Origin of the sequence: Microterricola viridarii (genome assembly GCF_900104895.1) — a bacterium.
In the GTDB taxonomy this organism is placed as follows: domain Bacteria; phylum Actinomycetota; class Actinomycetes; order Actinomycetales; family Microbacteriaceae; genus Microterricola; species Microterricola viridarii.
The window spans coordinates 618358-733700 of record NZ_LT629742.1; the positions used below are offsets into that span (position 1 = coordinate 618358).

Genomic DNA, 115343 nt, shown 5'->3' on the forward strand with positions numbered 1-115343 from the left:
GAGCGCGCGGCCAGCGCGAGGGCGTCCGCGGCGATCGCGGCCGTCTCCTCGACGGTGTGGAACCAGAGCGGGCGGGCGAGGGTGCGGATGCCGGCCAGCGGCCCGCCTGCCGCCGACTCCGCCGCCGCGGCATCCGTGCTGTCGACGAGCCAGCCATCGAGCAAGCCAGCGCCGGGCAGGTCAGCGCCGAGCAAGCCAGCGCCGGGCAGGCCAGCGCCGAGCAGGCCAGCGCTGGGCAGGCCGCGTGCGCCGTAGTGGGCGCCGACTGCGACCGCGCTCGTCTCCACGCCGATCGCGCTCAGGCAGGCGTCTGCCATGCCACGCACGACGGCGCCGCCGATGATCGGCGAGATTCCGACGACGGGCGCCGCGGTCTGCCGCACCGCGTCGGCGATGCCGGGGATGCCGAGGATCGTGCCGATCGAGACGACCGGGTTCGACGGCGCGAACAGCACCACGTCGGCCTCCGCGATCGCCTCGAGCACGCCGGGGGCCGGGCGGGCCCGCTCGACGTTGTTCTGGGTGAAGGCGAGCGCGGGCAGGGCGGCCCGGTGCCGCACCCACCACTCCTCGAAGTGCAGCTGCCGGGTGCCGCCGGCCTCGTCGGCGACGGTCACGAGCGTCTCCGCCTCGTCGTCGGTGGCCGGCAGCAGGGTGACACCGGGGTTCCAGCGGGCGCACAGCCGGGCGGTCGCCTCGCTGAGCGGCAGGCCGTCGCGCAGCCAGGAGCTGCGCGCGATGTGGGTGCCGAGGTCGAGGTCGCCGAGCGTGAACCACGGCCAGCCGACGCCGTAGGCGGTCAGCTCGGCGCTGACCCGCTCGCTCTCGCCACGCCGGCCCCAGCCGCGCTCCTCGTCGTTCGCGCCGCCGAGGGCGTACATGATCGAGTCCAAGTCGGGGCAGACGCGCAGACCGGCCAGCCAGAGGTCGTCGCCGGTGTTGGCGATCACGGTGACGGATGCCGCGGTGCCGCTGCCCGGCATGCCCTCCTCCGGGCTGCCCGCGGCCGCCGGCCACTCGGCGCGCAGCCCGTGCAGCAGGCCGCGCACGAAGCGGGATCCGCCCACGCCGCCGGCGAGCACGGCGATGCCGGGCGCGGCGCTCATGCGCTCACCCGCGAGGCCGTCGCGGCAGCGGAATCCGTCCCGGCAGCGGCATCCGCCCCGGCATCGTCCGCGGGGAGCGCCGAGAACGCCAGCAGCGCCCGCCCCGTCGTCGGATGCCGCAACACCTCGGCGTGCACGCCGTAGACCTCGCGGATCAGCTCACTCGTCAACACGCTCGCGGGGGCGCCGGCGGCCACGACCCGGCCGGCCGCGAGCACGATCACGTGGTCGGCGAAGGCGGCGGCCAGGTTCAGGTCGTGCAGGGCGGCGACGGCGGTGAGGCCGCGCTCGGTCAGCCGGGAGACCAGGGCGAGGGTGTCGAGCTGCGCCCGGATGTCGAGGTGGTTCGTTGGCTCGTCCAGCAGCAGCAGGCGCGGCTCCTGGGCGAGCGCGCGGGCGAGGTTGACCCGCTGCCGCTCGCCGCCGGAGAGGGTGCGGTAGAGCCGGTCGGCGAGCGCGGCCGCGCCGGTGTCGGCGAGGCAGCGCGCCGCGATGGCGTGGTCGTCGGCGCCCGGCCCGGCGAACAGGCTGCGGTGCGGGGTGCGCCCGAGCAGCACGGCATCCGTCACCGAGAGCTCCAGCTGGCTGTCGGCGTGCTGCTCGGCCAGGGCGACGACGCGGGCGCGGGCGCGCCGGGTCGCGGTGTCCAGCCGGGTTCCGCCGTGGCTGACGGTGCCGCCGTCGCCGTTCAGCACACCGGCGATGAGGTGCAGCAGGGTGCTCTTGCCGGCGCCGTTCGGCCCGATGATCGCGCCGAGGCGGCCCTGCGGGATGGTGCAGTCCACCCCGTCGATGACGAGGGCGCCGGCGCGGGTGAAGTGCAGGCGCGAGGTCTCCAGGCCGGGAGGCGCGGCATCCGGGGCCAGGCCCGCGGCGGCGGCGGGCGCGCGGCGTGCGGCGGTGACGGTCATCCGACCCTCCGGTTTCTGAGCATGATCAGGGCGAAGACGGGGCCGCCGACGATGGCGGTCAGGATTCCGACCGGCAGCTCGCGCGGGTCGAACAGGGTGCGCGCGCCGGTGTCCATCCAGACCAGGAAGATCGCGCCGGCCAGGGCGGAGAGCGGCAGCAGGGCGCGGTGGCCGGGGCCCGCCCCGCCGCGGGAGACGAGCAGCCGCACGGCGTGCGGCAGCACGAGGCCGACGAATCCGATCGCACCGCTCACCGCGACGAGGGCACCGGTGAGCAGGGCGGTCGCGCCGAGCAGCAGCCAGCGCACCCGGGTGACCGGGATGCCGAGCGCCGAGGCGGCGGTGTCGCCGAAGGCGAAGGCGTCGAGCACGGTGCCGCTGAACAGCAGTGGCAGTCCGATCACGAGCAGGGCGGCCCCGGCGATCACGACGGCCGGCCAGCGGGCGCCGGCCAGCGAGCCGAGCAGCCAATTCAGGATCTCCCGGTAGCTGTCGCCGGTCGCGCTCCAGAAGATCACCAGGCTGGTCAGCGCGCCGAAGATCGCCGAGACGGCGAGGCCGCCGAGGATGGTGCGGCTCGGGCTGAGCCCTCCGCCGCCCCCGGCGAGCAGCAGGGTGGCGCCCAGGGCGAGCAGCGCCCCGAGGAACGCCGCGACGGGCAGCGCGATGGCGGCGCCCAACACGATCACGCTGACGGCGCCGAGCGAGGCGCCGGAGCTGAGGCCGAGTAGGTACGGGTCGGCGAGCGGGTTGCGCATGAGCGCCTGCATCACCGTGCCGCAGAGGGCCAGGCCCGCGCCGACGGCCGCTGCCGTGAGGACCCGGGGCAGGCGCAGCTCCCAGACGATGCCATCGCGGAGCGGCGAGAGCGGCTCGAGCCCGAACAGGCCGCCGAGGCCGAGGTGGTGCAGCACGCTGGCGAGCACCTCGGACGGGCTGAGGTCGGCCGGGCCGATCGCGATGGCCAGCAGCACGGATGCCGCCAGCGCCAGCCCGAGCACGGCAGCCACGACCCCGGTGCGCCCGCGCCCGCGTCCCCGCGCCACCGCGCCGAGACTGCGCGACTTGTCGTTCGGGGCGCCCGGAACGACAAGTCGCGCAGTCTCGGCGGGCGGTGCGGCGGGGGAGGGGCTAACCATCGAGGGCTGCCAGCTGGGTGTTCAGCGAGGCGACGGCCTCGACGTTGCGCACGCCGGCCTCGCCGGCGGGGAACGGCACGGTGAGGTAGCGGCCTGCCTGCACGGCGCTCAGCTCGGCGGTCGCGGGGTTCGACTCGAGCAGCGCGATCTTGCTCTCCGCGGTGTTCCAAGCGGCGTCCACGAGCACGATCACGTCGGGGTCCGCGGCCACGATCGCCTCCCAGCCGAGCGGCGCCCAGCTGTCCTGCACGGAGGCGGCCACGTTCTCCAGCTCGAGCGCGTCGAGGATCATCTGCGGGGCGCCGATGCCGGCTCCCACATAGGGGGTGTCGTTGCCCGAGCTGTACCAGAGCGCGGTGCGGCCGGCACCGGCCGGCTGCACCGCGGCCAGCTCGGCCTGCTGTCCGGCGATGAGGGTCGCGGCGGCATCCTGCACGTCGAAGATCTCGCCGAGCTGCTCGATGTCGGCGAACACCGCGTCGAAGGTGAGCGGGTTCGGGCGGTACGCCTCGGCCTTGCACGCGGCGGACGAAACGAGGCTGTTCACGCCGAGGGCGGCGAGGGTCGCCCGGTCGCCCGCGCCCTCCGCACTCAGGTTCGACTCCCAGCCGGCGTAGACCAGGTCCGGCTCGAGCTCGAGCGTCGCCTCCTGGCCGGGCAGCTTGTCGCTGAGCACCGGCAGCGCCTCGGCCTCGGCCTGCCAAGTCGCGGCGGCCGGCCCGTCGCCGAACGCCGTGCCGACGATCCGCTCGCCGAGCCCGAGTGCCAGCAGCGCCTCGGTCGAGGTGGACTTGATCGTGATGACGCGCTCGGGCGCCGCCTCGAAGGTCACCTCGGTGCCGCAGTTGTCGATCGTGAGCGGGTAGTCGGTGCCGCTCTGCTCGAGGGTCGGCGGCAGCGAGACGACACCGCCGGGCGGCGCGGATGCCGGCGCGGCACAGCCGGCGAGGAGGGCGAGCGATGCGGCGGCGACGCCGATGGCGAGGGGGCGGCGGGCGGTGCGCCGGGCGGGGTTCAGCGTGAACAAGAGGGGCCTCCGGACAGGGTGATGGCAGGGAATCCGAGCGATGTCGGCGACCTGCGGCCCAAGTCCAGGCCGGTTCAGCCCCGTCATCCCGACAGGGGGTCGCATTCAGCCTAGACGCCCGGCGCCGTCAGGCGCCAGACTCCGCTGGATTCTGGGTCCAGCGCATCTCGCACCCAGGGGATGGCTTCGGTCGCTGGCGCTCCCTCGAGCCAACGGGAAGCGGCACCGGATGCGGAGGCAAGCGCGACATCGGGAGGCAACTTCGTGCCGGAAGCGGCCTCCCGATCCGCCGTCGGCCTCCCGAACGGCGGCGCCGGGCGGGCTCAGGGCGCGACGCGCCAGCGCTCCGCGGGTGCCGAGCCGGCGGGGCCGCCCGCCGCTACGCCTCCAGCGTGTAGAAGGCGCGCGGCCCGGGCAGCGCCGCGCCGGCCAGCGCCCCGGCCACCTCGGCCGCGTTGCTGCGCACCATGCCGGCCGTGACGCGCACGAAGCCGGGACCGACGCCGGGCACCGAGGAGACACCGCCGATTGCGGCATCCGTGTGCACCGCCCCGCCGGCCAGGAAGGGCGAGCCGGGCGCGACGCGGATGCCGGCCGCCGCCAGCTGCACCAGCGCTGCACGCTCGTCGGCGACGGGCAGCCAGAGGTTGATGCCGTCCGGGAGCGTGGTCGAGGCCTCTCCGACGCCGGAGACCGCGTGCACGCCCACCTGGGCCAGCTCGGCGTTCAACGCCTTCTGCCGCGAGTAGTACTGTCGGCGTGCCTCCGTCACCTCGTCGAGCGCGGTGCCGTCGGTGAGCAGGTCGGCGAGGATGCGCTGCACCATGCGGGAGGTCCAGCCCGGGCCGAGCATGCGCCGGGACACGATGCGGTCGATCAGCGCGGCCGGCCCGCCGAGGGCGGCGATGCGCAGGTCGGGGCCGTGTGACTTGGAGAAGCTGCGCACGTGCAACACCTGGTCGGGGATCCAGCGGCCGAGGCTGACCGGGGCGGCCGTGCTGATCTGGCCGGAGTGGTCGTCCTCGACCACGATGAGCTGGGAGCCGTTGCGGGCCGAGCGGATCACCCGGGCCAGCTCCTGCGCCCGCTCCGCGGTCATCGAGGCGCCGGTGGGGTTCTGCGCCCGCGGCTGCAGCACGAGTGCGGACGGCCCCTGGCGCAGCGCCACGGCGAGCGAGCTCGGCAGGATGCCGTGCTCGTCGATGGCGACCGGCACGACGGAGGCACCGAGGGCGCTGACCAGGTCGAAGAAGGCGGGGAAGCCGGGGCTCTCCAGCACCACCCGGTCGCCGAAGCGCACCACCGACTCGAGGCTGCGCGAGACGGCGTCCTGGGCCCCGTCGACCACGGTCAGCGACTCGGCGCGGTACGGCCAGCTCTCGTCGAGCACCCGGCCGAGCTCCGGCACCACCGGCAGCTCGTGGTAGCTCGAGGTCTCCGCCCGCAGCGAGACACGGGACAGCGCCGGGCCGAGCGCGGGCAGCAGCAGCGGGTCGGGGGTGCCGTGGGAGAGGTCGAGGTGGGTGGCGTCCTGCGGCAGCTCGCCGCCGGCGACGAGGCCGAGCATGCGCGGCGGCAGCCAGGTCTGCGGATGCTGCCGCACGAAGCTGCCGGCCCGCCCGCGCGATTCGATCAGCCCGGCCTGGCTGAGCGCCTGCCAGGCGTGGCTCACCGTCGCGGGGCTGACGCCCAGCAGCGTGCCGAGCGCGCGCACCGTCGGCAGCCGGTCCCCGGGGCGAAGTTCCCCGCTCGTGATGCGTCTGGCGATGGCCGCGGCGATGCCGCGCGGGGTGGCATCGTCGATCTCGTTCCAGAACTCGTTCACAGAAACCCTTGCCTTTCTGGCTGGTTCGGCAACATGATGATTAACGCGTGTGTCACACACTGAAACAAAAGAGAAATGTTTACGCCGAACAATAACAGAATGAGCAAAGAAGCTCGGTTCGGCTCAACCGCTCGGCGTTGGTGACTCCCGTGAATTGCCAACGCCGGCACCCCGCGAAGTATTACGCATCGCGGCTCAAACCCAGTTTGAAATAGGCGCAAGTGGAGGCAAGATGACCGGCGACACCCCCAAAATCGTTCGAGCAGCACTCACCCAGACCACGTGGACCGGCGACAAGGAGTCCATGCTCGACAAGCACGAGCAGTTCGCGCGCACGGCCAAGGAGCAGGGCGCCCAGGTGATCTGCTTCCAGGAGCTGTTCTACGGCCCCTACTTCGGCATCACGGAGGACGCCAAGTACTACGACTACGCCGAGCCGGCAGACGGCCCGATCGTGCAGCGCTTCGCCGCCCTGGCGAAGGAACTCGGCATGGTGATGGTGCTGCCGATCTACGAGGAAGACCAGCCGGGCGTCTACTACAACACCGCCGTTGTGGTCGACTCCGACGGCACCATCCTCGGCCAGTACCGCAAGCACCACATCCCGCACCTCGACAAGTTCTGGGAGAAGTTCTACTTCCGCCCCGGCAACATGGGCTACCCCGTCTTCAACACCGCGGTCGGCCCGATCGGCGTCTACATCTGCTACGACCGGCACTTCCCGGAGGGGTGGCGCGAGCTCGCCCTCAACGGCGCGCAGATCGTGTTCAACCCGAACGCCACCAAGCCCGGCCTCTCCAACCGGCTCTGGGAGATCGAGCAGGCGGCCGCGGCCGCCGCCAACGGCATGTTCGTCGCGGCGTCCAACCGCGTCGGGCGCGAGGACAACGAGTACGGCGACCTCGCCGTCACCTTCTACGGCTCCAGCCAGGTGCTCGACCCGCGCGGCAACTGGGTCGGCGAGCTCGGTTCGTCCACCGACGAGGAGGTGCTCGTGCGCGACCTCGACATGAGCCTGGTGCGCCAGGTGCGCAACGACTGGCAGTTCTTCCGCGACCGCCGCCCCGAGTCCTACACGTCCATCCCGAAGCCGTAGCCGCCGAACAGGAAAGAGGAGCAGGAGAAGGGGAACAGACATGGCAACGACCCTCATCACCGGCGGCACCGTGGTCACCTCCACGGGCCGGGCGGATGCCGATGTGCTCATCGACGGCGAGAAGATCGTGGCGGTGCTGGCGCGCGGCAGCGTGCTGCTCGGCACCGACCTGACGGCCGGCGTCGACACCGTCATCGACGCCACCGGCAAGTACGTGATCCCGGGCGGCATCGATGCGCACACGCACATGTCGCTGCCGTTCGGCGGCACCGCGGCATCCGACAACTTCGAGACGGGCACCCGGGCGGCCGCCTGGGGCGGCACGACGACGATCATCGACTTCGCCGTGCAGACCCACGGCCAGAAGGTGCAGGACGGCCTGGCCACCTGGCACGGGATGGCCGCGGGGCAGTGCGCGATCGACTACGCGTTCCACCAGATCGTGGGCGACGTGAACCCGGAGTCGCTGCTCGCGCTCCGCGGGCTCCCGGACGAGGGCATCTCGAGCTACAAGATGTTCATGGCCTACCCCGGCGTCTTCTACAGCGACGACGCCCAGATCCTGCGCGCCATGCAGGTCGCCGCCGACACCGGGCTGATGACGATGATGCACGCCGAGAACGGCCCGGCCATCGACGTGCTCGTCGAGCAGCTGCTCGCCCAGGGCAAGACCGACCCGTACTACCACGGGGTGGCGCGCGCCTGGCAGATGGAGGAGGAGGCGACGCACCGGGCGATCATGCTCGCCAACCTCACCGGGGCGCCGCTGTACGTCGTGCACGTGAGCGCCAAGCAGGCCGTCGAGCAGCTCGCGGCGGCCCGCGACAACGGCCAGAACGTCTTCGGCGAGACCTGCCCGCAGTACCTCTACCTCTCGCTGGAGGACCAGCTCGGCGCCTCCAGCGACGAGTGGGGCAACTTCGAGGGCGCCAAGTGGGTGTGCTCGACGCCGCTGCGCTCCAAGGAGGAGGGCCACCAGCACCACATGTGGCAGAGCCTGCGCACGAACGACATCCAGATGGTCTCCACCGACCACTGCCCGTTCTGCATGAAGGGGCAGAAGGACCTGGGGCTCGGCAACTTCTCCAAGATCCCGAACGGCATCGGCTCGGTCGAGCACCGCATGGACCTGCTCTACCAGGGCGTCGTCGACGGGCAGATCACGCTGGAGCGCTGGGTGGAGATCACCAGCACCACCCCGGCGCGCATGTTCGGGCTGTACGGCAAGAAGGGCGTCATCCAGCCGGGTGCCGACGCAGACATCGTCGTCTACGACCCGAACGGCCACACCTCGATCGGCTACCCCGTCGACTCCGACGGCAACCCGACCGGGCGCAGCCACCACATGAACATGGACCACTCCGCCTGGGAGGGCTACGAGATCGACGGCCACGTCGACACCGTGCTCTCCCGCGGCAAGGTGGTCGTCACCGACCGGCAGTACGTCGGCCAGAAGGGCGATGGCCAGTTTGTGAGGCGCGGGCTCAGCCAGTACCTCATCTAGCAGCGGCAACGGGCGGATGCCGGAGGCTCCGGCATCCGCCCCTCACACAGACGTGAATCGGCACATTTCGTAAGGAACGGGAACCAGATGGATTTTGGAGCGGTACTGCAGACCAACCCACCCTCGGCGCGCACGGTGCAGCTGGCCAAGCTGGCAGAGGACCACGGCTTCAGCCATGTGTGGACCTTCGACTCGCACCTGCTCTGGCAGGAGCCCTACGTCATCTACAGCCAGATCCTGGCCGAGACGCGCAAGGTCATCGTCGGCCCCATGGTCACCAACCCGGCCACCCGGGACTGGACGGTCACCGCCTCGCTCTACGCCACGCTCAATGAGATGTACGGCAACCGCACCATCTGCGGCATCGGCCGCGGCGACTCCGCCGTGCGCGTCACCAACGGGGCGCCGACCACGCTGACCACGCTGCGCGAGTCGATCCACGTCATCCGCGAGCTGGCCAACTCCCGCTCGGTCGAGTACAACGGCGCCACCCTGCAGTTCCCGTGGAGCGTGGGATCCAAGCTCGACGTCTGGGTGGCCGCCTACGGCCCGCTCGCGCTCAAACTCACGGGGGAGGTCGGCGACGGCTTCATCCTGCAGCTGGCGGATGTCGACATCGCCGCGTGGATGATCAAGACCGTGCGCGCGGCGGCCGAGGCGGCCGGGCGCGACCCGATGTCGATCAAGTTCTGCGTCGCCGCCCCGATGTACATCGGCGACGACTGGGAGCACATGCGCGACCAATGCCGCTGGTTCGGCGGCATGGTCGGCAACCACGTCGCCGACATCGTCGCCAAGTACGGCGCGCATGGCGAGATCCCCGAAGCCCTCACCGACTACATCAAGGCGCGCGAGGGCTACGACTACAACGAGCACGGCCGATCGGGCAACACGCACGCCAGCTTCGTGCCGGACGACATCGTCGACCGCTTCTGCCTGCTGGGCACCGCCAAGGAGCACATCGAGAAGCTCGAGGCGCTCAAGGCGCTCGGCGTCGACCAGTTCGCCGGCTACCTGCAGCACGACAACAAGGAAGAGACGCTGCGGGTCTACGGGGAGACCGTGATCCCGGCCCTCAGCGATCACATCACGGCCAAGGCATGACGTTGACCACCTCGCCGCCCGCAGAGCTGACCGAGCCTGCCCAGACCCGCCGCACCGGCGGGGGCTCCGGCGCGCGCCGGAGCGGCGCCCCGCGCGGCGCCCGGGAACTGCAGGTGTGGGCATACGGCGCGCTCGGCCTGGCCGCGATCGTGATCGTCTGGGAGCTCTACAAGCTGCTCGCCCCCGCCGACGGCGTCGTGATCGGCGGGCTCCGGGTTCTGCCGCGCACCACCGACCTGGCCATGCCGCACATCTGGGACATGCTCGCCCGGCTGTTCGAGCCGGTCACCCGGGCCGAGGGGGCTGCGCCGCTCTGGGCCGCCGTCGGCGCCGGCGCGCTCGTCACGCTCGGCATCGCCGCGGTCGGCTGGCTGGTCGGCCTCGTCGTCGGCGTCGGGCTCGCACTGGTGATGCTGCGCTGGCGACTGGCCGAGTGGGGCCTGCTGCCCTGGATCATCCTCAGCCAGACCGTTCCGCTCATCGCCTTCGCGCCGATCGTGCGCAGCTGGGGCTCCAAGATCCAGATCGGCGGCTTCGAGTGGGCAGACTGGATGTCGGTCGCCCTCATCGCCAGCTACCTCGCCTTCTTCCCGATCGCGATCGGCGCGCTGCGCGGCCTGCAGTCGCCGGACGTGATCCACACGGAGCTGATGCGCAGCTACGGCATCGGCTGGTGGCGCACCCTCGTCAAGCTGCGCGTGCCGGCATCCGTGCCCTACCTGCTGCCGGCGCTGCGCCTCGGCGCGGCCAACGCCGTCATCGGCGCCGTCGTCGCCGAGGTGTCGACGGGCCTGCAGGGCGGCCTCGGCCGCATCCTCATCCAGTACGCCGGCCAGGCCAGCGGCGACCCGGCCAAGGCCTGGGGCCCGATCTTCGGCGCCATCGTGCTCGGCCTCGTCGTGGCGGGCTCGATCGCCCTGCTCGGCGTCTTCCTCAAGAACTACCGACGCGTGGAGGTCAACGCATGAACCAGGCTCAGCACGGCGCACCGTCTCAGACAACCGCCGACGCCGTCACCGTGACCGGCGTCGACAAGACCTTCGACACCCGGAGCGGACAGGTGCACGCGCTGCAGGGCATCAACCTCACCGTCAAGGCCGGCGAGTTCGTGTCGCTGATCGGGCCGAGCGGGTGCGGCAAGTCCACCCTCATGCGCATCATCGCCGATCTCGACCAGCCCACCGCGGGGAGCGTCGCCGTCTTCGGCAAGAGCGCGGGCCAGGCGCGCCTCGACCAGGACTACGGCATCGCCTTCCAGCAGGCCGGCCTGCTGCCCTGGCGCACGGTCGCCGCCAACGTCGGCCTGCCGCTCGAGCTGCACGGGGTCGGCAGCGCCGCCCGCGCGGCCCGGGTGGCCGAGCTGCTGAGCATGGTCGGGCTCACCGAGTTCGCCGACCGCTACCCGGACCAGCTCTCGGGCGGCATGCAGCAGCGCGTCGCCATCGCCCGTTCGCTGGCGGAGAGCCCGAGCCTGTTGCTCATGGACGAGCCGTTCGGCGCGCTCGACGAGATGACCAGGGAGCGGATGCAGACGGAGCTCGTGCGCATCTGCGCCGAGACCCAGGCCGCCGTCGTGTTCGTCACCCACTCCATCCCGGAGGCCGTCTACCTCTCCGACCGCGTGGTCGTCATGTCGGCCCGCCCCGGCCGGATCCAGGAGATCGTGCCGATGCGCCTGGACGGCGAGCGCACCGAGTCCCTCCGCGAGGACACCCGCTACTTCGAGATGATCACCGCGGTGCGCGAGGCGCTGCACGGCGGCAACCCGGGCGGCGGCATCGCCACGGGTGGCCTGGCCACCGGCGCCGTCGCGGCCTCCGCGCCCGTGCGCGGGGCGGAGACGCGCTGATGAGCACGGCTGCGGTATCGAGACGGGGCGCGGCCCCCGGCCGGAAGCCGATGAGCGCGCGCACCGAGTCGTGGCTGCGCATCATCGCGCCCGTCGCGGTCGGCGCGATCGTGCTCGGCGGCTGGCAGTTCCTGGTGACCGTGGTCGGCGTCAGCGAGTACCTGCTGCCGAGCCCGGCATCCATCGCCACCCAGTTCGTCGACTACCTGCCCTCGATCCTCTCCGCCATGTACATCACCGGCATGAACGCGCTGATCGGACTGCTCGTCGGCTCCATCCTCGGCATCGGCCTGGCGGCACTCGCCGCGAACTCGCGGCTGGTCGACGGCATGAGCGCGCCGATCGTCGCCTCGATCGCCGTCATCCCGATCGTGGCCCTGGCCCCGGTGCTGAACTCGATGTTCGGCGCGGACAGCCAGTTCAGCCGGCAGGCCATCGCGGCGCTGGCCACCTTCGTGCCCGTGTTCATCAACACGCTGCGCGGGTTCCGGCAGACCCGGGCCGTGCACCGCGACCTGATGCGGGTCTACGCGGCCAGCCCCGGCCAGGTGCTGCGCACCGTGACGCTGCCGACGGCGAAGCCGTTCATCTTCACCGGCATCCGGATCGCCTCCTCGCTGGCCGTGATCTCGGCCCTCGTCGCCGAGTACTTCGGCGGACCGCGCGGCGGCCTGGGCGGCCTCATCTCGACCTCGGCCGCGTCCAGCGCCTACGCCAGGGCGTGGGCCTACGTCGTCGCATCCATCGTGCTCGGCCTCCTCTTCTACGTCGCGACGCTCGCGCTCGAACGCCTCGCCAACCGGCGCGGGGGTGGTTCGTAGCCCACACACTCCCCGGGCCCGACGGGCCAGGGGCAGGCAACACCAGGCAACTCAACACAACGCACGGCAACACAACGCACGGCAACACAGGCACCACTGAGAGCAGGGAAAGGACTGAAATGAAACACAGCACACGTCGCCTCGCGACACTGGGCGCGCTCACACTGTCGGCAGCGCTCGTACTCTCCGCTTGTTCCGGTTCTGGCGACACCTCCGGAGGTTCGGGTGGCTCGACCGATGGCGCTGGCGGCGGCGACGCCACCACCGCGGTCAAGCTCCAGCTGCAGTGGCTGCCGCAGGGCCAGTTCGCCGGCTACTTCGCCGCCGCCGAGCAGGGCTACTTCGCCGATGAGGGCCTGGACGTCGAGATCATCCCGTCCGGCGGCGACATCGTGCCGCAGGACGCCCTCGCCAACGGCGACGTCGACTACGCGATCGCCTGGGTGCCGAAGGCGCTCGGCTCGGTCGAGGCCGGCGCCAACATCACCGACATCGCGCAGATCTTCCAGCGCTCCGGCACCCTGCAGGTGTCGTGGGCGGATTCCGGCATCGACTCGGTCGCCGACTTCGAGGGCAAGAAGATCGGCTCCTGGGGCTTCGGCAACGAGTGGGAGATCTTCGCGGCCATGGCCGAGGAGGGCCTGGACTCCTCCACCGTGCAGATCATCACGCAGGACTTCAACATGAACGCCTTCCTGCAGGGTGACATCGACGCCGCGCAGGCGATGACCTACAACGAGTACGCGCAGCTGCTCGAGGCCGTCAACCCCGAGACCGGCAAGCAGTACACGGATGCCGACTTCAACGTGATCAGCTACCAGGACACGGTCGGCGCCATGCTGCAGGACGCGATCTGGGCCGACACCGCCCGGCTCGAGAGCGACACCGCCTACCAGGACACCACGGTCAAATTCCTCAAGGCCGTCGTCAAGGGGTGGATCTACGCGGCGGAGAACCCGGAGGAGGCCTCGGCGATCACCATCGCGGCAGGGTCCAACTGGGGCCCCAGCCACGAGCTGTGGATGGTCAACGAGACCAACAAGCTGATCTGGCCGGCACCGGAGGGCATCGGCGTGATCGACGAGGCCGCCTGGGACGCCACCGTCAAGGGTGCCCTCTCGGCCGTCAACGAGACCGGGGCCTCCCCGATCACGAAGGAGCCGCCGGCATCCGCCTGGTCCAACGACTGGATCACCAAAGCACTCGACGAACTCAAAGCTGAGGGAGTCGATGTGACGGGCGAGAGTTTCACGCCCATCACCGTCACCCTCGCCGAGGGCGGCAACTAAAACCGGATCCGACAGGCCCAGCCACCGCCGGCTGGGCCTGTCGGAGCCATTCACTGCACCATCGAAAGGCAGCAACACATGCTCGAAACATCCAACCCCGATCTCGACGCCATCACGGCCGAGCTCGATCAGCGCCACGTCTTCCACTCGTGGTCGGCGCAGGCCGCTCTCGCGCCGTTCGTGATTGCAGGCGGCAGGGGGTCGCGGGTCTGGAACCATGAAGGGACCAGCTACCTCGACTTCTCGAGCCAGCTGGTGAATGTCAACATCGGGCACCAGCACCCCGCGGTCATCTCCGCCATCCAGGAGCAGGCCAGCCTGCTCGCCACCGTCGCCCCCGCGACCGCCAACCTGGCCCGCGGCGAGGCCGCCAAGCGCATCGCCGATCGTGCACCGGAGGGCTTCAACAGGGTCTTCTTCACCAACGGCGGGGCGGATGCCAACGAGAACGCGATCCGCATGGCACGCCAGTTCACCGGCCGCGACAAGGTGCTCAGCACCTACCGCTCGTACCACGGCAACACCGGCTCTGCCGTCGTCGCCACCGGCGACTGGCGCCGCATCCCCAACGAGTACGCCACCGGCCACGTGCACTTCTTCGGCCCCTACGCCTACCGCAGCGACTTCTGGTCGAGCACGCCGGAGCAGGAGGCGGAGCGTGCCCTGCGCCACCTCGAGCGGGTCATCCTGAGCGAGGGACCGTCGTCGATCGCGGCGATCCTGCTGGAGACCATCCCCGGCACGGCCGGCGTGCTGCTGCCGCCGCCCGGCTACCTGGCCGGCGTGCGCGAGCTCGCCACCCGCCACGGCATCCTGCTCATCCTCGACGAGGTCATGTGCGGCTTCGGCCGCACCGGCCGCTGGTTCGCCTTCGACGGCTACGACGTCGTCCCCGACCTGATCACCTTCGCCAAGGGCGTCAACTCCGGCTACGTCCCGGTCGGTGGCGTCGTCATCAGCGACCCGATCGCCGACTTCTTCAACGACCGGGTGTTCCCCGGCGGCCTCACCTACAGCGGCCACCCGCTAGCGATGGCCTCGATCGTCGCCGCCCTCGACACGATGGCCTCAGAGGGCATCGTCGAGAACGCGGCAGCCGTCGGTCGCGAGCACATCGGCCCCGGCCTGGCCGCCCTGGCCGAGAAGCACGACATCATCGGCGAGGTGCGCGGCGAGGGCGTCTTCTGGGCCGTCGAGCTCGTCGCCGACCGCGCCACCCGCGAGCCGGTCAGCGCCGCCGTGATGGGCCGCATCAAGAAGGAGCTCGTCGCGCGCGGCCTGCTGCCCTTCCTGGCCGAGAACCGCATCCACGTCGTGCCGCCGTGCGTCGTCACGCCGGACGAGGTCGCCGAGGCGATGGCCATCTACGACGAGGTGCTCTCCCTCGACCTGCTCGGCTAACGCCCCGCACCACAGATTTTCACCAGAAAAGAATAGGAACACCGCAATGTCCGAAATCCCCACCGTCCAGCACTGGGTCAATGGCGCACCCGCAGCCGGAACCTCCACGCGCACCGCACCCGTCTTCAACCCGGCCCGCGGCGTCGCAGAGAAGAACGTGCTGATGGCCAGCACCGCCGACGTCGACACCGTGGTCGCGGCAGCCAAGGCCGCCCTCCCGGCCTGGCGCGACATGTCGATCGCCAAGCGCCAGAACATCATGTTCAACTTCCGCGAGCTGCTGCACAAGCGCACCCCCGAGCTGGCCGCGATCCTCACCAACGAGCACGGCAAGGTGCTCTCGGATGCCGCAGGCGAGATCGCCCGCGGCCTCGAGGTCGTCGAGTACGCCTGCAGCATGCCGACCCTGATGAAGGGCGACTACTCCGAGAACGTCTCCACCGGCGTCGACGTGTACTCGCTCAAGCAGCCGGTCGGCGTCGTCGGCATCATCAGCCCGTTCAACTTCCCCGCGATGGTGCCGCTCTGGTTCTTCCCGCTGGCCATCGCCGCCGGCAACACGGTCGTGCTGAAGCCCTCGGAGAAGGACCCGTCCGCGGCCAACTTCATGGCGCAGATGCTCAAGGACGCCGGCCTGCCCGACGGCGTCTTCAACGTCGTGCACGGCGACAAGGAGGCCGTCGACGCCCTCCTCGTCAACCCGGATGTCGGCTCGATCTCCTTCGTCGGCTCGACCCCCATCGCCAAGTACATCTACGAGACGGCCAGCGCCCACGGCAAGCGCGTGCAGGCCCTCGGCGGCGCGAAGAACCACATGCTGGTGCTTCCGGATGCCGACCTCGACCTGGCCGCCGATGCCGCCGTCAACGCGGGCTTCGGCTCGGCCGGTGAGCGCTGCATGGCGATCAGCGTGATCCTCGCCGTCGACGCTGTCGCCGACGAGCTGATCGCCAAGATCAGCGAGCGCATGGCGACGCTGAAGACCGGTGACGGAACCCGCGGCTGCGACATGGGCCCGCTCATCACCGAGGTGCACCGCGACAAGGTGTCCGGCTACATCGACATCGCCGCGGCCGACGGCGCGACCGTCGTCGTGGACGGCCGCGGCATCGAGGTCGACGGCGACGCCGACGGCTTCTGGCTCGGCCCGACCCTGCTCGACCGGGTGCCGCTCAGCTCCGCCGCCTACACCGACGAGATCTTCGGCCCGGTGCTGTCGATCGTGCGCGTCGAGGGCTACGAACAGGGCCTCGACATCATCAACTCGAGCCAGTACGGCAACGGAACCGCCATCTTCACCAACGACGGTGGTGCAGCCCGGCGCTTCCAGAACGAGGTGACCGTCGGCATGATCGGCATCAACGTGCCGATCCCCGTGCCGGTGGCCTACCACTCCTTCGGCGGCTGGAAGAACTCGGCCTTCGGTGACGCGAAGGCGTACGGCCCGGCCGGCATCGCCTTCTTCACCCGCGAGAAGGCCGTCACCTCGCGCTGGCTCGACCCGAGCCACGGCGGCCTGAACCTGGGCTTCCCGCAGAACCACTAGGGAATCCTGCGTGAGGGGCTCCTCCGGCATCCGCCGGGGGAGCTCCTCTCTCGTTGGCGCGGTTGCCAGCCGGCGGGCAACCGCGAGTGCTCTCGACTTCGCCGCCGTGCACTGCCAGACTGGCTCGAAGACGGGTCGACCACGTGTCGGGGGATGCCGCAGCGTGGCGGCAACGGTGCGGGCGCCCCGGAGGGGGAGCCGCAATGACAGTCGACGACAACCGCACAGCCGCATCGGTGAAGGCGAAGGCGCCGCTCCCGGCGGCGCCGATTCTCCCCTTCCCGCCGAAACCAAGCGGCAGCGTCGCAGGCATCACCATGCAACAGTCGACGTACTCACCGCTGCCCCATCGGCAGTCGCTGCCCGACGATGCGCCGAACATTCTGATCGTCTTGATCGATGACGCCGGGCCCGGCCTTCCGTCGGCGTTCGGCGGCGAGGTGAACACGCCGACGCTGGAGCGCGTGCACGGCGCCGGCATCGGGTTCAACCGCTTCCACACCACCGCGATGTGCTCACCGACTCGGGCGTCGCTGCTCACCGGCCGCAACCACCACCGTGTCGGCGCAGGTCAGATCGCCGAGTTCGCCAATGACTGGGACGGCTACTCCGGTCTCATTCCCCGCGACGCTGCGACACTGCCGGAGATCCTGAAGCACTATGGCTACGCCACCAGCGCCTTCGGCAAGTGGCACAACACCCCGACCACCGAGACCTCGGCGGCCGGGCCATACGACAACTGGCCGACCGGCCTCGGATTCGAGTACTTCTACGGTTTCCTCGCCGGGGAGGCTTCGCAGTACGAGCCCAACCTCGTGCGCAACACCACGAGCGTTCTGCCGCCGAAGAGCGCGGAAGAGGGCTATCACCTCTCTGAGGACCTCGCCGATGACGCCATCTCGTGGCTGCGACGCCACAAGACGCTTCGTCAGGACTCGCCGTTCATGATGTATTGGGCCAGCGGGGCCATCCACGGCCCACACCACGTGCCGAAGGAGTGGGCGGACAAGTACGCAGGCAAGTTCGACGATGGCTGGGATGCCTATCGCGAACGCGTGCACACACGGGCGATCGAGAAGGGCTGGATTCCCGCGGACACCGTGCTGACCGAGCGCGACGAGGCGCTCGATGCGTGGGACGCCATCCCCGAGGACGAGAAGCCGTTCCAGCGCCGCCTGATGGAGGTGGCAGCAGGCTTCGCCGAGCACGTCGACCACCAGGTTGGGCGGCTGCTCGACGAGGTGGACGCCCTGGGCTTCGGCGACAACACGCTCGTGCTCTACATCTGGGGCGACAACGGTTCATCGGCCGAGGGACAGGGCGGCACCATCAGCGAGCTGCTGGCGCAGAACGGCATCCCGTCCACGGCGAGGCAGCACATCGATGTGCTCGACCAGCTCGGCGGGCTCGACGTGCTCGGCAGCCCCGCCACCGACAACATGTACCACGCAGCGTGGGCCTGGGCCGGCTCGACTCCCTACAAGGGAATGAAGCTGCTCGCCTCGCATCTGGGCGGAACGCGCAACCCGATGGCGATCAGCTGGCCGGCGCGCATCGCCCCCGATGACCGGGTGCGGAGCCAGTTCCACCACTGCAACGACGTGATGCCGACCATCCTCGAGATCGTCGGGATCACCGCGCCGCAGATCGTGAACGGCGTCACGCAGAAGGCCATCGACGGCACGAGCTTCGCCTATGCGATCGACGATCCGGATGCCGACGGTCAACTGCACACCCAGTACTTCGAGATCATGGGCAGCCGCTCGATCTACAACGACGGCTGGATGGCCAGCGCCCGCGGCCCGCGGCTGCCCTGGGTGCCGGGGCTGCCGCCGGGAATCCGGACGTGGACGCCGGAGGAAGACGTCTGGGAGCTCTACGACCTCGAGAACGACTGGTCGCAGTCGCGAGATGTGGCGAGTGAACACCCCGAGCGGCTCAAGCAGCTCCAAGACCTCTTCTTGGTGGAGTCGACGAAGAACGACGCGCTCCCCATCGGCGGCGGCCTCTGGGTGATGGTGCTGCACCCGGAAGACAGGCCGCAGCCGCATTACACGGAGTGGGAGATGTTTGACAGCACACTCCGCGTGCCGGAGAGCGCGGCGCCGACACTGGGCAACCGCTCCAACGTCGTGACCATTGAGGCGACGCTGCCCGAGCGCGCATCCGGAGTGCTCTACAAACTGGGCGGCGGTGCCGGCGGGCTGACGCTCTTCCTGGACGAGGGCGTCTTGCGCTTCGAGTACAACCTCTTCATGATGAACCGCACCAAGATCGCATCCGAGGTGGCGCTCCCCGCCGGCCCCGTGCGCATCACGGTGACGACGGTGCGGCACAGTGCTGCGCCAGACTCCGGCCTGGACATCGAGCTGCGCGTCGACGGCGAGGTCGTCGGTTTCGGCGTGGTGCCGTTGTTGGCCGGTATCGGCTTCACCGCCAACGATGGCCTCGACATCGGCCGGGCCCTGGGGTCGCCGGTGTCATTGGATTACCGTGATCGCGCCCCGTTCCCGTTCACCGGCAGCCTGGAACGCGTGCACATCGCCTACTCCTGACGCTGCGCGCGCCGCCTGCGCGCCGCACCCGTCATCCGACTCGAAGAATCGGCCGCCCTCGCTCGAGGGTGCGCCGATTCTTCGAGTCGGCACCCTCGTCGAGGCGTTGAGGTCAGGCGTGAGGCGTCAGGCGACCGTGATGACGACCTTGCCCGCCGGGTGGCCGTCGCGCCAGTGCCGGATGGCGGCGGGGGCCTCGGCCAGCGGGTAGGAGGAGTCGATCACGGGCGCGAGGCTGCCCGCCTCGATGAGCTCGGTCAGCGAGTGCAGCAGCCCGGCGTTCTCGGTGGCCGCCAGCATCCGCAGGTTCTGCCCGACGAACGGCGACTTCAGGCTCGCACCGACCGGGCGTCCCAAGCCGCCGAAGACCGGCGCATCGACCTCCGACCCCACGATCACGAGCGTGCCGTGCGGTGTGAGTGCCGTGCGCAGCTCGGCGACGGAGCGGTGCCCGGCGGTGTCGATGATCACGTCGAAGAGGCGGATGCCGGTCGTGAACGACTCGCGCGTGTAGTCGATCACGTGGTCGGCGCCGAGCGACCGCACGAGCTCGAGCTTGCCGGTGCTGGTCACGCCCGTCACGCTCGCGCCGAGTTCCTTCGCGATCTGGACGGCGAAGGCCCCGACGCCGCCGGCCGCCCCGATCACGAGCACACTCTGGCCGGCCTTCACCGCGCCGCTGTCGCGCACCGCCTGCAGCGCGGTCCCCGCCGAGATCGGCAGAACGGCCGCCTGCTCGAAGCTCAGCGAGGCCGGCTTGGGGGCGATGCGGTCGGCGCGGGCGCAGACGTACTCGGCGAAGGAGCCCTCGCAGTATCCGTAGACCTCATCGCCGACCGCGAACCCGGTGACCCGGTCGCCGAGCGCCGCGATGACACCGGCCACCTCGCGGCCCTTGACCCTCGTCTTCGGCCGGCGCAGGCCGAACCCCATCACGCGCGCCAGGTACGGGCGCCCCATCATCAGATGCCAGACGCCGGCGTCGACGCCGGCCGCCTCCACCCGGATCAGCACCTCGCCGGCGCCGGGGGTGGGGGTGTCGATGTCGCCGAGGCGCAGTGCCTCCACGTCGCCGTACTCGTCTTGAACTATTGCTCGCATGGTCTGGATCCCTTCTGTTGTGGGTCGGGTCCTGCTGCTTGGGGTCGGGCCCTACTGTTGCTGGGCCGGGTAGTGGAAGACCGCGTCGAGGGGGACCCCCAGCGCGTGAGCGATCTGGAACGCCATCTCCAGCGAGGGCGAGTAGCGGCCCTGCTCGATGGCGATCACGGTCTGCCGGGTCACGCCGATGCGCTCGGCGAGCTCGGCCTGGGTCATCTCGCCGCGCTCGAAGCGCAGCCGGCGGATGTCGTTGGTCACCCGGGTCGGCTTCACCACGACTGGAACCCCCGGCGGTAGGCGATGATCCTGACGGTGCAGCTGAGGATGGCGGAGATCACGAAGCACAGGTAGAGCACGTTCGCGATCCAGAAGTAGCCGAGCTCGAACATGGCCAGCAGCATCGCCGCGACGCCGCCGATCACGAGGAACGACTGGCCGATCCGCTCACTGAACTGGTAGATCTCGCGATCGCGCTGGTCTTTCTTCCCCTCGCCGCCCGGGGTGAACATGCCCCACACGATGCGCGCCAGGATCGACACGACGATGGCCCCGCCGATCGTCCACAACATCGCCGGCACGTAGTCGACCTCGCTCGGCTGGCCGCCGGCACCCAGGATGACGACGAGGTAGACCACGTATCCGCAGACGGCGACGACGCCCATGACCCAGGCGCTCTTCTCTTCGGATGACATCAGGACTCCCGCCTCCATGTAAAGAACTCTTGACGCCGAATGTATGCCAGAGCAGACACGGTGTCAAGAGTTCTTTACATAGTGCGGATGCTGGAACTAGCGAGAAAGCGTGATGCCGACGGTGGCGAGGGTACCGAACACCACACCCCAGATGGTGATTGCGATGATCTGCCAGAGGATGACGGAGTTCTTGGACGCGCCGAAGGAGACCATGGCGGCGGAGGTGAACTGGCTCGGCAGCACGACCGGGCCAACCAGGCTCACCCCGGCGACGCCGTACTTGTCGAACCAGGCGCGCACTTTTCTGCTGCGGGCCGAATCCTGCCGTGGCGCCTTGGAGTTGACCACGCCGGTGCGCACTCGATGCGCGGCGAACACGAAGATCAGCATGGCCAGAACGTTGCCGACGATCGCCGCCGCGATGGCGACGACGGGGTTGAGGCCGGCGAGCACGCCGATGACCGAGCCGAAGTAGGAGTCGACGAACGGGATGGCCGCGACGAGCATCACGCCCACCCACTGCAGCAGAGCGGGGAAGGAGGAGGTGAAGTCTTGCAGTGCGTCGATCATTCGTGGTGCCTTTCGTGGTGGCCGTGGCCGAGAGTGTGTGCTGAAGCGATAGCTCCATCCTGTCGGCGGCGCTGGAAGCGAAGTAGTGCCGCACTGTCACGGTGTTTATGGCACTTTCGCCCGCGAAAACATGACAAATGTCACTGCTCTACGCTGGGGAGGATGAGCAGCCCTGACACCCGCCCGGCCCGATGACGGCGACCCCCACCCCCGTGCGCAGCGTGCAGACGACGTGGTTGTTCACGCTGGGCTCGATGGTGTTCTTCACGGTGTTCCTGTACGCGTGCGTCGCGATGATCCTGCTGGCGGACTTTGCCGCGACCGGCGGCGCGCTCGACGCCGTGCTGCTTGTCCTGTGTCTGGCGGCGGCCGCCGTGAACGTGCGGTACTGCTGGTTCCTGCGGGTCGGGCGCGGGGGAGGGATGCCGCGGACCGCGTGGACGCTCGCCCTGCTGGCGCCAGCGGCATTCGTCTGGGTCATCGCCCTCTTCAGCTCGAACGCGGCCCTGCTCGGGGCGATCCCGCTGTGGATGGCGCTCTGCCTCATCGCCTGCCTCCTGCCCAAGCGCCCGCGCTGGCTGCTGCTCACCGGCGGCGTCGGGCTGATCGCGGTGCACCCGTTCCTCAGCGACGCGATCACCGGCAGCACCGTCGACTTCACCGACCGTTACTCGGCCTGGCTGCTGGCGGTGTACGTGGTCGCGCTGCCCGTCATGCTGCTCAGCAGCCTGTGGTGGTGGGAGATCGTCGTGATGCTGGACCGCAACCGGCACACCGCCGCCGAGCTGGCCGTCGCCAGGGAGCGGCTGCGCTTCGCCGCCGACCTGCACGACATCCAGGGCCACCACCTGCAGGTGATCGCCCTCAAGTCGGAGCTGGCCGAGCGGCTGCTGACCGTGGACGCCGAGGCCGCGCGCGTGCACGTGCACGAGACCCGCATGATCGCGAAGCAGGCGCTCGAGGAGACGCGTTCGCTGGTCGCCGGCTACCGCGAGGTCGCGCTCGACGACGAGCTGCAGAACGCGCGCGAGGTGCTCACGGCGGCCGGCGCCACGTGCACGCTCGACGTCGACCCGCTGCCGGCCGGCACCGACCTGCGCCGCGCCCTGGCGATGACGGTGCGCGAGGCGACGACGAACATCCTCCGGCACAGCGAGGCCGGCCGGGTCGGCATCCGCTTCCGGTCGACGGCCGAGGCGTACACGCTGGAGATCGGCAACGACGGCGTCGGCGCGGTGTCCAGCCCGGGCACCTCCGGCTCGGGCCTGGCCGGGCTGCGCGAGCGGCTGCTGCCGGTCGGCGGCGAGCTCGAGACCTCCTTCGACCCGGATGCCGGCCAGTTCACGCTGACGGTGTGCGTGCCGACCCGGGTGGGGGCCCGGGCATGAGCGCGCTCGGCGAGGTCGGGACCGGGACCGGCACCGGCACCGGCGCCGACACGGGCGCGGGCATCGCGCAGGCCGAGCGGCGCGTCATCCGCCTGCTCATCGCCGACGACGAGCACCTGATCCGCGGCGCCCTCGAGGCGCTGCTCGGGCTGGAGCCGGACATCGAGGTCGTGGCCAGCGCCGACAACGGCGTCACCGCCGCCGAGCTCGCGCTGCAGACCCGGCCGGACATCTGCCTTCTCGACCTCGAGATGCCGCACGCCGACGGCATCGAGGCGGCCGCGCGGATCCTCTCGACGGTGAGCACCCGGGTCATCATCGTGACCAGGCACGCCCGCCCCGGCGTGCTGCGGCGCGCGCTCGAGGCACGGGTCTCCGGGTTCGTGCCGAAGTCGACGCCGGCGGGCGAGCTGGCCGAGGTGATCCGGGATGTCGCAGCTGGCAAGCGCTACATCGACCACGAGATCGCCGCGGCGGCCCTCACCGCCGAGCGCTGCCCGCTCACCGACCGCGAGCTCGACGTGCTGCGGGTCAGCCGCACCGCCGTCGGCGTGCAGCAGATCGCCGAGCGCCTGCACCTGGCCCCCGGCACCGTGCGCAACTACCTGTCGGCGGCGATGACGAAGCTCGACGCGGCGTCCCGGCACGAGGCAGCCGAGAAGGCGTGGCAGCAGGGCTGGATCTAGGGCGGCCCCGCGCTCCCCGCCTGTTGGCTTCGGTCGCAAGCTCCCTCGAGCCACCGGGGGTCCTGCTGGTCGCGCCTGTCGAAGCCCCGCGGTTCAGTCGTGCAGGATCCGCTGGAACAGCACGTGGTCCTGCCAGTCGCCGGCGATCTTGAGGTAGCGCGGGGCGACCCCGATCCGCTCGAATCCGGCCCGCGCGAGCACCGCCTGCGACGCGGCGTTGTGCAGCAGCGTGCCGGCCTCCAGCCGGTGCAGCTGCAGCCGGTCCCTGGCCAGCTCGACGACGTGCTGCAGCATGGCCTGCGCGATGCCCCGGCCGGTGTACTCGCCGTCGACCCAGTAGCCGAGGCTGGCGCTCTGGAACGGCCCGCGGGCGATGCCGGAGAGGTTGATGCGCGCGAGAATCTCGGCGCCGTCGCTCAACACGAGCGGGAAGCCGGTGCCCGCGCCGTACTGGCCGAGCTGGCCGAGCACGACGGAGCGCTGCCCGGCCGGCGTGAAGTAGTCCTCGGAGCGCACCGGTTCCCACGGCGCGAGGTGCGCGCGGTTGCGCAGGTATGCGCGGGTCAGAGCCGCGCTGTCGTCGGCGCGCAGCAGGCGGAGGGCGGTTCCGTCGGGCAGGGCGCGGGGCAGATTCGCGGATGTCGGCACGCAACGATGCTATCCAGAACGATGCTATCCAGATGGCCGGGGCCGGGGGCAACGCGCGCGGCCTCCGCCAGCTCATAGGCTCGAGGCTGTGCCCACACCCTCGCCCGTCCTGATCGCCGTCGAGTCACCGTTCTCGGACGAAGCCCGCGCGATCTCCGCGCGCTACTTCGACGACCTGATCACCCGTTATCACGGCCGCCCCGCGACGGCCGCCGAGATCGCGGACGTCGACGCCTCGTACCCGGGGGAGCGCCTGCAGGAGCCGCACGGGCTGCTGCTGCTCGCCCGGCGCGGCCAGCGCGTGCTCGGGTGCGCCGGGATGCGGTTCGTCGCTGAGGGCGCCGTGCCCGGCGCCGAGGGCGCGGAGGCCGCCCCGCAGCGGGTGGGCGAGGTGACGCGGGTGTTCGTCGACGCGGCCGCGCGCGGGCTCGGGCTCGGCCGACTGCTGATGGGCGAGCTGGAGGTGCAGGCGCGGGCGCGCGGGCTCTCGGCGCTCCGCCTCGACACGCGATCGGATCTCGTCGAGGCGCGGCGGCTCTATGCCACCGTCGGCTACGCCGAGGTCGCCCCGCACAACGACGACCCCTATGCCGACCACTGGTTCCGCAAGCAGCTGGACGGCTGACCGGCTCGGCCCGGGGAAACCAAGCGGCCCCGACAAGCCGCTCGGCGGGGGAGCGGAGCAGCCTGTCGGGGCCTGGGGCGATCGGGCCGGCGCGCCCCGCGGGGGAGCGGGGCGGCCCGCCCGATCACCGGTTCGACAGGGCCACCGGCTGGGGGCCGCCGGCTCGGCCTGTCGAACGCGGGGGGAGCATTAGGGCGCGCTGCTGAGCGCGGCCGCCAACTCCGTGATCGAGACGCCGGCGAGGGCGGGGACGAAGAGCCCCTTCACGGCGTCCAGCTGGGTGTCCCAGCTGGTGCCGAGCAGCTCGGCGGGGTCGATGGCCCCCACGAGGGCACCGACCATGGCCGGCAGGCTGTCCGACTTGCGGCCGAAGGCCAGCGAGACGAGGAGCGCCTCGCTCAGGCGGCCCTCGCAGAGGCGCACGATCGAGAAGGCGAGCGGCAGGGTCTCCGGGGCGACGCCGCCGTGGCTGTACTCGCGCGAGTTGAGCGCCGCGGACAGCTCGGGGATGCTCGCGAATGCGCTGCTCGCGGCATCCGTGATCTCGCGGGCCCTGGCCACGTTCGCGCCGAGCCAGCTGGATGCCGGGATCTGCTCCTCGGCGAGCGCGAGCGCCGCCTCGAGCGGCGAGCCGTCGGCCAACTCGGCCATCGCGACCGCCATGGCCGCCGTGGCCCAGACGCCGTCCTCGGCGTGGGTGATCGAGGCGTAGTCGAGCGCGATCGCGGCCGCGCGCGCGGGGTCGCCCGCACAGTGCAGGCCGATGCTGACGCCGGCGGGGATTGCGCTGTCGGTGTAGAAGGCCGGGTTGTCGTTGCCCGTGATCGGCGGAACATAGCCGCGCTGGGTATTGATGATCGCCGAGCGCTCCGCGATGCCGCTCCACACGTCCTCGCCGAGCATGTGCTTCTGCCAGCCGGCGAAGAGCGCCTCGGCACCCTGCCCCGAGCCGGACGCCGCGCACTCGATCAAGACCTTCGCGGCGACCACGGCCGACTCGATGTCGTCGCTCGCGTTGAGCGTGGAGATGCCCATGCTGTGCGCGAAGGGGAGCATCGGGCGTGCGACGCGCTGCTGGTCGAGCTCGGCCGAGCCCCGCCAGAGCATTCCGCGCACCCAGGTGTCGCGAATGGACTGGTGGTAGTCGGAGGCGATTCCGAGGGAGTCCCCGGCGGCGAGGCCGAGCAGGGCCCCGTGTGCGCGCGTCGCGCGGCTCAACGAATCAGACACGGGCGGGCTCCTCAATTGTCGTGGCGCTCAACTCGACCAGGGCATCGGCGAGCTCGAGCAGGTTCGTTCCCGCGGTGGAGAGAATGCAGCGACCCATGACCTGGATCACCTGTGCGCTCCAGGCCTCGGGGATGGCCGAGTAGCCGATCATGGCCCCCGCCATCGCGCCGGTCATGGCCGCAATCGTGTCGGAGTCTCGACCGATGTTGACCGAGGACTCGATCACGGTGGCGAAGTCGCCCTTGCTGGCAGCGAAGAGCCCGAACGCGAGCGCGAGCGCCTCGGGCCCGGCATCCGCCCAGGGGTAATGCAGAAGCGAGATCTCCTCGTAGAGGATGCTCTCGGCCTCTTCGACGGATCCCGCGGCGCGGGCGAGGCCGAGCGCGCGAGTGACCAGGCGGTGGGACCACGAGTCGGTGGGCAGGGCGGCAACGCCGGCGGCCAGGACCGCCTCGAAGTCGTCGCTCACCATGGCGACCGCGACGGCGGCGGCGATCGCCTGACCGCAATAGATTCCGTCACGGGCATGGCTCACGGAGGCGTCGATGCCGGCCAGCCGCGCGGCCTCGACGGGGTCGCCGAGGGCGAAGATGCCGATCGGGGCGACGCGCATGGCCGCGCCATCGCTCCACTGCTCGTAGTTCTCCTGGCCGCTGCGGGGCGGCGTCACGCCCTTGATGAAGTTGCTGATCGCGACCATTTCGCTGAAGCCGGCGCCGAAGAAGCCGCCCTTCTGGTGTGAGACCGCGCCGACCCACTGCGCCATGACGCCCTCGGCGCTCAGCGCGGAGCCCTGCGCGAGCACGCCCTGGGCGCAGAGGACGGCGTACTCGGTGTCGTCGGTGCCCGCAGCGTCTCCGCTGAGGTAGCCGGTGACCCGGCCGAATTGCTCGCGGATCGCGGAAATCGTCATGCCCTCCGTCGGGGCACCCATGGCGTCGCCGATGGCGAGGCCGATGATTGCGCCGCGGGCGCGATCATGAATCGTAGTCACGTATCTTCCAAACCATTACGTTTTGCGGGATAAGTCATCACCATAGCGGCAAACATCGTTGCAACCTCGCGGAATTTCCTATTTGACAGAGCGGGGTTCCGCGCTGAATACTGAGGCGACGCAAAACGTTATGCGCAAGGAGCCCAATGAACAGTGCCACCGGAATTGTCGCCGTCGCGGCGGAAGCCGGCGTCAGCGTGTCCACCGTTTCGCAGGTGCTCGGCGGCAAGCGCCCCGTCAGCGCGGCCACGCGCTCGCGGGTCGAGGCGGCGATCGAGAAGCTCAACTACCGCCCGCACCCCGGCGCCCGCAGCCTGCGCAGCCAGCGGACCGAGTCGGTCGCGCTCATCGTGCCCGACATCACGAACCCCTTCTACCCGCTGGTGGCCGTCGGCATCCAGGATGTGTTGATGCCGCAGGGCTACCTGCTCTCCGTCAATGACGTCGCGCTGCCCTCGCGCACGGTGAGTGAGACGCTGCGGCACGTGCTCGCCCGTCGGGTCGACGGCATCGTGCTCACCACCTACGGCTGCACGCAGGCCGACCTCGACCTGATCGCGCAGTCCGGCACCCACGTGGTCGCCCTCGGCCAGGACATCGGCGTGAGCGGCAGCGACTACGTCGACGTCGACGAGGCGGCCGGCATCGGCTCCGTCGTCGCGCACCTGCTCGGCAACGGCTTCCGGCGCATCGCCTTCGTCGGCGGGGAGCGCGACGACTTCACCTCCTCCCTGCGCCACTCCGGCTATCGCGAGGCCCTCCTCGGCGCGGGCCTGGCGGTGGATGACGCGCTCTCGGTGTTCACCTCGTTCACCCGCGACGGCGGCGCGGCCGGTGCCGCCCTGCTGCTCGAACTCCAGGAGCTTCCGGATGCGATCGTCTGCGCGAACGACCTGATCGCGATCGGCGTCATCGACACGCTGCGCGCCAGGGGCATCTCGATCCCGGAGTCCATCGCCGTCACGGGATACGACGACATCGAGGCCGCCGGGCTGATCACCCCCGCGCTCACGACGGTCGACAACCCCGCCAGGGAGATCGGCCGCACCAGCGCCCGCCTCCTGCTCGACCGGCTGAACGGCTCGGTCGACGACGTCACCCGCCACGTCCGACTCTCCCAGCGCCTCGTCATCCGCGAGTCCAGCACCGTTGTCACCCACTGAAAGGAACACCTCCCCCGTGTCAAAGTTTTCACGACGCGCTCTGCGCACTGCAGTAGTCGCGGTCGCCGCTTCAAGCCTTCTGGCCGGTTGCGCCGGAGCGGCGAGCTCTGCCGACACCGTTAGCTACTGGGCTGCCTTCAACTCGACCGACACCCAGAAGACGTTCCAGTCGGAGTTCATCGACGCGTTCAACGAGTCCTCGGATGGCGCCCAGGCCAAGCTGGACGTCAAGCAGTGGTCGAACATCGGCTCGCTCACCGACACCGCAGTTGCGGCCGGCCGCGGCGCGGATGTCGTCTTCTCTCCCGGCCCGTCGAGCGCGCTCGGCTTCGCCTCGGCCGAGCGCATCGAGTCCCTCGACTCCTTCGCCACGGAGTACGAGTGGGAGAAGCTCCTCGAGCCGTGGGCCTACCAGGCCAGCCTCGTCAACGGTGAGCTGTACTCGATCCCCACCGGCTATGGCTCCATCGTGATGTTCTACAACCCGGGCGTCTTCGCCGAGCACGGCTGGACCGTCCCGACGACCGCCGCCGAGTTCGAGAAGGTGGCCACCGAGGCCGCCGCAGCGGGCATGATCCCCGTGGGCGCCGGCAACAGCGGCTACCAGGCGCAGAGCGAGTGGTACCTCTCCGCCGTGCTCAACGCCGCCGTCGGCCCGGAGAAGCTCTACGAGGTGCTCACCGGCACCGCCAAGTTCACCGACCCGGAGTTCGTCGACGCAATGACGACACTCAAGACGCAGATCGACAAGGGCTGGTGGGGCGGCAGCGCGAACAGCTACTTCACCAACACCGACACCGACATGTTCGCCGGCCTCGCCAGCGGCAAGGTGGCTCTCTACATGACCGGCACGTGGTCGTTCAGCTCAGCCGGCTCCTACTTCGGTGAGGCTGCCGGCAACGACGCTGAGTGGGACTGGGCCCCGCTGCCCGCGCTCAGCGACAACGTCGAGCCGGGCGTCTACCCGCTCGCGATCGGCACCTCGCTCTCGATCAACGCGGTCTCCAAGAACAAGCCCGCGGCGGCCAAGTTCCTGGACTCGCTCATCAACGACCCGGCCAAGATCTACAACTACATGGCCAAGACCAGCGAGAACCCCGCCCCGGTCGTCGTGGACGAGGCCGACTTCCCCGCGGATCTCGATGAGCGCGTCGCCCGCCTGTACAAGGACATCCCGACGAGCAGCAACCTCGGGTACGCCTCGTGGACCTTCTTCCCCGCGGCGACCGACACGTACCTGTACACGGAGTTCGACAAGATCATCACGGGCGACATGAGCCCGAGCGACTACCTCGCGGGTCTGCAGAAGACCTTCGACGGTGAGCTCGCCGCGGGCAAGGTCATCGTGCCGTTCGCCCCGACGGCTGGCTAATCCACCCCATGTCACGAACCGCAACCGCCGTGCCGCCGCAGGGAACCCCCCTGCGGCGGCACGGCAGCACGAAGATCAAGTACCGCACGCGCGGACTCGCTTGGGCGTTCATGGCGCCCCTCCTCATCGTCAACCTCCTGGTGATCGGTGGTCCGGGGCTCGCCTCGTTCTTCTACTCCTTCACCGACTGGGACGGCCTGGGCGCGGCCAACTTCGTCGGGCTCGCGAACTACGTCGAGCTCTTCACGAGCCCCGCCGTGCTCAGCGCGATCCAGCACAACCTCATCTGGACCGGGTTCTTCCTCGTCGTCCCGATGTCGATGGCCCTCCTCGGCGCCTTCCTGCTCTCGCGCGTGCGCCGCGGCCAGATCCTGTTCCGCGTGCTGTTCTTCATCCCGTACGTGCTCGCGACGATCGTCTCCTCGATCATCTGGCGGCAGATCCTCAGCCCGACGGCCGGGATCGGGCAGGCGCTGCAGAGCATCGGCATCGACTGGTTCGCTGACACCAACTTCCTCGGAGACCCGGCGCTCGCTCTCGGTTCCGTGGCGTTCATCAACAACTGGCAGTGGTGGGGCTTCCTGCTGGTGCTGTTCCTGGCCGCGATGCAGGGCGTCGACCCAGCGCTCTACGAGGCTGCCCGTCTGGACGGCGCGAACGCGTTCCGCGAGTTCTGGCACATCACGCTGCCCGGCATCCGCCCCACCCTCATGTTCCTCATGCTCATGACGGTGATCTGGTCGTTCCTCGTCTTCGACTACGTGTTCATCCTCACCCAGGGTGGGCCGGCCGGGTCGACGGATGTCGTCGGAACGGTGCTCTACCGCACGGCGTTCTCCGAGAACCGCGCGGGCTACGCCTCCTCGATGGCGATGCTGCTCACCGTGATCAGTGCGGCCATCGTGCTCGGCTATCAGCTGCTTCGCAAGAAGCTCAAGTGGGAGGTTTAGCGTGAGCATCGTCTCTGAAGTGAGCGAGAAGCCCGCGATCCGCTCGCGGCCGGGCCCCACGTCCCGCCGCGGCCGGCGCAAGACCGGCACGAACACGGGCACCGGCCCGCTCGGCTGGTTCCTGCTCGTCGTGCTCGCCGTCTACGCCGGCGGACCGCTCGTCGTGTTCCTGTTCAACTCGCTCAAGAGCCCCGCGGAGATCAGCAACTCCCCGCTCGGCGCGCCGACCGAGTGGCGCTGGGAGAACTTCGTCACGGCGTTCCAGGACGCCAACATGGGCCAGGGCATCCTGAACAGCCTCATCATCTCGGTCTCGACCGCGGTGGGCGTCTGTGTGATTGCCGGGCTCGCCGCCTACGCGATGACCAGGCTCGACCTGCCGGGCAAGAACAACTGGATGCTCTACCTCCTGGTCTCGACCTCGCTGCCGATCCAGATGTTCCTCGTTCCGCTGCTGACCTGGTGGTCGACTCTCGGGCTCTACAACTCCCAGTTCGGCCTCATCGTCATCTACTGGGCGATCTACAGCCCGTTCGCCACCCTGCTGCTGCGCTCGTTCCTCATCGCGATCCCGCCGCAGTACGAGGAGGCGGCGCGCATCGACGGCGCGGGCGAGTTCCGCCTGTTCACCAGCATCGTCGTGCCGATGATCTGGCCCGGCTTCATCACGGCAGCGCTCGTCGCCGGCCTCCAGGCCTACAACGAGTTCCTGCTCGCGGTGACCTTCATCCAGGACGCCGACCGGCTCCCGGCCTCGCTCGCGCTGTACTCGTTCCAGCAGAACCTGACGCCGAACTGGGCGCTCGTGAGCGCGGCCGGCCTGATCATGGCGCTGCCGGCGATCGTGATCTTCATCTTCCTGCAGCGCAAGTTCATCGAGGGCTACACGCAGGGCGGCATGGCGAACTAGCCGAGCCGCCCCGCACGCAGACGGGCCCGCCCGCGGATTCTCCGCGCGGTGGGCCCGTCTGCGTTTCTGGCCCGCTACAGGCTGCGGCCGGACTCCCAGAGGTTGTCGGAGGTGCCGCTGATCAGCGCCGCGATCCCCATCGCCTGGGCGTCGGTGAAGGAGGCGATGTAGTCCACGACGGCGCGGGAGCGGCCGAAGCGGGCGATGTCGGCGTCGCTCGTGGTGGCGCCGACCGCCGCGAAGTACTCCGGGGCGTCCGCGCGCAGCGCCCGGTACTCGTCGGTGGCGGCCTCGATCGAGTCGAGCAGCCGGCGCGGGGCGCGGCCGGCATCCGCCGGGTCGTTCAACCAAAGGTGGAAGCCCTCGGCGAGCGTCTCGAGCACGCGGGCCTGGCCGCGCTGGTAGACGGCGAGGTCGCTGCGGTCGAGCACGAAGCGGGTGTGCACGAACTTGAGCACGACGACGTCGTGCCAGGCGTCGCTGCGCAGGCGCACGTGGCCGCTGCGCACGTTCGGCGTGCGCTCGACCCGGATGGAGCCCTTGAGCCGGTCGATCCAGCGCCGGGTGAAGGCGGCGACCGCGCGGTCGGCCTCGAGCCCGCCGTCGTAGGGCAGCGTGAGCAGGCCCTCGACCAGGTCGTCGGTGACCCGCTCGACCGACTCCCGGAACGCGTCGGCGTCGGCGATCCAGGCGTCCTTGGCCTGGGTGTGCCGCCAGGCGGCCTCCAGCGCGTAGCCCGGCCGGCGCACGGCTAGGCCGGCGCGCAGCTCCTCCGCGTCCAGGTCGGCGAGCGCGCTCTGGGCGATGAGCCAGCCGTTCAGCTCGACCGAGACGGAGGTGTACTGCAGCACGCCCGCGCGGTAGAAGTCGTCGAGGTCGTGCACCGAGTAGGCGATGTCGTCGGCGATGTCCATCACCGAGCACTCCAGCGTCTGCTGGTGCCGCCCGATCGCCGGGAACACCGAGCGCACATCCGCCATCTCGAGCGCGTCGATCGAGTAGGCCGAGAACTTGAGGGCGCCGGATGCCGAGTCGGCGCCGACCCCGCGGGGCAGGCGCTCCGCCGGCTCCGGGGGCAGCGCGCGCCACTCGTTGCGGGTCCACGGGTACTTGAGCACGGCGGCCCGCACCGCCCGGGTGAGGTTCAGGCCCCGCGCGGTCGCGTCGCAGCTGTCCAGCGCGGTCAGGATGCGGAACGTCTGCGCGTTGCCCTCGAAGCCGTCGGGCAGGCCGAGATTGCCGCGGGCGAGGCGGTCGAGCACCTGCTCGCCGAGGTGGCCGAACGGCGGGTGGCCGAGGTCGTGGGCGGATGCCGCAGCCTGCACGACGACGGGGTCGCAGCCGCCGAGCTCGGCGACCGTGTTGCGCACCTCCTCCGGGGCGTCGCGCAGGCCGACCGCGATCGAGCGGGCCACGGCCGACACCTTGAGCGAGTGGGTGAGCCGGTTGTGCACGGTCGTGCCGGAGCCGGCCTGCGGGATCACCTGGGTGACCGCGGAGAGCCGGGAGAAGTAGGGGGAGAAGCGGATGCGCTCGATGTCGACGCGGAACTCGTCCTCGCCCGTGCCGGGTGCCGCGGGCTCGGGGATCGCGCGCTCGCGCCCGCCGCCGGTGTGGGATTTCGCAAAGCTCTGCATGGTGTCGTCAGCCTAGCGCCGGCGACCGAGGCCAACGCCGCCGGCGGAGGGGCCGCCGCGGCATCGACTACGCGAAAAGCGCGCCACAACGGGAGTCTTGGCGCACTTTTCGCGTAGTCGATGGCGGCGCCCGGCTCAGCGTCGGGCTCAGCGCCCGGCTCAGCGCCGGGCGAACGCGGCCACGCGAGCCATGGCCTCCGGGGTGGCGAACGCGGCGCCGATGGTGCCCGCCTCGTCGTCGAGCGACTCCCGGAAGCTGCGCGTGCGGGCGGCACGGAGCAGCCGCTTCGCCTCGGCGAATGCGGCCGGGGCCCCGCCCAGCCACGAGTCGGCGATGGCGCGGGCGCGCTCCGCGACGGCATCCGGGGCGGTGACCTCTGTGACGAGGCCCCAGTCCAGCGCCTCGGCCGCGGTCAGCGTGCGCGGGGTGAGCAGCAGCTCCAGTGCCCGGCGCTCGCCGACGGCCTCAGGCAGCAGGCTGGTCACGCCGCAGTCGGGGGTGAGTGCGACATCCGCGTACTTGCTGGCGAAGCGGGCCGTCTCCGCGGCGACGATGATGTCGGCCACGAGCATGAAGCCGAGCCCGCCGCCGGCCGCCACGCCCTGCACGGCGGCGACGATGGGTGTGCCGCTCTCGCGCAGCAGCAGGTGCCCGGCGTGGATCACATCGGCGAGCTCGCGCACGGCGGCTCCCGCATCCCTGCCGGTTTCCGGGCCTGCGGCGGCCAGCGCGGCCATCTCCATGACGTCGCCGCCGGCGCAGAAGGCGCGGCCGGCCGCGTCGAACAGCACGGCGCGGATGTCGTCGCGGCGGGCGATCTCGCCCGCGATCTCGCGCCAGCGGTGCGCGGCCTCCGCGTTGATCGCGTTCAGGCGCTCCGGCCGGTTGAGGGTCACGTGGGCCAGGCCGTCGTCGCTGACGGTGAAGAGGATGCTGTCGCTCATGGCGTGCAGTCTACGGAAGGCCGCGGCACGGCATCCGCAGACTGCCCCTTGCCGGTAGCGTGCGTGGCCAGTATCTTGTGACGCATGAGTGAGGACGTCGGGGCCCAGCTGCGCAAGGGCGTCGTCGAGCCCTGCATCCTCGGGCTGCTCGCGCGCGAGCCGATGTACGGCTGGCAGCTCTCGGAACAGCTCGTCGGCCACGGCATGATCGCCAGCATCGGCACGCTCTACCCGATCCTCGGCCGGCTGCGCGCGCAGGGGCTGGTGAGCAGCTTTGACGAGGCCTCGCCGGCCGGGCCGGTGCGCAAGTTCTACGAGCTGACGGATGCCGGCCGCGGCCGCCTCGCCGCCTTCCGGCAGCAGTGGGCTCCCTTCTCCGCCACGGTCCTCCAGCTCGTCGGCCCCCTCGACCCACGCAAGGACGACTCCCATGACTGATGCACGCCTGCCTGACGCCCGCCTGCCTGACGCCCGCCTCGCCGACGCCGCGACCGCCTACCTCGCCCGCCTGGATGCGGCGCTCGACGGGGTCGACGAGGGGACGGCGGCGGAGATCCTCGCCGGAGTGCGGGAGGAGTTGCTCGGGCAGGACGCCGCGGCGACCGGTGCGCGCATCCGGGAGCTCGGCGACCCGGAGTTCATCGCGGCCGAGGCGCGCGGGGCGCTGCCGGGGGAGCCCGCGGCATCCACACCCGCCGCAGCACCCGTGTCGGGACCCTCGCCCGCGTCCGCCGATGCGCGGCCGGAGCCGGCCTGGTTCGCGGTGCTCGCCGGGCTGCTGGTGATGCTCGGCGGCGTCGTCGTGCCCGTGCTCGGCGGGCTCGCCGGCTACGTGATGGTGTGGCTGTCGACGGCGTGGACCCGCAGGCAGAAGCTGATCGCGACAGCCGTGCCGGTGGTCTACCTCGCGGTCCTGTGCGCCGTCGCGGCCCTCGTGACCGGCGGGGCGCAGCCGCCGGCGACGGGCGCTGCCGGCGCTGGATCGTCCGAGGCGGGGGCCGCGGCGAACCCGCTGCTGCCCGCCGGCTACGACGTGCTGTGGAGCGGCGTGCTGCTGCTGGCCGTGGTGCAGCTCGGCGTCGGCGCCTGGCTGCTCGCCGCCGCGCGCCGCACCCGGATGCGCCGGGCCGGCTGAGGCCTCCGCCCGCGCGCCCTGCCTGGCCGCCCGCCCGCCCGCGCTGCCCGCCCTGCCCGCCCGCGCTGCCCGCCCGCGCTGCCCGCCCTGCCCGCCCGCGCTGCGCCAGTTGCTCGCCCTCCGCGCCACCCCGGGTGGCGCAGAGGGCGAGCAACTGGCGCAGAGGGGCACGGATGCCGCAGGCGAGCGCGCCCGGCCAGACGACCCCTTGCTCGCGCCCCGACCGCGCACTAGCGTGATCCACAGCGGCCACAGAGTGGCGGCCGGGAGCGAGCGGGGGCAGCGAATGGCGCACGTGGTGGCATCTGGGGCGGGCAAGGCGCTGATGGAGCGCCGCAATGATCCGACCCACGACTACATCCTGGATCTCACCGGCAAGGAGCGCCCGCGGGTGCTCTTCGTCGGCACGGCGACGGGCGACGAGCCGGGCTACATCCTGAGCTTCTACCAGACGTATGACTCCGACCGCTGCGCCCCGCACCACCTGCCGCTGTTCCACCGCACCCTGGACGACCTGGCCGGCTTCGTTCGCGGCTTCGACGTCATCCACGTCGGCGGCGGCAACACCGCCAACATGCTCGACGTCTGGAAGCGGCAGGGCCTCGACGTGATCCTCCGCGAGATGTGGGAGGACCCCGCCTCCAACGCCGTGTTCACCGGCGGCAGCGCCGGCGGCATCTGCTGGTTCGAGGGCGGCACCACCGACAGCTACGGGCCCACACTGCGGGTGTTGCCGGAGAGCCTCGGCTTCCTGCCCGGCAGTTTCAGCCCGCACTACGACGCCGAGGACCAGCGCCAGCCGCTCTACCACGCGGCGCTGAAGAGCGGAGAGCTCGGCCCCGGCTACGCGGTCGGCAACCTGCAGTCCGTGCACTTCACGACCACGGCAGGGCGCGCCGGCGCCGAGTTCGTGCGGGCGATCAGCCCCGTCGACGGCGGCCTGGCCCTCACCGTCGCGGCCGTCGACGGGCAGATCGTCGAGACGCCGCTGCCGATCACCGTGCTCGCCACGACGCGCGCCGCGGGCGGATCGGTCAGCGCATGAACGACAGCGTCGTCATCCTGATCCTGCAACTGCTCGTGGTGATCCTGGCCATCTTCATGGGCACCCGCACGAGCGGGATCGGGCTCGGCGTCTGGGGCCTGGTCGGCGTCGCGGTGCTGCTGTTCGGCTTCCAGACGGCACCGGGCAACGCGCCCATCGATGCCGTGTTCATCGTGCTCACCGTGGTGACGGCGGCATCCGTCATGCAGGCGGCCGGCGGCATCGATTGGATGGTCTCGATCGCGGCGAAGGTGATCAGGCAGCGCCCGAAGAGCGTGGTGTTCTTGGCGCCGGCGATGTCGTTCCTGTTCACGGTCGGCGCCGGAACCGGCAACATCTTCTACCCGCTGCTGCCCGTCATCTACGACGTCTCCTACCAGCAGCGCATCCGGCCGGAGCGCTCGCTCTCGGTCTCGGCCGTCGCCTCCCAGGTCGGCATCCTCTGTAGCCCGGTCTCGGCCGCGACGGCGTCGATGGTTGTGCTGCTCGCCCCGAGCGGTTTCGACCTCGGCAAGCTGCTGCTGATCATGTGGCCGGCCTCGATCGTCGCCCTCTTCGTCGCCAGCCTGGTGATGGTGCGCTGGGGGAAGAACCTCGAGGACGACCCGGAGTTCCAGCGCCGGCTGGCCGCCCACGCGATCAAGCCGCCGGAGTCCAAGGAAGACAGGGCCCCGCTGCCCCGCACGGCCGTGCTCTCCGCCTCGCTCTTCCTTACCGGCGTCGGGATCATCGTCCTCACCGGCCTGTTCGAGGGCCTGCGCCCCATCATTGGCACGGATGCCGACGGCAACCCGGAGCGGGTCTCGGTCGCGATCGTGATCGAGGTCGTCATGGGCGTGATCGCCGCCGCGATCTTCCTCACCTGCAAGGTGAAGGCCGCGGACGTGCCGAAGCAGTCCACCTTCCCGGCCGGCATGGTCGGTGCGTTCGCACTGTTCGGCATCGCCTGGCTCGCCAACACCTTCGTCGCCAACAACAACAACCTGATCGTGGAGGGCCTCGGCGCCGTGGTGTCGGGCTCCTCCGCCTTCCTCGGCGCGCTGCTGTTCGCCCTCGCGCTGGCCGCCGTCGCCATGCTCACGACCAGCCAGTCGAGCGCGACGAACGCGATCGTGCCGATCGGCCTCGCGATCGGCCTGCCCGCCTCGCTGATCGTCGGGCTCTGGCCCGCGGCGATGGGCATCTACATCCTGCCGGCCAACGGCAGCCAGGTCGCCACGGTCGCGTTCGACCAGACCGGGTCGACCAAGATGGGCAAGTTCGTCTTCGACCACTCGTTCCAGATCCCGAACCTCATCTACATGGTGGTGGCCATCATCGTCGGTGTTGTGCTGTCGTTCGCAATCGCCTAGCGAGGCTTTCGCTTGCCGGGGTGTCGCGCACGTAGAATCGGGGGGTGACTGACGTGCGAACCAAACTGATCGACTACATCTCGGCTGAGGCCGTCTTCCACGGTGACTTCACCCTCACCAGTGGCAAGAAGGCGACCTACTACGTCGACCTCCGCAAGGTCAGCCTCGACCACCGGGTCGCCCCGCTGATCGGCCAGGTCATGCTCGATCTCATCGCCGAGATCCCGGATGTCGCCGCCGTCGGTGGCATGACGATGGGCGCCGACCCGATCGCCGCCGCCGTGCTGCACCAGGGTGCCGCCCGCGGAGCCGCCTACGACGCCTTCGTCGTGCGCAAGGAGCCGAAGGACCACGGCCGTGGCCGCCAGGTCGAGGGCCCGGACCTCGAGGGCAAGCGCGTGATCGTGCTGGAGGACACCTCCACCACCGGTGGTTCGCCGCTGGCCGCCATCGAGGCGCTCAAGAAGGTCGGAGCGATCATCGCCGGCGTGGCCGTCGTCGTCGACCGCAACACCGGTGCCCGCGAAGTGATCGAGGCCGCCGGATACCCCTACTACGCAGCGATTGGCCTCGACGACCTGGGCCTCTCGGATGCCTGATCTCGACCAGCCGGCGGCATCCGACGATCGAGAGACCCCGGATGCCGTGGGCTCCGCCGAGGCTGCTGAGCGTCCAGAGGACGACGGCCCCGCCTTCGGCAGCGCCGAGTGGCTGCTCGCGCAGCTGAGCGGCGACCGCAAGCCGGCCGCGGCGCCGCGCAGCCCGCTGCTGCCGCCCGTGCAGGAGGAGCAGCCGGCCGCCCCCGCAACCGCCCCGTCGACCGCTTCGCAGCCGGTCGTTCCGCCGGCGACCCCGACCGCGGCCCTGCCGGTCACGCCGGCCCCGGCCGCCGCACAGCCCGCCGCCCCGGCGCCGGCCGTTCGCGCCACCCCAGCGCAGGAGGCGCCCGCCAACCCGCCGACGCCGCCGGCCCGCGACTACGCTGTTGCCGACTACTCGGCCGCGCGCTCGGCCCAGCCCGACTTCTTCGAGCTCGCGCCGGTCGTCGAGCCCGAGGCAGAGCCGGCACCAGCTCCGGCCGCCGCGCCCGCCGCACCCGTCGAGGAGCCCGCCGCCCCCGCTGCCGCCCCAAGCTTTGCCGACACCGCCGCGCTGGGTGAGACCCAGCCGTTCACCGAGGTGTTCCCCGTCGCCGACGTGTCGCCCGAAGCCGTGCTGCCTCACACGGCACCGCCCGCGCCCTCGCTGCCTGCAGCGGCCCCGGCCGACACCGCGCCGTACACGGGCACGGAGTCCCTCGCCGGCGCCGCGACCGTCGCGGAACCCCCGGCCCCGCGGATGTTCAAGACCCCGCCGGCTCCGCTCGTCGAGCCGCCGGCAGCGGCGCCCGCAGCGCCTCTCACGCCGCCGCCCGCCGCCGCCGCGCCTGCCGCGCCGCAGCCCGCCGTGCCCGCCGACACCGCCTCCCCGCTCGACCAGAGCTTCACCGCCGCGATCCTCATCCCCGCAGACGGCCTGGACGCCCACTACGACGACGAGTACGACGACTTCGACGACGACTCAGAGCCGGAGGAACCGGCCGGCCCGGTGTTCCAGTGGGGCCTGACGGCCGGTGCCGCCAATGGCGCCCCGGCAGCGGATTCCGGCCTCCCGCCGGCACGGGTCGTGCCTGCTGCGTCCGTGACCGCCGCTGAGGCTGTGCCGGTCGCGCCCGCTGAGCCCGTTGCTCCGGCTGTGCCGGTCGCGCCCGCTGAGCCCGCCGCCCCGGCGGCGCCGGTCGAGGCCGCAGCGCCGATCGTGCCCGCATTCTTCGCCCGAGTCACGGGCGCCGACGTTCCGGCCCAGCCCGCTGCGCCGACCGAGGCTGCCGCGCCAGCGGAAGCTGCCGCGCCCGCTGATGCTGCCGCGCCCGCGGAAGCTGACGGACCAGCCGAGCAGCCCGCAGCAGCCACTCCGGCTGTACCCGCCGTCGACGCCGCACCCGCCGCTCCGGTCGCTGCCGCACCGGCCGCCCCCGAGAGTGACGAGAACGAGGAGTCGGCGACGACCTCCGATGACGTCCTCGCCGAGTGGTTCGCCGCGATCATGCCTGGAGCCGACGAGACCACCCCGGACGCGTCCGGCGTCGACGCCGCCGCGTCGGAGCAGGACGCACCCGTCGCGGAAATCGCGGAACCGGCCACCCCTGCCCCGGTCGAGCCGCCCGTCGAGAAGCCGGTCGAGGAGCCCGCCGCGCCGGCCGCTGTGCTGCCGCCGCTCATCGCGCCACCGGCGCCGAGCGAGGCCCCGCTGCGGGTGCCCGGCGTTCAGCCGGCCCCGGCCGTGCCGGCCCCGGCCGCGCCGGCACCTGTCCAGCAGGCACCGGCCGCCCCGACTCCGGCCGCACCGACCGCCGCGCAGCCGGCCCCGGCCGCACCGAACCAGGCACCAACGCTGCCGTACTCCGCCGGAGCCGCATTCACGCCCGTCTTCGGCGCCCCGCGCTCCGAGCAGCCCCAACAGCTTCCCGGTGCCGCGCCGGCGCAGCACCCCGCGACGCCGACCGCTGCCGCGCCCGCGGCGGCAGCACCCGCGCGCCCTGGGGCGTCCGCAGCGCGGCCCGGCATGCCGGCCGGGGCCGCCGCCGAACCGTTCGGCCACTGGGCCGCAGCGGTTCCGGCATCCGCGGCACCGGCAGGAACCCCGCAGTCGGGAGGCCCGAACGGGCCCGCCTCGACCGGTTCGGGGCGCCCGCCCGGCCGCGGGGGCAAGCCGCCGCGCGCTCTCATCATCACGCTGATCGCCGTGGTCTGCGTCGCCGTGCTCGCCGGGCTCTTCATCCTCGGCACCAAGCTGCCCGCGCTGCTCGGCACAGCGCCGACGCCGACGCCCGCAGCGACCGAGGGCACCGCGCCCGCCACGGAGGCGCCGACCCCGCCGCCCGCCCCGACCGCGATGCAGCCGGCCGGCGAGCACAACTGGGACGAGCTGTTCGGCGGCGAGTGCCTCGACCCGTTCGTCAGCCCCTGGGCCGAGACCTTCACCGTCGTCGACTGCGGCGCCCCGCACGCAGCCCAACTGGCGTTCCGCGGCAACCTCGGCGGCGACGAGGCGACGCCGTTCCCCGGCGAGGAGGCCATCGCCGCCCAGACCAACCAGCTCTGCGGGCGGACCGGAATCGTCGACCCGGCCGCGGAGTCCGCCTCCGGGCAGCTGCAGATGCAGAGCTCCTTCCCCGTGACCGAACAGCAGTGGGCCTCCGGCCAGCGCAACTACTACTGCTTCGTCAGCGCTGTGTCGGGCGAGCCCCTCACCGCGAGCGTCGCGGGCCCCGGCCCAGCCGCCTAGACCCCCCGCCTAGACTCCGCCGAGCCCATCGCCCGGCCAAGCCCGGCCCGCGAGGCCGACCGGTCCCGGCCCCAACCGAACACACACACCCTTCACAGCAGCAGGAGACGCCACCGTGCCAGACACCACCGCGACAGACACCACCACCGCCCGCCTCGTCGTCGTCGGATCGCTCAACGTCGACAGCACGAGCTACGTCGAGCACTTCCCCGCACCGGGGGAGACGGTCGAGAGCACCGGCTTCGCGGTTGCGCTCGGCGGCAAGGGCACGAACCAGGCCGTCGCCGCGCACCTGGCCGGCGTTGAGACCCGGCTGATCGCCCGCATCGGCGACGACAGCTCCGGCGACTTCGCCCTGCAGACCCTCACCGAGCTCGGCATCCCGACGCTCGGCGTCGGGCGCCTGCCCGGCGTCACCACCGGTGTCGCGCAGATCACCGTCGTCGCCTCCGGCGAGAACACGGTCATCGTCACGGCCGGCGCCAATGGTCTGCTCGCCCCGGAGTTCGGCCCAGCCGACACCGCGGCGATCGCCGGCGCCGAGCTCGTGCTCAGCCAGGGCGAGATCCCGGCCGCCACGGTCGAGGCGCTGGCCGCCACGGCCGCCGCCGCCGGCACCCGCTTCGTGCTGAACCTCGCGCCGCCCATCGCGATCGACCCGGCCGCGCTGGCCGGCTGCGACCCGCTCGTCGTCAACGAGCACGAGGCGCGGGCCGTCGGCCTGGTGCCGGATGCCGCGGCCGAAGACGGCGCAGACCTCTCGATCGAGCGCTGGCGGCAGCTGGCGGCATCCGCCGTTGCAGAGGGCCGCTGTGCCTCGCTCGTCATCACCCTCGGCTCGGCCGGAGCCGTCGCCGCGGATGCCGCGGGCAGCTGGCACAAGCAGGCGCCGCGCGTCACCCCCGTCGACACGACCGGTGCCGGCGACTGCTTCACCGGAACCCTCGCCGCCTTCCTCGCCGAGGGCCGCGGGTTGGCCGACGCGACCGGCCTGGCCGCGGCCGCCGGGGCACTCTCCGTGCAGGCGCGCGGCACGGTCGGCTCCTACGCCGGGCGCGACGCCGTGCTCGCCTTCGCCGCCGAGCACGGCCTGACCGAGAAGCGCTGAGGACACCGTGGCGACGACGGCGATCCCCCTGATCCTGGACTGTGACCCGGGCCACGACGACGTCTTCGCCATCTGGCTGGCCGCCGGCAACCCCGCGCTCGAGCTGCGCGCCATCACCACCGTCGCCGGAAACGGCACCCTGGTGCACACGACGCTCAACGCGCGCATCGCCTGCACCGTCGCCGGCATCAGCGGCGTGCCCATCGCAGCCGGCGCCGACCGGCCGCTCGTCAAGCCGCTGGCGACGGCCGAGTGGATCCACGGCGAGAACGGCCTCGGCGGGCCCGAGCTGCCCGAGCCGACCGTTCCGCTCGACCCGCGGGGTGCCGTCGAGCTGATGGCCGACACCCTGCTCGCCTCGGCCGAGCCGGTCGCCATCGTCGCCACCGGCCCACTCACCAATGTCGCCACGCTCATCCGCGACCGGCCGGAGCTGCTCGGCCGCATCCGCGAGATCGTCTGGATGGGCGGCACCACCGAGCGCGGCAACGTCACCCCGTACGCCGAGTTCAACGCGTGGGTCGACCCGGACGCCGCCGCGATCGTGCTGGCCAGCGGCATCCGCTTCACCATGGTCGGGCTCACCGTCACCCACCAGGCGATGGTGACGGATGCCGTGCGCGACGCCGTGGCGGGCATCGGCAACCGCACCGGGGCCTTCGGCGCCGAGCTGCTGGACTTCTTCCGCTCGATGAACCAGGAAGCGCTCGGCCTGCCGGACGGCCCGCTGCACGACCCCGTCGCGGTGGCCGTGCTCGCCGATCCGGAGACGGTCGGCAGCGTGTTCACCCGGCTCGACATCGAGCTGGCCGGAACCGAGACGCTCGGCGTGACCAGCGTCGACCTGGTCGGCATCCTCGAGCGGGAGCCGAATGCGCACGTCGCCCTCGAGCTCGACGCGCCCCGTTTCTGGCGGCTCATCACCGACGCCCTCGCCACCCTCGCCTAGCCCCCCCTCCCAGATGTCGCCGAGACTGCGCGACTTGTCGTTCCGGCGCCGAAAAACTACAAGTCGCGCAGTCTCGACGAGATGGGGCGAGGGCGGGGCGGGGCGGGGCAGGTTGGACGAAAGTGGGTTCGGCGGGCGGTTGTGGAGACTAATGGGGAATGCTGGGCAAAATGGGTCGGACGAACTGGACTGAAAGTCGTCGATTTCGAAACGGACTGCATCATCGTCCATACTCGACTCGTGAACGCTGCCTCCGCCCCCGCCATCCCCGCCTCGATCGACGGACTCGAGTTCGTCATGATCTCCTCCTCGGGGAGCGCCGTCTCCAGCGAGTCCCCGACGCGCTTCCGCTACCAGCAGCTCGGCCAGATGATCTGGGGCGGCTACATCGGCGACACCGTGCAGCTCGGCCGCTTCGTCGGCCGCCGCGACGGCGACGTCGTCACCATCTGCTTCGCGCACAAGCCCGTCGACGGCGGAGAGGTCATCCTCGGCACGGCCGAGAGCACCCTGCGCCGGGCGGATGACGGCAAGCTCTACCTCGACGAGGTCTTCGAGAAGGACGGCGAGGCGCACGAGAGCGCCTGCGTCGAGGTGGAGCCGCTGGCGGAGTGGCCTGCCCTCGACCTCGCACACACCAGTGAGCCCCGCATGGACGGCACCGCCTTCGTGCTGCAGCGCTCCACCGCGAGCACCGTCAACGTGGACTCGCCGACCCGCTTCGAGTTCAGCGAGAACTCCGGCATCATCTGGGGCGATTACTTCGGCGACACGGTCACCGGCGGGCGCTGCGTCGGCCGCTACAGCGGCGGCGTGCTCCAGGAATACTTCGTGCACCACGTCGTCGCCAGCGACGCCACGCTGCTCGGCGACAGCACCACGACCGTCAAGCAGACGGATGACGGCCGCTTCGAGCTCATCGAGGACTTCGTGCTGGACGGCGTGCCCGGCTTCAGCGTCTGCGTGCAGGTCGACTGACCGCGCGACGCGAAGCGTCGCGAAAGGCGGCAGCCCAGTCCAAGGAAAACTGCGAAACCGTCCCCGGTGCTTGCCGAGTTTCGGTGCGATCGACCAGCGGGCATGCCCAGTGCCCCGTTGGTCGAGTAGGCCCGCCAGGGCCGTATCGAGACCCTGACGTGGCGGGAAGCTGAGTCGGGTGCGGGGTCTCGATACGCTCGTTCCTCGCTACTCGACCAGCGGGTTTCGGCGCGATCGACCAGCGGGCATGCCCAGCGCCACGTTGGTCGAGTAGGCCCGTCAGGGCCGCGTCCCGTTGGTCGAGTAGGCCCGCCAGGGCCGTATCGAGACCCTGACGTGGCGGGAAGCCGACCCGGGTGCGGGGTCTCGATACGCTCGCTCCTCGCTCCTCGACCAACGAGTTTCGGCGGCCCCGCCGGGCGCCTAGCCGCTCAGGCTCGCGCGGCCCGGGTTCGCCCGGGTGAAGCGCGTCATGCCGAGCTGGGCGCCGGCCGGCTCCCGCGGGGGCAGGTCGCTCGGCAGCAGGTACGGGCGCTGGAACACCTCGTCCAGCACCAGCACCGTCTCCACCGACTTCACCTCGGGCAGCGCCGCCAGCACGCCGATCACGAAGTCGTGGATCGCGCCCACCTCGTCGCCGCGGATGAGCAGCATGGCGTCGTGCTCGCCCGTCGTGATGCGGCACGACTCGATCTCGGTCATCTCGCTGATCTGGCTGCGGAAGCGCTCCCACGACTGCGGGTGCACAGAGAGGAACACGAGCGCGCAGATGCCGAGCCCGGCCTTGGCCGGATCGATGCGCGCGCTGAAACCGGTGATGACGCCATCTGCCATCAACTGCTCGACCCGCGTATAGACATTTGCGCGTGAGACGTTCACTCGTTCAGCTAGGGCTGACATTGAGATTCGTCCGTTATCTCGCAGTTCAGCCAAGATTTTCATGTTGATCTCGTCGAGAGTGCGGGGTGATTGTCCAGACTGATCCTGAGCGCTTTGAGCTTTGCTAGACATAATGGCGGGCCTTTCCGTCGTTGGTGGCGCATTATCTGTAACTCTGGGGCTTTGATTGGACAGAGTAGCGCTGATTGTGCGAATGTCATGCAAAGCCGTCCAAGTATTTGGATCGTTGAGTCGGATGCCTCGCCCAGAGATGCGCGCAGGCCGCCCGGCGTCTGCCCCCGCAGTTCATGAGAAGGAGTTACCCCGTGCGCACCAAAATCCGCTACGTCGCAACAGCTCTCGGGCTGAGCGCATCGCTCGCCCTCGTCGGTTGCGCCGCAACCGCTCCGGAAGGCGGCACCGGCAGCGCTCCCACCAGCATCGTCATCGACACCGCGTTCACGCTCGAGACGGCCGACCCGGGCCGCAACTACGTGCCGACCGGCTACATGGTCTCGAAGGCGCTCTACGAGACGCTCCTCGACTTCGCCGGCTCCGACGAGAGCACCCCGGTGCCCGGTCTGGCCAGCTACACCCAGAACGACGACGCAACGGTCTTCACCTTCACCCTCGACGACGGCCGCGTCTTCTCCGACGGCACCCCGGTCACCGCGGACGACGTCGTCTTCTCGCTGAACCGCGTCAAGGGTATGACCGAGAGCAAGGCCAACTTCCTGATGGAGGGCATCGAGGTCGCCAAGGTCGACGACAAGACCGTCGAGCTCAGCACCGCGACCTCCTCGCTCAAGCTGCCCGCGCTGATGACCAACCCCTCGCTCGCGATCCTCAACTCCAAGGTCGTCATCGAGAACGGTGGCACCACCGACAACACCGACGCCGCCGAGAAGTTCCTCAACACCACCTCCGCCGGCTCCGGCCCCTACATCCTCGACACGCTCAGCGTCGAGTCGCAGGTCGTGCTCACCGGCAACGAGAAGTACAACGGCGCAGAGGACATCGACTTCGACCGCGTCGTCATCCGCAACGTCTCCGAGAGCGCCACCCAGAAGATGAACCTCGAGGGCGGCGACTCCCAAGTGGCCGTCGACCTGAGCGGCGACCAGGTCGCCGGCCTGAGCGGCGCGGTCAGCGTCACCTCGGTGCCGTCGGCCCAGACGATCTTCCTGCTGCTGAACCAGAACCCCGAGGTTGCCGGCGTCACGGCGAACCCGGAGTTCGCCTCGGCCGTGCGCTACGCGCTCGACTACCCGGCACTCCTCGAGCTGGCCGGCGCCGGCTCGGAGCAAGCGACCGGCGTCATCCCGCCGTCGTTCCTCGGCGCGCTGACCGACGGTGTCAAGCAGGACCTCGCCGCCTCGAAGGCCGCCCTGGCCAAGTCCGGCTACGCCGGTGAGACCATCACCCTCGAGTACCCGAACGACTACCCGGTCGGCGGCGTGAGCTTCACCCCGCTCGCCGAGCGCATCCAGTCGCAGCTGTCGGCAGCCGGCATCTCCATCGAGCTCGCACCGGCGCCGTTCACGACGCAGATCGACGAGTACGTCAACGGCCGCGAGGCGTTCAGCATCTGGTTCTGGGGCCCGGACTACGCCGACTCGGCCAACTTCCTGCCGTTCCAGGCCGGGGCCAAGGTCGGCCTGCGCGCCGGCTGGACCGCCGAAGCCGCCCCGTCCATCGTCGAGCTGGCCACCGCCGCCGAGACCGCGACCAGCATGGAATCGCGTGAGGGCGCCTTCAGCGACTTCGCCGAGGCGCTGCAGCAGCAGGGCCCGTTCGTGCCGCTGATCGTGCCCGGCTCGAACATCGCCACCGCCGACTTCATCTCCGGTGTCAACTACAACTCGACGTGGACGATGGACATCGCCGAGCTGCAGGCCAAGTAGAAGCCGAAGGAATCTCTAGCGTGGGAAAGAACACCCGCGCGACCCGCGTGCACCCGGCCAGAGCTCCACTTGGTGGATCCCCTCTGGCCGGGTACGTGCTTCGTCGCCTCGGAATGTCAGTACTGTTGCTCTTCGGCGTCACCCTGGTGACGTTCAGCCTCGCCAACCTCGTCCCGGGCAACCCGATCGTGGCAGCGCTCGGCGAGGGCGCGGCCAGCAACCCTGCCACTGTGGCGGCGTACATCGAGAAGCACGGCCTCGACCAGCCGTTGCCCGTGCAGTACCTCAACTACCTGCTCAACCTGTTCCAGGGCGACATGGGCGTCTCGCTGCGCACCGCGCAGCCGGTGGCATCCGACCTCGCCAAGGCTGTGCCGGCCACGATCGAGGTCGCCATCGGCGCCATCATCGTCAGCCTCGCCGTCGGCGTGGCCCTCGGCTCGCTCGCGGCCTACCGCCGCGGCAAGATCAGCGACCAGCTGGTGCGCGTGCTCTCTCTCATCGGCCTGAGCATCCCGACGTTCTGGATGGCGCTGGTCAGCTTCAACTTCTTCTTCCTGCAGCTGCGCATCGCGCCCGGCTCCGGCCGGCTCTCGCCGATCCTCAGCCCGCCGCCGACGGTGACCGGGCTGTACACCGTCGACGCGCTGCTCGCCGGGCAGTGGGTGACGTTCATGGACGCCATGGCGCACCTGATGCTGCCGGTGTTCGTGCTCTCGCTGTTCACCATCGGCCTGCTCACCCGCTTCGTGCGCACCTCGGTGCTCGAGGTGCTCGACGCCGACTACATCCGCGCCGGCCGGGCGAAGGGCCTCTCCGGGCCGCGGATGCTCTTCGGCTACACGTTGCGCGGCGCCTCGCTGCCCATCCTGACCATCGTCGGGCTCGCCTTCGGCTCGCTGCTCTCCGGCACCGTGCTGGTCGAGGCCGTCTTCGCCTGGCCGGGGCTCGGCAGCTACGCCTACAACTCCGCCACCAGCCTGGACCTGCCCGGGGTGATGGGCGTCGGCCTCATCGTCGGCGTGATCTATCTGGGCATCAACTTCGCCGTGGACCTGCTCTACGGCGTGCTCGACCCGAGGGTGAGGCTCGCATGACGCGCCGCTGGTTGCGGATTCCATCCGCCTGGGTGACGCCGCTCGGCGTGATCGGGGCCGTCATCGCGGCCTTCTGGATCGTCGTCGCGTTCACCGCGCAGTTCTGGGTGCCGTTCGACCCGCTGGCGCAGGTGCTGCCGCGCCTGCAGGCTCCCGGCATCGACACGATCATGGGCACCGACGCGCTCGGCCGCGACATCTTCTCGCGCCTCATGACCGGCGCCGGCGTCACGATCCCGCTTGCCCTCATGCTCGTCGTCATGTCGATGGTCGTCGGCACCCTGATCGGCGCCATCGCCGGCTACTTCGGCAAGTGGGTCGACGAGGTGCTCATGCGCCTGACCGACCTGGTGATGGCGTTCCCCACCGTCATCCTCGCCATGGTCGTCGCGGCAGCCCTCGGGCCGTCGCTGTTCAACGCCGTGATCGCCGCCTTCGTCGTGTCCTGGCCGCAGTACGCCAGGATGACGCGCAGCATCGTGCTCGGCCTCCGCACCCAGAACTACGTGATGGCCGGCCGGCTGCTCGGCTTCTCGCCGTTCAAGACGCTGCGCGTCGACGTGGCGCCGAACGTCGTCGGCCCGATCCTGGTGCTCGCCAGCCTCGACGTCGGCACCGCGATCCTGCTGCTCTCCGGCCTCTCCTTCCTCGGCCTCGGCGCCCAGCCGCCGACCGCGGAGTGGGGCTCGATGATCTCCGCCGCCATGGCGAACTTCGACAGCTGGTGGATCGGCGTCTTCCCCGGCCTCGCGATCCTCACCGTCGTGATGGCGTTCAACTTCGTGGGTGACTCGCTCCGCGACATCTTCGACCCCACCTCCCAGATGAGCAAGGCGGGTGCACGCTGATGACCGACGTTCTGAACACCATGGTCCCGGATGCCGAGGCGACCGCCCCGGCCGTGCTCAGCGTGCAGGGGCTCACCGTCGGGATCGGCCCGCGCAAGGCGCCGAAGCCGATCGTCACCGGCATCAGCCTCGACCTCGTGCCCGGCCGCATCCACGGCCTGGCGGGGGAGTCTGGCTCGGGCAAGACCGTCTCGTCGCTGGCGATCCTCGGCCTGCTGCCGGCGAACGCCACCGTCGGCGGCTCCATCAGGCTGTTCGACGCCGACGCGAACGGCGCCGAGCCGGGCGGCACAGAGCTGGCCGGCACAGAGCTCATCGGCATGCGCCGGCGTGCACTGAACCGCATCCGCGGCCGGCGCATCGCCATGATCTTCCAGGACCCGTCCTCCAGCCTGCACCCGCAGCTGACGGTCGGCTCCCAGCTGACCGACCACGTGCGCACCCACCTGAAGCTCGGCCGCGAGGCGGCGCGCGACCGCGCCATCGAGCTGCTGATGCGGGTGCGAGTGCCGAACCCGGTCGAGGCCCTCGGCCGCTACCCCCATCAGTTCTCGGGCGGGCAGCGCCAGCGCATCGCGATCGCGATCGCCCTGGCCTGCGACCCGGTGGTGCTGCTCGCCGACGAGCCGACCACGGCCCTCGACGTCACTGTGCAGGCCGGCATCCTGCACCTGCTGCGTGACCTCGCCGACGAGCGCCAGCTCGCCGTGCTGCTGGTCACCCACGACCTCGGCGTGATGAGCGCCATAGCCGACGAGGTCTCGGTGATGCGCCACGGCGCGATCGTGGAGACCGGCCCGCGCGAGCAGATCTTCGGCGCCCCGCAGCACGCGTACACCCGCGAGCTGCTGGAGTCGCTGCCGAGCGCCCAGGGTTCCGACACGCCGTCCGTGATCCAGAAGGAGGCCGGCCGATGAGCGCGAGCCCGAACGATCTGCTGAGCGTCACCGACCTCGTCATCGAGTACCACGGCGCCTCTGTCGTGCGGGCCGTCGACGGCGTCTCGCTGTCGATCGCGCCCGGTGAGGTGCTGGCGCTAGTCGGCGAGAGCGGCTGCGGCAAGTCCAGCCTCGCCCGCGCCGTCGTCGGCATGGAGAAGCCGCGCTCCGGGAGCGTGAGCTACCGCGGCCAGGCCGTGCCGCTGCTCGGCGTGCGCCGCCGGCCGACCGCCTTCACGTCGATCCAGATGGTGTTCCAAGACCCGAACTCGTCGCTGAACCCGCGCATCCGGGTCGGTACCCAGATCACCGAGGGTATCCGCGCCGCGCTCGCCCGCGGCGAGGCGGGCTCGAAGCCGGAGGAGTGGCTGGAGCGGGTCGGCCTGCCGACCGCGATGGTCTCCCGCTACGCGCACGAGCTCTCCGGCGGCCAGCGGCAGCGCGTGGCGATCGCCCGCGCCCTCGCCGCCCGGCCCGACCTGCTCGTCGCCGACGAGCCGATCTCGGCCCTGGACGCCTCCAGCCAGGCCTCCGTCGCCGACATGATGCGCCGGCTGGCGCTGGATGCCGGGGCCGGCCTGCTGTTCATCTCGCACGACCTCGCCATCGTGCGCCTGATCGCCGACCGCACCGTTGTGATGTACCGCGGCCAGATCGTGGAGTCCGGCGTCTCGGAGCGCATCTGGGAGGAGCCGGCCCACCCGTACACGCAGGCGCTGCTCTCGGCCATCCCCGCGCCGGACGGCCGCGGCATCCTGCCCGCTGCCCCCGCTGCGGAGGCGCCGGCCGAGTGGCGCAGCTCGCTGCCGGCCGCGCTCGACCGCGTCTAGCGGCGCCCAGCCGCGCGCCCAACCGCCGCAACCCCACGCAACCCCACGTCGAGACTGCGCGACTTGTAGTTCCAGCCCCCGGGAACTACAAGTCGCGCAGTCTCGACGAGCTGGGCGCGCGGGCGCGGGCGAGGGCGCGGGCGCGGGGCAACAGCAGAAAACTCAGGACCACAGCCGCACTGGCCCTAGATTCGGGGCAGCGGGCGTGTGGTCCTGAGTGTGCGGGTGCGTCGCTGCTAGAGCGCGGTCTCGCGCGGCTCGGCGTAGACGAGCTCGTGCACGCCGGAGAGGATCTCGTCCGGCCGGAACGGGTAGCGCGCGATCTCGGCGTCGTCGCTGATGCCGGTGAGCACCAGGATCGTGTGCAGGCCCGCCTCGATGCCGGCGACGATGTCGGTGTCCATCCGGTCGCCGATCATGGCCGTGTTCTCGGAGTGCGCGCCGATCTTGTTCATCGCCGAGCGGAACATCATCGGGTTCGGCTTGCCCACGATGTAGGGCTCCATGCCGGTCGCCTTCGTGATGAGGGCGGCGATGGCGCCGGTGGCGGGCATCGGGCCGTCGGCGCTCGGGCCGGTGGCATCCGGGTTCGTGGCAATGAATCGGGCGCCGCCGACGATCAGGCGGATCGCCTTGGTGATCGCCTCGAAGGAGTAGTTGCGGGTCTCGCCCACGACGACGTAGTCGGGGCTCGTCTCGGTCATGATGAAGCCGGCCTCGTGCAGGGCCGTTGTCAGGCCAGCCTCGCCGATGACGAAGGCGCTGCCGCCGGGGCTCTGCGACTTGAGGAACGCGGCGGTGGCCAGCGCGCTCGTCCAGATGGCCTCCTCCGGCACAATGAGGCCGGAGGCGCGGAGCCGCGCGCTCAGGTCGCGCGGGGTGAAGATGGAGTTGTTGGTGAGCACCAGGTAGGGGTTGCCCTCGGTGCGCCACTGCTCGAGCAGTTCGGCCGCGCCGGGGAGCGGCTCGTTCTCGTGCACCAGCACGCCATCCATATCGGTGAGCCAGCATTCGATTTCATCGCGACGTGCCATGAGCATCCTTCCTTCAGTGCTCAGCCTAGGGCGGATGCGGCGTGCTCATGTTACGGCGACGGGTCGGAGGCGTTTCGCGGGCGGCCTCGCGGGCCCGAGCGGCTAGGCGCTGACCCAGATGCTCGCGAGCGCCTCGGCCGAGAGCGGGAGCAGGCGGCCGTCCGGCAGCAGCACGCCGGCATCCGCCAGCTCGAGCGCGGTGTCGAGGCCGATGCCGTTGTCGGTGAGCAGGCGCAGCACGGCCGGGTCGCGGTCGCTGATGCGCACGACGGCGCCGCGGTGGCCGGCGACGGCCTCGGCGAGCAGCACAGCGGCGGGGCGCTGCAGGCTGCCGTCTGCGGCCGGGATGGGGTCGCCGTGCGGGTCGCGCCGCGGGTGGCCGAGCCGCGCATCGATCGCCGCGAGCAGCCGCTCGCTCAGCGCGTGCTCCAGCACCTCGGCCTCGTCGTGCACCGCGTCCCAGGTGTAGCCCATCTCGTTCACGAGCCAGGTCTCGATCAGGCGGTGCCGGCGCACCACCTGGAGCGCCCGCGCGGTGCCCGCCTCGTTCAGTCGCACCGCGCCGTAGGGAACGTGGGTGACCATTCCCATGGCGGCGAGCTTCTTGACCATCTCGGTGACCGAGCTGGGCGCGATGCCGAGCTTGCCGGCCAGCGCGGAGGGCGTGATCGGCTCCGGCTGCCACTCGGTGTGCGCGTAGATGGTCTTGAGGTAGTCCTCGATGGCGGGGGTCGTGGCAGGCATCGACCCCAGACTATCCGCCGAACAGCAGCACGAGCAGGGTGACGTTGAGCGTGATGAGCAGAACGGATGCCACGGCGCCCGCCGAGGTCGTCACCCAGCGGTTGCGGTACTCGCCGAGCACGCCGGCCTTCGCCGTCAGCCAGACCAGCGGCACCAGGGCGAACGGGATGCCGAAGGAGAGCACCACCTGGCTGAGCACGAGGGCCTGGGTCGGGTCGAAGCCGCTGCCGAGGATCAGCAGCGCCGGGATCAGCGTCACGAGCCGGCGGGCCACGAGCGGCACCCGCACGTGCAGCAGGCCGTGCATGATCTCGGCGCCGGCGTACGCGCCGACCGAGGTAGAGGCCAGCCCGGAGGCGAGCAGGCCGACAGCGAACAGGGTTGCGACGACGGCGCCCATCGAGTCGTGCAGCGCCGCGTAGGCGCCCTCAAGGCTGTCGGTGCCGGCGACGCCCTGCAGGTTCGCGGCGGCGAGCAGCAGGATCGCGAGGTTGACGCTGCCGGCGATGACCATCGCGATCGAGACGTCCCAGCGGGTGGCGGTGAGCAGGCGCTTCGTGGTGAGCCCGGATGCCCGCACCTCGAAGCGGTCGCGGGCGAGCGCCGAGTGCGCGTAGATCGCGTGCGGCATGATCGTCGCGCCGAGGATGGAGGCGGCCAGCAGCACCGAGTTGGTTCCCTCGAAGCGGGGGACCAGCCCGCCCAGCACGCCCTCGGGTGACGGCGGCGCGATGAAGACGCCGGCGGTGAAGCCGATCGCGATGATGGCGAGCAGGCTGATGACGACGCGCTCGAACACGCGGGGGCCGCGCCGGGTCTGCACGGCGAGCATCACCATCGACACGGTGCCGGTGATGACGCCGCCCCAGATCAGCGGCAGGTTGAACAACAGGTTGAGCGCGACGGCGCCGCCAATGATCTCGGCCAGGTCGGTGGCCATCGCCACGAGCTCGGCCTGCAGCCAGTAGCTGCGGCGGGCGTGCCGGTTGCGGATGCGGAGGCCGAGCAGCTCGGGAAGGCTCTTGCCCGTGACGATGCCGAGCTTGGCCGAGAGGTACTGGATCAGCCAGGCCATCACATTGCCGGCGACGACCACCCAGACGAGCAGATAGCCATACTCGGCGCCGGCGGTCATGTTGCTGGCGACGTTGCCCGGGTCGAGGTAGGCGACGCCGGCCACGAGGGCGGGGCCGAGCAGCCAGAGGATCCGGTGCTGACCGCCGCGGCCGAGGCGCGCGGCACGGCGCTGGGCAGGGCTCGCGGCAGGGCTCGCGGCGGTTCCCGCTCCCCGCGCCTGCTCGTCGTTGAGAGTTTTAGGCATGCCTAAAACATAGCAACTTTTAGGCGCACCTAAAAGCCCTCGCGCCCGCCTCCCGGTTGCCACAAATCGGGGGTCCGCGCGCCCCACACCCCTGATTTGTGGCAACCGGGAGGGGGCGCGGGGGAAGTAGCCTTGTGTGGTGAATGAGCAGACGCAGGACGCCGCGGCCGACGGTGACGAAGGCCGGGCCGCGGAGGCCATCGCGCCGACCCCAACCGTCGAACTCAGCACCTGGGGCGTCGGGCCGTGGCCCGGCGGCCGCGAGGAGTGGCCGGACGAGGACTACTACGACCCCGAGCTGCTCGCGCACGGCGACACCCGCAATGTGATCGACCGCTACCGGTACTGGCGCATGGAGGCCATCGTGGCCGACCTCGATGAGCACCGGCATCCGTTCCATGTCGCCATCGAGAACTGGCAGCACGACATGAACATCGGCTCGATCGTGCGCAGCGCCAACGCCTTCGCCGCCGACACCGTGCACATCGTCGGCCGGCGCCGCTGGAACAAGCGCGGCGCCATGGTCACCGACCGCTACCAGCACGTGCTGCACCACTCCACCGTCGATGAGCTCGTCGAGTGGGCGCGCGCGGAGGGGCTGCCGATCATCGCGATCGACAACGTTCCTGGCTGCGTGAAGATCGAGACGTTCACCTGGCCCGAGCGCTGCCTCATGCTGTTCGGCCAGGAGGGGCCCGGGCTGTCGCCGGAGGCGATCGCCGCCGCCGCCGCCGTCGTGGAGATCACCCAGTTCGGGTCCACCCGCTCGATCAACGCCAGCGCGGCCGCGGCCGTCACCATGCACTCCTGGGTGATGCAGCATGTGAGCTTCGCCACGCAGTAGGCCCGCGCTCAGGTTAGGGCCAAAGTGCCCCCAGTTCGGGGTGCAAAGGGTGATTTTCGGGGTGAAATCGGTCCTCACTACGGGGGACAGTTTGGGGTACAGCCACTCGGACTGGGATTCTGGAAGCGTAGCCCGCCCTAGACGCACGTGCGCGAGGTTCTCGGTGACGAGAATGTCGCGCGACCGGGCTGCACGCCCGATCCGCAGCCCAGGGGGATATCCATGCCTGTTCCACGTTTGCGCTCCAGCGCGCCTGCCCACCGCGCACCGCGTCGACGGTACCTCGGGCAGACGCGCCTCTTCTCGGTGGCGGCCGCGTTCCTCTCGGTTGTGGCGCTGCTGGCGGGAGGGCTCGTCGTCGGCGGAGTTGACGGTGGCCAGTCGCACGCGGCCGAGATCGAGTCGGAGCTCGCCCTCACCAAGACGGTGACCGCGCCGAACACCTCCCCGTATGCCCCCGGCGAGACCTTCAGCTACACGATCGAGCTCCGCTGCAACGTTGTGAGCGCCGACGTCTGCACCGACGCGCAACTCACCGACGCCCTGCCCGCACCGCTGGTCTTCGACGATGGCGTGCCGGACCCGGTCCGGGTGCAGGGAGTCTCGGCTCCCACGGTCACGCTGGATGGCACGTCCTTCACCGTTGACTTCACCGCCAAGGGCGAGAGCGGGACGGGCATCCTGGGCGGCGAAACGTACTCCATCGCCGTGTACGTGAAGGTTCCTGCCAACGTCAGCGGTGACCTCGACGGCACCGAACTCGTCAACGTCGCTCACGCGACAGCCTCGAACGCGGAGGCAGTTGAGAGCCCGGCGAGCATCACGCTCGAAGTGCCCGTGGTTCTGGACTCGAGCGTCGCCAAGTCGGTCGACAACAAGCAGGTAGCCGGGGCAACAGTTCCGGCTGTTGCCGATCAGCCCGTGGAGTACACCATCGGCGGCGGCAACGCCTCGAACCGCGCAGTCGACACCCTCGTCATCCAGGACCCGGCCGACGGTTCGACGAGCCCGCTGGGCGGATACCTCGACTTCGCCGGGATCGGCTCGATCACGGCGCCGACCGGCGCGGACCGGGTGAAGATCGAGTACCGCGACGCCCTCGGCGACTGGGTTGAGGCCTATGCGACCGGCCCGATCCCCGCCGACACCACCGGCATCCCGGCCATCGATCCGTTGACCGAAGTCAAGGGCCTCCGGTTCACGTTCAGCAAGAACGCCGGCCAGCTCCCGCCGACCCCGGCGGACGGCCAGGCCGCGATCGTCATCAACACGGTCACCAACAGCACCGTGAGCACGATCCCGCAGGATCAGTCGGTGACGATCCCCAACACCGCCGCGTCGCACGTCACGCTCGGGGCTACCGCGACCCCGCCGAAGACCGCCCCGGCCGACGTCGTCGTCAGCAACACCGGCCCGCAGGTGGGCGTCACCAAGGTGTTCACGAAGGACGCCCTGCTCGCCGGCGAATCGACCACCGCGCTGATCACCGCGACGAACGGCAATCGCGCGGTGACCGAGCTCGTCATCGCGGAGCCGTCGCCTGGCGCTGCAGACCTCGCCGCCCAGGGTCTCGACTTCGGTGGCTTCACTGACGACCTCGAGTGGCCGGCCAACGCCGATGCTGCGAGCGTCGAGTACGAATATGCGGACGGAACCTTCGAGACCATCGCCGCGGACGGGGTTGACACGCTCCCCGTCGCACCGGCGGGAAAGACTGTTGTCGGCTTCACCGTGCGCTTCACCGGCCCGATCCAGGCCAACGCGACAACCGACATCTCGTTCACCGTGACCGCGCAGCCGGTCCCTGGCGTGGACGACGTCACCAATACCAATGAGACGACCGCCACCGTCACCGACGTCCACGGCAAGACCGGCATCGACGACGCGCAGGACGACCTCACACGCCAGCCGGCGCGCGTCTCGACCAGCGTCGAGAAGAACATCGCGCGCGAGGAACTGTGGGCCGCGCCCGGCGCGGTGAGTTCCGTCTCCATCGTCGGCGCCGTCAACGACGCCGGGTCGAATGCGTCCACCATCGGCTCCGAGCACCTCACCATTACCGATCCCGCCGACACCGCCACTCCGAGCGAGTTCTGGAACACCTTCAACCTTGCGCGGATCACCGCCGGCGTGCCCAGCAACGCCAACCTCACGGTGAAGTATTGGGACGGCTCCGACTGGCAGACCTTTGCGGGCGCCGGCCTGATCGAGGGCAGCGCAAATTGGGACTTCACCGTTCCGAACGCACTCAAAGACACCATCCAAGGCGTGCAGTTCGTCTATACCGGCAAGGACGGCAAACTCCTGCCGCCCGGGTTCACGGCCGCGCCCTACCTGAGCGTGCAGACGCGCGACGAGTTCCGCGACGGGAGCGGCAGCGTCGCCGACGCGGCCAAGGCCGCCGATCCGCTTGTTGTGGCGAACCGGGCGTCCGCCGCGGTCAGCAACCCGAACGACACCACACCGGCCGACAACAAGGCAGAGGCCGACGACACGATCAGCCTCAAGCCGCTGGACGGTGCCGGTGTCGGTCCCGACCTGATCGAGAAGCACTGGCTGAGCGACGAGGTGTATGCGTTCAGCGATGAGCAGCGCACCGCGCGCCTCAGCTGGTCAACCGAGGGGCTGCCCTTCACCACGGTCACCGTTGTGGACGACCCAACCCCCGGCGCCGCTTTCGGAAACATCCAGGCCTCCGTCTACGACGCCTTCGACCTGGCCAAGATCGAGCCGATCACCCCTGCACTCGACCCGCTGATCGCCTACGACAAGGTTGAGCGCGTCGAGCTGTTCAACGACGCCTCCGACACCTGGGACGACATCACCGGCCAGGTCTGCACCCCCGCCGCCGCGTGCGACGGCGCATTCCCCGGTTACGTGCTGACAGCTGCCGAGCGCGCCTCGACGCTGGCCGTGCGCCTGACCTACGCCGAGGGCTCCAAGCGCACGGCGGAGGCCGCGCCCCCTGTCGACAGTGGAGTCGCCGCGTCGTACAACCACGAACGCGGACTCGACCTCACCTTCCAGATCCGCCAGAAGAAGCGCAGCGGCGGGCCGGTCGTCGGCGACATCCACACCGACACCTACAACACCGGCGTGCGCGGCCTCGTGAAGAACACGGTGAACCTCAGCGGGCAGGGTGCGCACAACGTGTCCCAGAGCGCCGAGGACACGATCACGATTCGCGACACCCCGGTCAACGTCGAGATCACGAAGACGTTCGACCAGAACGAGCTGCCGGTCCCGCCGGCCGGGACCGACGCCGGCAAGTACCCGCTGGTCACCGCAACCATCGTCGCGACGAACACGACCCAGCAGGGGGTCAAGGTAGAAACCCTGAGCGTCTCGGATCCTGCTGCCGCGCAGGCCGCCCCGACCGCATACAACTGGCTCAACCTGTACGCGATCGGCCGCATCACCGTGCCGGACGCCGCGACGACATCGACGGTCACGCTGACCAGGGTCGGTGGCGCCACCACCGATTACACGATCCCCCAGGCCCAGGCCCTGACGGCCAGCGCGCTGGGTGATGTGATCGGCGTCAGTGTCGTTCACTCCGACCCGACCAGGGCCACGATCGTGTCTGGCGCATCGAGCACGCTGGAGCTGACCTTCCAGATGCGAGAGTTCCAGCGTGACAGCCCGGGCACCGCGGTCGCCGTCGGCAACCAGGCCCGGAATGTGGCCCACACCGATGCCAGCCGCCCGGGTGGGCACACAATTGACGAGGCAGAGGGCACCTCCGAAGCCACCGTCGGATTCGTTGCCGCCACCTACGGCGTTCTGGCGGACAAGACGCTCGCCCCCGCCACCCGCTTCGAGGACCAACCCCGCACCGGGTACCAGCTGACCCTCACCGGGCAGCCGACCGGCAACGTGCGCACCACCAAGCTCACGATCTCCGACACCACGCCGACCTTCTGGAACGCATTCGAGCTGGCGTCTCTGCCCCAGGTGACGCTGCCGACCGGCGTGCGTCAGCTGCGCACCTCGGTGCTGGTCGGCGTCGAAGCTTCCCTGGTCGGCTCGGTGCTGACGCACACCTGCGAGGCCGACACCGATCTCAGCGCGTGCTGGGTCAGGGGCAACTGGGAGGACGCCGCCACGAACGGCACCATCACCCCGAAGCTGCCGGACGGCGTCACAGCCGCCGACGTGCGCGGTGTGCGCTTCGAGGTGCGCCGCGACACCGCTTCGAGCAACTGGGAGCGCCCGCGCAACCCGCAGGTCGTCATCAAGGTCAATGCGACGCGCCTGGAGAACTTGCGCGTCGGTCCTGGCGGCGAAGTCGACAGCTACCTTGCGCCGACCACCCGGGTCGGTGTCGGTCTGAGCGCCGCCCCGGGCGAGACGGTCCAGGGCACGACCAGCAACGTGCTCGACGTGCACGGAGACGGCTCGTGGGGGACGCCGCAGGCGCCCGCAACCCTCTGGACCGGCGACGCCGCTGACTCGGCCAACACGGTGCTCCAGCACCGCGTCAACCGCATCAAGGTGGAGAAGGCGCCGGGCAACGGCGCCGGAGGCGCGGTCTCCCAGCAGTACCCGCCGGACTTCAGCATCCCGTACGCCATGACGATCACGAACACCGGCGACTGGAACATCACCGGGCTGAAGCTCGCCGACCAGATCGCCGTCGACGGTGGGGGCGCGCTCCTCGTTCCGATGACGGGCGTCGACCCGGTCTTCAAGTTCACACTCTCCAACCAAACCAGTGGTGCGCTGCCCAACACCGGCTTCTCCGCGTCCCTCGACGAGAGCAGCGGCGCGGTCGCGATCACCGTCCCGCCGTCCTTCGTCTTCAAGCCGGGCGACAAGATCGTCATCCAGGCCGCGCTGATGTTCCGCCTCGGCCTCGTGCCGAGTACCCCCGTCGAGAACTCCATCACCGCGACCAGCGATCGTGTCTTCGAGCGGTGCGAGTCGACGCTGAACAACCGGCCCCGCACGGACACGACGAACGTCGCCTCCTGTGAGGCGTTGACGACGGTCAACCCGGCGGCGTCGGCCCCGATCGGTGTGGCCAAGGCCGTCAAGGGCGTGGCAGCCGGTGTACCGGACGCGCAGCCCGGCGACGTCAACTACGACGACCTCGGCGTGCTGAGCACGTCGGCTTCGGGCTCTGCCGCCGCCTGCGCCACGCCGAACGCCGGCGGTGGGTACTACACGAACAACTGTGTGCCGATCACCCGGCCCGGCGGCGTTGAGTCCTGGCGCATGACCTTCACGAACCGCGGCAACATGGCCAGCGATTCCATCGTCGCCATTGACGTGCTTCCGGCAGTGAACGACACCGGCGTTGTGACCGCTCCGAAGCGAGGCTCCGCGTGGTCTCCCACGCTGCTCGGCAACGTCGCGAGCAATGCTCCGGGCGCCACGGTCAGCTCGTTCTACACGAACGTCACGCCGGCGCGTGCCTGCAACGGCAAGGACATCGAGTACACCGCCCGCGTCGGCGACATCCCGACGAACGACGCCTGCTACCGCGACGTCAGCACGCGCGTCTGGACCCCGTTCGACGCCAACACCGCCGAGTCTGAGCTCGCCGCGGCCAAGGCCGTGAAGTTCGTGATCAGCTTCGCGACCGGCGCCGGCTTGGCTCCGGGTGGAGCCGCGTCGCTGACGTTCGAGACCCGCACTCCGTGGGTGTCGGATGCCGCGGTCGCGAGCGGTCTGCCCATCGCCTGGAACACGGTTGCCGCCGGTTCGCGCGGCACCGACGCCGGTGTCGAGATCTACCAGGGCCCGGTCGAACCCGTCCGGGCCGGTGTGGCGGCCCCCACCGGCGTGATCGCGCTGAAGAAGAGCATTGACACGCCTGCGGGCTGGACGGCGCCCCTGCCGAGCGGCTACGACGTCGGCCTGCAGTGCGTCTCCGGCGTGACCCCGGTCAACCTCGTCGGCGCGGGCGGCGTCAACCGGTCCACCGCGACCGTCGCCGCCAACGGAACCGTGCTGTACTACGGCGCGGGCACCAACCTTCCGCTGTTCTCGACCTGCACGGCCGGCGAGCTCCCCAGCCAGGGCGCAACGGCCAGCTACGACCCCGCGGGTGCCAACGGGCGCTCGGGCAGCATTGAGGCGCTGCGCGGGTTCGGCGATCGCACCGACGTGCACCACCCCTTCGAGGACGCGCCGGAGCACAACCTGATCGAGGTCACCAACAGCTACGAGTACGCCGGGTTCTCGGTGACCAAGACCGTCGATGCGGGCGGTGCGCTGAACCAGGATGGCGAGGGAATCGTCTACTCGGGGCCGTACAACTTCCGCGCCAGCTGCCAGTTCCTCGGCAACACAGTGCTGAACGAGACGTTCTCCCTCGGCATTGACGGGGTCAAGGAGTTCACCTCTCTGCCCGCCGGGGCCACGTGTTCCGTCATCGAGACGGGCCGCGGCGGTGCGTCCTCGACCAGTTCGGTGTTCACGCAGGCCGGCTCCCCGCCGGTTGCGGGCACCGGCCCGACGTCCTCCTTCACCCTGACGGCGGATGACGCACAGGGTGATTTCACCAGCGCACTCGTCATGAAAAACGTCTTCACCGTCGGTGCGGCGACCATCACCAAGGCGTTCGCCGGAACCGGCGCCGCCGACTGGGGCAACGAGGACTTCACCGTCGACCTGAGCTGCACGCTGGCATCGGCCAACCCGACCACGGTCTTCTCCGACACGCAGGTTCTGAACAAGACGGCTCCCACGTGGAACGTCTCCGACCTGCCGAGCGGCGCTAGCTGCACCGTGAGTGAGCCGAAGACGGGCGGGGCCAACGGCACCGCGTTCTCGCCGAGTACCTTCACCGTCGGAGCGAGCGTCAGCGCGCCGACGGCGGTGACGGTGACGAACACCTTCACGACGGGCAGCGTGCGAGTGACCAAGACGCTCGCCGGTGAGCCCGCCGCGTCGCTGGCACCCGCCACAGACGACGAGTACACCGTCTCGATGTCGTGCACCAGGGAGGTGGACGGCGTCAGCAAGTCCATCGCCATCCCCGGCGGCGCGACGCGCACGATCACGGGTGGCGGTTTCGCCGACTACAACGGCCTGCCGACCGGCGCTGAGTGCACCGTGGCCGAGACCGATCTCGGCCACGCGCAGAGCTCGACGATCAGCCCGAACAACGGCGTCATCACCGTCGGTGACAACGCCGCGACCGTTCAGGTCTCGGTCACCAACACCTTCGAGAATGGCTCGCTGGAGATCAGCAAGGCGGTGACCGGTGCTGGTTCCGCCTTCGCTGCGGCCACCTTCGACGCAACCGTGAGCTGCAGTTGGCAGGGCGCCGCACTGACTCTGCCGAACGCGGGAGCGGTCACGCTCGAGCCCGGTGTGCCCGTGACGGTGGACGACCTGCCGCTCGGCAGCGTGTGCTCGATTGACGAGGCAGACGCTGGTCAGACCTCATGGACGGCCAGCCCGGCATCCGTGACCGTGACCGATGCCACGGACGCCGCAGAGATCGCCGTGCAGAACGTGTACGAGCTGGCCAGTCTGCGGGTCGAGAAAACGGTGCAGGCCGGCAACGAATCCACCACCCTGCCGACACGCTTCGCGTTCAGCGCACAGTGCACCTTCCAGGGTGCCGAGGTATTGCCGCTGACCTCGTTCATGCTCGACCATGGCCAGTTCCGTGAGTTCACCGGACTCCCGGCTCGCTCGGAGTGCGCCGTGACCGAGACGGATGCCCGCGGGGCCGACAGCACGGTGAGCAGTGTGAGCGTGCAGAACGCCACGGTGCCCCCGGTCGTCGACCAGGGCACCAGCACGGTCACGATCCCGGAGCTCAGCGCCGATGTCGATGACGCCGCACAGAACACCGTCGGCTTCACGAACCTCTTCGACGCTTCCGCGCTCATCGTGACGAAGAAGCTGGAGGGCGGCGCGGCGAGCTACGCGGCTGACAAGACCTTCGACGTGGACGTCTCCTGCACCCTCGCCGGTGAGGAGACGGTGACGAGGAGCCTCGCGTTGAACGCCGCGAACGGCTTCACTGCCAGCGTCGGCGAGCTCGTCGACGGTACGGAGTGCTCCGTCGTCGAAACGGGCGAGCACGGGGCAGACGCTGTCGTCATCACGCCGAACGACGGGGTCGACGAGACCGTGGGCCTGGTGACCATTCCGGCGTCCGGCATCACCGAGCTCACGGTGAGCAACTGGTACCTCAGCGGTTCGCTCCAGGTCACGAAGTCCGTCGTGGGCGATGCAGCGGCAAAGTTCGGCACCAGCGACTTCGGAGTTGACCTCAGCTGCTCCCTGAACGGCACGCCGATCGAGATCGCCGGAGGCAACGCGCGCACCGTGAGTGCGGCGGCGCCGTCGGCGCTCTACACCGGCCTGCCGACCGGCGCCGTGTGTGAGCTCAACGAAACCAGTAACGGTGGCGCCGGCTCCAGCCGTCTCACCGATGCCGCGGGCGAGACGCTGGCCGGCAACGCCGCGGACGGCCACCGCTTCACGGTCGCAACGGACGCCAGCCTGCTGGACTCGGCAGACCAGCCGCAGTCTGCCCTGGGGGTGGAGAACACCTTCAACTTCGCGAGCGTCACCGCGGCGAAGACGGTCGAGTCCAGCGTTCTGGGCGCCGACGGCCAGCCGTTCGACCACGGCTCCTTCGAGCTCGCCCTCTCCTGCACCCTCGACGGCCGGGCCGTCACCGGTGCGGAGCCGAATGAGCGCACCGTGACGGCTGGCGAGAGCATCAGCTGGACCGAGCTGCCCGAGGGCGCGGTCTGTGAGATCAGCGAGACGGATGCCGGCGGTGCCATCGGCACCACCATCCTGTCCGAGCAGGGGGAGACCAAGACAGCCGTCGCCGGCCGCAGCCTCGTGCTCGACCCGCTGCTCGCCCTCGACGGCGCCAACACGGTGTCGATCTCGAATGAGTTCGCCGCGGCATCCGTCGCGGTGCGCAAGGTTGTCGACGGCACCGCCGCCGACACCGTGAAGCGCAGCTTCCCCGTTGAGTTGTCGTGCGTGCTGATCGACGAGCGGCACCCGGCACCCGGCCTGGTCGTGCGGGATGCCGTGCACCAGATCGGCGGCAGCGAGAACCTGACGGTCATGGATGACGAGCTGCCGGCGGGTGCGGAGTGCACCGTCACCGAGACCGAAACCGGCAACGCTACGAAGACCACCGTGGCGGTGGGCGATGAGGTCACCGACGGCCCGACGTCAACCTTCGCCCTGGCGGCCGGCCTGGCCGGTGCGGCCACGGTGACGGTGACGAATACCTTCACCGCTCCGGCTGTCGTCCCGCCCGTCGGAGGGCTGAGCACCACGGGCGTCCAAGCCGCCGCGATCATTGGCTCCGCCGCCTTGGTCCTCGGCCTGGGAGCACTGCTGTTGTTCGTCGGCCGGCGACGACGCCTGAGCAAGAGCGCGGCCGAGTAGCCGACCAGAGGTGCCGGGGCATTGCCCCGGCACCTCTGCCATTCGGTGATAGCGTCGGGTGGAGACCACGAACGAGACATCACCGAATGCACCCTCGAACCACCGCACCGGCTGCGCCGTTCCGCGAGCGTCACGTGCTGAACAGGCCTCGTCTTCTGCGAAAGGTGAGCAGGCAGACGGCGCTCCTGGTGGTCCGCGGCAGCAACGGCAGTGGAAAGACCACCTTGCTCGCCGAGTGGGCCAGGCAGCAGCCGGGCACCGTTGTGTGGCTGAACATCGGGGCGCACACGTCGGACCCGGTGCCGTTCTGGCAGGCAGTACTGCAGGGGCTGCGCGATGCCCGCCTTGCCGAACCCGGCGCGCCTCTGCACAGCGGCGGTGAGCTGCCGGGCTCGGGGCGCGACCATCTCCGCCGGGTCCAGGCAGGCCTGCGCGCCCTGGAGGCGCCCGTCGCCCTCGCAGTGGACGGGGCCGAGAGCCTCTCGGCGCAGGCCGCAGAGGAGCTTCTCGCCGTGCTGGCGGTGGCGCCCGCGCTCGTCGTCGGTGTCGCCACCCGGGAGCGCGGCGCGTTCGAACTGCCCGCGGTGCGCCTCGCCGTCGACACCGTCGTCGTCGCCGGCGCGGAACTGGAGTTCACCGCCGCGGAGACGGCGGCCGTGCTGAGCGCCGCCGGGCTCCCCGACGACGCCGAGACGGTGCGGCTGGTGCGCGGCGCCAGCCTCGGCCACCCCCGCTCCACCCGCGCTCTGCTGAGCGCCCCGAGTTGGCCAGACCTGCCCAACGCCGAGGAGCTGGACCGGCACCTGCTCGCCGCCGCCGACGGGGCCGACATCCGCCTGCTCGAGCTCGCCGCCGAGGACGGCGCCCTGCTGGAGCTCGCGCTGCACGCCTCTGTCGTCGACGAGCTGCCGCTCGGCCTCGCCGAGGTGCTGGCCGGCCAGCGTTGCGCGGCCAGGGCCGCGGATGCCGCCGAGCTGCTCGATCGAGCGGAATCGCTGGGCCTCGGGTACTGGACAAGCGATGTGCCGGCGCGGGGCTTCCGCTTCACGGCGCCCGTGCGCGGCATCCTGCGCCGGGAACTCGGTGAGCGCGGCGTCGCGGAGCTGGGCGCGGCCCGCCGCACGGCCATCGGCTGGCTGCTCGACAGCAACAGGGCGGAAGCTGCTTTCCTGCTCGCCGTGCAGAGCGGCGAGTACGAGCTGGCCAGCGAGGCCGGCGCGCAGTGCTTCCTCGCGCTGCTCGCCTCCCGCGCCGAGGAGCTGCGCGCCGTGCTCTCGCCGATCCCGGTGGAGACGATGCGCAGCCAACCGATCCTGGCGATGCTGCTCGCGGTCTCCTACAACCAGGTTGCCCGGTTGCGCCCGCGGGCGCTCGAGTACTTCGCCATCGTGGTGCTCGGGGCGAAGGCCGTGCGCGCCGAGTTGGGGGTCACGGAGACGATCGCGCTGGACGCTATGGTGAGCGTCGCGCTGCGGGTGACGGCGCAGACGGCCCGGGCTGCGCGGGCCGCGGAGAGCGCCTTGGGCGGCTTCGCGGCGCTCGACGACGAGGGGCGTGAGCAACTCGGCCACCTGCGGGCCGACGTGATGGTGCACGCCGGGCTCTCGCTGCTCTACGGCGGCGCTCCGGATGCCGCACTCGCCGCATTCCAACGCTGCCGCGAGCCGCTGACCTCCGCGGGCAGCCTGCACGGCCTGTCGGTGCAGGCCGGCACTCATGCGCTCATGGGGGAGATGGCCGAAGCGGCGGCCGTCGTCGCCGAGGGTCGAACGCGGCGCTGGCCACGGGGTTGGGACGGCGGCTACATCGGCTCGTTCTATGAGCTCGCCCAGACCCTGCTGGCGATCGAGGCGCTCGAGTTCGAGGCGGCGCAGGCGCACATCGATGCGGTCGACGAGAGCATGGCAACGCTGGAGCACTGGGCCTTTTTCGCGGAGGCTCAGGCCAGGCTCGACCTGATCTCGGGTGCGGCGGTCGCCGGAATCACTCGTCTGCACGTGGCGCGGCACCGTAGGCGCGGCCGGGCCGACCTCGATGCGCGCGGGCGCACGGAACTCGACATCGCGGCGAGCACGCTGCACCTCGCGGCCGGCGACATCCTCGCCGCGGAATCCGCGCTGCCCGGTGTGAAGCGCCCCGGCCCGGCCTTGTTGCTCGCCCAGGCGCGGTTGGAATTGGTCCGCGATGCGCCGGACGCGGCCCTGGCACTGCTCGCCAAGGCCGGGCGCGCATCGACCACGCTGCGGCTGCAGGCCGAGCTCTCCGCGCTGAAATGCGCCGTCCGGCTCCGGCTCGGGCGCCCGGACGAGGCGCGGGACGCGCTCGAGGGCCTCGCGGCGACACTGGACGCCTCCGGGCTGGTCACTCCGCTGGCGCTGCTGCCCGCCGAGGACCTGCGCGACCTGCGCGCGCTGGCCGAGACGGGCTGCTCCGCGCTCGTGGTCCGAGTCCTCGCGCAGCCGGTTCCGGCGGTGCTGCGCCGCATCCCCGTGATCAGCCTCTCGGAGCGCGAGCGCGTCGTGCTACGCGAACTCGTCGCCACGAGCAGCATCCCGGCGATCGCCGAGGCCCTCTTCGTCTCGGTGAACACCGTGAAGTCGCAAGTGCGCAGCCTGTACCGCAAGCTCGACGTCGGCTCGCGGGAGGAGGCGCTCGTCGTCGCCGCGGCGCAGCGCCTCTTCGATGGCCCGGATGCCGGCTGAGCCGCCCCGCTAGCCGATGAGGCTCGGCTCCAGGTCGCGCAGCGTGCGGAAGTGCGTCATCCTGGCAACGCCCAGCGCCGCCAGCACGAAGGCGATCGCACCCCACGTCGCGAGCACCCCCAGGTCGGCCCAGGCCCGGCTCACGTCCCCGCCGTACATGAGCTGTCGGATGGCGTCGACCGTGAAGCTCATCGGGAGCACGTGGTGCAGCCCCGCGAGCGGCCCTGGCAGCGTCTGCCAGGGGAAGGTGCCCCCTGCGCTGACCAGTTGCAGCACCATCATCACGAGGCCGATGAACTGGCCGACGCTGCCGAGCCACACATTGAGCGCCAGGATGATCGCGGTGAACACCATGGAGGACAGCGCCATGATGCCGTAGCTGGCGAGCGGGTTCGAGAAGTTGAAGCCGAGGGCGACGGCGACGACGAAGAACAGCCCGGCCATCTGCAGGGTGCCGATGAGGGCCGGGGTCAGCCAGCCGGCGACGGTGATCTTCATCGGCGAGTGCAGGGCGGTGATCGCCCGGTTCGACACTGGCTTCACGATCAGGAACAGCGCGTAGATGCCGATCCAGGCGGCCAGCGCGATGAAGAACGGCGCGAGGCCGGCGCCGTACGTGCCGGCGGCGGCCACCTGGCTGGTGTCGATCGCGACCGGGTTGGCGATCGTCTGCGCCTGGTTCTGCCGGCTCTGCTCCGTGCTCTCCGGGATCTGCTCGACGCCCCCGCTCAGCCCGCCGGCCAGCGACTCCAGCCCGCCGTGCAGGGTGTCGAGCCCGGCGCTCAGCGCCGCGGAACCGCTCGCGGCTTGGCCGGCGCCATCCGCCAGCGCCGCCGAGCCGTTCGCGGCCTCCTGCGCGCCCTGCGCCAGGGCGGGCGCCTGCTCGGCCAGCTCGCCGGTGCCGACGGCGAGCTCAGCGCTGCCGGATGCCAGCAGGTCAAGCTTCCCGACGGCATCCTGAACGCGCGCATTGCCGTCGCCGATGCGCGCGCCGATCTGGTCGAGCGCGGCCAGGGCGGCGGCCACCTCCGCCTCGCTCAGGCCGGCGGCGCTGAGCCGTGCGGCGATGTCGGCGCGCACGGCGGGCAGATCGTTGACGACGCCCTGCGTCACGGCGCCGATCTCGTCGCCGATGCGGGCGATCTCGGCGTTGCCGGCCGCGACCTGGCCGGCGCCGGTGGCGAGCCGCGACGCCGCATCGGGCAGCGCGGCCGCGCCGCCCGCGAGGGTGCCGAGCCCGTCGCGGAGCGCGGCAGAGCCCGTTGCGAGTTGCTCTGTGCCGCTGGCCAGAGCTGTCGCTCCCGCCTGCGCCTCCGCGGCGCCGGCTACCAGCTTGCCCGCGCCGTCGACGGCCGTGACGAGGTTGGACCGGATGGTGGCGAGCGCGCCCAGGAACTGGGTCGCCGCCTGCTCGTTGACGGTGGCGACGATCTGCCGCTGGATCTCCTTGATGGCCGTCTCGCCGATCGTGGAGGCGAGGTATCCGTTGGCGTCGTTGGTGGTGAGGATGACGGTGGCCTGTTGCGGCTCGCTGCCGGAGGAGCTCACCAGCTGTTCGGAGAAGTCGGCCGGGATGGTCACGCTGAAGTCGAAGGACGAGTCGTCGACGCCGGCCTGGGCCTCGGCGGCAGACACCTCGTGCCATGCGAACGTGCCGTCCTTGACGAGCTCGTCCGCGATCTGCTCGCCGTAGTTGGTGAAGCCGCTCGGGCCCTCCGCGCCCGTGTCCTCAACGACGAGCGCGACGGGGATCTCGTTGAGCTTGCCGTACGGGTTCTGGTTGGCCCAGAGGTAGAGCCCGCCGTAGAGAAGCGGAACGATGCCGAGGGCGAGCAGGGCCAGGATGGCCATCGGGCTGCGGGTGAGCCGGCGAAACTCGGTCACGACCATCTGCGGGATCTTCATGGCTGCCCCACCTCCGTCGGGCTGTCCTCGAAATCGCCCGCCGCGGCCAGCTCCTGCGCGGTCTCCGCCGCGTCGATGACGCTCTTCGCCGCCGTGCCGCACACCACCAGCACGGCGAGCCCGCGCCCGGCGAGCCCCTGCGCGATCCGCCACCAGTCCTGTGGGTCGCCGCCGTGCCGGTCCGGCGCCGTCAGGACCAGCCCCTGCACGCCAGCCCGCAGCACGGCGAGCTCGGTCAGCACGTGGATGCGCGTCTGCGGGGGAACGTCGGCGATCGCCTGCCTGCCCCACTCGGCCGCCTGGAGCGTCGCCAGCATGCGCGAGGTGGCGAGCGGGTGGGAGGGCCGCCCGGCGAACATCAGCTCCTCGGCGACGACGGCGGAGAGCGTGACCTCGCCGACGGGGTCGTTCACCTCCGGGGCGTCGATCACCGCCACCCGGCGGCGGAGCTGCGCGTTGTCGACCGCCCCGTCGATGCGCACGACGCCGGCATCCGGGCGCATCCGGCCGCTCGCGATGAGCGCCAGGACGGCGGGGCGGCGCTCGGTCTCCGCGGCGACGAGCGTGGCCGAGCCGGTGCGGTATCGGGCGCTGAGCGGGGGGAGTGCCGCGGCGTCGCGCCCCTTGCTGACCATGTCGAGTGTGACGAGCATGTGTCCTCCTCGGTGCGCTCAATCCTAGGCAGCGAGTGTCGCGCTGCACAGGGTGGGCGCCGCCGGGCGGGACGCGCGCTCCGGTCGCCCGGCTCCGAGGGTCAAGCCGCGTCAGTCGACCACGGGGACCGGCGACGGCGCCGGCAGGCTGTCGTACTCGCCGAGCGCGAACCGGACCCGCTGGTTCAGATCATTGAGCGCTTGGCGGAGTTCGTGCTCGCCGTCGCCCGGTGCCGCATAGCCGTCGGCTTGCGCCCGGTCGAGCAGCAGGCCCAGTTCGTCGCCGGAGATCCCACGAGTCATCACCAGGAGTTCGAGGTTTGCAAGTATCCCGATGAGAGCGGCGGCATCCGCCTGTGTAAGCGGGCGGGGGCATTCGTCGGCGTCAACCATGGATCCATCATTTCCCGCGCCGGCTGAGCGCACAACGGTTTAAAGCCCGCTGTGCGCTGCGCCCGACGGCGGTGGCTGGCGGTGGCGTGCCGACGTCCGCGGCAGTCACGGGCCCCGCGGCGCTCCCCGCGTTTGCGATTCCGCGCCCATCGTGTCTAAACTGACTAGTCAGTACAAAAGGTTTCTGACACCACGAACAATCGGAAGGATCGACGTGCAGTCGATAGTGCGGGCGAAAGAACTCGCCCTCAACGCGGGCCGCGGCCGGGTCTACGGGCCATTCAGCGCCGAGATCGGTGACGGCCTCACCGTCATCAGCGGCCAGGCCGGCAGCGGGCGCACCAGCCTGCTGCTCACCCTCGCCGGGCGCATGAAGGCGAGCTCCGGCAGCCTCACCGTTCTCGGGCGCGAGCTGCCCCGCAAGGCGCGTGCCGTGCAGAAGGAGACGGCCATCGCCGGATTCCACGACATCGACACGCTCGAGGAATCGGTCACGATCGGCGCCGCCATCCGCGAGCGCCAGGCCTGGCTCTCGCCCTGGTGGCGCAACATTCCCCGGGCGGATGACGCCACCGTGCGCCGCGTCTGCCTGCCCGTGTTCGGTGCACCGGGGGAGCCTGGCGCCACCCCGCTGCCGACGGCGGACACCCTCGTCTGGGACCTCGACGAGACGCAGACCGCGCTGTTCCGCACCGCCCTCGCCGTGATGAGCGGCCCGCGCATCCTGTTCTTCGACCAGGTCGAGCAGCTGCAGTCGCCCGCGGCGCGTTCGGCACTCTGGGCGCGTCTGGACGCGCTCGGCCGCGGTGCGGCCGGACGGCCCGCAATGGCCGTCGTGGCATCCGTCGCCGCCCCGGACGCCGTGATCTGGCAGGAGCTGGGCATCGCGCCCCGGGTGCTCCAACTGGCCCCGAACGCGCCGACCGGCCCGCGCGCCGCGCAGCCGGCACACACCCCCGCCGACGTCGACGGCCTCTCTGAACTCACGAAGGAGCTCGTCTGATGCTCGCCGTTCTCTCTCCCGGCACCGAACTGAAGCGCTTCCGCAAGGGAGTGATGCCGAAGATCGCCGTCGCCGTGCTGCTGTTCATCCCGCTGATCTACGGCGCCCTCTACCTCTGGGCGTTCTGGGCCCCCACCGACGAGCTGAAGAACCTGCCCGTCGCGCTCGTCAACGAAGATGCCGGAGCCGTCAACGACGGCGAGCGCATCACCGCCGGTAACGACGTTGTCGACAATCTGCTCGACGGCGGCGACCTCAACTGGCAGGTGACGGATGCCGCGGACGCCCAGACCGGCGTCGCCGACGGCGACTACTACTTCTCGGTCACCATCCCGGCCGATTTCTCGGCCAACGCCATCTCGGTCGGCACAGACACCCCCACCGCGGCCGTTGTCGACGTCAACTACAACGACGCGAACAGCTTCCTCGCCTCGACGCTCGGCACCTCGGCGATGGCGCAGCTGCGCGCCGCCGTCGGCGCCGAGATCGGCGAGCAGGCGGCCAACGCCGTGCTGGTCGGCCTGAACGACGCCGGTGACGGCATCCGCAGCGCCGCCGACGGCGCCACGACGCTGGCCGACGGCCTGAACACCGCCCGTGATGGCGCGGGCACCCTCATCGTCGGACTGGGCTCGCTGGCCGATGGTGCGGTGTCGCTGGATGCCGGGGCGGCCCACCTCTCCGATGGGGCCGCGAGCCTCTCCGGCGGCCTGGCCACCCTCAACAGCGGAGCCGGCACCCTCGCCGCGAAGTCCGGCGACCTCGTCGCCGGTGCCAACTCCCTCGCCGGCGGCATGCAGGCGGCGGCCGACGGTGCGGCAACGCTCGCCGACAAGTCGCAGCAGCTCACCGCTGGCGCCGACACGATCGCAGGGGGCACGGCGGCACTCGCCGCCGGCGCCGGCCAGGTCTCCGGCGGCATCGACGAGCTCGTCGCCGCCATGCAGGCCGCCCCGGCCGGCACCCCGGCCAGCGCGTTCCTGCCCAGCCTGCAGAAGCTGCAGGCCGGTGCGACCGAACTGGGCAGCCAGAGCGCAGGGGCGGCCGCCCAGGTGCAGGGCTACGCCGGTTTGAGCGCCCAGTTCACCGCCGGCGTCGGAGAGCTCTCCAGCCAGCTCGGCGCCGGAGCCCCCGGCGCCGCCCAGCTCGCCGACGGCGCAGCGCAGCTGTCGGCCGGGGCCGCGCAGCTGGCCGACGGTGTCTCCACCGCGGCATCCGGCGCATCGACACTCGCCGACGGAGCCGCCACGCTGAGCGCCGGAACAGGCACCCTCGTCGACGGCAGCGGCCAGCTCGTGGAGGGCGGCACCGCTCTCGAGGAGGGCGCCGGCCTGCTCGCGGACGGCAGCCAGGAACTGGCGCAGAAGCTCGGAGAGGGCGGCGACGCCATCCCCGCGATGAGCTCGGCCGACGTCGATGCGAAGGCCGGCGTGCTCGCCGAGCCCGTCGCGCTCGATGAGAGCTGGCAGAACAAGTCAGAGGGCTTCGGCGAGGGCTTCGCCCCGTTCTTCATCGCCCTGGCCACCTTCGTCGGCGCACTCATCACCTGGCTGATCCTGCGGGCCCTGCCGACGCGTGCCCTCGCGGCCGGAGCCAGCGGCATCCGCGCCGTCATGACAGGCTTCCTGCCCGCCGTGGCGATCGGTGCCGGCCAGGTCGTGATCATGGTGCTGGTGCTCGTCTACGGCATCGGCCTGCAGCCGCAGTACTGGTTGGCCACCTCGGCCTTCATGTTCCTGGTCACGCTCGCCTTCCTCGCGCTGCAGCAGATGTTCATCATCCTGCTCGGCACCGCCGCCGGCCGGGTGGTGAGCCTGGTCTTGCTGATGCTGATGCTGACCTCCTCCGGCGGCACCTACCCGGTCGAGACGACACCGGCGTTCTTCCAGGCGCTGCACCCCTGGATGCCGGCCTCCTACGTGGTCAGCGGACTGCGCGAGCTGATCACCGGTGGCGTGGACTCTAGACTGTGGATCTCGGTGCTCGTGCTCGCCGGCATCCTCGTCGGCTCGCTCGCAGTCAGCGCGTGGAGTGCAGGCAAGCAGCGCATGTTCACCATCGCCAAGCTGCACCCCGAGCTGTCGATCTAGCTCCAACACCACCAGCAACACAGAACGGATGATGCCCCATGGGTCGCTCCAGCGGAACGAAACGCGCCATTCTCGACGCGGCACTCGAGCTGGCGGCGACCAGGGGCATCACCGGCACCACCATGGATGACGTCGCCGAGCGCGCCGGCGTCGCCAAGGGCAGCCTGTACTACAACTTCAGCTCGAAGGACCAGCTGTTCGAGGCGCTCCTCGAGGAGGGCGTCGGCGCGCTCGCCGAGAACCTGCGGGCCGCCCGCGGCACCCTCGTCGGCTGGGAAGCCATCGAGGCGCTGGTGGGGGCACTGCTCGACCGGATCGCCGCGAACGCCTCGCTGGCCAAACTGATGGCGAGCGAGATCTTCCGCACCGATCGGGCCTGGCAGAAGACCCTGTTCGCGCTGCGGCACGAGGCGCTCGCCGTCTTCGCCGAGGCCATCGCCGAGGCCAGCTCCGGTGCGAGCGCGCCCGGCGCGCAGCCCTCCGGCGCGCAGGGCGCTGATGCCGGCACCCCGGCATCCGGGGCCAGCACGATCATGGCGGCCAGCGTGTTCGGCGCCGTGCTGATGTCGGGTCTGGAGTGGCTCGTGTTCGAGCCGGAGCGCGGTCGCGACGAGGTCGCCGCCGCAATCCTCGCCTCGCTGAGCGGGGCCTTCGCGCCTCGCTAACCGCCCCCGCCTCCCGCACAATTCCGTGGGGCGGCACGATGGCGGCCAGAGGCCTCTCACCATCTCGCTGCATCGGCCGATAGTGGCTTCGAGGCGTTCGCGTCGCACGCACAGGAGCGCGCGGACTTGTTGTGGCGTCAGATCAGTGGGGAACCCAGCACATGCCACGGCACACAATTGCACGCACGCCCAGGCGCGCGTCGCTCGTTGTCCTCTCTCTGGTGCTGACCGCCAGCTTGGCCGCCTGCGCCGGAGCGACGTCGCCGCATGACGGTGCCCCGGATGCCGCACCCATCCCGCACTCGTCGGCGAGCGCTGGTTCGCGCCCGCTGGCGCCCACACCGACGTCTTCCGCCGAGAAGACACCGGTTGTCGCGCGCGACACTCCGGCTGCGCGCGACACCCCCGCAACCGAAAGGCTCACGTGGCCGACGTGGCCCTCCTGGCCGTGGTGGCCGTCCAAGCCCACCCCGGCACCGTCGCCCAGCCCGACTCCGGCGCCGACCACAGCGCCGACGCCCGAGCCGACGGCGGCCCCCACACCGGGGCCCAGGCCCGAACCCACGACAGCGCCAGGGCCGAAGCCCGAACCCACGACAGCGCCAGAGCCGAAGCCCGAGCCCACGACAGCGCCAGAGCCGAAGCCCGAGCCGACGCCGGAGCCGACGGCAGGCCCAGAGCCGAAGCCGGAACCGTCGCCGGAGCCGACGGCAGGCCCAGAGCCGAAGCCCGAGCCCTCGCCGGAGCCGACGCCACCGCCCCGGCCCGTCAAACCCGCTCCCGCGCTGAACGCGCTCGGCTTCCACGACACGACGGCCACCGGCGCGGAGCGCGCCGTGCGCAACGACCTGACGGGTGCGCTCGAGGGCCAGGTCGAGTTCGCGCAGACGCACACCATCAACCCGGCCGGCAACGCGGCGCGCACCATGCCGACACTGGTCGCCGAACGGGCGGCACTGCTGCTGTTCTCCCCGGTCGAGCCTGTGCCCAGTGGCGAATCCGTGACCGTCACGGCCAGCGCGAACGGCGCGCTGCTCGGCGAACTGGTCTTGGCCGAACCCAACCTCATTCCGCGGGCAGACATGCGTGCCCAGACCGGCCGCGACGAGGTCGTCTACACGCGCAGGGCGTGGACGACCGAGCTGCCGTGGAGCTGGATGAAGCCCGGCCTCGAGCTCAGCTTCGCCACGAGCGCTGACGGGGGAGCGCACGCCGACGCACAGGGCCTGCTCGCCGCCGCGCAGATCGAGTTCGCCCCACCGAGCGAGATCGTGATCAGCTCGATCGAGCTGGGCATGCTCACCGATTATCCGACGTCGGCCGACCACTACATGTTCGCCCAGCCGGAGAAGGCCGCCGCCGACTACTTCCAGACGATCCCCGTCGCGAAGATGCACATGGCCGTCTACGAGCCGGTGCGGCTCGACCGGGTGATCGTGGCATCCGGGAAGATCTATGAGGCCCCCGGCGCGAGCGACTCGACCGATGCCGGCGTGTACAGCGGTGACCTGCGCGAGAACGTGGGCAAGGCGCAGGTGAGCACGGGCATCAACCTGGCGAACTTCGGCATCACGAGCGCGCAGATGAACCAGTCGCAGCCGAGCACCTTCAACGAGCGCATCATTCACCACGCGTGCGGCCTGTACAAGACGGTCGACGGCGCTCCACGCACCGAATGCCATGGCTTGAGCGGCGGCAACGGCATGGCCACGATCTTCAGCTCGGCGGGCAATGAACTCAGCCACGAACTCGGGCACTCCTACGGCCTCGGTCACTACCCGGGCTGGAACGGCTCGGCCGAGGGCGATGCCAAGGTCATCAACGCCGTGCACCACAGCGAGAGCGGCTGGGGATACATCGCCTACCGCGACAGGATGCGCTCGAACCTCGCCGCCCACCAGGCCTTCTCGACCCAGGGCACCGGGGTGAACGGCGCCTACCTCACGCAGAACTATGCCGGGCAGTACAACTACCACCGCGATGCCATGTCGGGCGGGGAGAACAGCAGCACGCTCAGCCGGTACACCCTGCACACCGGCTACAGCGCGACCGCCATCCAGAAGGCGCTCATCAAGCCGGTGCCAGACACGGCATTCCCCAGTGGTTACCGCTCGTGGGATGCCACGACGGGAACGGCCGTCGACGCCAAGCTGGCCGACCCGCAGTTCGCGGCGGCCAGGCCAGCGCAGGTCGGCGTTCCCGTGTTCACGCTGCTGGGTGGCTACAACCCGCAGGTCCCCGAGCAGACGGTGCTCTACCCCGCCTTCCGCAGCAACTACGGCAATGTCTTCGAACTGCCCCAGGCGGATCCGACGTCGACGGATGCCGCACGCAGCTGCTGGATGAGCATCAGCTACCAGGACGGCCACGTCGAGCACACCGCGCTCGATGCGCGCAACGGCGTCAAGCAGTTCAACATCAATGTGGCGGATGCCGCCCAGCCCACCGGTGCGGAGCTCTTCTGCCGCGCATCCGGGGTCACCACCCAGCTCGGCAACAGCATCAGCATCGCGACCGGCCTGCCGGCCATGCGCCCGGCCGTCACCATCGGCGGCGACGCCGGGTATGAGGCGTTGCGCGCCGTCGAGGTGGCCGAGCTCGACACGGCACTGCTGGCTCTGGCCGACACAGCCGTGCCGGTGCTCGACGCCGGGATGCGGCTGAGCTACGACAGCTGGAAGGACGACCTCAGCGCGCTGAGCGCTGCAGCCCGGGCTGTCCTCGACCGGGCGATGGCCGCTGTCGCGGCGGCGACCGCGATCGACGACTTCGTGGCCGAGAACCAGGACGCACTGAGTGCAGGGGAGGCGGGCGTCACGGCCGAACTCACCGCGCTGCTGCAGGACGCAGGAATGAGCGAGGGCACGGGCGCACTCCTGCCCCGCGGCGGCAATGTGACCGTCGACAACGGTCTCTGTCTCAACCTCGACGCCGACACCCTGCGCGTGAGCGTTGACGGGAAGAAGACCGCCTGCTCGGACGTGCCGACCCAACGGTGGGTGGCCGACTCCCGCGGCGCCATCCACAGTGAGGCGCGTCCCGACCTGTGCGTCGAGGCAGCGACACCGGTGCGCATGACCACGTGCTCGCCCGCGAACGCCGCCCAGATCTGGGTGCACCAGGCCGACGGCCACCTCAAGAGCGCAACCTCGTCCTACCTCGACCTCAACCGCTCCACGCGCCAGCCCGGCATGTACGGCCACACCACCGGCAGCAACCAGGTCTGGAAGGCGCTCCCCGTGAGCGCGAACCCGGTGCTGCTCACCCTGAGCCCGTCCACGCTGCTCGTGCTCTCCACCCTGGCGCTCGACGCCGGGTGAGGCGGCGCCGGCCGCGCCGGACCGGGTCGGCGCGTAGTCTGGCGGGGAAGCCTTTGGCCGCCTCAACGAAAGCACGCGACATGCCGCAGCGACAGAACGACGGATCAGCACCGCGTCGGCCCGGATTGTTCCGCCGGGGCAGCGGCGGCCAGGCCCCAGCCGCTCCGGGCACGACGCGCCGCACCACCTACGTCGTGGACGGCCGGTTGACCAGCGCGCCGCCGCACACCTCGATCGCCGACGCGCTCCGGTTCTCCCAGGAGGAGCCCGGGCGCATCGCGCTCTGCCTGTTCCCCGATCCAACGGTCGACGACATCGCGGAACTGGCCGACGCCTGGGGGCTGCACCCGGTGCTCGTCGAAGACCTGCAGGTCGCCGGCCAGCGGCCCAAACTGGAACGCTACGGCGACGTGCTCTTCCTCGTGGTGCGGTCGGCGCGCTACGTGGATGAGGCGGAAGAGGTCGACTTCTCCGAGTTCCACGTGCTCGTGCGCCCGAACTCGGTGGCGGTGCTCTGCCAGGACGGCCGATGGGTCGACGGCTCGGATGACGCCACGCTGCCGCGCAACGCCGAGACCGCCGATCACACGCTGCTCGACGACTCGGAGCTGCTGGGGCTCGGGCCGGAGGCGGTCGTCTACCGGCTGCTGGACGTGATCGTCGACGGCTACACCCCGGTGCTGCGCGGCCTCGCCATCGACCAGGAGCAGATCGAGCGGCAGGTGTTCAGTGGCGACGCCGCCGTCGCCGAGCGCATCTACCGGCTGAGCCAGGAGGTCATCGACCTGCGGCACGCGACATCCTCGCTGGTGGATGTGGTGGCGGCGCTGCGGAAGGGCTTCGACCGCTACGGGATCCCCGACGCGCTGCAGACATACCTGCAGGATGTGGCCGACCACCTGACGCTGGTCGACGGGCGCGTGTCGGAGCTGCGCGATTCGCTCTCGCAGATCTTGAACGTGAACGCGACGCTGGTCTCCCAACGGCAGAACGAAGACATGAAGAAGATCTCCGGCTGGGCCGCCATCCTGTTCGCGCCGACCCTGATCGCCGCCGTCTACGGCATGAACTTCGACAACATGCCCGAGCTGCACTGGGCCCTCGGCTACCCGCTCGCGGTCGGCGGCATGATCGCGTTCGCCGCAGTGCTCTACATCACCTTCAAGCTCAAGAAGTGGATGTAGCCCGCCCGCGTCGATCCGGGACTCCTTAACAGGGTGTTGGAGCTGGGCGCGATAAGGTGGAGTGTGACTGGCGACAACACGCTCGGCCCTGCCGAGACCGAACTGCCCGATGCGCCCGCTGTGCGCGAGGCGCTCGCTTCAGCGAATCGCGACGAGGTCGCAGACCTCGCACTCCGGCATCCGGAGTCCCCACTGGTCTGGGCCGAGCTCTCTGACATCGCCCACGCCGACGGCCGCCTCGTCGACGCCTACGCCTATGCGGCGGTCGCCCACGCGCGCGGCCTCGAGGCCCTGGACGCCGCGGGCTGGCGCCCCGGCGACAGCGTGTCCTGGCAGCACCGGGCCAACCGCGGCGTCTTGCGCGCCGCCTACGCCCTGCGGCGCGCGGCCAGCGCGATCGGCGCGCACGACGAGGCCGACCGGCTCGGCGACTTCCTGCAGGGTCTCGACCCGGAGGCTGTGGAGCGGATCGAGATGAAGTACACCACCACCCAGCTCTTGCCGGTGATCACACCCGAGATGCTCGCGGCAGCGCAGCCGCCCACTGAAGCCTTTGTCATCCGAGGAGAGGACTAGCAACAACATGCCAGCAATCGTTTTGATCGGCGCCCAGTGGGGCGACGAGGGCAAGGGCAAGGCGACCGACCTGCTCGGCTCGCGCGTCGACTACGTCGTCAAGTTCAACGGCGGGAACAACGCCGGCCACACGGTGGTCGTCGGCAGCGAGAAGTACGCGCTGCACCTGCTGCCCTCCGGCATCCTGACCCCGAACGTCACGCCCGTCATCTCCAACGGCGTCGTCGTCGACATCGAGGTGCTGTTCGAGGAGCTCGACGCCCTCGAGTCGCGCGGCGTCGACGTCTCCAAGCTCAAGGTGAGCGCGAACGCGCACGTCATCACCCAGTACCACCGCACCCTCGACAAGGTCACCGAGCGCTTCCTCGGCAAGCGCCAGATCGGCACCACCGGGCGCGGCATCGGCCCGAGCTACGCCGACAAGATCAACCGCGTCGGCATCCGCATCCAGGACCTCTTCGACGAGAACATCCTGCGCCAGAAGGTCGAGGGAGCCCTCGACCAGAAGAACCACCTGCTGGTCAAGGTCTACAACCGCCGCGCCATCTCCGTCGACGAGATCGTCGACGAGCTGCTCAGCTACGCCGAGCGCCTGCGCCCGATGGTCGACGACACCGCGCTCACGCTGCACAAGGCGCTCGAAGACGGCAAGACCGTGCTGTTCGAGGGCGGCCAGGCGACGATGCTGGATGTCGACCACGGCACCTACCCGTTCGTCACCTCGTCGAACGCGACCTCGGGCGGCGCCGTCACCGGCTCCGGCATCGCGCCGAACAAGATCGACCGCGTGATCGCCGTCGTCAAGGCGTACACGACCCGCGTCGGCGCCGGCCCGTTCCCGACCGAGCTGTTCGACGAGTCCGGCGAGTTCCTGCGCGCCAACGGCTTCGAGTTCGGCACCACCACCGGCCGACCGCGCCGCTGTGGCTGGTACGACGCCCCGATCGCCCGCTACACGGCGCGCATCAACGGTGTCACCGACTTCGTGCTCACCAAGCTCGACGTGCTCACCGGCCTGCCGACCATCCCGGTCTGCGTCGCGTACGACGTCGACGGCGTGCGCCACGAGGAAGTGCCGGTCTCGCAGTCCGACTTCCACCACGCCACCCCGATCTACGAGGAGTTCCCCGGCTGGACCGAGGACATCACCGGTGCGCGCACGTTCGAAGACCTGCCGAAGAACGCGCAGGACTACGTGCTCGCGATCGAGGCGATCAGCGGCTCGCGTATCTCGGTGATCGGCGTCGGCCCCGGCCGCGACGAGATCATCGTGCGCCACGACCTGATCGACTAGTCGCTCGGCTCTGCTTCACCGGATGCCGGTGCCCCCCGTTCACGCGGGCGGCGCCGGCATTCGTCGTTAGTGCCTGCGCCCGTGCCGGCGCCCGCGCATCGAAAAGCAAGAAAACGTTCCAAATGCGGAGTTTTGGCGCGTTTTCTTGCTTCTCGATGCGGGGCCGGGAGCGGGCCGGGGCGGGGCCTCGTCAGGGCAGCAGCTTGAGCGTGCCGTCGATGAGGGCGACGGCGCCGCCCGCGTAGGCGATCCAGATCACGGCGACGCGGGCCGCGTGGTGGCTGATGCGGGTGTGCAGCAGCTCGCCGAGCCCGAGCCCGGCCACGAGGGCGACGACCACGAACACCCAGCTCGCGGCATCCAGAGCCGGGAGGGTGCCGCCGGAGAACGCGAACTTGGTCAGCAGCGAGGTCGAGCCGATCAGGACGAAGTACGGCTGCAGCGTCGCCGCGAACTGCGCCTGCGGCCAGCGGGTCAGCACCGCGAAGACGCTGAGCGCCGGGCCGCCGACGCCGGCCGCTGTGTTCATGAATCCGGATGCCGCGCCGGCGACGATCGCCGCCGGCCGGCGGGGGACGGTCTGCGCGGTGCGGGTGACGACGAGCGACGCGGTGAGCGCGGCGATCACGAGCAGGCCGACGCCGATCTGCAGCTGCGGCCCGGCGAGGTTCGCGGCCAGCAGCGAGCCGGGCACGATCGCCAGCAGGGCGGGCACCGCCAGCCAGACCAGGGTGCGCCACTCGATGTGCCGCCAGACGCGGGGGATGATCAGCAGCGAGGAGAGCACCCCGCAGAGATTCACGATGAGCACGCCGTCGAAGGGGCCGAGGATGATGACGAGCGCGGGGGAGACCACGAGCGCGAAGCCCATCCCGGTGATGCGTTGGGCGAAGGCGCCGACCAGAACAGAGACGACGACCAGAGCGAGCATCCTGCCAGCGTACTGGGCGGGTGGGCGCCCTCCGGACGGCGGGTAGGCGCCAGTGCGCCCTTCGGCGAGCACGGGCATCTCAGGGCATGGGAGACGACCTAGGCGTGTCGCTAAGCCGGTTCACCCGCCGTCCGCGCGGCTGTGTTCCTAGTCGAATGCTGCAGCTACCCCCGGGATCGCTGCCCGGTATCTGTCGAGGAGCTTCTTGGCAACGCTCACGGAGTCCACCAGCGGGTGGGCGGCGAATCCGCGCCACGCGAGAGTCGCATCGCGCTCGAGCGAAGCGGCGATGATGAGCTGCTCGGAGGCTTTGAGCTGTTGCATGAGCCCCAGCATCTCGCCGCGCACAGGGGCCACCTTCTGAGGTTCGAGCCGCCCCAGGTGCACCGTTGTCGGCACCTCGATCACGGCGTCATCCGGCAAGCCATCGACGATGCCGTTGTTGGCAACGTTCAGGATCATCGTGGAGGCGCGGCCCGTCGTTAGCCCGGTCATGAGGTTGAGGGCGACGGTCTGGTAGCCACCACCGTCTACATCGCTCTGCTCGCGGCTGTGGCGCTCCTCCTCGGGTCGGCTCTCGGCCATGTAGCTCGACTCACGATCGTGTTTCGTGCTGTTCCACAAATCGAGAGCGCTGTCGGGATGGCTATGTGCGCCTGTGTAGAAGCTGCCCTGCTGCTTCCGCAGGAACTCCCCGCGGGTCTCCACCGAGAGACGAATCCGCTCGGTCGCCTCGCGGTTGTAGTAGTAGTAGTAGAGGTACTCGTTGGGTATCGCGCCGAGAGCACGTACCCAATCGATTCCCATCAGCCGCGCCTCTTCAATGGTCGCAATTGCGGAGTCGTCGGCGAGCAGCCCGGGTAAACGATCGACGCCGTCCGTGCACACGCTGCGGAGCCAGCCCAGGTGATTCAGCCCCACGTAGTCGAAGGTGACGTCGTCTGGCTGCGCCCCGATCGCGCCCACTGCGCGTCGCATCAGACCGATCGGGGTGTCGCAGATTCCGATCACGCGGTCGCCGAGCGAGCGGCGCATCGTCTCCGTGACGATGCCGGCCGGGTTGGTGAAGTTGATGACCCACGCCTCAGGGGCGAGCGCCGCCACCCTCTCGGCCAACCGTCTGGCGAGAGGAAGCGTGCGGAGGGCGTAGGCGAGGCCACCGGGGCCAACCGTCTCCTGGCCGAGAACACCCAGTTCGAGCGCGGTGCGCTCGTCAAGAATGCGACCTTCCAGGCCATCAACGCGCATCGCCGAGAAGACAAACGCCGCGCCGGTGACGGCTTCGTCGAGGTCGAGAGTGCAGCTGACACGCGGCGGGCTGGCGAGTGCCGGCGCGAGCTGCTCGAGGATCTTTGCAATGGTCTGGAGCCGGTCGCTGGACACATCGAAGAGGCAGAGTTCGGTGACACGTGCGTGCTCTCCGTCGTTGGAGATCGCCTCGAAGATTTGGGGGACGCGAAATCCGCCGCCGCCGATGATGGTGAGTTTCATGGGAATAGAACTTCGCTTCCTGCTGAGCGGAAAGCCTCGAGCGTCTGGGCGTCAGATGCCTCGGAGGTGACCAGAGTGTTGATGGCGGATGCTGCGCAGACAGAGAGCAAGCCCGTCCCTGGGAACTTTGTCTCGTCTGCGACTAGCACTGTGTGTGAGCCGGCGGTGAGGAGGCCCCGCTTGACGGGCACCTCGATGCCTGTTGAATCCATGACGGTTCCATCTGGCAGGATGCCGCTGGTTCCGATGATGCTGATGTTTGCCCGCAGTTGTTCGAGAGCTGTGTCTGTGAGGCTGCCGACGAGCGAGTGGTAGGAGCGTCGCAGTACGCCGCCGAGGAGCACAAGCTCCACGCCCTGGTCGTCGCGCAGCTCGTCAAGCACCGCGAGGCTCGAAGTGATGACCGTGATGGTCTTTCCGCGGAGTGCCCGCGCCACGAATGCTGTAGTTGTTCCGATGTCGAGGGCCACGACGTCACCGTCGGAGACCAGTTCGGCTGCGCGTCGAGCGATCTTCTCCTTGGACGAGCTCGACTTCTTCACGACCTCATGAAATGGCATCGCATCGGTCTCGACGCTTCCGCCGCCGCGAACACGGCGCAGCAAGCCATCCGCACTCAGACTGTTGAGATCTCGGCGGATTGTTGACTCGCTGACATCGACGTACATGGCGAGATCATTTACCGAGGCGGCGCCGGTCTCTTTGATGCGCTGCAAAATCGCAGCTTTGCGCGAACTGGTCAACATGATCGCCATGCTAGCAAGCATTTTTGAGCAGTTACAAGCATGATCATGCTTGAACTTGCTCGAAACTGCGTGTTATGGTCGGCTGACGTGGCACCGGTGCTCGACTCTGATGCGCCGCACATGAAGCGAAGTCGTAGGGAGCGTGGCAATCTCGTGAACGGGAACGAGCAAGGCGGCACCGTGGGCAGTTCCACTGCCGACGAGGTGGACGTAGTCCTCGGCGGGCCGATTTTCCTTGACATCGTTTTCACAGACCTGCCCGCCGCACCCGCTGCCGGCACCGAGGTCTGGGCTGGCGGCATGGGAACCATGCCGGGCGGGATCGCCAATCTTGCTGTCGCGACCAGCCGGATGGGCCTGAAGACACGCCTCGTGACGCAATTCGGGGACGACGACTACGGGCGCTGGCTGGAGAAGGTTCTCGGGGAACAGGAGCAGATCGACCTCAGCCGCGCCCGCATCGCCCACGGCGAGCACACCGTGGTCACGGTCTCGATGGCCTACGACGGCGACCGCGCTATGGTGACCCACGGACACCCGGAACGGATGCCGATCCGCGATCTGATCGGTGACGTCTCGCCCTCGACGGCACTGGTCGGCGAGCTCGCGAACCCCGCGGAGGAGCCATGGTGGCTCGGCCCGGCAATCGCCGGCTCCGCTATGTTCGCTGAGGTCGGCTGGGACGATGCCGGCCTGTGGGACCCGGTCGTTCTCGAGGGACTCGAGTACTGCCATGGCTTCATGCCCAACCACCTCGAGGCGATGAACTACACCCGCACCAGCAGCCCGCAGGCCGCCCTCAGCGCACTCGCCGACCGTGTGCCGCTCGCGGTGGTCACCCGAGGCGCCGACGGCGCCATGGCGGTTGACTCAATCACGGGCGAGGCTGCCGATGTTCCGGCGCTCGCCGTCAAGGCGATCGATCCGACAGGAGCCGGCGACGTGTTCTCGTCTGCCATCGTCCTGGGCACCAGACAAGGCTGGCCGCTCGAACAGCGTTTGCGCTTCGCAAACCTGTGCTCGTCGTTGGCCGTGCAGCGACGGGGCGGATCGTTGGGGGCGCCCGGATGGACAGACATCGAATCGTGGTGGGCCGAAACGAGACGGCGAGCTCGATCTTCTCCAGAGGCTGGCGAGCGCGCGCTGCGCTACGGATTCATCGCGGATCTGCTTGCCGATCGGAAGTTCCGGGCGCACAGCCAGGCCCCGGCAACCATCGGGAGCCACACGGAGAGCTGTCGCACGTAGTGGTCACGCGGCAACCGTCGCGTGCAGATTCTTCGCACAAAGAACGAGCCTGAAGGCTCCAAGAGTAGGGGATGACCAATGAAGTTCAGTACAAGGCCCATCGTGGGCATCGCTGTTGCAGCGGTGGCCGCACTTGCACTCTCCGCATGCACGCCGGGTGCGGCCAGCACGCCCAAAGAGACACTCGACCCCAATCGCACGGTCGGGACCGATGTCTCGGCGATGGGCGAGCTGACGCTCACCGTCTGGGACCAGGAGGTCAGAGGCGGCCAGAACGAGCAGATGGAGAAGCTCAACGCAGCGTTCGAAACCAAGTACCCGAACATCACCATCGACCGCGTTTCGCAGTCGTTCGATGACCTCGGCAAGACCCTGCGTCTCGCCCTGAGCGGCAAGGACGCCCCGGACGTCGTGCAGGCGAACAACGCCCGCAACTCCCTCGGCGCCTTCGTCGCCGCCGGTCAGCTGCATCCCTTCGACGCGTGGGTAGACGCGTACAAGTGGGAGGACCGCTTCTCCGACAGCGTGCTGGCATACTCGCGCTACAGCGAGGATGGCACGACGTTCGGGTCCGGCTCCGTCTACGCACTGCCTCAGGTGGGTGAGGTCGTCGGCGTCTTCTACAGCAAGAAGAAGCTTGCCGAGCTCGGCGTCGAGTTGCCGACCGAGTGGTCGGCGTTCGAGGCGTCGCTGAAGACCGCGAAGGATGCCGGCGAGGTGCCCATGTTGCTCGGAAACATCGAGAAGTGGCCGGCGGGACACGTCTTCGGCCCTATTCAGGGTGCCCATGTAGCGGCGGACCAGGTTCAGTCCCTCGGCTTCGGAAACGCCGGCGCAAGCTGGGAGACCGCGGAGAACGTCGCGGCGGCTTCCACGCTGGACGGCTGGATGAAGGCTGGCTACTTCAACGACGGCGTGAACGGAACCGACTACGACGCAGCATGGCAGGAGCTCACCACGGGCAACGGCGTCTACCTCATGGGTGGATCCTGGCTCGCGGCCGATCTGCAAGACGCGATGGGCGATGACGTCGGATTCTTCGCCCCGAGCGCGAACGCCGGTGCTCCAGCAAACACCACGGGCGGGACGGGCCTCCCGTTCGCGATCACCACGGGCTCGAAGAACCCGGACCTGGCAGCCGCTTACATCGACTTCATCACCAATGATGACGCGATGGCCATCCTGGCCGAGACCGGCAATCTCCCGGTCAACCGGACGGCCGAGCTCGCCCCCTCGAGCGGTGTGCTCAAGGACGTCTACGCGGTGTTCGGCGACGTGACCACCAGCGGCGTGCTTCTGCCCTACCTGGACTACGCAACTCCGACCATGGGCGACACCCTCGGCGAGGCCCTCCAGGGCCTGATCGATGGGCAGCTGACCCCGGATGCGTTCACCGCAGCTCTCCAGTCCGACTACGGCAAGTTCACAAGTGGCAATTAGCAGTCCGACAACGACGAGTCCACAAGTGGCAGCCAGCACTTCGACTCGCAGCGCGGGCGACCTCGGTCGCCCGCGCTGGCGTGGGGGCGCACGCCTCACTCCGTACGTCTACATGCTTCCGGCGCTGCTCGTCTACGCGGCGTTCATGCTCTACCCGTTGGGCCGTGCCGCGCACCTGTCCCTGTTCCAATGGGACGGGCTGACGCTGGCCACGTTTGTCGGCGTCGACAACTATGTCGACCTGATAACCGACGAGCGACTTCGTGCCGCCTTCATGCATGCGCTCGTGTTCGTCTTTTTCTATGCGATCCTGCCCGTCTGCATCGGGCTGGTCCTGGCATCCATTCTCACGCGTGCCCGCGTGCACGGACTCTCGATTTTTCGCACAATCGTCTTCCTGCCGCAGGTCATCGCGATGGTGGTCGTCGCGATTGCATGGCGCCAGATCTATGCGCCCAACGGCCAGCTCAACACATTCCTGCGTTCGATCGGCCTGGACTCGCTCACCAGGGCGTGGCTGGGCGACTACACCTTCTCGCTCCCTGCAGTCGGAATCATCGGAACGTGGGTCTCCACCGGTCTTGTAACCGTTCTGCTCATGGCCGGCATGGCCAAGATCCCGATCGAGCGCTACGAGTCCGCCCGTCTCGACGGCGCCGGAGCGATCCGCGAGTTCTTCTCGATCACGGTGCCCGCAGTTCGCGCCGAGATCACCGTTGCGCTGACGCTGACGATCGTGGCGTCGCTCAAGACATTCGACCTGATCTATGTCACAGCAGGGGGCGGGCCGGGCAGTTCCACAACCGTGCCGAGCTATGAGGTGTATCGACGGGCGTTCCAGCTGGGCGAGGTCGGGTCGGCCGCCGCTGTCGGGGTGACACTCACCTTGCTCATCTTCCTCATCAGCCTTGTCGTGAACAGTATTGGAGACAAATCCTCCTCATGAAGGTCAGTCCGATTGAGAAGTTCGGAAACTACGCGATCCTCATCGCGTTCTCGTTTCTCATCCTCTCCCCGCTTGGCTCCATCATCGTCGCCGCCTTCGCTCCCGCGAGCGCCGCCGCCGGGCGCGAGGGACCATTCCACCCCGAGAATTTCGTCACCGCGTGGACGGAAGGCCGTTTCAGCCAGTACATGCTGACCTCGGTGTCCGTGTCCGCACTCGTGCTCGCGCTTACTGTCCTGCTCTCGATCCTGAGCGGCTACGCCTTCGGCACGATGAAGTTTCGCGGGCAGAACGTGTTGTTCTATCTCTTCCTGCTCGGGATCATGGTGCCGTCAGAGGCGATCATCATCCCGCTCTTCTTCGATCTACGAAGCCTGGGGCTCACCGACACGATTTGGGCGGTGGCGCTCCCGCAGGTTGCTCAATCTGTCGCCTTCGGCACGTACTGGATGCGCACCTACTTCCGAGGGGTCAACCCGTCAATCACGGAGGCAGCCCGCGTCGACGGCGCAAGCCCCTGGCGTGTCCTGTGGTCGATCCTCGTGCCAATGGGACGTCCCGCCATCACCACCATGATCGTGCTCATATTCATGTGGACCTGGAATGAGTTCCTGATCCCGCTGGTGATGTCCCCGACGGGCGGATTCCGCACGGCGCCGCTGGCGCTGGCGTTGTTCCAAGGCCAGTACACCCAGGGAACGGCTTTGCTTGCGGCCGCCGCGGTCATGGTGGCCCTGCCGGTCGTGGTCTTGTACTTCATCCTGCAACGGCACTTCATCCGCGGGATGCTCGAGGGCGCGGTCAAGGAATAGCACCGGGCCGGCCGACGGCACCGGATTGGCGCGACATAGAAGGGGCAACACATGAGCATCGTCGTAGCGGGGGCACCCGTGAGCTTCGGGGTATTCGAGCTCACTCCGACATCGGGGGACCTCGTCCTGCCGACGGCGGACGAGGTCGTGGCGGTGCTGGAACGCACCGGGTACAGCGGCGTCGACTTGGGCCCTGTCGGGTTCCTCGGTCGTGGGCAAGAACTGCGAGAGCGGCTGGACCGGCACGGCCTGGAGTTGGCCGGTGGGTGGATCGACCTTCCCTTCTCGGATGACGCTGCCTTCGCCCGCGCTCTGCCATCGCTCGACGATGCGCTCGACGTCTTCTCTGAGGTGCTGGAGGCTGCCCCGAGCAAGCTCCCGCTGCCGACATTGGCCGACTCCGGCGACGCGATACGGAAGGCCAACCCGCGAGGCGGTGCCGGGCACGGACTTGATGAGGCCGGCTGGGACCGCTTCGCGAAGAACCTCGCCACCGCTGCCGCACGGGTGCGCGCGCGGGGACTCGAGCCGACTTTCCACCACCACGCCTGCACCTTCGTCGAGACTCCGCACGAGATCGACGCCTACCTTGATGCGAGCGACGTCGGCCTGACCTTCGACACCGGGCACATGCTCATCGGCGGCGGGGACCCGTTGGAAGCGTGGCGGCGCTGGCGGGACCGCATCAACCACCTGCACATCAAGGACGTGCACACCGCGGTGCTCGCGGACGTGCTCGCCGAGGGCGGCGGCATGATCGACGTCTGGTCCTCTGGCAGTTTCGTGCCCTTGGGCGAGGGCGACCTCGACGTCGAAGCGATGATGTCGGAGGTTGTCGACTCCGGCTTCGACGGCTGGCTCGTGATCGAGCAAGACGTCTACCCGCAACCGGGCGACGACCCCGCGCGGCTCGAACGCGACCACCGGGTCAACCGCGAAGCGCTCCGCCGCTGGCTGTAGCCGCGTGCCGAGCACGGAACCACACGCAGCACATCGAGCTGGCCGGCTCCTGCGGGCAGCATCCATTGAGAGGAACTACGTGAGCACGGAATCATTGCGCATCGCGGTAGTCGGCGCGGGCATCATGGGCGCCGACCACATCAAGCGCATCACCAACACGATTAGCGGCGCCCGCGTCGTCGCTGTTGTCGAGCCGGATGCCGCACGCGCGGCCGCTGCCGCGGCATCCGCCCCGGGCTCGGTCGCCCGTCGGAGCATCGAGGAGTCGTTGGCGGAGGACGCGCTGGACGCTGTCATCATCGCTACTCCCGGCCCCTTCCACGAGAGCGTGTTGCTGCCAGCACTCGAGGCGGGCATCTCGATCCTGTGTGAGAAGCCCCTGACCCCCGACTCCGAGGCCGCGCTGCGCGTGATTGAGGCAGAACAACGCGGCGACAAGCCACGGATCCAGGTCGGCTTCATGCGTCGGTTCGACCCGGAGTACGTCGAGCTTCGCCGACTTGTCGAGTCGGGTGAGGCGGGCCAACTCCTGGCCCTGCACTGCGCCCACCGCAATGCGTCGACGCCGCCCGGCTACGTCGAATCAATGCTCATCACCGACTCGGTCGTGCACGAGATCGACATCGTGCCGTGGATCGCCGGCGAGCCGATCGCGGCTGTCGAGGTCAAGAAGACCAAGCGCAACAGCCTGGCCCCGGCCGGCCTGCACGAGCCACAGCTCGTGCTCCTCGAGACGGTCTCCGGTGTTCTGGCTGATGTCGAGATCAACGTCAACGCGCAGTTCGGCTACCAGGTCACGACAGACGCCGTGTTCGAGCGCGGCATGGCGGCGATCGGGCGCACCAGCGGCATCACCCGGTGGGAGAACGGCCGGCTCACAGTCGCCGAGCACATGACGTACACCACCCGGTTCGAGGAGGCCTACGACCGGGAGGTGCAGCGCTGGGTGAACGCCAGCCGGCGGGGCGAGATCGACGGCCCGTCGGCCTGGGACGGCTACCGCGCGGCGGTGGTGTGTGAGGCCGCCCTCGAGGCCCAGGCCACTGGGCGTCGAGTTGACGTGTCGTACGCCGACATGCCGGCGTTCTACGCCGGCTGAACTGCCCACACCGCCACACCGCCACCCCGCCTGGGGCATGGTCGGGTGTCGGAGAGAGGAACAGGTTTCCCAGTGGGCCAAGCGGAAGGCAGGTGTGGTTCGTGAAGGCGAAGACCGCGGTGGGTATGGCAGACAACGGCCTCGGGCTCCCCGAGGGCGACTGAGCGGGAAGGGGACCGGCATGGTTCAGGATCAGAGCTGGGTGCACCCACGAGGCACTCTCGCCACAGGCGGGTGGGAGGGCGTCGTGCGGCACAGCACCGCGCGGTGGAGCCACACCGGATTGCGAATCGCAGAGCTCGCCGGCGGTGAGTCATTGAGCCTGCCGGCCGAGCCAGTTGAGCGGATCATCGTGCCGCTGAGCGGCAGATTCACGGTTCGCTACCGCGAACCAGGGGCGGGGTCGGTGGCGGCCGCCGAGCACGAGGTTGCCCTGGCCGGGCGCGCGTCGGTGTTCTCGGGCCCGAGCGACGTGCTCTACCTCGGGTCGGGCAGCAGCGCTGCGGTACACGGCGTGGGCCGCTTTGCCGTCGCCGAGGCCCCGACGAGCGTGCAACGCCCCACGCAGCTGATCGCCCGCGGCGAAGTGCCCGTCGAGCTGCGGGGCAGCGGGCAGGCGAGCCGCCAAGTGCACAACTTCGGCGTACCGGGGGTGCTGGACGCCGCTCGGCTGATCGTCTGCGAGGTGATCACGCCCGGCGGCAACTGGTCTTCCTACCCGCCACACAAGCACGACGAGCACGTCGACGGTATGGAGAGCGAACTCGAGGAGATCTATTACTTCGAGGCCGCGGCCGTGCGCGACGACGTCCACGGCGACCCGTTCGGCCTGTTCTCCAGCTACTCCTCCCCGGCCGGGGAGATCGACATCAACGCCATGGTGCGCACCGGCGACATCGCCCTGGTGCCGCACGGTTTTCACGGCCCGGCCGTTGCCGCCCCTGGCTACGACCTCTACTACCTGAACGTCATGGCGGGGCCGGGGCCGGAACGCGCCTGGAACATCACCGATGACCCGCACCATGCCTGGGTGCGTGAGTCGTGGAACGAGCAAGAGATGGACTCGCGGCTGCCCTTCGGCACCGAGAAGGAGTAAAGACAATGCGCACCAAGAGGATGACGGTCAGTCAAGCCCTGATCGAGTTTCTGGCACAGCAGTGGAGTGTCGACGGCGAGAGGCGCGAACGCACTGTCGCCGGCGTGTTCGGAATCTTCGGGCACGGCAATGTGGCCGGGATCGGGCAGGCTCTCAAACAATCGCACGAGCTCACCCCGGGGTTGATGCCGTACCACCAGGCGCGCAACGAGCAGGCGATGGTGCACCAATCGGTGGGCTATGCCCGGATGCGCCGCCGCCTGGGCACCTATGCCAGTGCGGCGTCCGTGGGCCCGGGTGCAGCGAACATGCTGACCGGCGCCGCCCTGGCCACCGCCAACCGGCTGCCAGCCCTGCTGCTGCCGAGTGACACTTTCGCGACCCGCGTCGCCGACCCCGTGCTGCAACAGCTGGAGCTGCCGCACGACACCGGGATCCAGGTGACAGATGCGTTCCGGCCGCTGTCGCGCTACTTCGACCGGATACAGCGGCCGGAGCAGCTCTACTCGATCGCGCTCGCGGCGATGCGGGTGCTCACCGACCCGGCCGAGACAGGGGCGGTGACCATCGCGCTGCCAGAGGATGTGCAGACGGAGTCGCTCGACGTGCCGCTGGAGTTTCTGGCGCCGCGCGAGTGGCACCTCTCGCGCCCGCTGCCGCAGCGCTCGCAGTTGGCGCGGGCCATCGCGGCGATCCGGGAGGCGAGGAATCCGCTCATCGTCGCCGGCGGCGGCGTCATCTACTCGGGCGCCGAGGCAGCGCTGCGGGTGTTTGCCGAGCAGACCCTGATCCCGGTGGCGACCACCCAGGCTGGCGGGGGCTCACTCCTATGGGACCACCCGCAGTATCTGGGCGGCGTGGGGGCGACCGGCACGACGGCAGCCAACCGGATCGCCGCAGAAGCTGATCTGATCATCGGTGTCGGCACCCGCTACAGCGACTTCACGACGGCCAGCCGCACGGCGTTCCAGAACGAGCAGGTGCGCTTCGTCAACATCAATGTGGCATCCTTCGACGCGTACAAGCATGGCTCGCAGCTGCCCGTCATCGCGGATGCCCGCGAGACGTTGCTGGCGCTCGAGCGCGAACTGCGCGGCCACCGGGTCTCGAGCGGATACGCCGCGCGCGTCGAGCGCGAGCGCACAGGTTGGAACGCCATCGTCGACGCGGCACTCGCGCCGACAGGCTCACCCCTACCCGGGCAGCCGGAGATCATCGGGGCGGTGCACCGCGCGAGCGGCCCGCGCGATGTCGTCGTGCAAGCGGCCGGTTCCCTGCCGGGCGACCTGCACAAGCTCTGGAGGGTGCGCGATTCCCTCGGCTATCACGTGGAGTACGCCTTCTCCTGCATGGGCTACGAGATCGCGGGCGGCCTGGGCGTCAAGCGCTCTGCGCTGGCCGACGGTGACGAGCGCGACGTCATCGTGATGGTCGGCGACGGCTCCTACCTGATGCTGCACACCGAGCTGCTGACCGCTGTGGCCGAGGGCCTCAAGATTATCGTGGTGCTGGTACAGAACCACGGCTACGCCTCGATCGGCCACCTCTCCGACACTGTCGGCTCGGAGCGGTTTGGTACGAAGTACCGGCTCCACGAGCCGGATGGTGCCGGGTTCCAGGGCGAGCGCCTGTTGCCCGTCGACCTGGCGGCGAACGCGCGCAGCTACGGCATGCACGTGATCGAGATCGAGCCGGGGGCGGACGCGGTCGAGCGGCTGAGCGCCGCCGTTGCCGCGGCCAAGTCGAGCACCGGGTCCACACTGATCCATGTCGAGAGCGACCCGCTGCTCTACGGGCCAGATGGCGAGGGTTGGTGGGATGTGCCCATCGCGACCACCTCGGAGCTGCCCGCGACACAGCGGGCGCTCGCCGAGTACGAGCAGCAGCGCGAGGCGCAGCGGCCGCTGCTCGGCTGACCGCCGCTACGCGCCCGGCAGCTGCCGCTGCCGCTCCGGCGTGTGCAGGCGGGCCAGCACCCGGCTGACGCTGAGCGGGCGGCCCGACGCCGTCGCCAGCGACACGGCGATGGTCACGCCGAACGCGAGCGGCACCGTCCACGCGGCGGGCTGGGCGAGCAACTCGCCGGCGAACGGCGCGGCCCCGGCGAGCAGCGGTGCGAGCGCCGGGCCGAGCATCATCGCGCCGCCGCAGAGGGCGGCGCCGGTGAGCATGCCGGCGATCGCGCCCTGCGCGGTGAGCCCGCGCCACCAGATACCGAGCAGCAGGGCCGGGCAGATCGTCGAGGCGGTGAACGCGAACACGAGGCCGACCGCGCCGGCGATCGCCGAGCTGCCGCTCAGGAGCGCGACGGTGAGCGGCACGAGCGAGGCCAGCACGGCCGCCCAGCGGAAGCCGCGCACGCTGCCGCCGAACAGCTCCTGGCTGATCACGCCGGCCAGCGAGACGACGAGCCCGGAGGTCGTGGAGAGGAAGGCGGCGAAGCCGCCGGCGATGAGCAGGGCAGTGAGCAGCTCGCCGAGCAGCCCGGGGGCGAGCACGCCGGGCAGCAGCAGCACGACGGCATCCGCCTGCCCGGATGCCGCCAGCTCCGGCATGAACGCGCGGCCGAGGAAGCCGAGCACGGTCGGGAACACGTAGAAGACGGCGAGCAGGCCGAGCACGATCAGCGTGGTGCGGCGGGCGGAGGCCCCGTCGGGGTTCGTGTAGAAGCGCACGAGCACGTGCGGCAGGCCGAGCGTTCCGAACAGCAGCGCCACCAGCAGCGACACGGTGCGGTAGGCGCTGGCCGTTTCGGTGCCGCCGAGCAGCCCGTCACCGAGTTGGGCGCCGAGCTCTGCCCCCGTCATGCCCTCGCGGGCGACGACGATCAGAAGGAACACGACGGGCACCGCGATGGCGGTGAGCTTGAGCCAGAACTGGAACGCCTGCACGAAGGTGATCGAGCGCATGCCGCCCGTCACCACGACGAGGCAGACGACGGCGGCGACCGCGACGGCGCCCACCCACGCCGGCAGCCCGGTGCTGATGCTGACGGTGAGGGCCGCCCCGTGCAGCTGCGGCACGATGTAGAGGCAGCCGACGACGATCACGAGCAGGCTGGTGACGCGGCGGGCGGATGCCGACTCCACCCGCGCCCCGACGAAATCGGGCACCGTGTACGCGCCGGAGCGGCGCAGCGGCGCGGCGACGAACAGCAGGAGCATCAGGTAGCCCGCGGTGTAGCCGATCGGAAACCAGAGGGCGTCCTGTCCGCTGAGCAGGATGAGCCCGGCGATGCCGAGGAACGACGCGGCGGAGAGGTACTCGCCGCCGATGGCGGACGCGTTCCACCAGGGCCGCACCGTGCGGGACGCCACGAAGAAGTCGCTCGTGGTGCGGGAGATGCGCAGGCCGTAGAAGCCGATGAACGCGGTGGCCAGCACGACGGTGGACACCGCGATGTAGCCGACGGCCTGGTTCACGGGCCCTCCTCGGCGAGGGCGGTGTAGCGCGCCTCGTTGCGGCCGGCCGCCCAGACGTAGAGCCAGGCGCTCAGCCCGATCATCGGGTAGACGCCGAAGGCGAGCAGGAGCCATGCGACGGGCACGCCGAACCAGCGCTCCGCCTCGAGCTCCGGGGTGAGCCGCAGCACGAGCGCGAACGCCGCCAGCGAGACCAGGAACCCGAAGGCGACCACGAGCGCCAGCCGCAGCTGGGAGCGGATCAGCGAGCGCACGTACACCTCGGCGACCTGCGAGGGCGCGTCGGCGCCGCTGCCCGCTGCGTTCTCGCCGCGGGTGCCGGCCGGTCCCGTGCCGGGGGCCGCGCGCGACCCGGGCGCCGTCACCCGCACCCGCTGCGGGCGCTGGTCGGCGGCCGGCGCGCTGTCGGGGATGGCGCTGCCGGGGACGGCGCTGCCGGGGACGGCGCCGTCCGAGACGGGGCTGCGCGGGATGCCGCTCACGGGGCGCTCACGGCGCGCTCGGCTTCACCCTGTTGGCCTCGAGGCGCTCGCGCAGCCGCGGCAGGTGCCGCCGGCTCACCGGGATCTCGGCGCCGCCGACGGTGACGGCCGGGCTGCTCTGCCCGAGCTTCAGCCGGGTCACGTGCGCCATGGCGACGAGGTAGCCGCGGTGGATGCGGATGAAGCCGGCATCCGCCCACTGCACCTCCAGATCGGCCAGCGGCACGCGCACCAGGTAGCTGGCCTCCTCGGTGTGCAGGCGGGCGTAGTCGCCCTGCGCCTGCACGAATCGCACCTCGGCGCGGTCGATCATGCGGGTGACCCCGCCGAGCGTGACCGCGATCATCTCCGGCCGCTCGACCGGGGCGCTGGCCTGGCCACCGTGGCTGCCGGCCAGCGTGTCGACGATGCGGCCGACGGCGCGCACGAGTCGGTCGGAGCGCACGGGCTTCAGCAGGTAGTCGACGGCGGCCAGCTCGAACGCCTTGAGCGCGTGGTCCTCGTCGGCGGTGACGAACACGACGGGCGGGGCCTTCGGCAGCTGGGCGAGCGAGCGGGCGACATCGAGGCCGCTGAGGCCGGGCATGTGGATGTCGAGGAAGATGCCGTCGACCTGCTCCTGCTCGAGCAGCCGGAGCACGCCCGCCCCGCTGGAGGCGCGGTGGACGGCCCCGATGCGCGCGTCCTTGCCGAGCAGGTAGGCGAGCTCTTCGAGGGCCGGCAGCTCGTCATCGGCGATGAGCACGGAGATCATCGCCCCAGTCTCGCATCTCCCGCGGGGCTCGCCGCGTCGTGCCCGGGCTGGGACTTGGGCACCCGCATGGTGATGAGCGTGCCGGCCCCGACCGCCGTCTCGATCACGAGGCCGAACTCGTCGCCGTAGACCTGGCGCAGCCGCTGGTCCACGTTGCGCAGCCCGACGTGCTCGCCGTCGTTCTGCCCGGCGAGCACGGTGCGCAACCGCTCCGGGTCGATGCCGACGCCGTCGTCCTCGATGGTGATCTCGGCGACGGCGCCGAGGTCGCGCCCGAGGATGCTGATCTGGCCGCCCTGCTCGCTGCCCTCGAGCCCGTGCCGCACCGAGTTCTCGACCAGCGGCTGCAGGCTGAGGAACGGGATGACGGTGCTGAGCACCTCCGGCGCGATCTGCAGCGACACCCGCAGGCGCTCGCCGAAGCGGGCCTGCTCCAGCGTCAGGTAGCGGTGGATGCTGCCGAGCTCCTCGGCGATCGTGGTGAAGTCGCCGTGCCGGCGGAAGGAGTACCGGGTGTAGTCGGCGAACTCGAGCACGAGCTCGCGCGCGCGGGCCGGGTCGGTGTTGATGAAGCTGGCGATGGCGTTCAGCGAGTTGTAGATGAAGTGCGGGCTGATCTGGGCGCGGAGGGCCCGCACCTCCGCCTCGACGAGCAGCCGACGCGAGCGGTCCAGCTCGGCCAGCTCGACCTGGGCGGCCACCCAATCGGCCACCTCGTTGGTGGCGCGCACCAGCCCGGGCCGGGCGCGCGGGGTGAAGGCCGCGACGACGCCGAGGATGCGGGTGCCGGCCCGGATCGGCGCGACGACGGCGTCCAGCGCCGCCGTGCCCTGCCGCCCGCCCGCCGCGCCCGCGGTGCCGCGCTCCGCCCGCAGCACGCGCGTCTGCCCGCTGGCGAAGACCTCGGCGGCGAGGCGCATCACCTCGACGTGCGGGTGCTCGCGTGCCGCGGAGTCGGGGCCGGGCACGCTGGCGTCGATCGCGGCGATCGACCCCGTGGCCACGCCGACACCCTCCGAGCTCGCACCCGCCCAGGCCACGACGGAGTGCGCATCGGTGAGCGCCAGCGCCTCGGCACCGAGCAGCGTGCGCAGGTGTCTGGCCGCCTTGCCCGCCCCGGCCGGCTCAAGCCCGTTGCGCAGGTGCTTCCCGGCGAGCGAGGCCAGGTGCAGCGTGGTGAAGGTGGCCCGCTCGGCGTCGGTGGCCAGGTCCCGGCCGCCGCGCAGCAGCCGGAAGCCGATGAACAGGACGCCGAGCACGACGAGCGTCACGACGCCGGCGGCGGCAACGGTGAGCGACAACGACTCAGGCATCTGCCCAGAGTAGGCGACGGGCGGCCGCGGCATCCGTTCGGCGCAGCGGGGCGACCGCTCGGCGCTGCGTGCGGGCCGGGGCGGATGCCGGGCGCACCGGCTTTGGCAGAGTGATCGGACCGCGCGCGCACCGATGCCGCCGGTCGACATCCAGTTGAGGAGAAGCGCCATGGGCAACGACGCCCTGCACACCGCCGAGGCGACGGGCACCGATGCCGTCGACTTCGCCGCGATTCAAGAGACACCTCGATTCCAGAAGCTGCGCAACAGGCACCGCCGCTTCGTGTTCCCCGTCCTGATCGTCTGCCTGGCCTGGTACCTGGCCTACGTGCTGCTCGCGGCATATGCGCCGGCGCTCATGGCGACGCCGGTCTTCGGCAGCGTCAACGTCGGCCTGCTTCTCGGGCTGGCCCAGATCGTCACGACCTTCGCCGTGACCACCTGGTACGTCACCTTCGCCAACCGCGACCTCGACCCCATCGCCAGCGAGATCCGCGACGAGGCCGAGGCGGCCATCGCGGCGTCGGCCGCGGCACCCCGCCACGCGGCATCCGCCCCGACCGCTGAGGAGTCCCTGTGAACCTGCACCTCATGAACCTGCACCTCGAGACCGGATCGCACCCCGGCGACCCCGTCATCAACATCCTGATCTTCGCGGCCTTCGTCGCCATCACCATGATCATCGTGTTCCGCGCCAGCCGGAACAACAAGACGGCCGCCGACTACTACGCGGCCGGGCGCTCCTTCACCGGCGGCCAGAACGGCGCGGCCATCGCCGGTGACTACCTCTCGGCCGCATCCTTCCTCGGCATCGTCGGCGCCATCGCCATGACCGGCTACGACGGCTTCCTCTACTCGATCGGCTTCCTCGTGGCCTGGCTCGTCGCCCTGCTGCTCGTCGCCGAGCTGCTGCGCAACACCGGCAAGTTCACGATGGCAGACGTGCTCTCGTTCCGGCTCAAGCAGCGCCCGGTGCGCATCGCCGCCGCCATCACCACCCTCGTCGTCTGCTTCTTCTACCTGCTCGCCCAGATGGCCGGCGCCGGCGGCCTGGTGTCGCTGCTGCTCGGCATCGACGACGCCGTCGGGCAGTCGATCGTCATCACCGTCGTCGGCGCGCTGATGATCGTCTACGTGCTCGTCGGCGGCATGAAGGGCACCACCTGGGTGCAGATCATCAAGGCGTTCCTGCTCATCGCCGGCGCCGCCGTGATGACCATCTGGGTGCTCGCCCTCAACGGCTTCAACCTCTCCACCCTGCTCGACAGCGCGGTGGCGACGGCCGGCAACCCGGCGATCCTCGAGCCGGGCCTCAAGTACGGCGTCAGCGACATCGCCAAGGTCGACTTCATCTCGCTCGGCCTCGCCCTGGTGCTCGGCACCGCGGCGCTGCCGCACGTGCTGATGCGCTTCTACACGGTGCCCACCGCCAAGGAGGCCCGCAAGTCGGTCGTCTGGGCGATCTGGCTGATCGGCATCTTCTACCTGTTCACGCTCGTGCTCGGCTACGGCGCCGCCGCCCTCATCGGCGCGGATGTCATCGCAGCCGCCCCGGGCGGGGCGAACTCGGCCGCGCCGCTGTTGGCCTTCGAGCTCGGCGGCCCGCTGCTGCTCGGCCTGATCTCGGCGATCGCGTTCGCGACGATCCTCGCGGTCGTCGCCGGCCTCACCATCACGGCTGCCGCCTCCTTCGCCCACGACATCTACGCCAGCGTCGTCAAGAAGGGCAACCCGGCCCCCGGCTCCGAGATGAAGGTCGCCCGGCGCACCGTCGTCATCATCGGCGTCGTCGCCATCGTCGGCGGCATCGGCGCGAACGGGCAGAACATCGCCTTCCTCGTCGCCCTCGCCTTCGCCGTCGCGGCATCCGCCAACCTGCCCACGATCGTCTACTCGCTGTTCTGGAAGCGCTTCACCACACAGGGCGCGCTCTGGAGCATGTACGGCGGGCTCATCTCGGCGATCGTGCTGATCGCCCTCTCGCCGGTCGTGTCCGGCTCGGAGTCGGCCATGATCAAGGGCGCCGACTTCGCGATCTTCCCGCTGGCCAACCCCGGCATCGTCTCGATCCCGCTGGCGTTCCTGCTCGGCTGGCTCGGCACGGTGCTCGACAAGAAGACAGAGGACCCGGCCAAGCAGAGCGAGATGGAGGTGCGCTCACTCACCGGCATCGGTGCAGAGAAGGCGAGCAGCCACTAAGGCGCAGGCGCTCCGGGGCGCCGTCGGCCGCGAGTCCAGACTCGCGGCGGGCGGCGCCCACTGCCATTCTTCGGCGCATTTCGGACTTCGCGCCCGAGCGGCGCCCGCTGCGCGCGACAGGGCCCGCGCGGAGCGATAACGTCGTCGAGTGAGCAACGCACCCACCCAGAACCACAGCTACAGCCAGGTCTCCATCGCGCTGCAATTCCTCGCGATGGGCACCATCTGGGGCGCCAGCTTCCTGTTCATGAAGGTCGCCCTCGACGGGGTCAGCTTCGGCCAGATCGCCTGGTCGCGTCTGGTGCTCGGCGGCCTCACCCTCGGCCTCATCGTGCTCGCCACCCGGCCGCGGGTCGCCGGCGGGCCCGTGCTGCCGCGGGAGAAGATCGTCTGGCTGCACTTCACCGTCATCGCGATCACCGGCTGCGTCGTGCCGCACCTGCTCTTCGCCTGGGCCGAGCAGTACGTCTCCTCCAGCCTGGCCAGCATCTACAACGCCGTCACGCCGATCATGACGGCCGTGATGGCGACCCTCGCGTTCCGGGTGGAGAAGCTCGACCGCGGGCAGATCACCGGCATCGCCGTCGGCGTGCTGGGAGTGATCGTGATCATCGCCCCCTGGCAGTACACCGCGCTGACCGGCTCGCTCTGGGGCCAGCTCGCCTGCATCGGCGCGGCCACCTGTTACGGCTTCACCTTCGGCTACACCCGCAAGTTCCTCAGCCAGCGGCCGATCGCCGGCGCCACCTTCGCGTTCCTGAACATCGGCATCGGCGGCGTGATCATGCTGCTGCTCACTCCGGCGATCGCCTGGCACCCGGTCGCCCTGACCTGGCCGATCGTGCTCAGCCTGCTCGCCCTCGGCGCCCTCGGCACCGGCCTCGCCTACATCTGGAACATCAACGTGCTGCGCGCCTGGGGGCCGACGAACGCGTCGACGGTCACCTACGTCACCCCTGTCGTCGGCGTGCTGCTCGGCGTGCTCATCCTGGGCGAGCGCTTCGGCTGGCACGAGCCGCTCGGCGCCGCCTGCGTGTTGCTCGGCATCCTGCTCGCCCAGCGCCGGCTGCGCTTCGGCCCGCGCCTCGCCACCGCCTGACGCGGCGCCCTGCTGCAACATCGGCGTGGGCCGGATGCCGCGGGCGATAGGGTCGATGCATGGCAGCAGACGAGCGCGAGGCGCGCGAAGAACTCAACGGCATCCGCATGAGCATCGACAACATCGACGCCGCTCTCATCCACATGCTCGCCGAGCGCTTCAAGTACACCCAGCGCGTCGGTCGCCTCAAGGCCGACCACGGGCTGCCGCCCACCGACCCCGACCGTGAGCGCCGCCAGATCGCGCGGCTGCGCGCCCTCGCCGAGGAGTCGCACCTCGACCCCGCCTTCGCCGAGAAATGGTTCAACTTCGTCGTCGCCGAGGTGATCCAGCACCACGAGGAGATCGCCGGCTCGAACGGCTCCGCAGACACCGAATGACGGGGTCTGGCGGCTGGAACCCGAGCGAGCTCCCCGCGCAGCGGGGCAAGACCATCGTCGTGACCGGCGCCAACGCCGGGCTCGGCTTCTGGGCCAGCGAGCAGCTCGCCCGGGCCGGCGCGCACGTGGTGCTGGCCTGCCGCGACGAGGGCCGGGCGGATGCCGCGCTCCGCGCGATCCGGGCCCGGGTCTCCGGCGCCTCGGTCAGCACGCTCGCCCTCGACGTGGCCTCGCTCGACTCGGTGGCCGCGGCATCCGCCCGACTGCTCGAGTTGGAGCGCATCGACGGCCTCGTGCTCAACGCCGGAATCGTGCACCCGCCGCGCACCCGGCAGCTCAGCGCGGACGGCCTCGAGCTCGTCGTCGCGACGAACTACCTCGGCCACTTCGCGCTGACCGCGCGGCTGCTGCCCGCGCTCCAGCGCACGCCGGGCGCGCGCGTGGTCGCGCTCGGCTCGATGATCTCGCGGCTGATGGACTCCTCGCTGGAGGACCTGCAGCTGGCCGGCGGCTACAACTCGTGGCGCGCCTACGCGCAGTCCAAGATCGCGATGCAGGTGTTCGGCTTCGAGCTCGACCGGCGGCTCGCCGCCGCGGCCCGCGCCGCCGGCATCGGGGATGGCGCCCGGGCCAGCGCGCTCGTCGCACACCCCGGCTACTCGATCGGCGGGCGCACCCCACGGGTGCCCGGCGTCAACGAGCCGAGCGCGCTCAAGCGCTTCGTGGACAACCTGCAGGCACCGATCACGCAGGGTAAGAACCGTGGGGCGTGGCCGATCGTGCGCGCCATCGCCGACCCGGATGCGCGCGGCGGCCAGTACTGGGGCCCGCGCTTCGTGACCAAGGGCGAGCCGACCCTGCAGCAGCCGACCGCCACCAGCACCGACCGCGCCGTCGCGGAGCGCGTCTGGCGCGAGTCCGAGCAGCTCACCGGTGTCGACTTCGCGCTCGAGGGCGGGCGGCCCTAGCGTGAGAGTGGGATGAAGATAGGACTTCCCGCTGGATTCAGGAACGAGTCCCTGATCTCCTGAGCCGAGAAACGCGCGTAGCGCGCCCACTCGCCCGCGCTGCGGTAGGTGAGGACTACCTCCTGGCGACCGGAAGGCTCTGTCCAGGACACGCGCGTGTCGGCCGGCGTCCCACTCGCGCTGAAGCCATTCTGCTCGGCTCCGAGTTCCGCGTCTGGTGCATCTGCGAGCCAAAGCGCAGGAAGGCCCCTCCCGCGCCTGACGGCGTTGCCATACCTGAACGAAAGAAACTTCTCGATGTCAGCCAGGCGAGCAGCTCTGATGACTGGCCTGCTGACCATCCCGCGCTCGTGCTTCCGGATGACGTAGCCACTGTCCTCGACGGTGCACACATCGTCAGGATCACCGGTCATGAACGAGAAGGCCGCCCCGTGCGGCTCAGCCCACTGCCATCCGCCGAGAGCGGCGAACTCGACGAGGCCACTCAACGCCTCACGTACTGTCACTGCCGCGTTCACACCGGGGTGCCCCTGTTCCAACCCGGCTGCTGCATGAGCAGATCGTCGTGCTCGCGACGACGGCATTCCTCGATGAATGTGACCGCGGTGGCGGGGTCGGCGAGCATCTGCGCGTACTGTGACGCGGTGAGCTCGAAGTACTCCTCGTAATCCACGACACCAGTGCTCACGGGCGACGACACAACATATCGCCCCGACTCGTCATCGAAGCCGAGGGAGTAGCGATCCTCACGGGAAAAGAACTCTTCGCGAGGTCTCATGGTTCGTTCTCCGATCTGCCGAACCCTGAAAAGCTAGCGGATAGCCACCAGCGTCGGGCGTTACGCGCGGTGGGTAAAGAGCGGGTTGCTCGGCGAGAGGTAGGCGGCGGCGATGTCGGCGTGAGCCATGCGGGCGACGATTGCGGCGGTGACGGCGGGGTGCAGGTCCCCGGCATCGTAGGTGAACGCCCCGGCGCCCTGGCCGTCGAGGTAGAGCACCTCCCGCCCGCCGGTTCGGGTCTCGTACTCGGGGATGGTCTCGAGGCCGGCATAGTCGGGGAGGAGGCGCACGGCGAGGGGACGGCGCACCTGGGGCGCCGCGGCGCCCGGCGGGATGACGGAGTTGCCGAAGAGCGTCATCAGGTACTTCTCGGCCAGTTCGACACCGGCGACGTCGAACGTCCACACATCGGGGGTCCCGCGGTCGGCGCGGGTCACGCGCACGATCCCGTTCTCGAAGGCGGTCATCGTGTACACGTATTCGGAGCCGGGCCCGGCGAGCGTCGCCACGTCTTCGCGATCTGCAGCACAGCGGATGCCGGCCAGCTCGGCCCATTCGACGAATGCGGGCGTGAGGGTGATGGTCATGCGCTGAGCACTCCGAATTCGTGGAGGAGGGAGTCGACGGTCAAGGCCCGCGAGTAGTGGGTGCCGAGCTTCACAAAGCGCACCTGCAGGGCACCGCCCGGGCGACCGAACCAGGGTGCCACGCGGGACACCTCGATCGAAACGCCCTGCGCGTTGAGCACCTGCACCGCACTGTCAGCCAAGTGATAGACCGCGTGAGGCTGGCTGAGGGCCTCAACGGGCAGGGAGCGTTGTTCGAAGCTTGCGGCGGTGCCGTTCTCGACGACCCAGAGCACCTGCCCGTCGACGCGCCCGATGCGGTCGAGCTGCTCGCCGAACTCGCGGATGTACGCGGCAGGGTCGGTGAAGAGCACGGTTGTGCCCGGCACCGCGAGCGGCGTTGGCAGCGGCGCGTGTTGCGAGCCAGGCGAAGCGTGTGGAGTCACGTGTTTCCTTAGTCAGTATGTGGTGGAGGCGATTCGGAGTCTAGGAGCTGGGCGTTCGCTTCACTGATTCGGGAAGCGTCCCATCGCGAAAAAGTGCGGCGATCTGGCGGAGCTCGAGGGGGAGCAGCCCCGCGGCGAGGCCTGCGTAATGCAATTCGAGCCCCAACCGCCTGAACGTTCCCACGTAATTGCCAGCGAAGAAGAGTTCGTCTCGTGACGAAGATGTCTCCCCCGGTGCGCGCTGAGCGGCAACGACCGACGCCTCCTCCGGCAGCCCTTCGAGGCGCATAAGCTGGCCAAGACCGGTTGCACGGGCCGGGGAAAAGCTGCGGCCAAGCGCAATCAAGAGGTAGCGGAGCGCGAAGCTCGATGTGGAGAGGTCGGCCTCCCACGTCTTCTTCGAGTTGTGATCGCGATCGTTGGTCTCGATGGTGAAAGTGCCCGTGTCATTTTCGCTGATGTAGAAGTGCGTCTCGCCGTTCGACGCGACGAGCGCACCGCGATCCTCAAAAACCTTCCAGTTGGCCGGCGCTACCGCCTCCGTGAAGTCCGCGAGCTCGACGGGATCAAAATTCAGATTGTGCATGTGCGAATCATTCGCTTTCAGGCGCTGTGTGCGCCGACTCTAGTGGAGGACGCCAAGGCCAAATTCGCCGCTTGCGAGTTGTTCACCGGTGAAGACGTTGCCATTGCCATCGATGAAGCGGGTTTGGAGCGCGCCCCCTTCGCGGCCGAAGGCAGGAGCGATTCGAGAAATCTCAACGTGAATGCCGTTTGCCTTCATGATCTCTGCGGCTCGCTCAGTAAAGGAAACCCCGTAGTAATCGGCAGCCAAGTTGCTGAGGGGGAGCCCACGCTGCTCAAAGGATGCTGCGACCCCATCTTCGACGACCCCGAAGTACTTGCCGCTCATCGGACCGACGCGGTCGAGTTCTGTTCCGAAGTCCCTGATGTAGGCGGCGGGGTCGGTGTAGGTCACCCGCGTTCCGTGCTCGACGCCGGCAGAGTCTGGATAGCGGATGTCGTACTTGCCGGTTTGCGTGAAGCGGGATGCGTACTCCTGCTCGGTAAAGGGGGTTCCGCTCGAGTCCCGACCCCACGGGGCGGCCGAATCGCTGACCGTTGAGTATCCGGTGCCCGTCACATCGGCGGGCTTCGGTGGCAGGGGCGCCTCGGTCAGCGAATTCACCTGGACCTCACCGTAGGGGGCATCGGGGGCAAGGCCAGCAGCCTGAAGCTCACCGTCCCGCTTCGCCTTCGCGGCGGCGTCCATCGCTTGTTCCTCGGCCTCAGACGTGCGAGTCCAACCGTCGCCAGCCGGGGCGCTGCCATCAACCGACTCATGGTGGACCTTCGGCGCAGGCGTTGCTGGGTCGACCGTCTTGTCACCTGTCACCGGTTTGGTGTCGCCGTCGCCCTTGGGCGGCGTGGCAGTGTCGACGTCGGGCTTGCTCGATCCCGGTGCCTCCGGCGTGCCATCGCCCTTCACAGGCGCGACACTGTCGCCATCGCCCTTGCCGCCAACGGCGGTGTCACTGTCGGCCCTGTGGCCCGGCGCACCGTCGTCGCCCTTGTGCGCCGGGGTGTCGCCGTCTGCCTTGTGTGCCGGCGCGCCGCTGTCCGTGTCGGCCCGAGAGCCGTGCAGGCCGCCGTCGGTGTCGACCTTGTGGACGGCGGGCGCATCCGCGTCGATCTTGGAGATCGGCGGCTTCTCGAAGAGATCCTTCGGAATGTGGAGCTCGCCCTTGCCGAGCAGGTTCTTGACGCGCTCGAGCGTGTTCGTGAAGGCGTCGCCGATGTGCACCACCGCGGTCTCGATCTTGGTGACAACCTTGGAGACCAGCGACCCGGCCTTCGCCGCGCCCCCGATGACCTTCGTCGCGCCGGCCACAACCCCACCGACGGGGATGAAGATGGATCCGACGTTGAAGAGCACCTGCCCGGCGGCCTCTGACGGATTGTCGGCCCAGGTGTCCCACGCGACGAGGCCCTTGAGCATCTCCACGCTCGTGTCCCGCGCGTCAACGAAGACGGGCACGCCGAGCGCCGCGAGCAGGGGAGCGCCCGGTGCGAGGTTGAGCGCGAGCGACCCGAGCGCCGTGCCGGTGGCCGTCCAAGCCTGGCCGGCGTGCTCCCAGTCCCCCCACTCGCCCTTCAGGGGGTTGTAGCTGATCAGCGAGCCCAAACCCTCCACGGTGCCCTTGGCGCCGATCACGATGCCGTTGCCGAAGTTCTCTCCACAGTTGCGGTCCTGCTCAACGCGGTGGCCCCAGGGCAGCTCGGCGACGCTGTCGCCCTCCTGCTTGAGCTGCCAGGCCTCGACCGCCACGAGGGGAGCGGCGCAGATGTCGCGTTCTCGGTTGATCGTGTTGGCGCACTCGACCTCGGCCGCGTTGACTTTCGCGTAGGCGTCGGCGACGCGGTCCAGGAGATCGTTGTTGGCGTTGACGTGGTGGCCGGACTCCGTCCATGACGCGAGGATCTGCACGACTCCGCCGTGGTTGCGGGCAGACTCGCCACGCCCGCGGAGGTAGCTGACGGGGTCTTGGACCGTTGTGGTGGCGCCACCGGTCGACGTCGCCCCGTACGAGTACCCGGCGGCATAGCCGTATGAGCCACTCGCGTAGCTCGCGTTCGAATCCCATTCGTAGGCCTTGGTTGCGCGCGCGTTGATCCACACGAGACCGTCTTGCCCGATTTCGTTGGTGAACGTGATGGCATCGGCCTTGATGGTGGCGAGCGTCTTCTTGATGGGTTCTACGGCATCTGCGAAGACGTCGAGCGCTGCAGAGACGCGCGTCAGTTTGCCCGCGAAGTCGCGGGCCTTCGTTGAGGCGGGACCCATCGCCGCGTAGAGGACCCCGGCATCCGGCGCAACGAATGAGGCGGGCAGCGCCGCCCAGGTCGAGTCGATCGAAGTCGACTGGGTGCGCAGCGTCGTCGCCGCGGTGCGCATGGCCGTTGCCGAGGTTCGGATGCCGGTGGGCGACAGGTCGTCGCCGGGAATCTTGTCCGGGATGATCAGTCCGTCGCTGCGGCTGACGTTTTTCGAGCCGCCGCCTCCATCGCGTTGATGCATGGTTAAGCCCCGCCCCCGATCGCGCTGAAGTCGCCCGTGTCCGCGGCCTTCTCTGTCGCCGCGAGGGTGGAGATGGCCATCTCCTCGTCCCCGGTCAAATAGGCGTTGGTCGCGCACGCCGTCGCCTGGAGTGCCGCGCCGTAACGGTTCATCGCGGGCTGAACACGCGAGGCGACCTGCTCATCGAGAAAGCCCACGACAGCGCCGGAGACGATGCCGTCGAAACCGCAACCCGTTTGCAGCGGCTCCGAGATCGCGGTTGCCATGGTGGTGATGGCGGCGGCCAGGGTCTCCACCTCGGCCGAGGTATCGACCAAGGTCTTCTGGATCCCCGCGGGTGTCAACTGCCAGCTGGTCATTGCGGAATCCCCCTCAGGATCAACGAGCCGCCTGCAAGCTCTTCGAGCGCCGCGAGCACCCTCAGGCCGCTGCCGTCGCGAAAGTTGTAGTAGTGGATGAAGCCCTCGTACATCGCCGTCGTGGCCTCGGGGATGCGGGCCTCCACGCCGAGCAGGCGCACGAGGTCGCTCCGGCTCTGCACGACACGGGCTCGACCGAGAGTGAGTTGTGGTTCGCCGGCGAAATCGCGGAAGACGACGTAGCCGCCGCTGTCGCTCTCGACAACGGTGAGGGGCGGGTTCAGGGCCTCCCCGACGCCGCGCAAAGTGTCGAGGTCAAAATATCCTGGCGTGAGGAGCACGGCTTCGACGGGCATCAGCGTTCCTCCCTGTCGAGGCCGTATGCGCGGGCGATGGCTTCTGCGCCGAATGCCTCGGCGATCTCGAGCGCCTCTTGCCACGGCGGTGTGCCGTTGCGTCCGACTCCGGCGATCAGCGATGGCAGCTTCTTGCGGCCGGCCTCCGAGATCTGGTGCGTGGCTTGCAACGCGCTCAGATTGGCATCGAGTGCGCGCACGGCGCGCGGCCCGATGAGGAAGGCGGCGGGCACGGCCGAGAAGTCGGGCGCGCTCGCCGCGTAGTTCTGCCGCCAGCCCGGTGTGATGGTGAGCGAGCCGACGAGCGGCATCGAGAGCGTCTCTGTGATCGATTCGAGCACGGATGCGGCCCGCTGGGCCAGTTCGTCCTGGCTCGTTCCGAGCTGAGCGAACGGTGCCTGCGCAAGCACAGTCTCTTCGATGCCGATGCGGGTGCGGCGCACGATGGACACCGCCTGGAACGCACCGCCGCCACCCTGCAGCACAGCGCGGATGCCGTCGGGCATGTGTGCGCGCGCGAAGTTCGTGAACCCGTCGACGTCCCATGTGAGAGCAGCGGGCTCGTGGGCCCCCCACGCGAGAACGGTGGAGTCGACCAGGCCGTGCGCCAAGGCATCGGCCGCGATGCCCACCCGGCTGTCGTCGTGCGGCGCGAAGTGCGCCGAGAGGGCGACCGAGGCGGTGAGCACCTCGGGCGCCGGGTAGCCGGTGAGAGGAGGGGGCGTGGCAGAGAACGCGCCCGCTTCGCGCAGGTCGGTGGCAGGGTCGAGCACGGCCGGTGCGCTCGCGCCCCTGGCGCCGGTCGCCGGATTGATGAACTCGCGGCTGGCATCGCGCACGAGACGGGCTCCGCCGTGCAGCGAGAGGTAGTACCGCAGCGCGAAGGTGAGCTCCGCGTCGTGGCGCGACACAATCACCGGCGTGAGACCGGCCAGCGAGGCCGCCACCAGGAAATCGGTGAGAGCCTCGCTCAGGTAGACCACGGACGCCCGCGTCTCGGAGCACGCGTATGGGCCCTGCCTGTAGTCCAGCAGAGGGTGCGAGAAATCTGCCATCTGGATGGCGGGGTTAGCCGATGTTCGCGACGGCAGACTTCGCCTTGTTCACAGCGGCCTGTGCCGTCTCATCGTTCTTCGCCAAGGAGTTCTGCAGCGTGGCCACAATGCTGCGAACGTTGTCCGCGGCATTCTTCCAACGGAGCTCCTTGGCCGAGTATTCAGCCGAAACGCCGGTCGCCTCGTAGTCGGACATCGCGTTGCGCACGTCCTGGTCACGCTGGTCAATCAGCGAGAGCAGGCGGCCGGCCACGGCATTGAAGTTGTCCTGAGCGGACTGCGACGCTGAAAGGTCATAATCGCGACGGTCAATCTGGTTTCCAGACATAAGTTGTCAGCCTTTCAGAGTTAGCGCGACGAGCTGAAGCGCGCGGCGTCGAATGAAACAGAGGACTCCGTCGACCGAGTCTCATCGGCCATGCTGCTGTCGCCCTCCTTGTAGGAGCGGTCCATGCCGGCGATTCCGGCGAGCACAGCGGCCAGGGCGGCGTTCAGCTCGATCGAGATGTGATCGGTCTCGGCCTTGAACCGGTCGAATGCCGAGCGACCGGCACCGTTGAACTTTCCCTCGAGCGGCGCGGCGGCCTGGGCGAGCTGCTTGACGAGCGCCCCCATGTCGTCGCTGGAGGATGAGGTCTTTTTCGTGAGCTGGGCGAGAGTGTCTGCCCCCATGACAAATTTCACGAGCCACGTTCCCTTCAGTAAGTTTGAGTTCCTCAGGCTAGCGTAGGGATGCGACACTTTGGTGCCTAGTTTGGGGGGTGCCGCAAATCGGGGGAGAAAACGGATGGCGCAGGCCACGCACGCCACGCAGATCACGCACGCCAGGCACGGCACGCAGGGCACCTCATGCGGCCAGTGCGGGGCGGCGCTCGCGGCCGGCAGCCAGTTCTGCACCCGGTGCGGTGCGCCTCGCCTGCGCCGCACCGAGCTTCCTCGCGCGCGCGCGACGGGCGGCATCCGGCTGGCTCGCATGCCGCAGATTGCGGCTGCAGTATCCGTCGATGTCGTTCTCGGTGCCGTTCTCATCGCGGGGGCCGTCTTGCTTGGAATCAGCGCTCACGACGTCAACCTGTGGATCGTCTATTCCGCCGTCGTCGCCCTCGCCGCCGCTGCGCACGTCTACGTGCTGCTCTACACCGGGCAGAGTGTTGGCGCTCGACTTGCCGGCGTGCGGTTGGTCTCCAGCGTGACGTGGTCAGCGCCAGGGGCGCGGCTGAAGTCTCTGCAATTCGCGGATCTGCGCAGGGGTGAGGACCCCGTGGCGCCTCAGCTTCCCCCGGTTGAGGTCACGCTCGGCGAGCGCACGGTCGCGGCTGGGCACGACGTCGTCGCGCCGCAACGGAAGGGCTGGGTGCTCATCATCGATGAGGAGCGGCGGGTGCCCCTCACCGGGACCTTCGTCGTCGGCCGGAACCCCGCTGTGGACCCGGGTGAGACCGCCGTCGCCGTTCCTGACCTCGGCCGACTGCTCTCCAAAGGCCATCTGCGCTTTGACATCGATCCGGACGGGTCGGTTTTCGTCACCGACCTGGGCTCGACGAACGGTTCCCAGATCGATGACGACGCCCTCGTGCCGTACGAGCGGGCCGCTGTCACGGCCGATGCCCGCATCCTTGCCGGCGACCATGTCTTCCGGGTCGAGAATCGCGCACACAGCCGTGAGGGGGCCCGCCGATGAGCAGTCACGATGACAGCGCGCTCCTCGAGACGGTTCGCACTCACCGGGAGCGCCTGCGCGGAGCCTTCCTCGCCGGGGCGCTCGGAACGCGCCGCACCATCTCCACCCTGACCGGCAAGGTCATGGGCAGCATCGTGCTCGCCGCCGTTGCCGTGGCGGTCTGCGTCGGCGTCTCCTTTGTCATCAGCGTGCTGCCGCAGTCCCGCGGTGGAGCGGCGAGCACACCCGCGCCCAGCCCCGCCAGCACGTCCGAGCCGCAGCCCGCATCCGCCGTTGAGACAGGAACCAATCCGTGACCGATTTCACCCGCATCACCGTCATCGGCTCGGTCAAGAAGGCGACCCTCGTTCTCCCCTCCGACGAGCCGCTCGCGGCGCTGCTCCCCGAGATCGCCGATGTCATCGACGAGCCGGCGACGGCCAGCGGGCTCACCCTGGTCGGGCGCCTGGGCGACGAGGTGGAGCTGGCGCTCAGCACCGCCGATCAGGCGGTCGTCGACGGCAGCGTGTTTCGCCTCGTCTCCGTGGCCGACGCCCCGCCGCCGCCCGAGGTCTCTGACGTCACGGCCGCCGTCGCCGAGACCCTCGACACCGCCACCGGCCGCTGGAGCAGCGGGCACCGCACCGCCGTCACGGCGTTGGTGCTCGGGGCATCCGTTGCACTGATCGATCTGGGCGCCTGGTTTGCGCCGACCGTCTACGTGCTCGCGGCCGTTGCCGCAGTGCTGCTCGGCGCGCGGGGTGCTCGCCGGGCAGCCGTCCTGAGCGCGGCGCTTGCTGTCGGCGCCGTGCCGGCGACCACTGTCTGGCTTGCCGATCTGCTCGGTCAGGGCGCGGGGCTCACCCCCGTCGTCATCGTCGAGCTGGGCCTGCTGCTCGGCTGGGTCGCCCTGGCCGCCCTGGGCGGGCGCAGTTCCCTCCTCGGCGCGGCCGTCGGTGTGGTGCTCAGCCTCCTCTTCCTCGGGGCACACCTGATAGGGGCAACTGATGCCGAGGCAGCCGCCATTCTCGGAGTCGCGGTTGTCGCGGGGCTGGGCTTCCTGCCCGCCCTGGCTCTGAACGCCTCCGGGCTCGCGACGCTCGACGACAAGGTCATCGCGGGAGTCCCCGCCGAGCGCCTCACGGTGCGCTCACGCGTCGTCGAGGCATATCGGCTGTTCGGCTGGGCGGTGTACGCGCTGGCCGCGGCCGGCGCGGTCGCCGTCACGGTCCTGCTCGCGGATGGCGGCCTGTGGCCCCTGATACTCGGGGTCAGCATCGCCGCCGTGCTCGTGCTGCGCACCCGTGTCATGCCACTCGCCGTTCAGGCGTGGGCGCTCTGGGGGGCCGCCGGTCTGGCGATGTTCCTCGGGATGGGCCCGCGCGTCGCTGAGGCGCCGGGCACGGGGGCGCTCGTTCTCGCGGCGGTGATGGCCGGTGCCGTTCTCGCGGGGACGCTGTCGCCGCGGCCGCACACGCGCATTCGCTTGCGCCGCGGTGGAGACCTCGTCGAGGGCCTCGCCGTCCTGGCGCTCGTGCCGGCCGTGCTCGGCATCTTCGGCGTCTACGAACTCGCGCTCGGGGCGTTCAACTGATGTTGTGGACCGCGAACGCCCAGGCGGAGCTGATCGACGCCACCGAAGGCGCCGAAGCTCCTGTTGGCGCGGTCAGGCGGCTCGCCGTCGCTTCGCTCATCCGCGGCGTCGGGGTCTCCACCCTGACCGTGCTCGTCGCCGAATCGCTCGCGCGCAACCGCAGTGGCCGCATCCTCATCGCCGAACGCCGAATCGGCCACGCCGCCACGAAGCTCCGCAACGCCAACACCCGCGGAATCGAAACGCTCTCGATCGATTCGGGCAGCACCTGGGAAGAGCAGGTTGCACCCATCGCGCGCAACTTCGACATTGTGCTCACCGACGGCGGGAACGTCGCCGGGATCGACGACCTCACGGCCGTTGCCGACTCGGCCCACGTGCTCTGCCTGGTCACGTCCGATGACCGCGCCGCTGCCGAGCAGGTCATTGCCCTCGCGCGGGGCTTGCATGCACACCCCGCTGCGCCCCGCCCCATCGTCACCTTCGTCGACACCCTCAACGTCAACTCGACCTGGCCCGCCCTCGTCGCCGCACGGCTGCCGTTCCCGGTCACGCGTATTCCGCACGACAGGGCGCTCGCCGCCACACGGGCCGCACCGAACAGCCGCACACGGCGAGGCGCCCTGCAGACGGCAGCGGCCCTCTTGCGCACGTCAGAACCGGGAGCCGTCCGCTGATGACCCACGACAACATGACCCTCGTGCACCGCCCGGCCCGTGTCACCAAGCCGCTGGACCCGCCGGCCGACTACCCGCTCGCGCCTCCGCCCCAGCAAGGCGACGCGCCTCCCGGCGGCATCCCGCTGATGACACTCCTGCCCGTGCTCGGCTCACTCTCCTCGATCACGATGATCGTGGTGCTTCGCGCGAACCCGGTGATGGTCGTTCTCGGCGCCGTCATCCTCGTCGTCGCGCTGGTCGGCGCTGTCGGCATGGCCCTGGGCCAGCGCGGCACGGCGATCCGTGCCCGCCGCCGCGAACGGGAGCTCTACCTGGACTACCTCGAGGGCCAGCGCGCCGAGCTGCGTGAGAAGCACGCCCGCGTGCGCCGCCACGCGCTGACGCTCGACCCTGCGCCGACCGCTCTGGCCGAGATCGCGCGCAACCCAGAGCGTCTCTGGGAGCGCCGGCGGGGCGACGCCGATTTTCTGCGCGCGCGGATCGGCGCCGGCTCGGTGCCGTGGTTCCCGCTCGAGCTGCCCGCCGATGCCAACCCGGTGCAACCGCACGACGTCATCATGGCGGGTGAGGCTCGCTCATTGGCCGCATCGCACAGCTCGGTCGGCGGCATGCCCGTGACCGTCTCGCTCGCGGGGGCCGGAATCGTCTCCGTTGTCGGCGACCCCGCCGAGACGTTCGCCGTCGTGCGCGCCCTGATCGCGCAACTTGCCACTTTGCACTCGCCCGACGATCTGCAACTCGGCCTCGTGACGCCCGCAACGCGCCTGCACGAATTCGCCGGCTTCGGGTTGCTGCCACACAGCGTCCTCACGGAGTGGGACGGGCCCGTGCCCGGCCGCCGCATCGCAGCCGACGTGCACGCCATGTCGGCCCTGCTCGACGCAGAGCTGTCCCGGCGCGCGGCCCGGCTGGCCGCCCGCCAGCGCGGTGCCGCCGGCTCCCGTGCCGGCACGGAGACCCCCCTCGTGCTCGTTCTCGACGACACCGACCGTCGCGCCGGCGGCATCAGCCTGCCGCAGGGCGTCAGCCCGCAGCAGCTCGGCGTGACCGTGATCTCACTCGTGCGCGAACGCCTGCACGAGCCCGGCGAGACCCGCGTGCGCGTGAGTGTGAGCGCGCGGGACGGGGCTGGAACAGGGGAGACCGACGCGGGCGTCGGCATCCGTTTGGAGGATGAGCGTCGCCCGGACGAATCGGAAGCGCTGGATGCGCGCCCCGACGCAATGAGCACGATGCTCTTCGCGTCCCTCGCGTCTCGCCTCGCGCCGATGAGACTCTCCGTGGCCTCGCGCGACGGCGAGGGGGCCGGGGCGCGCGAGCTCGACGCCCTCGAGCTTCTCGGCATCGAGTCGATCGCCCAGGTTGCCCCGGAGAATTGGCCCGTTCACAGCAACGAGACCTTCCTCACGGTGCCCGTCGCGATCGCCGATTCTGGTGCGGTCGTCACCATCGACCTCAAGGAATCTGCGCACGGCGGGATGGGGCCGCACGGCATCTGCATCGGCGCGACGGGCTCCGGCAAGAGCGAGTTCCTGCGGACCCTGGTCTTGAGCCTTGCCCACTCGCACTCACCAGAAGACCTCAGCATGATATTGGTGGACTACAAGGGCGGCGCGGCCTTCACCCCGTTCGCGACCCTGCCGCACATCGCCGGGCTCATCGACAATCTGGCCGACGATGCCGGGCTCATCCAACGGGCCCGCGCGTCGATCGAGGGTGAGATCGTGCGCAGGCAACGCCTGCTCAAGGACGCCGGCTCGTTCGCGTCGGTCACCGACTACCGCGCGGCACGTCGCGAACTGCCAGAGCTCGCGCCGATGCCGCACCTCTTCCTCGTGATCGACGAGTTCGGCGAGCTGCTCACCGCGGAGCCGGAGTTCATCGACCTGCTGCTGCAGATCGGGCGCATCGGCCGTGCGCTCGGCATCCACCTGCTGCTGGCCAGCCAGCGCATCGAGGGTGGGCGCCTGCGTGGCCTCGAAAGCTACCTCTCCTACCGGGTCGGCCTGCGCACGTTCTCCGAACAGGAGTCGGCGGTGATCTTGGAGACCCCCGACGCGTTTCACCTGCCTGCAGTGCCCGGCTACGGCTACCTCAAGGTCGACACCACCGTCTACACGCGTTTCAAGGCAGGCTATGTTTCAGGCGCCGTTCCCGACGCGAGCGCACGCGACATAGACAACGGGGACGAGCAGTGGGGCGTGTTCGAACTGCCCACCTACAACACGATCGAATCGTCACGGCGGGCGCGCGAGCGGGGACTGCCGGAGGCAGCGGCACCCGCACGCCGGAGCACCGCGACGATCATCGACGAGGTGGTGCGCCGGCTGCGACCAGGGGTGAGCCCCACCGCACCGATCTGGTTGCCCGTGCTCTCTGAGCGCTTTCCGCTGTTCCAGATCGTCGACAACCCCGAGCGTCAAGCGCTGCACATCCCCCTCGGCATCCTCGACGAGCCGGCCCGCCAAGCGCAGGGGCCGTGGGAGCTCGACCTCACCTCGGCCGGCGGGCACTTCGCCGTGATCGGTGCGCCCCAGTCGGGCCGGAGCACCTTCCTCCGGGCTTTCGCCGCCGGCGCCGCGACAACGCACACGCCCCGCGAGATCACCATGTACGGGCTCGACTTGACCGGGTCGGGCCTGGCCCGTCTCGAAGGCTTCCCGCACGTCGGCGGTGTGGCCACGCGCGGCTCGCGGGAGGAGCAGCTTCGCCTGCTCGAAGAACTGCAGGGAATGCTCCGACAGCGTGAGGAGGTGTTCCGCAGCCACCGCATCGAGTCGCTCGCGCACTTCCGCACGCTGCACGCGGCCGGGAGGCTGCCCACGATCGTCTCGCCCGACGTCGTGCTCCTCGTTGACGGCTACTACTCCGCCCGCACCGAGTTCGAGGAGCTCGAGGCCCCGCTCTCAGATCTGCTGCAACGCGGAAGCTCGTTCGGCGTGCACCTCGTTCTCGCGCTCACCCGGTGGAGCGAAGTGCCGATGAGCATGCAACCGCTCATCGGCAACCGCTTCGAGCTGCGCCTCAACGACCCCGCTGACTCGGGTATCGCCCGCAAGCTTGCCGAGACCATTCGTGTTGATCAGCCGGGACGTGTTCTCACCGACCGCAAGCTCTTCGCCCACGTCGCCCTCCCCGCAATCGACGATGTCGACGATGCGCAGCTGGGTGAATCGCTGACCTTGCTCGCCGGGCAGACCGCGGCGGCGTGGAATGGGCCGGCCGCATCGCCCATCCGGCTGCTGCCGGAGGAGCTGAACCCGGATGAGCTTCCCGACGCGTTTGAGTCGCCTGACCAACTCCCCATCGGCTTGCGGCAAGACACGATGGAGCCGGCCATGATCGACTTCGACGGCCTCGACCAGCATGTGCTGGTTTTCGGTGATGCGGGCAGCGGCAAGACCACACTCCTGCGGCAGATTCTCGCGACGCTCGTCGAGCGGTACAGCACAGAAGAGCTCGTGGTCGCGATCATGGAGCCCCGCGGCGGCATCGCGGCCAGCTGCCCCGACGGTTATCTGGGAGGCGAGGCCAAGAACTTCACGCGCGCCCGGCAACTGGCTGCCGCTCTGGCGAGCGAGCTTGACAAGCGCCAGAACGAGGGCGAGCCGGCCTCCATGCGCATCGTCCTGCTGATCGACGACTACGACATGCTGGCCAGCGGCGGGAACAACCCGTTGGAGCCGCTCATGCCCTACCTGGCGTCAGCGCGCGATCTCAATTTCAACGTGGTCCTCACCCGGCCCGTCGCCGGCTCGGCCCGCGCCCTCTACGAGAACACCATCCAGACGCTCAAA

At 69.9% G+C, this 115343-nt stretch carries 99 protein-coding genes (2 of these 99 only partly in view); 59 read left to right on the forward strand and 40 right to left on the reverse strand.

The window, feature by feature from the left end:
- From cofD to BLT62_RS02935, 5 genes are all read right to left on the reverse strand, one after another.
- On the reverse strand, positions 1 to 1106 hold the 5' portion of the coding sequence (gene cofD / locus BLT62_RS02915) for a 2-phospho-L-lactate transferase (protein ID WP_083362712.1). Its footprint begins 10 nt before the window's first position; 1106 of the gene's 1116 nt are visible here — the first part of the coding sequence; the start codon lies at positions 1104 to 1106; its stop codon lies beyond the left edge, outside the window.
- Positions 1103 to 2017 (reverse strand): ABC transporter ATP-binding protein, encoded by a 915-nt coding sequence (locus tag BLT62_RS02920; RefSeq protein ID WP_083362713.1) that lies wholly within the window; start codon positions 2015 to 2017, stop codon positions 1103 to 1105. The genes cofD and BLT62_RS02920 overlap by 4 nt, the downstream gene beginning before the upstream one ends.
- Entirely contained in the window at positions 2014 to 3156 is a 1143-nt protein-coding gene (locus tag BLT62_RS02925; protein ID WP_083362714.1) for a putative F420-0 ABC transporter permease subunit, read from the reverse strand. The genes BLT62_RS02920 and BLT62_RS02925 overlap by 4 nt, the downstream gene beginning before the upstream one ends.
- Positions 3149 to 4183, reverse strand: a complete 1035-nt coding sequence (locus tag BLT62_RS02930) for a putative F420-0 ABC transporter substrate-binding protein (RefSeq protein WP_231919318.1) — start codon at positions 4181 to 4183, stop codon at positions 3149 to 3151. The genes BLT62_RS02925 and BLT62_RS02930 overlap by 8 nt, the downstream gene beginning before the upstream one ends.
- A gap of 379 nt (positions 4184 to 4562) precedes the next feature.
- Positions 4563 to 6008 carry an aminotransferase-like domain-containing protein gene (locus BLT62_RS02935; protein ID WP_083362716.1) on the reverse strand — a complete coding sequence of 482 codons (1446 nt, stop codon included), beginning with the start codon at positions 6006 to 6008 and terminating at the stop codon, positions 4563 to 4565.
- Between the two features lie 232 nt (positions 6009 to 6240).
- Between BLT62_RS02935 and BLT62_RS02940 the strand changes: the two genes are divergently transcribed.
- From BLT62_RS02940 to BLT62_RS02985, 10 genes are all read left to right on the forward strand, one after another.
- Positions 6241 to 7104 carry a nitrilase-related carbon-nitrogen hydrolase gene (locus BLT62_RS02940; RefSeq protein WP_083362717.1) on the forward strand — a complete coding sequence of 288 codons (864 nt, stop codon included), beginning with the start codon at positions 6241 to 6243 and terminating at the stop codon, positions 7102 to 7104.
- A gap of 40 nt (positions 7105 to 7144) precedes the next feature.
- A complete protein-coding gene (gene hydA / locus BLT62_RS02945) occupies positions 7145 to 8608 on the forward strand; it encodes a dihydropyrimidinase (protein WP_083362718.1) in 1464 nt (487 codons plus the stop codon).
- Between the two features lie 87 nt (positions 8609 to 8695).
- Positions 8696 to 9712 carry a TIGR03842 family LLM class F420-dependent oxidoreductase gene (locus BLT62_RS02950; protein ID WP_083362719.1) on the forward strand — a complete coding sequence of 339 codons (1017 nt, stop codon included), beginning with the start codon at positions 8696 to 8698 and terminating at the stop codon, positions 9710 to 9712.
- The gene (locus tag BLT62_RS02955) at positions 9709 to 10680 is read left to right on the forward strand and encodes an ABC transporter permease (protein WP_083362720.1); all 972 of its coding nucleotides are present in this window, start codon (positions 9709 to 9711) and stop codon (positions 10678 to 10680) included. The genes BLT62_RS02950 and BLT62_RS02955 overlap by 4 nt, the downstream gene beginning before the upstream one ends.
- Positions 10677 to 11561 carry an ABC transporter ATP-binding protein gene (locus tag BLT62_RS02960; protein ID WP_083362721.1) on the forward strand — a complete coding sequence of 295 codons (885 nt, stop codon included), beginning with the start codon at positions 10677 to 10679 and terminating at the stop codon, positions 11559 to 11561. Before BLT62_RS02955 ends, BLT62_RS02960 begins: the two co-directional genes overlap by 4 nt.
- A 50-nt stretch (positions 11562 to 11611) precedes the next feature.
- Complete coding sequence (locus BLT62_RS02965) at positions 11612 to 12382, forward strand: ABC transporter permease (RefSeq protein ID WP_083362722.1); 771 nt, start codon at positions 11612 to 11614, stop codon at positions 12380 to 12382.
- 119 nt (positions 12383 to 12501) lie between these two features.
- Positions 12502 to 13671 (forward strand): ABC transporter substrate-binding protein, encoded by a 1170-nt coding sequence (locus BLT62_RS02970; RefSeq protein ID WP_083362723.1) that lies wholly within the window; start codon positions 12502 to 12504, stop codon positions 13669 to 13671.
- A gap of 78 nt (positions 13672 to 13749) precedes the next feature.
- The gene (locus BLT62_RS02975) at positions 13750 to 15072 is read left to right on the forward strand and encodes an aspartate aminotransferase family protein (RefSeq protein WP_083362724.1); all 1323 of its coding nucleotides are present in this window, start codon (positions 13750 to 13752) and stop codon (positions 15070 to 15072) included.
- 46 nt (positions 15073 to 15118) lie between these two features.
- Positions 15119 to 16618: a CoA-acylating methylmalonate-semialdehyde dehydrogenase gene (locus BLT62_RS02980; protein ID WP_083362725.1), complete on the forward strand. Its 1500-nt coding sequence runs from the start codon at positions 15119 to 15121 to the stop codon at positions 16616 to 16618.
- Positions 16619 to 16821: 203 nt separating this feature from the next.
- Positions 16822 to 19173, forward strand: a complete 2352-nt coding sequence (locus tag BLT62_RS02985) for an arylsulfatase (RefSeq protein WP_083362726.1) — start codon at positions 16822 to 16824, stop codon at positions 19171 to 19173.
- Positions 19174 to 19299: 126 nt separating this feature from the next.
- Here BLT62_RS02985 and BLT62_RS02990 read toward each other — a convergent pair whose 3' ends face one another.
- From BLT62_RS02990 to BLT62_RS03005, 4 genes are all read right to left on the reverse strand, one after another.
- Positions 19300 to 20274: an NAD(P)-dependent alcohol dehydrogenase gene (locus tag BLT62_RS02990; RefSeq protein WP_083362727.1), complete on the reverse strand. Its 975-nt coding sequence runs from the start codon at positions 20272 to 20274 to the stop codon at positions 19300 to 19302.
- A 51-nt stretch (positions 20275 to 20325) separates the two neighbouring features.
- Positions 20326 to 20550, reverse strand: a complete 225-nt coding sequence (locus BLT62_RS02995) for a helix-turn-helix transcriptional regulator (RefSeq protein ID WP_083362728.1) — start codon at positions 20548 to 20550, stop codon at positions 20326 to 20328.
- Positions 20544 to 20966: a hypothetical protein gene (locus BLT62_RS03000; protein ID WP_083365273.1), complete on the reverse strand. Its 423-nt coding sequence runs from the start codon at positions 20964 to 20966 to the stop codon at positions 20544 to 20546. Before BLT62_RS03000 ends, BLT62_RS02995 begins: the two co-directional genes overlap by 7 nt.
- A gap of 96 nt (positions 20967 to 21062) precedes the next feature.
- Positions 21063 to 21536, reverse strand: coding sequence for a small multi-drug export protein (locus BLT62_RS03005; RefSeq protein WP_083362729.1), 474 nt, complete (start codon positions 21534 to 21536; stop codon positions 21063 to 21065).
- Between the two features lie 191 nt (positions 21537 to 21727).
- On the opposite strand from BLT62_RS03005, the gene BLT62_RS03010 reads away from it, so the two are divergent.
- Positions 21728 to 22924, forward strand: a complete 1197-nt coding sequence (locus tag BLT62_RS03010) for a sensor histidine kinase (RefSeq protein WP_083362730.1) — start codon at positions 21728 to 21730, stop codon at positions 22922 to 22924.
- A complete protein-coding gene (locus BLT62_RS03015) occupies positions 22921 to 23610 on the forward strand; it encodes a response regulator transcription factor (RefSeq protein ID WP_083365274.1) in 690 nt (229 codons plus the stop codon). The genes BLT62_RS03010 and BLT62_RS03015 overlap by 4 nt, the downstream gene beginning before the upstream one ends.
- Positions 23611 to 23703: 93 nt before the next feature.
- Here BLT62_RS03015 and BLT62_RS03020 read toward each other — a convergent pair whose 3' ends face one another.
- A complete protein-coding gene (locus BLT62_RS03020; RefSeq protein WP_231919319.1) occupies positions 23704 to 24258 on the reverse strand; it encodes a GNAT family N-acetyltransferase in 555 nt (184 codons plus the stop codon).
- Between the two features lie 88 nt (positions 24259 to 24346).
- Between BLT62_RS03020 and BLT62_RS03025 the strand changes: the two genes are divergently transcribed.
- Positions 24347 to 24883 carry a GNAT family N-acetyltransferase gene (locus BLT62_RS03025; RefSeq protein WP_083362731.1) on the forward strand — a complete coding sequence of 179 codons (537 nt, stop codon included), beginning with the start codon at positions 24347 to 24349 and terminating at the stop codon, positions 24881 to 24883.
- A gap of 189 nt (positions 24884 to 25072) precedes the next feature.
- Here the strand turns inward: BLT62_RS03025 and BLT62_RS03030 are convergent, their stop codons facing one another.
- Together BLT62_RS03030 and BLT62_RS03035 are read right to left on the reverse strand one after the other, a co-directional pair.
- A complete protein-coding gene (locus BLT62_RS03030) occupies positions 25073 to 26113 on the reverse strand; it encodes an ADP-ribosylglycohydrolase family protein (protein WP_172829617.1) in 1041 nt (346 codons plus the stop codon).
- On the reverse strand, positions 26106 to 27107 hold the full coding sequence (locus tag BLT62_RS03035) for an ADP-ribosylglycohydrolase family protein (RefSeq protein ID WP_231919320.1): 1002 nt from the start codon (positions 27105 to 27107) through the stop codon (positions 26106 to 26108). The genes BLT62_RS03030 and BLT62_RS03035 overlap by 8 nt, the downstream gene beginning before the upstream one ends.
- Before the next feature lie 146 nt (positions 27108 to 27253).
- Here BLT62_RS03035 and BLT62_RS03040 point away from each other — a divergent pair, with 146 nt between their 5' ends.
- From BLT62_RS03040 to BLT62_RS03055, 4 genes are read left to right on the forward strand one after another with little or no spacing between them, the layout of a single operon-like run.
- Positions 27254 to 28270, forward strand: coding sequence for a LacI family DNA-binding transcriptional regulator (locus BLT62_RS03040; protein ID WP_083362733.1), 1017 nt, complete (start codon positions 27254 to 27256; stop codon positions 28268 to 28270).
- Positions 28271 to 28286: 16 nt separating this feature from the next.
- The gene (locus tag BLT62_RS03045) at positions 28287 to 29642 is read left to right on the forward strand and encodes an ABC transporter substrate-binding protein (protein WP_172829618.1); all 1356 of its coding nucleotides are present in this window, start codon (positions 28287 to 28289) and stop codon (positions 29640 to 29642) included.
- Positions 29643 to 29650: 8 nt separating this feature from the next.
- Positions 29651 to 30592, forward strand: a complete 942-nt coding sequence (locus tag BLT62_RS03050) for a carbohydrate ABC transporter permease (protein WP_231919321.1) — start codon at positions 29651 to 29653, stop codon at positions 30590 to 30592.
- 1 nt (position 30593) lies between these two features.
- Positions 30594 to 31502 (forward strand): carbohydrate ABC transporter permease, encoded by a 909-nt coding sequence (locus BLT62_RS03055; RefSeq protein ID WP_083362735.1) that lies wholly within the window; start codon positions 30594 to 30596, stop codon positions 31500 to 31502.
- Between the two features lie 74 nt (positions 31503 to 31576).
- On the opposite strand, the gene BLT62_RS03060 is transcribed toward BLT62_RS03055, so the two are convergent.
- Together BLT62_RS03060 and BLT62_RS03065 are read right to left on the reverse strand one after the other, a co-directional pair.
- Positions 31577 to 33139: a deoxyguanosinetriphosphate triphosphohydrolase family protein gene (locus tag BLT62_RS03060; RefSeq protein WP_083362736.1), complete on the reverse strand. Its 1563-nt coding sequence runs from the start codon at positions 33137 to 33139 to the stop codon at positions 31577 to 31579.
- A gap of 159 nt (positions 33140 to 33298) precedes the next feature.
- The gene (locus BLT62_RS03065) at positions 33299 to 34084 is read right to left on the reverse strand and encodes an enoyl-CoA hydratase/isomerase family protein (RefSeq protein WP_083362737.1); all 786 of its coding nucleotides are present in this window, start codon (positions 34082 to 34084) and stop codon (positions 33299 to 33301) included.
- A gap of 84 nt (positions 34085 to 34168) precedes the next feature.
- On the opposite strand from BLT62_RS03065, the gene BLT62_RS03070 reads away from it, so the two are divergent.
- From BLT62_RS03070 to BLT62_RS03110, 9 genes are all read left to right on the forward strand, one after another.
- Positions 34169 to 34522: a PadR family transcriptional regulator gene (locus BLT62_RS03070; protein WP_083362738.1), complete on the forward strand. Its 354-nt coding sequence runs from the start codon at positions 34169 to 34171 to the stop codon at positions 34520 to 34522.
- Positions 34515 to 35219 (forward strand): HAAS signaling domain-containing protein, encoded by a 705-nt coding sequence (locus BLT62_RS03075; RefSeq protein ID WP_083362739.1) that lies wholly within the window; start codon positions 34515 to 34517, stop codon positions 35217 to 35219. Before BLT62_RS03070 ends, BLT62_RS03075 begins: the two co-directional genes overlap by 8 nt.
- Positions 35220 to 35517: 298 nt before the next feature.
- A complete protein-coding gene (locus BLT62_RS03080; RefSeq protein ID WP_231919322.1) occupies positions 35518 to 36264 on the forward strand; it encodes a Type 1 glutamine amidotransferase-like domain-containing protein in 747 nt (248 codons plus the stop codon).
- Complete coding sequence (locus BLT62_RS03085) at positions 36261 to 37616, forward strand: anaerobic C4-dicarboxylate transporter family protein (RefSeq protein ID WP_083362741.1); 1356 nt, start codon at positions 36261 to 36263, stop codon at positions 37614 to 37616. The genes BLT62_RS03080 and BLT62_RS03085 overlap by 4 nt, the downstream gene beginning before the upstream one ends.
- A 44-nt stretch (positions 37617 to 37660) precedes the next feature.
- Positions 37661 to 38215 (forward strand): orotate phosphoribosyltransferase, encoded by a 555-nt coding sequence (gene pyrE, locus BLT62_RS03090; protein WP_083362742.1) that lies wholly within the window; start codon positions 37661 to 37663, stop codon positions 38213 to 38215.
- Entirely contained in the window at positions 38208 to 40943 is a 2736-nt protein-coding gene (locus tag BLT62_RS03095; RefSeq protein ID WP_083362743.1) for a septum formation family protein, read from the forward strand. Before pyrE ends, BLT62_RS03095 begins: the two co-directional genes overlap by 8 nt.
- A gap of 115 nt (positions 40944 to 41058) precedes the next feature.
- Positions 41059 to 42051, forward strand: a complete 993-nt coding sequence (locus BLT62_RS03100) for a ribokinase (protein ID WP_083362744.1) — start codon at positions 41059 to 41061, stop codon at positions 42049 to 42051.
- A 7-nt stretch (positions 42052 to 42058) separates the two neighbouring features.
- Positions 42059 to 43000 (forward strand): nucleoside hydrolase, encoded by a 942-nt coding sequence (locus BLT62_RS03105; protein WP_197675159.1) that lies wholly within the window; start codon positions 42059 to 42061, stop codon positions 42998 to 43000.
- A gap of 240 nt (positions 43001 to 43240) precedes the next feature.
- Positions 43241 to 43978, forward strand: a complete 738-nt coding sequence (locus BLT62_RS03110; RefSeq protein ID WP_197675160.1) for a hypothetical protein — start codon at positions 43241 to 43243, stop codon at positions 43976 to 43978.
- Positions 43979 to 44401: 423 nt separating this feature from the next.
- Here BLT62_RS03110 and BLT62_RS03115 read toward each other — a convergent pair whose 3' ends face one another.
- Positions 44402 to 44989: an Lrp/AsnC family transcriptional regulator gene (locus tag BLT62_RS03115; RefSeq protein ID WP_083362745.1), complete on the reverse strand. Its 588-nt coding sequence runs from the start codon at positions 44987 to 44989 to the stop codon at positions 44402 to 44404.
- A 194-nt stretch (positions 44990 to 45183) separates the two neighbouring features.
- On the opposite strand from BLT62_RS03115, the gene BLT62_RS03120 reads away from it, so the two are divergent.
- From BLT62_RS03120 to BLT62_RS03140, 5 genes are read left to right on the forward strand one after another with little or no spacing between them, the layout of a single operon-like run.
- Positions 45184 to 46761, forward strand: a complete 1578-nt coding sequence (locus BLT62_RS03120; RefSeq protein WP_083362746.1) for an ABC transporter substrate-binding protein — start codon at positions 45184 to 45186, stop codon at positions 46759 to 46761.
- Positions 46762 to 46781: 20 nt separating this feature from the next.
- Positions 46782 to 47858 (forward strand): ABC transporter permease, encoded by a 1077-nt coding sequence (locus tag BLT62_RS03125; RefSeq protein ID WP_083362747.1) that lies wholly within the window; start codon positions 46782 to 46784, stop codon positions 47856 to 47858.
- Positions 47855 to 48706 carry an ABC transporter permease gene (locus BLT62_RS03130; protein WP_083362748.1) on the forward strand — a complete coding sequence of 284 codons (852 nt, stop codon included), beginning with the start codon at positions 47855 to 47857 and terminating at the stop codon, positions 48704 to 48706. The genes BLT62_RS03125 and BLT62_RS03130 overlap by 4 nt, the downstream gene beginning before the upstream one ends.
- Positions 48706 to 49623, forward strand: a complete 918-nt coding sequence (locus BLT62_RS03135; protein ID WP_083362749.1) for an ABC transporter ATP-binding protein — start codon at positions 48706 to 48708, stop codon at positions 49621 to 49623. The genes BLT62_RS03130 and BLT62_RS03135 overlap by 1 nt, the downstream gene beginning before the upstream one ends.
- Positions 49620 to 50474 carry an ABC transporter ATP-binding protein gene (locus tag BLT62_RS03140; RefSeq protein WP_083362750.1) on the forward strand — a complete coding sequence of 285 codons (855 nt, stop codon included), beginning with the start codon at positions 49620 to 49622 and terminating at the stop codon, positions 50472 to 50474. Before BLT62_RS03135 ends, BLT62_RS03140 begins: the two co-directional genes overlap by 4 nt.
- Positions 50475 to 50710: 236 nt before the next feature.
- On the opposite strand, the gene BLT62_RS03145 is transcribed toward BLT62_RS03140, so the two are convergent.
- From BLT62_RS03145 to BLT62_RS03155, 3 genes are all read right to left on the reverse strand, one after another.
- A complete protein-coding gene (locus BLT62_RS03145) occupies positions 50711 to 51508 on the reverse strand; it encodes an HAD-IIA family hydrolase (RefSeq protein ID WP_083365280.1) in 798 nt (265 codons plus the stop codon).
- A 102-nt stretch (positions 51509 to 51610) separates the two neighbouring features.
- Positions 51611 to 52252 carry a metal-dependent transcriptional regulator gene (locus BLT62_RS03150; protein WP_083362751.1) on the reverse strand — a complete coding sequence of 214 codons (642 nt, stop codon included), beginning with the start codon at positions 52250 to 52252 and terminating at the stop codon, positions 51611 to 51613.
- 10 nt (positions 52253 to 52262) lie between these two features.
- Positions 52263 to 53573, reverse strand: coding sequence for an Nramp family divalent metal transporter (locus BLT62_RS03155; protein ID WP_083362752.1), 1311 nt, complete (start codon positions 53571 to 53573; stop codon positions 52263 to 52265).
- 199 nt (positions 53574 to 53772) lie between these two features.
- Here BLT62_RS03155 and BLT62_RS03160 point away from each other — a divergent pair, with 199 nt between their 5' ends.
- From BLT62_RS03160 to BLT62_RS03170, 3 genes are all read left to right on the forward strand, one after another.
- Positions 53773 to 54417 (forward strand): TrmH family RNA methyltransferase, encoded by a 645-nt coding sequence (locus BLT62_RS03160; protein WP_083365281.1) that lies wholly within the window; start codon positions 53773 to 53775, stop codon positions 54415 to 54417.
- 222 nt (positions 54418 to 54639) lie between these two features.
- Positions 54640 to 63801, forward strand: a complete 9162-nt coding sequence (locus BLT62_RS03165) for a DUF5979 domain-containing protein (RefSeq protein ID WP_156786220.1) — start codon at positions 54640 to 54642, stop codon at positions 63799 to 63801.
- Positions 63802 to 63965: 164 nt separating this feature from the next.
- Positions 63966 to 66503, forward strand: coding sequence for a LuxR C-terminal-related transcriptional regulator (locus tag BLT62_RS03170; RefSeq protein ID WP_083362754.1), 2538 nt, complete (start codon positions 63966 to 63968; stop codon positions 66501 to 66503).
- Positions 66504 to 66512: 9 nt separating this feature from the next.
- On the opposite strand, the gene BLT62_RS03175 is transcribed toward BLT62_RS03170, so the two are convergent.
- The 3 genes from BLT62_RS03175 to BLT62_RS03185 form a co-directional block, all read right to left on the reverse strand.
- Positions 66513 to 68408: a YhgE/Pip family protein gene (locus BLT62_RS03175; RefSeq protein WP_083362755.1), complete on the reverse strand. Its 1896-nt coding sequence runs from the start codon at positions 68406 to 68408 to the stop codon at positions 66513 to 66515.
- Entirely contained in the window at positions 68405 to 69061 is a 657-nt protein-coding gene (locus BLT62_RS03180) for a hypothetical protein (protein WP_083362756.1), read from the reverse strand. Before BLT62_RS03180 ends, BLT62_RS03175 begins: the two co-directional genes overlap by 4 nt.
- A gap of 111 nt (positions 69062 to 69172) precedes the next feature.
- A complete protein-coding gene (locus BLT62_RS03185; protein ID WP_083362757.1) occupies positions 69173 to 69454 on the reverse strand; it encodes a hypothetical protein in 282 nt (93 codons plus the stop codon).
- Between the two features lie 214 nt (positions 69455 to 69668).
- Here BLT62_RS03185 and BLT62_RS03190 point away from each other — a divergent pair, with 214 nt between their 5' ends.
- The 3 genes from BLT62_RS03190 to BLT62_RS03200 are packed head-to-tail and all read left to right on the forward strand — an operon-like array spanning position 69669 to position 73212.
- The gene (locus BLT62_RS03190; RefSeq protein WP_156786221.1) at positions 69669 to 70457 is read left to right on the forward strand and encodes an ATP-binding cassette domain-containing protein; all 789 of its coding nucleotides are present in this window, start codon (positions 69669 to 69671) and stop codon (positions 70455 to 70457) included.
- Positions 70457 to 72547 carry a YhgE/Pip domain-containing protein gene (locus BLT62_RS03195; protein WP_083362759.1) on the forward strand — a complete coding sequence of 697 codons (2091 nt, stop codon included), beginning with the start codon at positions 70457 to 70459 and terminating at the stop codon, positions 72545 to 72547. Before BLT62_RS03190 ends, BLT62_RS03195 begins: the two co-directional genes overlap by 1 nt.
- Before the next feature lie 38 nt (positions 72548 to 72585).
- Positions 72586 to 73212 carry a TetR/AcrR family transcriptional regulator gene (locus BLT62_RS03200; protein WP_083362760.1) on the forward strand — a complete coding sequence of 209 codons (627 nt, stop codon included), beginning with the start codon at positions 72586 to 72588 and terminating at the stop codon, positions 73210 to 73212.
- A gap of 142 nt (positions 73213 to 73354) precedes the next feature.
- On the opposite strand, the gene BLT62_RS17585 is transcribed toward BLT62_RS03200, so the two are convergent.
- Positions 73355 to 73984, reverse strand: a complete 630-nt coding sequence (locus BLT62_RS17585) for a hypothetical protein (protein WP_156786222.1) — start codon at positions 73982 to 73984, stop codon at positions 73355 to 73357.
- A 64-nt stretch (positions 73985 to 74048) separates the two neighbouring features.
- On the opposite strand from BLT62_RS17585, the gene BLT62_RS03205 reads away from it, so the two are divergent.
- From BLT62_RS03205 to BLT62_RS03220, 4 genes are all read left to right on the forward strand, one after another.
- Positions 74049 to 76532 (forward strand): M66 family metalloprotease, encoded by a 2484-nt coding sequence (locus BLT62_RS03205; RefSeq protein WP_156786223.1) that lies wholly within the window; start codon positions 74049 to 74051, stop codon positions 76530 to 76532.
- An 80-nt stretch (positions 76533 to 76612) separates the two neighbouring features.
- Entirely contained in the window at positions 76613 to 77716 is a 1104-nt protein-coding gene (locus BLT62_RS03210; protein ID WP_083362762.1) for a magnesium and cobalt transport protein CorA, read from the forward strand.
- Between the two features lie 63 nt (positions 77717 to 77779).
- Positions 77780 to 78292: a DUF3151 family protein gene (locus tag BLT62_RS03215; protein WP_083362763.1), complete on the forward strand. Its 513-nt coding sequence runs from the start codon at positions 77780 to 77782 to the stop codon at positions 78290 to 78292.
- A 7-nt stretch (positions 78293 to 78299) separates the two neighbouring features.
- Entirely contained in the window at positions 78300 to 79586 is a 1287-nt protein-coding gene (locus tag BLT62_RS03220; RefSeq protein WP_083362764.1) for an adenylosuccinate synthase, read from the forward strand.
- A gap of 190 nt (positions 79587 to 79776) precedes the next feature.
- Here the strand turns inward: BLT62_RS03220 and BLT62_RS03225 are convergent, their stop codons facing one another.
- The 3 genes from BLT62_RS03225 to BLT62_RS03235 form a co-directional block, all read right to left on the reverse strand.
- Entirely contained in the window at positions 79777 to 80517 is a 741-nt protein-coding gene (locus tag BLT62_RS03225) for a sulfite exporter TauE/SafE family protein (protein WP_083362765.1), read from the reverse strand.
- Positions 80518 to 80664: 147 nt separating this feature from the next.
- Positions 80665 to 82008, reverse strand: coding sequence for a family 4 glycosyl hydrolase (locus BLT62_RS03230; protein ID WP_083362766.1), 1344 nt, complete (start codon positions 82006 to 82008; stop codon positions 80665 to 80667).
- Positions 82005 to 82763, reverse strand: a complete 759-nt coding sequence (locus tag BLT62_RS03235) for a DeoR/GlpR family DNA-binding transcription regulator (protein WP_231919323.1) — start codon at positions 82761 to 82763, stop codon at positions 82005 to 82007. Before BLT62_RS03235 ends, BLT62_RS03230 begins: the two co-directional genes overlap by 4 nt.
- 30 nt (positions 82764 to 82793) lie before the next feature.
- Between BLT62_RS03235 and BLT62_RS03240 the strand changes: the two genes are divergently transcribed.
- From BLT62_RS03240 to iolD, 8 genes are all read left to right on the forward strand, one after another.
- Entirely contained in the window at positions 82794 to 84002 is a 1209-nt protein-coding gene (locus tag BLT62_RS03240) for a PfkB family carbohydrate kinase (protein WP_231919324.1), read from the forward strand.
- Positions 84003 to 84080: 78 nt separating this feature from the next.
- Positions 84081 to 85442, forward strand: a complete 1362-nt coding sequence (locus tag BLT62_RS03245) for an extracellular solute-binding protein (RefSeq protein WP_083362768.1) — start codon at positions 84081 to 84083, stop codon at positions 85440 to 85442.
- Between the two features lie 112 nt (positions 85443 to 85554).
- Positions 85555 to 86388, forward strand: coding sequence for a carbohydrate ABC transporter permease (locus BLT62_RS03250; RefSeq protein ID WP_231919325.1), 834 nt, complete (start codon positions 85555 to 85557; stop codon positions 86386 to 86388).
- On the forward strand, positions 86385 to 87200 hold the full coding sequence (locus tag BLT62_RS03255) for a carbohydrate ABC transporter permease (protein ID WP_083362770.1): 816 nt from the start codon (positions 86385 to 86387) through the stop codon (positions 87198 to 87200). The genes BLT62_RS03250 and BLT62_RS03255 overlap by 4 nt, the downstream gene beginning before the upstream one ends.
- 51 nt (positions 87201 to 87251) lie before the next feature.
- Entirely contained in the window at positions 87252 to 88160 is a 909-nt protein-coding gene (locus tag BLT62_RS03260) for a sugar phosphate isomerase/epimerase family protein (protein WP_083362771.1), read from the forward strand.
- A gap of 79 nt (positions 88161 to 88239) precedes the next feature.
- Positions 88240 to 89259, forward strand: coding sequence for a Gfo/Idh/MocA family protein (locus BLT62_RS03265; protein WP_083362772.1), 1020 nt, complete (start codon positions 88240 to 88242; stop codon positions 89257 to 89259).
- Positions 89260 to 89440: 181 nt separating this feature from the next.
- Entirely contained in the window at positions 89441 to 90355 is a 915-nt protein-coding gene (gene iolB, locus BLT62_RS03270) for a 5-deoxy-glucuronate isomerase (protein WP_083362773.1), read from the forward strand.
- Between the two features lie 5 nt (positions 90356 to 90360).
- Entirely contained in the window at positions 90361 to 92271 is a 1911-nt protein-coding gene (gene iolD / locus BLT62_RS03275) for a 3D-(3,5/4)-trihydroxycyclohexane-1,2-dione acylhydrolase (decyclizing) (RefSeq protein ID WP_231919326.1), read from the forward strand.
- Between the two features lie 6 nt (positions 92272 to 92277).
- Here the strand turns inward: iolD and BLT62_RS03280 are convergent, their stop codons facing one another.
- From BLT62_RS03280 to BLT62_RS03295, 4 genes are read right to left on the reverse strand one after another with little or no spacing between them, the layout of a single operon-like run.
- Positions 92278 to 93777, reverse strand: a complete 1500-nt coding sequence (locus BLT62_RS03280; protein WP_083362774.1) for a sodium/solute symporter — start codon at positions 93775 to 93777, stop codon at positions 92278 to 92280.
- A complete protein-coding gene (locus tag BLT62_RS03285; RefSeq protein WP_331710514.1) occupies positions 93774 to 94259 on the reverse strand; it encodes a DUF485 domain-containing protein in 486 nt (161 codons plus the stop codon). The genes BLT62_RS03280 and BLT62_RS03285 overlap by 4 nt, the downstream gene beginning before the upstream one ends.
- 7 nt (positions 94260 to 94266) lie before the next feature.
- On the reverse strand, positions 94267 to 95013 hold the full coding sequence (locus tag BLT62_RS03290) for a LytR/AlgR family response regulator transcription factor (protein ID WP_083362775.1): 747 nt from the start codon (positions 95011 to 95013) through the stop codon (positions 94267 to 94269).
- Positions 95010 to 96326 (reverse strand): sensor histidine kinase, encoded by a 1317-nt coding sequence (locus tag BLT62_RS03295; protein ID WP_083362776.1) that lies wholly within the window; start codon positions 96324 to 96326, stop codon positions 95010 to 95012. Before BLT62_RS03295 ends, BLT62_RS03290 begins: the two co-directional genes overlap by 4 nt.
- Before the next feature lie 169 nt (positions 96327 to 96495).
- Between BLT62_RS03295 and BLT62_RS03300 the strand changes: the two genes are divergently transcribed.
- From BLT62_RS03300 to BLT62_RS03320, 5 genes are all read left to right on the forward strand, one after another.
- Positions 96496 to 96906: a DUF485 domain-containing protein gene (locus tag BLT62_RS03300; protein WP_083362777.1), complete on the forward strand. Its 411-nt coding sequence runs from the start codon at positions 96496 to 96498 to the stop codon at positions 96904 to 96906.
- An 11-nt stretch (positions 96907 to 96917) separates the two neighbouring features.
- Positions 96918 to 98525 carry a solute symporter family protein gene (locus tag BLT62_RS03305; RefSeq protein WP_083365285.1) on the forward strand — a complete coding sequence of 536 codons (1608 nt, stop codon included), beginning with the start codon at positions 96918 to 96920 and terminating at the stop codon, positions 98523 to 98525.
- A 148-nt stretch (positions 98526 to 98673) separates the two neighbouring features.
- Positions 98674 to 99624 carry a DMT family transporter gene (locus BLT62_RS03310; protein WP_331710515.1) on the forward strand — a complete coding sequence of 317 codons (951 nt, stop codon included), beginning with the start codon at positions 98674 to 98676 and terminating at the stop codon, positions 99622 to 99624.
- Positions 99625 to 99683: 59 nt separating this feature from the next.
- Positions 99684 to 100004, forward strand: a complete 321-nt coding sequence (locus BLT62_RS03315; protein ID WP_083362778.1) for a chorismate mutase — start codon at positions 99684 to 99686, stop codon at positions 100002 to 100004.
- On the forward strand, positions 100001 to 100972 hold the full coding sequence (locus tag BLT62_RS03320; protein WP_083362779.1) for an SDR family NAD(P)-dependent oxidoreductase: 972 nt from the start codon (positions 100001 to 100003) through the stop codon (positions 100970 to 100972). Before BLT62_RS03315 ends, BLT62_RS03320 begins: the two co-directional genes overlap by 4 nt.
- On the opposite strand, the gene BLT62_RS03325 is transcribed toward BLT62_RS03320, so the two are convergent.
- The 11 genes from BLT62_RS03325 to BLT62_RS03375 all read right to left on the reverse strand — a co-directional run bounded on the left by BLT62_RS03325 (position 100969) and on the right by BLT62_RS03375 (position 108284).
- Positions 100969 to 101490: an Imm61 family immunity protein gene (locus BLT62_RS03325; protein ID WP_172829620.1), complete on the reverse strand. Its 522-nt coding sequence runs from the start codon at positions 101488 to 101490 to the stop codon at positions 100969 to 100971. The two genes, BLT62_RS03320 and BLT62_RS03325, sit on opposite strands and share 4 nt — an antisense overlap.
- Positions 101487 to 101660 carry a hypothetical protein gene (locus tag BLT62_RS03330; RefSeq protein ID WP_197675161.1) on the reverse strand — a complete coding sequence of 58 codons (174 nt, stop codon included), beginning with the start codon at positions 101658 to 101660 and terminating at the stop codon, positions 101487 to 101489. The genes BLT62_RS03325 and BLT62_RS03330 overlap by 4 nt, the downstream gene beginning before the upstream one ends.
- Positions 101661 to 101810: 150 nt before the next feature.
- Entirely contained in the window at positions 101811 to 102338 is a 528-nt protein-coding gene (locus tag BLT62_RS03335; RefSeq protein ID WP_083362782.1) for a hypothetical protein, read from the reverse strand.
- Positions 102335 to 102763 carry a glycohydrolase toxin TNT-related protein gene (locus BLT62_RS03340; RefSeq protein ID WP_083362783.1) on the reverse strand — a complete coding sequence of 143 codons (429 nt, stop codon included), beginning with the start codon at positions 102761 to 102763 and terminating at the stop codon, positions 102335 to 102337. Before BLT62_RS03340 ends, BLT62_RS03335 begins: the two co-directional genes overlap by 4 nt.
- Positions 102764 to 102803: 40 nt before the next feature.
- Complete coding sequence (locus BLT62_RS03345) at positions 102804 to 103349, reverse strand: hypothetical protein (protein ID WP_083362784.1); 546 nt, start codon at positions 103347 to 103349, stop codon at positions 102804 to 102806.
- 39 nt (positions 103350 to 103388) lie between these two features.
- Positions 103389 to 105842, reverse strand: a complete 2454-nt coding sequence (locus tag BLT62_RS03350; protein WP_083362785.1) for a glycohydrolase toxin TNT-related protein — start codon at positions 105840 to 105842, stop codon at positions 103389 to 103391.
- A gap of 2 nt (positions 105843 to 105844) precedes the next feature.
- The gene (locus BLT62_RS03355) at positions 105845 to 106201 is read right to left on the reverse strand and encodes a DUF6507 family protein (protein ID WP_083362786.1); all 357 of its coding nucleotides are present in this window, start codon (positions 106199 to 106201) and stop codon (positions 105845 to 105847) included.
- A complete protein-coding gene (locus BLT62_RS03360) occupies positions 106198 to 106557 on the reverse strand; it encodes a hypothetical protein (RefSeq protein ID WP_083362787.1) in 360 nt (119 codons plus the stop codon). Before BLT62_RS03360 ends, BLT62_RS03355 begins: the two co-directional genes overlap by 4 nt.
- Positions 106557 to 107612, reverse strand: a complete 1056-nt coding sequence (locus tag BLT62_RS03365; RefSeq protein WP_156786224.1) for a DUF6177 family protein — start codon at positions 107610 to 107612, stop codon at positions 106557 to 106559. The genes BLT62_RS03360 and BLT62_RS03365 overlap by 1 nt, the downstream gene beginning before the upstream one ends.
- 13 nt (positions 107613 to 107625) lie before the next feature.
- Positions 107626 to 107940: a pore-forming ESAT-6 family protein gene (locus tag BLT62_RS03370; protein ID WP_083362789.1), complete on the reverse strand. Its 315-nt coding sequence runs from the start codon at positions 107938 to 107940 to the stop codon at positions 107626 to 107628.
- A gap of 20 nt (positions 107941 to 107960) precedes the next feature.
- Positions 107961 to 108284, reverse strand: coding sequence for a hypothetical protein (locus tag BLT62_RS03375; protein WP_231919327.1), 324 nt, complete (start codon positions 108282 to 108284; stop codon positions 107961 to 107963).
- Positions 108285 to 108399: 115 nt separating this feature from the next.
- Between BLT62_RS03375 and BLT62_RS03380 the strand changes: the two genes are divergently transcribed.
- The 5 genes in view from BLT62_RS03380 to eccCa are tightly spaced (each overlapping or abutting the next) and all read left to right on the forward strand, a layout consistent with a single transcriptional unit that may run on beyond the window.
- Positions 108400 to 109293, forward strand: coding sequence for an FHA domain-containing protein (locus BLT62_RS03380; RefSeq protein ID WP_083362791.1), 894 nt, complete (start codon positions 108400 to 108402; stop codon positions 109291 to 109293).
- A complete protein-coding gene (locus BLT62_RS03385; protein ID WP_083362792.1) occupies positions 109290 to 109589 on the forward strand; it encodes a hypothetical protein in 300 nt (99 codons plus the stop codon). Before BLT62_RS03380 ends, BLT62_RS03385 begins: the two co-directional genes overlap by 4 nt.
- Positions 109586 to 110866 (forward strand): EsaB/YukD family protein, encoded by a 1281-nt coding sequence (locus BLT62_RS03390; RefSeq protein WP_083362793.1) that lies wholly within the window; start codon positions 109586 to 109588, stop codon positions 110864 to 110866. The genes BLT62_RS03385 and BLT62_RS03390 overlap by 4 nt, the downstream gene beginning before the upstream one ends.
- Complete coding sequence (locus BLT62_RS03395; RefSeq protein ID WP_083362794.1) at positions 110866 to 111543, forward strand: hypothetical protein; 678 nt, start codon at positions 110866 to 110868, stop codon at positions 111541 to 111543. Before BLT62_RS03390 ends, BLT62_RS03395 begins: the two co-directional genes overlap by 1 nt.
- Positions 111543 to 115343, forward strand: partial view of a type VII secretion protein EccCa gene (gene eccCa, locus BLT62_RS03400; protein WP_231919328.1) — the 5' portion only. It continues 225 nt past the right edge of the window; the window shows 3801 of its 4026 coding nt (coding positions 1–3801); its start codon is at positions 111543 to 111545; its stop codon lies beyond the right edge, outside the window. The genes BLT62_RS03395 and eccCa overlap by 1 nt, the downstream gene beginning before the upstream one ends.

Excerpts from the sequence above, each read along its gene's own strand:
- BLT62_RS03385 (WP_083362792.1), top strand. The coding sequence starts at position 109,290 with ATGAGCAGTCACGATGACAGCGCGCTCCTCGAGACGGTTCGCACTCAC.
- BLT62_RS03195 (WP_083362759.1), top strand. The coding sequence starts at position 70,457 with ATGCTCGCCGTTCTCTCTCCCGGCACCGAACTGAAGCGCTTCCGCAAG.
- BLT62_RS03165 (WP_156786220.1), top strand. The coding sequence starts at position 54,640 with ATGCCTGTTCCACGTTTGCGCTCCAGCGCGCCTGCCCACCGCGCACCG.
- BLT62_RS03220 (WP_083362764.1), top strand. The coding sequence starts at position 78,300 with ATGCCAGCAATCGTTTTGATCGGCGCCCAGTGGGGCGACGAGGGCAAG.
- BLT62_RS02970 (WP_083362723.1), top strand. The coding sequence starts at position 12,502 with ATGAAACACAGCACACGTCGCCTCGCGACACTGGGCGCGCTCACACTG.
- BLT62_RS03005 (WP_083362729.1), bottom strand. The coding sequence starts at position 21,536 with ATGATCGACGCACTGCAAGACTTCACCTCCTCCTTCCCCGCTCTGCTG.
- BLT62_RS03360 (WP_083362787.1), bottom strand. The coding sequence starts at position 106,557 with ATGCCCGTCGAAGCCGTGCTCCTCACGCCAGGATATTTTGACCTCGAC.
- BLT62_RS03145 (WP_083365280.1), bottom strand. The coding sequence starts at position 51,508 with ATGGCACGTCGCGATGAAATCGAATGCTGGCTCACCGATATGGATGGC.
- BLT62_RS03060 (WP_083362736.1), bottom strand. The coding sequence starts at position 33,139 with ATGCAGAGCTTTGCGAAATCCCACACCGGCGGCGGGCGCGAGCGCGCG.
- BLT62_RS03065 (WP_083362737.1), bottom strand. The coding sequence starts at position 34,084 with ATGAGCGACAGCATCCTCTTCACCGTCAGCGACGACGGCCTGGCCCAC.
- BLT62_RS03000 (WP_083365273.1), bottom strand. The coding sequence starts at position 20,966 with ATGTCATCCGAAGAGAAGAGCGCCTGGGTCATGGGCGTCGTCGCCGTC.
- BLT62_RS03150 (WP_083362751.1), bottom strand. The coding sequence starts at position 52,252 with ATGCCTGCCACGACCCCCGCCATCGAGGACTACCTCAAGACCATCTAC.
- BLT62_RS03290 (WP_083362775.1), bottom strand. The coding sequence starts at position 95,013 with ATGATCTCCGTGCTCATCGCCGATGACGAGCTGCCGGCCCTCGAAGAG.
- BLT62_RS03115 (WP_083362745.1), bottom strand. The coding sequence starts at position 44,989 with ATGTCTAGCAAAGCTCAAAGCGCTCAGGATCAGTCTGGACAATCACCC.
- BLT62_RS02980 (WP_083362725.1), top strand. The coding sequence starts at position 15,119 with ATGTCCGAAATCCCCACCGTCCAGCACTGGGTCAATGGCGCACCCGCA.
- BLT62_RS03135 (WP_083362749.1), top strand. The coding sequence starts at position 48,706 with ATGACCGACGTTCTGAACACCATGGTCCCGGATGCCGAGGCGACCGCC.
- BLT62_RS03335 (WP_083362782.1), bottom strand. The coding sequence starts at position 102,338 with ATGACCATCACCCTCACGCCCGCATTCGTCGAATGGGCCGAGCTGGCC.
- BLT62_RS03180 (WP_083362756.1), bottom strand. The coding sequence starts at position 69,061 with ATGCTCGTCACACTCGACATGGTCAGCAAGGGGCGCGACGCCGCGGCA.
- BLT62_RS03380 (WP_083362791.1), top strand. The coding sequence starts at position 108,400 with ATGGCGCAGGCCACGCACGCCACGCAGATCACGCACGCCAGGCACGGC.
- BLT62_RS03250 (WP_231919325.1), top strand. The coding sequence starts at position 85,555 with ATGCTTCCGGCGCTGCTCGTCTACGCGGCGTTCATGCTCTACCCGTTG.
- BLT62_RS02920 (WP_083362713.1), bottom strand. The coding sequence starts at position 2,017 with ATGACCGTCACCGCCGCACGCCGCGCGCCCGCCGCCGCCGCGGGCCTG.
- BLT62_RS02990 (WP_083362727.1), bottom strand. The coding sequence starts at position 20,274 with ATGCGAGCAATAGTTCAAGACGAGTACGGCGACGTGGAGGCACTGCGC.
- BLT62_RS03075 (WP_083362739.1), top strand. The coding sequence starts at position 34,515 with ATGACTGATGCACGCCTGCCTGACGCCCGCCTGCCTGACGCCCGCCTC.
- BLT62_RS03350 (WP_083362785.1), bottom strand. The coding sequence starts at position 105,842 with ATGCATCAACGCGATGGAGGCGGCGGCTCGAAAAACGTCAGCCGCAGC.
- BLT62_RS02965 (WP_083362722.1), top strand. The coding sequence starts at position 11,612 with ATGAGCGCGCGCACCGAGTCGTGGCTGCGCATCATCGCGCCCGTCGCG.
- BLT62_RS03070 (WP_083362738.1), top strand. The coding sequence starts at position 34,169 with ATGAGTGAGGACGTCGGGGCCCAGCTGCGCAAGGGCGTCGTCGAGCCC.
- BLT62_RS03095 (WP_083362743.1), top strand. The coding sequence starts at position 38,208 with ATGCCTGATCTCGACCAGCCGGCGGCATCCGACGATCGAGAGACCCCG.
- hydA (WP_083362718.1), top strand. The coding sequence starts at position 7,145 with ATGGCAACGACCCTCATCACCGGCGGCACCGTGGTCACCTCCACGGGC.
- BLT62_RS03300 (WP_083362777.1), top strand. The coding sequence starts at position 96,496 with ATGGGCAACGACGCCCTGCACACCGCCGAGGCGACGGGCACCGATGCC.
- BLT62_RS03040 (WP_083362733.1), top strand. The coding sequence starts at position 27,254 with ATGAACAGTGCCACCGGAATTGTCGCCGTCGCGGCGGAAGCCGGCGTC.
- BLT62_RS02960 (WP_083362721.1), top strand. The coding sequence starts at position 10,677 with ATGAACCAGGCTCAGCACGGCGCACCGTCTCAGACAACCGCCGACGCC.
- BLT62_RS03175 (WP_083362755.1), bottom strand. The coding sequence starts at position 68,408 with ATGAAGATCCCGCAGATGGTCGTGACCGAGTTTCGCCGGCTCACCCGC.
- BLT62_RS03260 (WP_083362771.1), top strand. The coding sequence starts at position 87,252 with ATGAGCATCGTCGTAGCGGGGGCACCCGTGAGCTTCGGGGTATTCGAG.
- iolB (WP_083362773.1), top strand. The coding sequence starts at position 89,441 with ATGGTTCAGGATCAGAGCTGGGTGCACCCACGAGGCACTCTCGCCACA.
- BLT62_RS03295 (WP_083362776.1), bottom strand. The coding sequence starts at position 96,326 with ATGCCTGAGTCGTTGTCGCTCACCGTTGCCGCCGCCGGCGTCGTGACG.
- BLT62_RS02940 (WP_083362717.1), top strand. The coding sequence starts at position 6,241 with ATGACCGGCGACACCCCCAAAATCGTTCGAGCAGCACTCACCCAGACC.
- BLT62_RS03395 (WP_083362794.1), top strand. The coding sequence starts at position 110,866 with ATGTTGTGGACCGCGAACGCCCAGGCGGAGCTGATCGACGCCACCGAA.
- BLT62_RS02925 (WP_083362714.1), bottom strand. The coding sequence starts at position 3,156 with ATGGTTAGCCCCTCCCCCGCCGCACCGCCCGCCGAGACTGCGCGACTT.
- BLT62_RS02985 (WP_083362726.1), top strand. The coding sequence starts at position 16,822 with ATGACAGTCGACGACAACCGCACAGCCGCATCGGTGAAGGCGAAGGCG.
- BLT62_RS02975 (WP_083362724.1), top strand. The coding sequence starts at position 13,750 with ATGCTCGAAACATCCAACCCCGATCTCGACGCCATCACGGCCGAGCTC.
- BLT62_RS03255 (WP_083362770.1), top strand. The coding sequence starts at position 86,385 with ATGAAGGTCAGTCCGATTGAGAAGTTCGGAAACTACGCGATCCTCATC.
- BLT62_RS03320 (WP_083362779.1), top strand. The coding sequence starts at position 100,001 with ATGACGGGGTCTGGCGGCTGGAACCCGAGCGAGCTCCCCGCGCAGCGG.
- BLT62_RS03370 (WP_083362789.1), bottom strand. The coding sequence starts at position 107,940 with ATGTCTGGAAACCAGATTGACCGTCGCGATTATGACCTTTCAGCGTCG.
- BLT62_RS03355 (WP_083362786.1), bottom strand. The coding sequence starts at position 106,201 with ATGACCAGCTGGCAGTTGACACCCGCGGGGATCCAGAAGACCTTGGTC.
- BLT62_RS03210 (WP_083362762.1), top strand. The coding sequence starts at position 76,613 with ATGCCGCAGCGACAGAACGACGGATCAGCACCGCGTCGGCCCGGATTG.
- BLT62_RS03230 (WP_083362766.1), bottom strand. The coding sequence starts at position 82,008 with ATGAAACTCACCATCATCGGCGGCGGCGGATTTCGCGTCCCCCAAATC.
- BLT62_RS03245 (WP_083362768.1), top strand. The coding sequence starts at position 84,081 with ATGAAGTTCAGTACAAGGCCCATCGTGGGCATCGCTGTTGCAGCGGTG.
- BLT62_RS03225 (WP_083362765.1), bottom strand. The coding sequence starts at position 80,517 with ATGCTCGCTCTGGTCGTCGTCTCTGTTCTGGTCGGCGCCTTCGCCCAA.
- BLT62_RS03015 (WP_083365274.1), top strand. The coding sequence starts at position 22,921 with ATGAGCGCGCTCGGCGAGGTCGGGACCGGGACCGGCACCGGCACCGGC.
- BLT62_RS03185 (WP_083362757.1), bottom strand. The coding sequence starts at position 69,454 with ATGGTTGACGCCGACGAATGCCCCCGCCCGCTTACACAGGCGGATGCC.
- BLT62_RS03010 (WP_083362730.1), top strand. The coding sequence starts at position 21,728 with ATGACGGCGACCCCCACCCCCGTGCGCAGCGTGCAGACGACGTGGTTG.
- BLT62_RS03235 (WP_231919323.1), bottom strand. The coding sequence starts at position 82,763 with ATGGCGATCATGTTGACCAGTTCGCGCAAAGCTGCGATTTTGCAGCGC.
- BLT62_RS03345 (WP_083362784.1), bottom strand. The coding sequence starts at position 103,349 with ATGCACAATCTGAATTTTGATCCCGTCGAGCTCGCGGACTTCACGGAG.
- BLT62_RS03315 (WP_083362778.1), top strand. The coding sequence starts at position 99,684 with ATGGCAGCAGACGAGCGCGAGGCGCGCGAAGAACTCAACGGCATCCGC.
- BLT62_RS03240 (WP_231919324.1), top strand. The coding sequence starts at position 82,794 with ATGATCATGCTTGAACTTGCTCGAAACTGCGTGTTATGGTCGGCTGAC.
- BLT62_RS03085 (WP_083362741.1), top strand. The coding sequence starts at position 36,261 with ATGAACGACAGCGTCGTCATCCTGATCCTGCAACTGCTCGTGGTGATC.
- BLT62_RS03305 (WP_083365285.1), top strand. The coding sequence starts at position 96,918 with ATGAACCTGCACCTCGAGACCGGATCGCACCCCGGCGACCCCGTCATC.
- BLT62_RS02950 (WP_083362719.1), top strand. The coding sequence starts at position 8,696 with ATGGATTTTGGAGCGGTACTGCAGACCAACCCACCCTCGGCGCGCACG.
- BLT62_RS03155 (WP_083362752.1), bottom strand. The coding sequence starts at position 53,573 with ATGCCTAAAACTCTCAACGACGAGCAGGCGCGGGGAGCGGGAACCGCC.
- BLT62_RS03140 (WP_083362750.1), top strand. The coding sequence starts at position 49,620 with ATGAGCGCGAGCCCGAACGATCTGCTGAGCGTCACCGACCTCGTCATC.
- iolD (WP_231919326.1), top strand. The coding sequence starts at position 90,361 with ATGCGCACCAAGAGGATGACGGTCAGTCAAGCCCTGATCGAGTTTCTG.
- BLT62_RS02955 (WP_083362720.1), top strand. The coding sequence starts at position 9,709 with ATGACGTTGACCACCTCGCCGCCCGCAGAGCTGACCGAGCCTGCCCAG.
- BLT62_RS03130 (WP_083362748.1), top strand. The coding sequence starts at position 47,855 with ATGACGCGCCGCTGGTTGCGGATTCCATCCGCCTGGGTGACGCCGCTC.
- BLT62_RS03375 (WP_231919327.1), bottom strand. The coding sequence starts at position 108,284 with ATGGGGGCAGACACTCTCGCCCAGCTCACGAAAAAGACCTCATCCTCC.
- BLT62_RS03365 (WP_156786224.1), bottom strand. The coding sequence starts at position 107,612 with ATGGCAGATTTCTCGCACCCTCTGCTGGACTACAGGCAGGGCCCATAC.
- BLT62_RS03200 (WP_083362760.1), top strand. The coding sequence starts at position 72,586 with ATGGGTCGCTCCAGCGGAACGAAACGCGCCATTCTCGACGCGGCACTC.
- BLT62_RS03050 (WP_231919321.1), top strand. The coding sequence starts at position 29,651 with ATGTCACGAACCGCAACCGCCGTGCCGCCGCAGGGAACCCCCCTGCGG.